Annotated in this window: 90 protein-coding genes (2 of these 90 only partly in view); 45 read left to right on the top strand and 45 right to left on the bottom strand. The window is 74.2% G+C overall.

The annotated features are described in order from the left end of the window. Nucleotides 1-175, bottom strand: partial view of a response regulator transcription factor gene (locus tag LUZ64_RS25595; RefSeq protein WP_095582220.1) — the 5' portion only. The gene continues 473 nt to the left of window position 1, outside the view; 175 of the gene's 648 nt are visible here — the first part of the coding sequence; the start codon lies at nt 173-175; its stop codon lies off the left edge, out of view. Between the two features lie 234 nt (nt 176-409). On the opposite strand from LUZ64_RS25595, the gene LUZ64_RS25590 reads away from it, so the two are divergent. Next, the gene (locus tag LUZ64_RS25590; protein ID WP_095582219.1) at nt 410-868 is read left to right on the top strand and encodes a universal stress protein; all 459 of its coding nucleotides are present in this window, start codon (nt 410-412) and stop codon (nt 866-868) included. A 338-nt stretch (nt 869-1,206) separates the two neighbouring features. On the opposite strand, the gene LUZ64_RS25585 is transcribed toward LUZ64_RS25590, so the two are convergent. Further along, a complete protein-coding gene (locus LUZ64_RS25585; protein WP_095582218.1) occupies nt 1,207-2,442 on the bottom strand; it encodes a sensor histidine kinase in 1,236 nt (411 codons plus the stop codon). 209 nt (nt 2,443-2,651) lie between these two features. On the opposite strand from LUZ64_RS25585, the gene LUZ64_RS25580 reads away from it, so the two are divergent. Then, entirely contained in the window at nt 2,652-3,179 is a 528-nt protein-coding gene (locus LUZ64_RS25580) for a universal stress protein (protein WP_095582217.1), read from the top strand. On the opposite strand, the gene LUZ64_RS25575 is transcribed toward LUZ64_RS25580, so the two are convergent. Beyond that, complete coding sequence (locus LUZ64_RS25575) at nt 3,154-3,891, bottom strand: polysaccharide deacetylase family protein (protein ID WP_170116798.1); 738 nt, start codon at nt 3,889-3,891, stop codon at nt 3,154-3,156. The genes LUZ64_RS25580 and LUZ64_RS25575 overlap by 26 nt on opposite strands. Nucleotides 3,892-4,232: 341 nt before the next feature. Between LUZ64_RS25575 and LUZ64_RS25570 the strand changes: the two genes are divergently transcribed. Then, nucleotides 4,233-5,282 (top strand): beta-propeller fold lactonase family protein, encoded by a 1,050-nt coding sequence (locus LUZ64_RS25570; RefSeq protein ID WP_095582215.1) that lies wholly within the window; start codon nt 4,233-4,235, stop codon nt 5,280-5,282. Nucleotides 5,283-5,333: 51 nt separating this feature from the next. Here LUZ64_RS25570 and LUZ64_RS25565 read toward each other — a convergent pair whose 3' ends face one another. The 9 genes from LUZ64_RS25565 to LUZ64_RS25525 all read right to left on the bottom strand — a co-directional run bounded on the left by LUZ64_RS25565 (nt 5,334) and on the right by LUZ64_RS25525 (nt 15,609). Continuing rightward, entirely contained in the window at nt 5,334-5,756 is a 423-nt protein-coding gene (locus LUZ64_RS25565) for a YchJ family protein (RefSeq protein ID WP_095582214.1), read from the bottom strand. A gap of 99 nt (nt 5,757-5,855) precedes the next feature. Then, nucleotides 5,856-6,767: an endo alpha-1,4 polygalactosaminidase gene (locus tag LUZ64_RS25560; RefSeq protein WP_211305065.1), complete on the bottom strand. Its 912-nt coding sequence runs from the start codon at nt 6,765-6,767 to the stop codon at nt 5,856-5,858. A gap of 35 nt (nt 6,768-6,802) precedes the next feature. Then, the gene (locus tag LUZ64_RS25555) at nt 6,803-7,621 is read right to left on the bottom strand and encodes a spherulation-specific family 4 protein (protein ID WP_095582212.1); all 819 of its coding nucleotides are present in this window, start codon (nt 7,619-7,621) and stop codon (nt 6,803-6,805) included. Further along, complete coding sequence (locus LUZ64_RS25550; RefSeq protein ID WP_095582211.1) at nt 7,618-8,520, bottom strand: NAD-dependent epimerase/dehydratase family protein; 903 nt, start codon at nt 8,518-8,520, stop codon at nt 7,618-7,620. The genes LUZ64_RS25555 and LUZ64_RS25550 overlap by 4 nt, the downstream gene beginning before the upstream one ends. A gap of 9 nt (nt 8,521-8,529) precedes the next feature. Further along, nucleotides 8,530-9,243 (bottom strand): nucleotidyltransferase family protein, encoded by a 714-nt coding sequence (locus tag LUZ64_RS25545; protein ID WP_095582210.1) that lies wholly within the window; start codon nt 9,241-9,243, stop codon nt 8,530-8,532. A gap of 51 nt (nt 9,244-9,294) precedes the next feature. Then, nucleotides 9,295-10,296, bottom strand: a complete 1,002-nt coding sequence (locus LUZ64_RS25540) for an SDR family NAD(P)-dependent oxidoreductase (RefSeq protein WP_095582209.1) — start codon at nt 10,294-10,296, stop codon at nt 9,295-9,297. A gap of 56 nt (nt 10,297-10,352) precedes the next feature. After that, nucleotides 10,353-11,822 carry a hypothetical protein gene (locus LUZ64_RS25535; protein ID WP_232398805.1) on the bottom strand — a complete coding sequence of 490 codons (1,470 nt, stop codon included), beginning with the start codon at nt 11,820-11,822 and terminating at the stop codon, nt 10,353-10,355. Continuing rightward, complete coding sequence (gene pelF / locus LUZ64_RS25530) at nt 11,819-13,366, bottom strand: GT4 family glycosyltransferase PelF (RefSeq protein WP_095582208.1); 1,548 nt, start codon at nt 13,364-13,366, stop codon at nt 11,819-11,821. Before pelF ends, LUZ64_RS25535 begins: the two co-directional genes overlap by 4 nt. Before the next feature lie 53 nt (nt 13,367-13,419). Further along, nucleotides 13,420-15,609 (bottom strand): hypothetical protein, encoded by a 2,190-nt coding sequence (locus LUZ64_RS25525; protein WP_232398804.1) that lies wholly within the window; start codon nt 15,607-15,609, stop codon nt 13,420-13,422. A 788-nt stretch (nt 15,610-16,397) separates the two neighbouring features. On the opposite strand from LUZ64_RS25525, the gene LUZ64_RS25520 reads away from it, so the two are divergent. Both LUZ64_RS25520 and LUZ64_RS25515 read left to right on the top strand, forming a co-directional pair. Then, nucleotides 16,398-17,396, top strand: a complete 999-nt coding sequence (locus tag LUZ64_RS25520) for an NAD-dependent epimerase/dehydratase family protein (RefSeq protein ID WP_095582207.1) — start codon at nt 16,398-16,400, stop codon at nt 17,394-17,396. A 224-nt stretch (nt 17,397-17,620) separates the two neighbouring features. Then, the gene (locus LUZ64_RS25515) at nt 17,621-18,055 is read left to right on the top strand and encodes a hypothetical protein (RefSeq protein WP_232398802.1); all 435 of its coding nucleotides are present in this window, start codon (nt 17,621-17,623) and stop codon (nt 18,053-18,055) included. A gap of 27 nt (nt 18,056-18,082) precedes the next feature. Here LUZ64_RS25515 and LUZ64_RS25510 read toward each other — a convergent pair whose 3' ends face one another. The 3 genes from LUZ64_RS25510 to LUZ64_RS25500 all read right to left on the bottom strand — a co-directional run bounded on the left by LUZ64_RS25510 (nt 18,083) and on the right by LUZ64_RS25500 (nt 20,398). After that, complete coding sequence (locus LUZ64_RS25510; protein WP_095581550.1) at nt 18,083-18,295, bottom strand: DUF5302 domain-containing protein; 213 nt, start codon at nt 18,293-18,295, stop codon at nt 18,083-18,085. Between the two features lie 90 nt (nt 18,296-18,385). Next, nucleotides 18,386-18,940, bottom strand: a complete 555-nt coding sequence (locus tag LUZ64_RS25505; protein WP_095581551.1) for a hypothetical protein — start codon at nt 18,938-18,940, stop codon at nt 18,386-18,388. Nucleotides 18,941-18,967: 27 nt separating this feature from the next. Further along, on the bottom strand, nt 18,968-20,398 hold the full coding sequence (locus tag LUZ64_RS25500) for a HEAT repeat domain-containing protein (protein WP_095581552.1): 1,431 nt from the start codon (nt 20,396-20,398) through the stop codon (nt 18,968-18,970). A 589-nt stretch (nt 20,399-20,987) separates the two neighbouring features. On the opposite strand from LUZ64_RS25500, the gene LUZ64_RS25495 reads away from it, so the two are divergent. Then, the gene (locus LUZ64_RS25495) at nt 20,988-22,457 is read left to right on the top strand and encodes a PP2C family protein-serine/threonine phosphatase (RefSeq protein WP_095579018.1); all 1,470 of its coding nucleotides are present in this window, start codon (nt 20,988-20,990) and stop codon (nt 22,455-22,457) included. A 119-nt stretch (nt 22,458-22,576) separates the two neighbouring features. Here the strand turns inward: LUZ64_RS25495 and LUZ64_RS25490 are convergent, their stop codons facing one another. Continuing rightward, on the bottom strand, nt 22,577-24,085 hold the full coding sequence (locus LUZ64_RS25490; protein ID WP_095579019.1) for a DNA-binding protein NsdB: 1,509 nt from the start codon (nt 24,083-24,085) through the stop codon (nt 22,577-22,579). Nucleotides 24,086-24,319: 234 nt separating this feature from the next. On the opposite strand from LUZ64_RS25490, the gene LUZ64_RS25485 reads away from it, so the two are divergent. Beyond that, nucleotides 24,320-25,429, top strand: a complete 1,110-nt coding sequence (locus LUZ64_RS25485) for an aminoglycoside phosphotransferase family protein (protein WP_095579020.1) — start codon at nt 24,320-24,322, stop codon at nt 25,427-25,429. Nucleotides 25,430-25,716: 287 nt separating this feature from the next. Continuing rightward, nucleotides 25,717-27,717 (top strand): N-acetylmuramoyl-L-alanine amidase, encoded by a 2,001-nt coding sequence (locus LUZ64_RS25480; RefSeq protein ID WP_095579021.1) that lies wholly within the window; start codon nt 25,717-25,719, stop codon nt 27,715-27,717. 79 nt (nt 27,718-27,796) lie between these two features. Here LUZ64_RS25480 and LUZ64_RS25475 read toward each other — a convergent pair whose 3' ends face one another. Together LUZ64_RS25475 and LUZ64_RS25470 are read right to left on the bottom strand one after the other, a co-directional pair. Then, entirely contained in the window at nt 27,797-28,297 is a 501-nt protein-coding gene (locus LUZ64_RS25475; RefSeq protein ID WP_095579022.1) for a hypothetical protein, read from the bottom strand. A 64-nt stretch (nt 28,298-28,361) separates the two neighbouring features. After that, complete coding sequence (locus tag LUZ64_RS25470; protein ID WP_095579023.1) at nt 28,362-28,979, bottom strand: TetR/AcrR family transcriptional regulator; 618 nt, start codon at nt 28,977-28,979, stop codon at nt 28,362-28,364. Nucleotides 28,980-29,051: 72 nt separating this feature from the next. Between LUZ64_RS25470 and LUZ64_RS25465 the strand changes: the two genes are divergently transcribed. The 4 genes from LUZ64_RS25465 to LUZ64_RS25455 all read left to right on the top strand — a co-directional run bounded on the left by LUZ64_RS25465 (nt 29,052) and on the right by LUZ64_RS25455 (nt 31,836). After that, the gene (locus LUZ64_RS25465; protein ID WP_095579024.1) at nt 29,052-29,531 is read left to right on the top strand and encodes a DUF1453 domain-containing protein; all 480 of its coding nucleotides are present in this window, start codon (nt 29,052-29,054) and stop codon (nt 29,529-29,531) included. Nucleotides 29,532-29,748: 217 nt separating this feature from the next. Next, nucleotides 29,749-30,309 (top strand): rodlin, encoded by a 561-nt coding sequence (locus tag LUZ64_RS25460; RefSeq protein ID WP_308251790.1) that lies wholly within the window; start codon nt 29,749-29,751, stop codon nt 30,307-30,309. Nucleotides 30,310-30,392: 83 nt separating this feature from the next. Then, a complete protein-coding gene (locus LUZ64_RS37825; protein ID WP_372478742.1) occupies nt 30,393-30,656 on the top strand; it encodes a putative leader peptide in 264 nt (87 codons plus the stop codon). A 163-nt stretch (nt 30,657-30,819) separates the two neighbouring features. Then, the gene (locus LUZ64_RS25455; RefSeq protein WP_095579028.1) at nt 30,820-31,836 is read left to right on the top strand and encodes an isopenicillin N synthase family dioxygenase; all 1,017 of its coding nucleotides are present in this window, start codon (nt 30,820-30,822) and stop codon (nt 31,834-31,836) included. Between the two features lie 87 nt (nt 31,837-31,923). Here LUZ64_RS25455 and LUZ64_RS25450 read toward each other — a convergent pair whose 3' ends face one another. The 5 genes from LUZ64_RS25450 to LUZ64_RS25430 form a co-directional block, all read right to left on the bottom strand. Next, nucleotides 31,924-32,160, bottom strand: a complete 237-nt coding sequence (locus LUZ64_RS25450) for a DUF397 domain-containing protein (RefSeq protein ID WP_095579025.1) — start codon at nt 32,158-32,160, stop codon at nt 31,924-31,926. A gap of 78 nt (nt 32,161-32,238) precedes the next feature. Beyond that, nucleotides 32,239-33,408 carry a thiolase family protein gene (locus tag LUZ64_RS25445; RefSeq protein ID WP_095579026.1) on the bottom strand — a complete coding sequence of 390 codons (1,170 nt, stop codon included), beginning with the start codon at nt 33,406-33,408 and terminating at the stop codon, nt 32,239-32,241. Continuing rightward, the gene (locus LUZ64_RS25440) at nt 33,405-34,505 is read right to left on the bottom strand and encodes a thiolase family protein (protein WP_095579027.1); all 1,101 of its coding nucleotides are present in this window, start codon (nt 34,503-34,505) and stop codon (nt 33,405-33,407) included. Before LUZ64_RS25440 ends, LUZ64_RS25445 begins: the two co-directional genes overlap by 4 nt. After that, nucleotides 34,502-35,464 (bottom strand): OB-fold nucleic acid binding domain-containing protein, encoded by a 963-nt coding sequence (locus LUZ64_RS25435; protein ID WP_232398798.1) that lies wholly within the window; start codon nt 35,462-35,464, stop codon nt 34,502-34,504. The genes LUZ64_RS25440 and LUZ64_RS25435 overlap by 4 nt, the downstream gene beginning before the upstream one ends. Before the next feature lie 18 nt (nt 35,465-35,482). Continuing rightward, on the bottom strand, nt 35,483-36,301 hold the full coding sequence (locus LUZ64_RS25430; RefSeq protein ID WP_095582822.1) for a crotonase/enoyl-CoA hydratase family protein: 819 nt from the start codon (nt 36,299-36,301) through the stop codon (nt 35,483-35,485). Between the two features lie 143 nt (nt 36,302-36,444). Between LUZ64_RS25430 and LUZ64_RS25425 the strand changes: the two genes are divergently transcribed. Together LUZ64_RS25425 and paaK are read left to right on the top strand one after the other, a co-directional pair. Beyond that, the gene (locus LUZ64_RS25425) at nt 36,445-38,061 is read left to right on the top strand and encodes an acyl-CoA synthetase (protein WP_095582821.1); all 1,617 of its coding nucleotides are present in this window, start codon (nt 36,445-36,447) and stop codon (nt 38,059-38,061) included. Between the two features lie 82 nt (nt 38,062-38,143). After that, nucleotides 38,144-39,478 (top strand): phenylacetate--CoA ligase PaaK, encoded by a 1,335-nt coding sequence (gene paaK / locus LUZ64_RS25420; RefSeq protein ID WP_095582820.1) that lies wholly within the window; start codon nt 38,144-38,146, stop codon nt 39,476-39,478. Between the two features lie 27 nt (nt 39,479-39,505). Here paaK and LUZ64_RS25415 read toward each other — a convergent pair whose 3' ends face one another. Beyond that, entirely contained in the window at nt 39,506-41,011 is a 1,506-nt protein-coding gene (locus LUZ64_RS25415; RefSeq protein WP_095582819.1) for a fatty acyl-CoA synthetase, read from the bottom strand. Between the two features lie 158 nt (nt 41,012-41,169). On the opposite strand from LUZ64_RS25415, the gene LUZ64_RS25410 reads away from it, so the two are divergent. Beyond that, entirely contained in the window at nt 41,170-43,611 is a 2,442-nt protein-coding gene (locus tag LUZ64_RS25410; protein ID WP_095582818.1) for a penicillin acylase family protein, read from the top strand. 36 nt (nt 43,612-43,647) lie between these two features. On the opposite strand, the gene LUZ64_RS25405 is transcribed toward LUZ64_RS25410, so the two are convergent. The 4 genes from LUZ64_RS25405 to LUZ64_RS25390 all read right to left on the bottom strand — a co-directional run bounded on the left by LUZ64_RS25405 (nt 43,648) and on the right by LUZ64_RS25390 (nt 50,650). Beyond that, nucleotides 43,648-45,198: an acyl-CoA synthetase gene (locus tag LUZ64_RS25405; protein ID WP_095582817.1), complete on the bottom strand. Its 1,551-nt coding sequence runs from the start codon at nt 45,196-45,198 to the stop codon at nt 43,648-43,650. A gap of 390 nt (nt 45,199-45,588) precedes the next feature. After that, nucleotides 45,589-46,713 (bottom strand): NAD(P)H-dependent flavin oxidoreductase, encoded by a 1,125-nt coding sequence (locus LUZ64_RS25400; RefSeq protein ID WP_095582816.1) that lies wholly within the window; start codon nt 46,711-46,713, stop codon nt 45,589-45,591. Between the two features lie 184 nt (nt 46,714-46,897). Beyond that, the gene (locus tag LUZ64_RS25395) at nt 46,898-49,450 is read right to left on the bottom strand and encodes a serine/threonine-protein kinase (RefSeq protein ID WP_232398796.1); all 2,553 of its coding nucleotides are present in this window, start codon (nt 49,448-49,450) and stop codon (nt 46,898-46,900) included. A 261-nt stretch (nt 49,451-49,711) separates the two neighbouring features. Then, nucleotides 49,712-50,650, bottom strand: a complete 939-nt coding sequence (locus LUZ64_RS25390) for a helix-turn-helix transcriptional regulator (RefSeq protein WP_095579198.1) — start codon at nt 50,648-50,650, stop codon at nt 49,712-49,714. A gap of 301 nt (nt 50,651-50,951) precedes the next feature. Here LUZ64_RS25390 and LUZ64_RS25385 point away from each other — a divergent pair, with 301 nt between their 5' ends. The 10 genes from LUZ64_RS25385 to LUZ64_RS25340 all read left to right on the top strand — a co-directional run bounded on the left by LUZ64_RS25385 (nt 50,952) and on the right by LUZ64_RS25340 (nt 67,854). Beyond that, a complete protein-coding gene (locus LUZ64_RS25385; protein ID WP_095579197.1) occupies nt 50,952-52,760 on the top strand; it encodes an AfsR/SARP family transcriptional regulator in 1,809 nt (602 codons plus the stop codon). 33 nt (nt 52,761-52,793) lie between these two features. Next, entirely contained in the window at nt 52,794-55,079 is a 2,286-nt protein-coding gene (locus LUZ64_RS25380) for a TOMM precursor leader peptide-binding protein (protein WP_095579196.1), read from the top strand. Then, on the top strand, nt 55,069-57,189 hold the full coding sequence (locus LUZ64_RS25375; RefSeq protein ID WP_372478741.1) for a TOMM precursor leader peptide-binding protein: 2,121 nt from the start codon (nt 55,069-55,071) through the stop codon (nt 57,187-57,189). Before LUZ64_RS25380 ends, LUZ64_RS25375 begins: the two co-directional genes overlap by 11 nt. Before the next feature lie 119 nt (nt 57,190-57,308). Next, entirely contained in the window at nt 57,309-58,901 is a 1,593-nt protein-coding gene (locus tag LUZ64_RS25370; protein WP_095582823.1) for a nitroreductase family protein, read from the top strand. 16 nt (nt 58,902-58,917) lie between these two features. Beyond that, the gene (locus tag LUZ64_RS25365) at nt 58,918-61,758 is read left to right on the top strand and encodes a lantibiotic dehydratase (protein ID WP_232398793.1); all 2,841 of its coding nucleotides are present in this window, start codon (nt 58,918-58,920) and stop codon (nt 61,756-61,758) included. Then, the gene (locus tag LUZ64_RS25360) at nt 61,755-62,819 is read left to right on the top strand and encodes a lantibiotic dehydratase C-terminal domain-containing protein (protein WP_095582824.1); all 1,065 of its coding nucleotides are present in this window, start codon (nt 61,755-61,757) and stop codon (nt 62,817-62,819) included. Before LUZ64_RS25365 ends, LUZ64_RS25360 begins: the two co-directional genes overlap by 4 nt. Then, the gene (locus LUZ64_RS25355) at nt 62,816-64,054 is read left to right on the top strand and encodes a metalloprotease (protein ID WP_232398791.1); all 1,239 of its coding nucleotides are present in this window, start codon (nt 62,816-62,818) and stop codon (nt 64,052-64,054) included. Before LUZ64_RS25360 ends, LUZ64_RS25355 begins: the two co-directional genes overlap by 4 nt. Before the next feature lie 8 nt (nt 64,055-64,062). Next, nucleotides 64,063-65,007 (top strand): ABC transporter ATP-binding protein, encoded by a 945-nt coding sequence (locus LUZ64_RS25350; RefSeq protein ID WP_095582825.1) that lies wholly within the window; start codon nt 64,063-64,065, stop codon nt 65,005-65,007. A gap of 73 nt (nt 65,008-65,080) precedes the next feature. Continuing rightward, entirely contained in the window at nt 65,081-65,836 is a 756-nt protein-coding gene (locus LUZ64_RS25345; protein ID WP_095582826.1) for an ABC transporter permease, read from the top strand. A gap of 56 nt (nt 65,837-65,892) precedes the next feature. Then, entirely contained in the window at nt 65,893-67,854 is a 1,962-nt protein-coding gene (locus LUZ64_RS25340) for a TOMM precursor leader peptide-binding protein (protein ID WP_095582827.1), read from the top strand. A gap of 92 nt (nt 67,855-67,946) precedes the next feature. Here the strand turns inward: LUZ64_RS25340 and LUZ64_RS25335 are convergent, their stop codons facing one another. Continuing rightward, nucleotides 67,947-68,123 (bottom strand): thiazolylpeptide-type bacteriocin, encoded by a 177-nt coding sequence (locus LUZ64_RS25335; RefSeq protein WP_087929258.1) that lies wholly within the window; start codon nt 68,121-68,123, stop codon nt 67,947-67,949. 175 nt (nt 68,124-68,298) lie between these two features. Here LUZ64_RS25335 and LUZ64_RS25330 point away from each other — a divergent pair, with 175 nt between their 5' ends. Beyond that, nucleotides 68,299-69,516 carry an amidohydrolase gene (locus tag LUZ64_RS25330; RefSeq protein ID WP_095582828.1) on the top strand — a complete coding sequence of 406 codons (1,218 nt, stop codon included), beginning with the start codon at nt 68,299-68,301 and terminating at the stop codon, nt 69,514-69,516. A gap of 240 nt (nt 69,517-69,756) precedes the next feature. Further along, entirely contained in the window at nt 69,757-70,884 is a 1,128-nt protein-coding gene (locus LUZ64_RS25325; RefSeq protein ID WP_095582838.1) for an alpha/beta hydrolase family protein, read from the top strand. A gap of 54 nt (nt 70,885-70,938) precedes the next feature. Here the strand turns inward: LUZ64_RS25325 and LUZ64_RS25320 are convergent, their stop codons facing one another. Then, nucleotides 70,939-71,988, bottom strand: a complete 1,050-nt coding sequence (locus LUZ64_RS25320) for a polyprenyl synthetase family protein (protein WP_095582829.1) — start codon at nt 71,986-71,988, stop codon at nt 70,939-70,941. A 252-nt stretch (nt 71,989-72,240) separates the two neighbouring features. Continuing rightward, nucleotides 72,241-73,287 (bottom strand): tetratricopeptide repeat protein, encoded by a 1,047-nt coding sequence (locus LUZ64_RS25315; RefSeq protein WP_095582830.1) that lies wholly within the window; start codon nt 73,285-73,287, stop codon nt 72,241-72,243. Nucleotides 73,288-73,734: 447 nt separating this feature from the next. Between LUZ64_RS25315 and LUZ64_RS25310 the strand changes: the two genes are divergently transcribed. Next, entirely contained in the window at nt 73,735-75,360 is a 1,626-nt protein-coding gene (locus LUZ64_RS25310) for a phospholipase D-like domain-containing protein (RefSeq protein ID WP_095582831.1), read from the top strand. A 118-nt stretch (nt 75,361-75,478) separates the two neighbouring features. Here LUZ64_RS25310 and LUZ64_RS25305 read toward each other — a convergent pair whose 3' ends face one another. Next, nucleotides 75,479-76,693 (bottom strand): serine hydrolase domain-containing protein, encoded by a 1,215-nt coding sequence (locus LUZ64_RS25305; protein WP_211305092.1) that lies wholly within the window; start codon nt 76,691-76,693, stop codon nt 75,479-75,481. A 247-nt stretch (nt 76,694-76,940) separates the two neighbouring features. Between LUZ64_RS25305 and LUZ64_RS25300 the strand changes: the two genes are divergently transcribed. From LUZ64_RS25300 to LUZ64_RS25290, 3 genes are all read left to right on the top strand, one after another. After that, nucleotides 76,941-77,615, top strand: a complete 675-nt coding sequence (locus LUZ64_RS25300; protein ID WP_095582832.1) for a maleylpyruvate isomerase family mycothiol-dependent enzyme — start codon at nt 76,941-76,943, stop codon at nt 77,613-77,615. Between the two features lie 267 nt (nt 77,616-77,882). Next, nucleotides 77,883-78,677: a phosphatase PAP2 family protein gene (locus LUZ64_RS25295; RefSeq protein WP_095582833.1), complete on the top strand. Its 795-nt coding sequence runs from the start codon at nt 77,883-77,885 to the stop codon at nt 78,675-78,677. A 138-nt stretch (nt 78,678-78,815) separates the two neighbouring features. After that, nucleotides 78,816-80,003: an acyl-CoA dehydrogenase family protein gene (locus LUZ64_RS25290; RefSeq protein WP_095582840.1), complete on the top strand. Its 1,188-nt coding sequence runs from the start codon at nt 78,816-78,818 to the stop codon at nt 80,001-80,003. A gap of 33 nt (nt 80,004-80,036) precedes the next feature. On the opposite strand, the gene LUZ64_RS25285 is transcribed toward LUZ64_RS25290, so the two are convergent. After that, nucleotides 80,037-80,705, bottom strand: coding sequence for a MerR family transcriptional regulator (locus tag LUZ64_RS25285; protein ID WP_095582834.1), 669 nt, complete (start codon nt 80,703-80,705; stop codon nt 80,037-80,039). A 140-nt stretch (nt 80,706-80,845) separates the two neighbouring features. On the opposite strand from LUZ64_RS25285, the gene LUZ64_RS25280 reads away from it, so the two are divergent. Beyond that, nucleotides 80,846-82,156, top strand: coding sequence for a YhgE/Pip domain-containing protein (locus tag LUZ64_RS25280; RefSeq protein WP_095582835.1), 1,311 nt, complete (start codon nt 80,846-80,848; stop codon nt 82,154-82,156). A gap of 198 nt (nt 82,157-82,354) precedes the next feature. Then, nucleotides 82,355-82,636 (top strand): hypothetical protein, encoded by a 282-nt coding sequence (locus LUZ64_RS25275; protein WP_095582836.1) that lies wholly within the window; start codon nt 82,355-82,357, stop codon nt 82,634-82,636. Nucleotides 82,637-82,853: 217 nt separating this feature from the next. On the opposite strand, the gene LUZ64_RS25270 is transcribed toward LUZ64_RS25275, so the two are convergent. Continuing rightward, complete coding sequence (locus LUZ64_RS25270) at nt 82,854-84,002, bottom strand: alpha/beta hydrolase (RefSeq protein ID WP_095583714.1); 1,149 nt, start codon at nt 84,000-84,002, stop codon at nt 82,854-82,856. Nucleotides 84,003-84,211: 209 nt separating this feature from the next. Here LUZ64_RS25270 and LUZ64_RS36960 point away from each other — a divergent pair, with 209 nt between their 5' ends. Then, nucleotides 84,212-85,159 (top strand): LysR family transcriptional regulator, encoded by a 948-nt coding sequence (locus tag LUZ64_RS36960; RefSeq protein ID WP_232390939.1) that lies wholly within the window; start codon nt 84,212-84,214, stop codon nt 85,157-85,159. A 375-nt stretch (nt 85,160-85,534) separates the two neighbouring features. Next, nucleotides 85,535-87,670, top strand: coding sequence for a PIG-L family deacetylase (locus LUZ64_RS25260; protein ID WP_232390938.1), 2,136 nt, complete (start codon nt 85,535-85,537; stop codon nt 87,668-87,670). 122 nt (nt 87,671-87,792) lie between these two features. Here the strand turns inward: LUZ64_RS25260 and LUZ64_RS25255 are convergent, their stop codons facing one another. The 6 genes from LUZ64_RS25255 to LUZ64_RS25230 all read right to left on the bottom strand — a co-directional run bounded on the left by LUZ64_RS25255 (nt 87,793) and on the right by LUZ64_RS25230 (nt 100,458). Next, nucleotides 87,793-88,554 (bottom strand): thioesterase II family protein, encoded by a 762-nt coding sequence (locus LUZ64_RS25255; RefSeq protein ID WP_095578813.1) that lies wholly within the window; start codon nt 88,552-88,554, stop codon nt 87,793-87,795. A gap of 193 nt (nt 88,555-88,747) precedes the next feature. Then, nucleotides 88,748-90,346, bottom strand: coding sequence for a GMC oxidoreductase (locus LUZ64_RS25250; RefSeq protein WP_095578816.1), 1,599 nt, complete (start codon nt 90,344-90,346; stop codon nt 88,748-88,750). Nucleotides 90,347-90,485: 139 nt separating this feature from the next. Beyond that, on the bottom strand, nt 90,486-91,580 hold the full coding sequence (locus tag LUZ64_RS25245; RefSeq protein ID WP_232390937.1) for a cytochrome P450: 1,095 nt from the start codon (nt 91,578-91,580) through the stop codon (nt 90,486-90,488). A 304-nt stretch (nt 91,581-91,884) separates the two neighbouring features. Continuing rightward, the gene (locus tag LUZ64_RS25240; RefSeq protein WP_095578812.1) at nt 91,885-94,734 is read right to left on the bottom strand and encodes an ATP-binding protein; all 2,850 of its coding nucleotides are present in this window, start codon (nt 94,732-94,734) and stop codon (nt 91,885-91,887) included. Further along, nucleotides 94,731-97,529, bottom strand: coding sequence for an AAA family ATPase (locus LUZ64_RS25235; protein WP_095578811.1), 2,799 nt, complete (start codon nt 97,527-97,529; stop codon nt 94,731-94,733). Before LUZ64_RS25235 ends, LUZ64_RS25240 begins: the two co-directional genes overlap by 4 nt. Before the next feature lie 10 nt (nt 97,530-97,539). Beyond that, nucleotides 97,540-100,458 carry an AAA family ATPase gene (locus tag LUZ64_RS25230; RefSeq protein WP_143593010.1) on the bottom strand — a complete coding sequence of 973 codons (2,919 nt, stop codon included), beginning with the start codon at nt 100,456-100,458 and terminating at the stop codon, nt 97,540-97,542. 403 nt (nt 100,459-100,861) lie between these two features. Here LUZ64_RS25230 and LUZ64_RS25225 point away from each other — a divergent pair, with 403 nt between their 5' ends. Next, nucleotides 100,862-101,893 carry a GNAT family N-acetyltransferase gene (locus tag LUZ64_RS25225; RefSeq protein ID WP_232390936.1) on the top strand — a complete coding sequence of 344 codons (1,032 nt, stop codon included), beginning with the start codon at nt 100,862-100,864 and terminating at the stop codon, nt 101,891-101,893. A gap of 248 nt (nt 101,894-102,141) precedes the next feature. Here LUZ64_RS25225 and LUZ64_RS25220 read toward each other — a convergent pair whose 3' ends face one another. Further along, nucleotides 102,142-103,395, bottom strand: coding sequence for an acyl-CoA dehydrogenase family protein (locus LUZ64_RS25220; protein WP_095578945.1), 1,254 nt, complete (start codon nt 103,393-103,395; stop codon nt 102,142-102,144). Between the two features lie 149 nt (nt 103,396-103,544). Between LUZ64_RS25220 and LUZ64_RS25215 the strand changes: the two genes are divergently transcribed. Further along, nucleotides 103,545-104,192, top strand: a complete 648-nt coding sequence (locus LUZ64_RS25215; protein WP_095578944.1) for a TetR/AcrR family transcriptional regulator — start codon at nt 103,545-103,547, stop codon at nt 104,190-104,192. 333 nt (nt 104,193-104,525) lie between these two features. Here the strand turns inward: LUZ64_RS25215 and def are convergent, their stop codons facing one another. Then, nucleotides 104,526-105,113 (bottom strand): peptide deformylase, encoded by a 588-nt coding sequence (def, locus tag LUZ64_RS25210; protein ID WP_095578943.1) that lies wholly within the window; start codon nt 105,111-105,113, stop codon nt 104,526-104,528. A 166-nt stretch (nt 105,114-105,279) separates the two neighbouring features. On the opposite strand from def, the gene LUZ64_RS25205 reads away from it, so the two are divergent. The 5 genes from LUZ64_RS25205 to LUZ64_RS25185 all read left to right on the top strand — a co-directional run bounded on the left by LUZ64_RS25205 (nt 105,280) and on the right by LUZ64_RS25185 (nt 109,768). After that, entirely contained in the window at nt 105,280-106,518 is a 1,239-nt protein-coding gene (locus LUZ64_RS25205) for a MurT ligase domain-containing protein (protein ID WP_087929238.1), read from the top strand. Nucleotides 106,519-106,539: 21 nt separating this feature from the next. Next, on the top strand, nt 106,540-107,268 hold the full coding sequence (locus LUZ64_RS25200; RefSeq protein WP_095578942.1) for a type 1 glutamine amidotransferase: 729 nt from the start codon (nt 106,540-106,542) through the stop codon (nt 107,266-107,268). A 133-nt stretch (nt 107,269-107,401) separates the two neighbouring features. Next, the gene (locus LUZ64_RS25195; protein WP_095578941.1) at nt 107,402-108,427 is read left to right on the top strand and encodes a 6-phosphofructokinase; all 1,026 of its coding nucleotides are present in this window, start codon (nt 107,402-107,404) and stop codon (nt 108,425-108,427) included. 103 nt (nt 108,428-108,530) lie between these two features. Beyond that, nucleotides 108,531-109,481, top strand: coding sequence for a cytochrome c oxidase assembly protein (locus tag LUZ64_RS25190; protein WP_095578949.1), 951 nt, complete (start codon nt 108,531-108,533; stop codon nt 109,479-109,481). A 128-nt stretch (nt 109,482-109,609) separates the two neighbouring features. Next, complete coding sequence (locus tag LUZ64_RS25185) at nt 109,610-109,768, top strand: hypothetical protein (protein ID WP_170116650.1); 159 nt, start codon at nt 109,610-109,612, stop codon at nt 109,766-109,768. A gap of 54 nt (nt 109,769-109,822) precedes the next feature. Here the strand turns inward: LUZ64_RS25185 and LUZ64_RS25180 are convergent, their stop codons facing one another. Next, nucleotides 109,823-110,215: an SSI family serine proteinase inhibitor gene (locus LUZ64_RS25180; protein ID WP_095578940.1), complete on the bottom strand. Its 393-nt coding sequence runs from the start codon at nt 110,213-110,215 to the stop codon at nt 109,823-109,825. A 271-nt stretch (nt 110,216-110,486) separates the two neighbouring features. Here LUZ64_RS25180 and LUZ64_RS25175 point away from each other — a divergent pair, with 271 nt between their 5' ends. From LUZ64_RS25175 to LUZ64_RS25165, 3 genes are all read left to right on the top strand, one after another. Then, nucleotides 110,487-111,320, top strand: a complete 834-nt coding sequence (locus tag LUZ64_RS25175; protein ID WP_095578939.1) for a TIGR02452 family protein — start codon at nt 110,487-110,489, stop codon at nt 111,318-111,320. 10 nt (nt 111,321-111,330) lie between these two features. Continuing rightward, nucleotides 111,331-111,627, top strand: coding sequence for a hypothetical protein (locus tag LUZ64_RS25170; protein ID WP_095578938.1), 297 nt, complete (start codon nt 111,331-111,333; stop codon nt 111,625-111,627). Nucleotides 111,628-111,801: 174 nt separating this feature from the next. Then, nucleotides 111,802-112,707: a hypothetical protein gene (locus LUZ64_RS25165; RefSeq protein WP_095578948.1), complete on the top strand. Its 906-nt coding sequence runs from the start codon at nt 111,802-111,804 to the stop codon at nt 112,705-112,707. Between the two features lie 62 nt (nt 112,708-112,769). Here LUZ64_RS25165 and LUZ64_RS25160 read toward each other — a convergent pair whose 3' ends face one another. Both LUZ64_RS25160 and LUZ64_RS25155 read right to left on the bottom strand, forming a co-directional pair. Next, complete coding sequence (locus LUZ64_RS25160; RefSeq protein WP_095578937.1) at nt 112,770-113,372, bottom strand: hypothetical protein; 603 nt, start codon at nt 113,370-113,372, stop codon at nt 112,770-112,772. A gap of 205 nt (nt 113,373-113,577) precedes the next feature. After that, nucleotides 113,578-114,987: the 3' portion of an alpha/beta hydrolase gene (locus LUZ64_RS25155; protein ID WP_232390565.1), read on the bottom strand. 189 nt of this gene lie beyond the right edge of the window; only the last 1,410 of its 1,599 coding nucleotides appear in the window; the start codon falls outside the window, past its right edge — the gene reads right to left on this strand; the stop codon is at nt 113,578-113,580.

The following is a 114,987-nucleotide window of genomic DNA, read 5'->3' as shown; positions in this document are numbered from 1 at the left end:
TCAGGGCGACCTGGGGGGTGAGCTCACGGATCAGCTCCAGGGCCTCGGCCCCGTCGCCGACCTCGGCGAGCACGTCGATCCGCCCGCTGAGCTGGAGCCCGCGGGCGATGCCCTCGCGGTAGACCGGGTGGTCGTCCGCCACCACGACCGTCACCCGCGCACCGGAATCCGTCACAGGAATCGTCCTCCCGTACTGGTCCTGGCATCCACGATAGGCCGGGCGGGGCGGGCCGACCGCCCGGCGGCCGCGGGCCGCCTCCCCCGATCGGAGGAGGCGGGGCCGCCCGGCGGGTCGGCCGAAGGCGGGATCCCCGGGGCCCGCGCCGGCACCTAACCTCGAAGGCGAAAGGTAGCAAAACCGGACGAAATACTGCGTCGCGGAGAGCGCGCTCGGAGAAAGGCGGAGGTCATGTCGGAGGTCGTACAGCGTGTGGTGGTCGGTGTGGACGGCTCGGAGGCGAGCGTCTCCGCCCTGCGACAGGCCGCCCGGGAAGCCGAACGGCACGACGCGGCCCTGTGCCCGGTGATCGCCTGGGTGCCGCCGGGCGGCGAGGCGGCCGACGCCATGTACCCGGCGCCGGCGGACGTCCGCGCGATCTGGGAGCGGGCCGCCCGCGACCGTCTGATGACCGCGTGCGACCGGGCCCTCGGCGAGGACAACCGCCGGCTGGTGGTCCGCCCCAAGGTGATCCGGGCGCAGCCCGGCCCCGCGCTGGTCGCGTGCGCGCGCCGTGCCACGGACATGCTGGTGATGGGCGCGGGACGGCACGGCTCGGCGCACCGCCTGCTCTTCGGCTCGGTGAGCCGGCACTGCCTGCGGCACGCGCGGTGCCCGGTGCTGGTGGTGCACCCGGACGAGGAGGGGTAGCCGCGCCGGGCCCGGACGGGCCGGGACCCGGCCCCGTGACCCCACGACGAAAGGCCGGCCGCGCGGAACCCGGCCCGGCGGGCGGCCGGGGGCGTCGGGGTCCGCGCCCCCGGCGCCCGGCCGGGCGCCGGGGCCTCCGGGGGTGCCCCGGAATCGGATATTTACGGGCGGGAGCCGTTCCCGTAAGAGTGCTCCGAATCCCCGCCCGCAAATATCCGGCAGCATTCCGGGGCACCCCCTGCGGCCCCGTCGCCCTCCGTCGTCGTTCGGCCCCGCGCCGGTGTCCTGTGCGGTTGCCGGCGCACGGCCCAGGCGGTACGAGCCCGGGAACGCCCCCGTCACGACGCCGACGTCGGCGACACCCCCGGCGCGGCCGCCGACGGCAGCCGGACCTCCGCCGTCGTGCCGTCGGGTCCGCTGTCGACGGAGAACCGGCCTCCCGCGCTCTCCACCCGCACATAGTGGCTGGCCAGGCCGATGTGCCCCTCCTTGAGGCGGCGCTGGACGACGCCGGGGTCGAACCCGGTGCCGTCGTCGCGGACGGTCAGGACGGTCTCGTCCGCCTCCACGGTGAGCCGGATCCACACCCGGGACGCGTGAGCGTGCTTGACGACGTTGCTCAGCAGCTCCCGGGCGGCCGAGTAGAGCAGGGCCTCGTGGCCGACGCGGCCGGGCAGCCGCAGGTCGTAGTGGACCTCGAAGCCGCCGCGCCGGGCGAACCGCTCCCCCGCCGCCTCCAGCGCGGCGGCCAGGCCCGCCGCGGCCAGGATCTGCGGATGCAGATCGAAGATGATCTCCCGCATCTCGGTCACGGTCCGCCGCACCTCGGTCTGCGCGCGGCGCAGCGCGGCCGGCCCGCCCTCCGGCCCGGAACCCGGCTCGGCCTCCTCGGCCTCCTCCAGGTCGTGCAGGGCCGCGAGCAGCGTCTGGACGGCTCCGTCGTGCAGCGCGTCCGCGAGGTCCGCTCGCTCACGGGTCTCGGCGGCGAGCGCGTCGTCGAGCAGCAGCTCACGGGTGTCGAGCAGGTCCGAGACGGCCCGGGTGCGGCGGCCCAGCAGCATCGCGATCAGGGTGCACACACCCGTGATCCACAGCACGTACACCTCGTCCACGACGATCGGCCAGCTCTCCTCCTCGCGGTCGGTCAGGAGGTGCGGCAGGGACATCGCCGCGTAGGCCGCCATGCAGACGACGCCGAGCGCGGCGGTGATCCTGGGCATCTGCCACAGGACGGTGGCCAGGGGCCAGATGAAGTAGGCGTAGCGGACCGGGGAGTCCTGGCCGCCCGCCGCGACCGCGAGACCGGTGATGATCAGGAGGTCGACGGCGACGGCCGCCACCGCGCTGCCCACCCCGGTGACCGGCCGCCGGTACACCCGCACCAGTCTGGCGAGCGACCAGACCAGATAGACGCCGAGCAGCGCTTCGAACCACTCACGGTGGAAATAGTCCACCGAGGGGTGCTGTCCCGCCATGAACAACGGCACGAAGAACGGCAGCCGGCTCCAGGCGACATAGCGCGAGGACTGCGCGATCATCTCGCCGATCTGCTGCTCACGCCACCGGGTGGTCATCGGTTCCGACGTTAACCGCGGCGAACTCCCGGCGCCTCGCCGCGGGCCCGCCGGCGGCGGGCGTTTCCCCCGCCCGGTGGGCCGATCGGCCGATACCCCGGGAAAGGGCCGCCGCCTAGCGTGGAGAACGGTCGTCCGGCGCTCCGCGGGAGTGCCGTCGGCGGTCATCGCGAAAGGAACGAAAAGGGATAAAGGAAAGGGGAAAGGAAATGAGGAACGCGGTACGACGCGTCGTGGTCGGGGTCGACGGATCCGCCGGCAGCCTGGACGCCCTGCGGAAAGCCGCCGGGGAGGCCCGTCGGCACCGCGCCCGGCTGCGCCCGGTCCTCGTCCACTCCTCCCCCGAGGGTGACTACGTCGACATGGTGTGCCCGCCCGACCCCGAGCTGGCCCGTGAGCTGGACGGCCGGGCACGGGCTACCCTGGCGGACGCCTGCGAGCGCGCCCTGGGCGGCCTCCCCGGCGACCTGCGCTGCGAGCCGGTGGTGGCCCGCGGGCAGGCGGGCCCGCTACTGGTAGCGGCCGCGTGCCGGGACGGCGACCTGCTCGTGGTGGGCGGCGGCTCGCACGGCGCGGTGCACCGCTTCCTGACGGGCTCGGTGAGCCGCTACTGCCTGCGGCACGCGCCCTGCCCCGTGCTGGTCGTCCCGCCCGCCCCGGCCGGGCGCGGCCGTCGGCGCGACCGGCGCCGGGCCCGGCCCGAGCCGTGCCTCAGCAGTTCAGCGGGTAAGGGATGACACGCGTCGTCGGGCCGGTGTTGCGGCACAGGCGGTAGCCCTGGTCCCTGAGGTCGTCGATGATGCCGGGCAGGGCCTCGGGGAAGTGGCTGAAGAGGTGCCCCAGGACGACACCGCTCCGTTTGTCCGCGGCCGGGGCGTCGCGCACGGTCGCGCGGAGCGCCGCCGTGCCGGGGAAGGTCCCGTCGGGCCCCTCCCAGTCCCGGGTGTCGACCGTCCAGGTGCAGATGCGGTAGCCGAGCTCCTCGGCGAGGCGGGTCTCCCGGTCGCCGAAGTCGCCGTAGGGCGGGCGCAGCAGGGTGCTGTCCACGCCGCCGCGGATCTCGGCGCGGGCCTCCCGTTCGGAGAGCTGCCGCAGGTGCGGGTGGGACCAGGTGTGGTTGCCGACCCAGTGGCCCTGGGCGTGGAGGGCCGCGGCGACCTTCGGGTAGCGGGAGGCGTAGGAGTTGACGAGGAAGAACGCGGCGCGGATGCCCTTGCGCTGGAGGGACCTCCCCACGGTGACGGCGCGGTCGTCGTCGCCGTAGGACCAGTCGTCCAGGGTCAGCAGCACCCGGCCGGAGGTGTTGCCGCACCGGTGGTGGTCGTAGCCGGCGGGGGCCTTCGGCTTGGCCGCGGCCTGCACCGGGACCGCCGTCGGGACGAGGGCCAGGACCAGGGCGGCCAGCGCCGGGGCGAGCCGGGACCGGGCGCGTCTGCGGGAACCGGGCATACGGGACTCCTCCTGTGGTCGCCGTCGGGCTCCGATCATCCTGGGGTCCGCGCGGCGCCGCCAGCGGTACGGGCGAGTCGGGCGAGCGCCGCCCCGGCCGCGCGGCCCCGGTGGTGCTGCCTTCCGGCCGCCCTCCACGCCCGTACGGCGGCCGGTGGCCCCCCGCGGAGAAGGCCGCGCCCACCTCGCCGGACGGCCGGCGCGGCGTGAGATGGGCCACGTCCACGGGGTGCCGCCGGACCGTCAGCGGCCGTCGCCACCAGGGACATTGCGTCCGGGACAAGGGTTCCTTGACCGGGCCGCACTGGCTCCGGGAGCGGCGGGCGCCGAGGATCCGGGCCATGAACAGCGACCTGAGGAACTTCAGCCACCTGGACCTGCTGGCCGTCGTGAGCCAGAGCGGCCCGACCGTCACCTTCTTCGACGCCGTCACCCATGAGCGGCTGGCGGTGCTCGATGTCCCCGCCCAGCCCCACGAGTTGTGCTTCGACGCCGCCCGGCGCCGGCTGTACTGCGCCGGCACCTACGTCTCCGGCTACTACCACGCCCACCAGGGGCGGGCCCGCGATCTCACCGTCATCGACGTGGACACCCTGGAGATCGTCAAGGTCGTCGACCTGGCGCCGGACCACGCGCCGCACGGGCTCGCCCTGGACGGCGAGCGGGACCGGCTGTACGTGAGCGTGGAGGCGACGGACACCGAGCCGGGCGGGGTGGTCGTGCTCGACGCGGGAACCCTGGAGCGGATCGACCGGATCCCGGTGATGGCCGACGGGCCGCACTGGTTCGCGATCTCGCCCGACGGGCGGCGCGGCTGGTCCACCAACAAGGAGGCGCCGTTCGTGTCCGTACTCGACCTGGAGCGGGACGAGTTCGCCGGGCGGGTCCCCGTGCCGGGGAGCGAGGGGCTCGCGGTCTCGCCGGACGGCCGGTACGTGCACGTGGCCGCGCCCAAGGGCGACTTCGGCTCCGAGCCCGCCGCCCGGCCGGGCATCCGGGTGATCGAGGCGGCCACCGGCGAGGTGGTGCGGACGCTGCCCACCGAAGGGGTGGTCTTCCCCGTGCACACCACGGTGACCGGTCTGGTGCTGGCGGGCGAGCTGCGGCTGACGCCGGGCGAGGGAGGCAGCGCCCTGGGCACGCAGACCGACGGGGTGCTGACGGTCTTCGCGCCGGAGACCTTCGAGGTCGTCGGCCAGGTGCCGGTCGGCCGGTTCCCGCTGACGATCACGTCCTCGCCGGACGGCGCGACGGGCTATGTCGCGAACGTCATGTCGAGCACCGTGACCGTCGTCGACCTGCGGGAGATGCGCGTGGTCACCACGCTGGAGGTCGAGCGGGCCGGCGAGGCGGGCGCGCACGGCATGGCGTACATCCCGGCGGCGCGCTGAGGGCGGCCCGCCGCGGGCGCGACGGGGGTGTGCCCGCGGCGGGCCGGGGGCTCATTCCACGGCGTCGACGTAGACCCAGGCGCCGTCCACCCGTGCGAAGCGGCTGTTCTCGTGCTGGGAGCCCGCCTCGCCCCGCACGGTGTAGTGGGCGCGGAACTCGACGGTGCCTGCCGCGTGGAACGGCGTGCCGTCCGTCGCCCCGAGGATCTCCAGCCGGGTCCAGCGCAGCCGCGGATCGAAGTCGATCTCTTCGGGGCGGGTCGAGGGATGCCAGGTGCGGAGCAGGTAGGCGGCGTCGTGGACGGCGAACGCGCTGTAGCGCGAGCGCATCAGCCGCTCGGCCGTGGACGCCGTCCGCGTCCCCCGGTGGAGGCCGCCGCAGCAGTCACCGTAGGTGGCTTCGAGGCCGCAGGGGCAGGGCGAGGTTTCCGTGACGGCGGCCGGTCGCGGGCGGGGGCTGTTCTTTCTGGACACCCTCCGATTGTGCCCGCTCCGCGCCGCCGCCTCCGCCCGGGGGCACGGCGGGCGGAGGCGGCGGGGCGGCACCAGGGGCCGTGGCCTCGTCCGGGCCGGTCAGCAGGGCTGCCGCCAAGAGTCCAGTTCCAGTTTCTTGCGCATCGAGCTGAGGCCGAGCTTCTCGGCCGTACCGCAGAATTCGCCCGGCTTCAGCTCGTACTCGACATGGAAAACCGCCTTCCCGTTCTTGGTGAAGGGTGCCAGCCGCCCGCACTCGTCGTACTGCGCGCACTGCTCGTTCACGGCGAAGTCGAAGTCCGACACCAGCTCCGGGATCTGGTCGAGGTCGTTCTTGAGGCCGATGGCCAGGCCCCGCTCATGGGCGAGCCGTGCGAGCATCCGGTTGAACGCGAGCTGATGGGCGCTCGTCAGCGGGAAGCCCGAGCGGTTGCGGTACGCCTCGGTGAGGTCCGGCTCGACGGCGTCGAAGCCCTTCTTCCGGCACATGTCGAACCGGGCCGCCATGATCGGCCGGAGCTCGTCGAGACGGCGGATGTCCAGCCACTTCTCCCCGTCCCAGCCCTTGTTGTTCGCGCCCAGCAGCCCCTTGGGGAACGCGTCGTGGTCGGGCCGGAAGTCCTCCCAGGCACCGGCGTTGATGTAGCAGATCACCTTCCGGCCGTCGGCGTGCAGCCGGGCGACGGTCTCGGCGGAGTTCTCGAACCCGTCGATGTCGTAGACGGGGACGTCCACACCGGTGTCGACCTTCCCGTCGAGCTGCCACTGCCAGCGCGTGCCGGGCCGGGGCTGCCAGCGCCCGGCCCGCTCCGTGGAGGCCGAGGGAGCGGCGGAGCCCGGCGGGGAGGCGAAGGGGGAGCCGGAGGGCGTACGGTCCGGGGCCGGTGTCCGTCCCCCCGCCGAGGGCGGCGCCGAACCGCCGGCCGAGGGCGTACGGCCTTCCTCCGGCCGCTCGGGCTCCGCACCGGAGTCCGTGGCGGAGCAGCCCGCGAGGAGCAGCAGCGCTGCCACCGCCCAGGCTCCCCGGCCTCGTCGACGCGTCGCGCTCACCGCGCACCTTCCCTTTCCGGCGTGGCCGCCGGTGCTCTGTCCGTCGCTGTTCCCGGTGTTCCTGTTCCCGGTGTTCCCGGTGTCGGTCCCGGTCCCGGAGCGGTCTCCCGTGCCGCTCCCGGATCCGTCCGCGCGGCCCCCGGCACGCTCCGCCACGGGTTGGCGCCCGTACCCGGCACCGCGCAGTGCACCGCCGCGCCCCGCCGCTCGGCGGTGCGGGCGACCAGGGCCGTGTGCTCCTCCGGCACCCCGTGGACGAGGTGGCAGAAGCGCTCCGGGGGATGGTCGGCGGTCCAGGCGGGGACGCCGGCGCCCCGGTAGTCCTCCCAGTCGCCCTCGAAGGTGACGAGGACGTCGGCCAGGTGGGCGTAGCCCGGGTCGGGGTGGGTGCCGGGGTTGAGGACGGCGGTGCCCGCGCCCAGCGCCCTGGCCAGCCGGACCAGCCGGCGGTAGTACGGCAGCTCCCCCGGGCCGGCCGCCGCCTGGTCCAGGAAGACGCCGTCGACGCCGTACCACTTGCGGTGCCGGCGGATGTCGCCGACGACCTCGCGGGCCGGGCGGTGCCCGTAGGCGGTGTCGACGTAACCGAGTACGGGCACGCCCGCGCCCCGCAGCCCGGCCACGGCCCCGGTGAACGCCGGGTCGGGGATCCGGCCCGGCCCGTCGGCGGCGTTGAGCACCACGGCGCGGAGCCGGGGCGCGGCGGCCACCAGCGCGGCCCACGCCCCGGGGTCGGTCGCCGGGTGGACGTAGAGCGGCACGAGAAGGCCCGCGCGGCCGGCGCGGCGGCGGGCTCCGGTGGCCGGGCGGCTCACCGCGCGCGCTCCCCGGTCCCGGCCAGGGTCTCGGCCCAGAGGTCGGCGAGGGATTCGGCGAGCGGCCGGGCCGGTGTCCAGCCCAGGGTGCGGGCCGTGAGGGCGAGGTCCGCCCGCTGCCAGGGCACGGCGGCGGAACGTGGTGAGCCGTCGCCGTCCTCCTCCAGCCGGCCGTCGAAGCCGGCCGCGGCGACGAGCCCCCGGGCGAGCTCCCGGACGGGCCGCGCGGTGCCGCTGCCGACGTTGAGGACGGGGGGCAGCGGTCCCGGCGCGGTGACGGCGCGGGCGACGGCCTCGGCCACGTCGCGGGCGTCGACGAAGTCGCGGTGCGCGGAGAGGTCGCCGACCCTCACCCGGCCGCCGGGGCCGGCGGCGCGCAGTTCGGCGGCGAGCCGGCCGGGCAGGGAGCCGCGCGGCGCCCCGGGGCCGACGGGGTTGAAGACCCGCAGGACGACGGCGTCGAGGCCGGATCCGGTCACCGCGAGGGTGCCGGCCAGCTTGGAGACGCCGTAGAGGCCGAGCGGCCGGGCGGGTCCGGTCTCGGCGGCGGGCCGTTCACCGTCGGCGGCGCCGTACTCCGCGGCGGAGCCGAGGTGGACGAGGCGGGCGCCGGGGGCCGCCTCGGACAGGGCGTCGCAGAGGGCCGCGGGGCCCTGGGCGTTGACGCCGATGAGGGTCGTGGCGCTGCCGCCGACCGCGCCCGCGCAGTTGACGACTGCGTGCGGGGCGGTCTCGCGGACCGCGGTGACGAGGCGGGCGGGGTCGGCGGTGAGGTCGACGGCCGGGCCGGCCTCCGGGGTGCGGCCGCCGACGATCACCCGCGCGCCCGGGAGGGCGCGCAGGCTCTCGACGGCGTGCCGGCCCAGGAAGCCGGTGGCGCCCAGGACGAGGATGCGCATGCGGACCGGTCACGCTCCCTTGATCAGCATGTCGCGGTGCAGGGAGAACTCCTTGTTGGCCCGGTCGTAGTCGTCGGGACGGCCGATGTCGAGCCAGTAGCCGTCGAACTCGTAGGCGTGCGGCGGCGTCCGGTCCTCCAGCATGTCCAGCACGAGCTCGTCGAAGCCCAGCGGAAGGCCCGGGGTGTAGCGGGTCAGCGCCGCGCGGGAGACGCCGTAGACGCCCATGGAGACGCGGTAGTCGATGCTGGGCTTCTCGGCGAAGCCGACGACCCGGCCGGAGTCGGTGGTCAGCACCCCGAAGTCGATGCTGACCTGACGGGCGTACGTGGCGATGGTCAGCGGCGCCCCGGAGGTCACGTGCGAGCGGTACACGTCGCCGAAGTCCAGGTCGGTGAGGATGTCCCCGTTCATCGCCAGAAAGTGCTCGGGCAGCCTGTCGAGCATGGTGAGGAGGGGTCCCATGGTGCCCAGCGGGCTCTCCTCGGTGGTGTAGTCCACCTTCATGCCCCACTGGGAGCCGTCGCCGACGTAGGCGCGGATGATGTGGCCGAGGTGGCCGATGGCCAGGGTGCAGCTGGTGAAGCCCGCCCCGGCCAGCTGGCGCATCACGATCTCCAGGATCGCGTGCTCCTCGCCGATGGGCACCAGGGGCTTGGGGAGCGCGGTCGTGTACGGGCGGAGCCGGACGCCCTTGCCTCCGGCAAGTATGACTACGTGCATGATGCCGTCCTCTCTGCGTGGGTGACGTGACGGGCGAGCGGTGCCCTCGCGTCAGACGTTGTAGATGCCGGCCTTGTACCGGGCGAGGTTGTTCGGGTCGCGGAAGAAGTCGACGGTGCGCGCCAGGCCGGTCTCCAGGGTGTGGGCGGGGGCCCAGCCGGTGGCGGCGCGCAGCCGGGAGGCGTCGCAGACCAGCCGCATCACCTCGGAGGCGGCGGGCCGGACGCGCTCCTCGTCGGAGCGGACGTCGAGTTCGGCGTCCATGATCTTGCCGATCAGGGAGACGAGGTCGCCGATGGAGATCTCCTCGCCGGTACCGGAGTTGAAGGTGCGGCCGACGACGGCGTCGGCCGGGGCGGTGCCGACGGCGAGGAAGGCGGCCACGGTGTCCGCGACGTAGCTGAAGTCACGGGTGGGGCGCAGGTCCCCGAGGGTGATGACGCGCTCTCCGGCGGCGACCTGTCCGATGACGGTGGGGATGACCGCGCGCATGGACTGGCGGGGGCCGAAGGTGTTGAAGGGGCGCAGAGTGACCACAGGGACGCCGAAGCTGGCGTGGTAGCTGTCGGCGAGCCGGTCGCCGCCGGCCTTGGAGGCGGCGTAGGGCGACTGGGTGTTGATGGGGTGGTCCTCGGAGATCGGCACGGTCCGCGCGGTGCCGTACGTCTCGCTGGTGGAGGTGTGCACCAGGCGGGGTATGCCGAGGTGGCGCACGGCTTCGAGGACGTTGAGGGTGCCCGTGACGTTGGTCTCCACATAGCTGTGCGGGGCGCGGTAGGAGTAGGGGATCGCGATCAGCGCGGCGAGGTGGTAGACGGCTTCGGTGCCGGTCACCAGGCCCTGGACGGAGCCGGGGTCGCGGACGTCGCCGAGGACGACGTCGACGTGGGACATCACCTCTTCGGAGAGCGACTCCAGCCAGCCGTAGGACGAGAAGGAGTTGTACTGCACCATGGCGCGGACCTGGTGGCCGGCGGCGACGAGCGCCTCGACCAGGTGCGAGCCGATGAATCCTTCGGCGCCGGTGACGGCTACGGGTGCGGTTGCGGGCATGGCGGATCTCCCTCGGGGACGGAACGGTGAGCGGGTGGTGCCGTGATGACGGAACGTCAGCGGTGGGTCGTCAGCCGGCCCAGCAGGGCGGTGGCGACGGTGAGCAGGGCGGCGGCCGCGCCCGTGCAGACCAGGAGCTGGACAGTAGCCGGGGTGGAGATCCGCAGGGCGAGCGCGGCCGACTCGGCGCCCGCGGCGGCCAGACACAGCGCGGCCGGGGTCCACGCGACACCGAACGCCTGGAGCAGCAGCCCGGTCCACAGGACCGCCCCGAGCGCCAGCAGGGCGGTGAGCCGCGGGGCGGTCAGGGGTGGGCCATCCTCCCACAACAGCGCGGTGGCGAACGCCAGAACGGTGAGCGCGGCGAGATATCCGGCCACGCACAGGGCGAGCACCCGGACGGCCCCCAGCAGCATGCCGCGGGTGGTCGTGGCGCGGGCGAGCGCCTTCAGGGCGGTGCCCCGGCAGCGGTAGAGCAGCCATTCCGCGGCTCCCATGCTGAGGGTGAGCGCGATGACGGCGGCGCCCGCGGTGGCCGCCCCCGGGCTGCGGCGCAGCACGTCGCCGAGCGCGGCGAGAGTCGTCAGGACGCCGCAGCCCAGGCCGAACAGGCCGTAAGGGAGCGAGGCGAGGGGCGACGGGCCGGGCGACGCGGCGCCCCGTGCCCCGTCCTCGCGGGCGCGCAGGATCCGGTGGGCGGCCACGCCGAGGACCCCGCCGAGGGTGGCGAGCAGCAGCGGGACGCGGAGGACGGACGGTGGCTGGAGGAAGAGGAGCAGGACTCCCCCGGCGGCGGTCGGCGCCAGGGTGAGCAGCAGCAGCCGTTCGTGGCCGAGGACCAGCAGCACGGTGGCCGCCGCCAGGTAGAGGGCCTGGCCGGCCGCGAAACAGGTGGTGCCCATGGGGCCCGCCGGGCCGGGTGCGAGGAGCGCGGCGGCGGTGGCGAGGAGCGCGCCGAGGGGCGCGCCCCAGCTCAGGCAGCGGGCGGCCGCCGGGCGGCCGCCCGCCGCGAGGCGGACGTACGCCCGGTGGGCGAGCCCCTGGTTCCAGGCCCAGGCGAACAGGGCGGAGGAGACCAGTCCGGCGGTGCCCGCGGGCAGGCCGTAGCCGTCGCGGGCCCCGGTCATCAGCGGTGCGCCCAGCGCGTAGCCGAAGCCGGGCAGGGTGAAGACCAGGGCCCTGAGGGCGAAGCGGCCGGGGTGCGCCTTCCAGGGGTCGGCGCGCGGGGCGGGTTCGGGGTGGCTGCGGGGCACCCGGGCGTAGAGTTCGGCGGCCAGCTCGAAGGCGTCGGAGCGGCCGTAGCGCTCGGTGATCTGCTCACCGGTGAGGCCGTCGGCCTCCAGGACGGCCGCGATCTCGTCGGGGTGCACGGCGGCCGCGCACACCTCGGCGAGTTCCTCGGCCAGTTGGTCGACGGGGTCGGCCGCCCAGCGCGGCCGGGGTCTCGGGCGGGCCGTGTCGGCCGTCACCGCGAGGTCGTGGGCGGGTTCGGGTTCGCCGGGTACGAGGCGCAGCAGTCCGCTCATCCCGCACCGCCCGCGGCCATGGCCATGACGGGCACGGCCTCCTGCCGCTGTTCCAGCGCGCGCTGCCGGCGGCGCCAGGGGCGTTCGACGGACGGCTGCCGGGTGCGGACGTCGAGGTCGCGGTAGATGTCGCGGAAGGCGCTGATCGTCTGGCGGAGGGTGAACTGCTCGATCACCCGGAGCCGGGCCGACTCCCCCATGGTGGCCCGCAGTCCGGGGTCCCGCAGCAGGGTGAGGGCGGCCTCGGCCATGCTCTCGGGGTCGCGGGGCGGTACGACGAGGCCGCTGTCGCCGACGGCCTCGCGGACCCCGCCCACATCGGTGGAGACGGTGGCGCGGCCGCACGACATGGCTTCGATCAGGGTGAACGGGAAGCCCTCGCTGATGCTGGAGAGCATCACGACGTTGCCGGCGGCGTAGGCGTCCCGGATGTCCTCGACGCGCCCCTCGAAGACGACGGCCTCGGCCACTCCCAGCTCGGCGGCGAGCTTCTCGCAGGCGGTGCGGTAGCCCTCGCCGCCGCGCGGGGTGCCGCCGAAGAGCCGCAGCCGCGCGGCGGGGATCTCGGCCCTTACGAGCGCGAAGGCGCGGATCAGCGTCTCCAGGCCCTTGATGGGGTCGACGCGCCCGGCCCAGCTGAGCGTCGGGGTCTCCGGCTCGGGTCCGGCGGGCGGGAAGGCGGCCGGGTCGACGCCGTTGTAGACGGTCCGGATCCGGTCGGGCGGGGTGCCGCCGTGCTCCTCCCAGCGCCGGTTGTAGCGGTTGCCGGGGGTGACGAGCGAGGCGACCCGGTAGCTCTCCACGGCGAGCAGCCGGAACAGCCCCAGCATCAGCGCCTTGACGGGCCACCGGTAGGGCTCGGCGCGGAAGCCGAGGTAGCGCTCGCGGAGGTAGATGCCGTGTTCGGTGAGGAGGAAGGGGGTGCCGTGGCGGTGATGGGCGATCAGGCCGGGCAGCGCCGCGAGCCCCCCGCTCACCGCGTGGGTGACCCCTTCGGCGGGCGCGTCGGCGGCGAGCGGGCGCAGCGCGTGTTCCAGCAGGTCGGTGGCGAGCAGGGCGTCGTGCAGGGTGGGGCGCGCCCCGGCGGTGGCGAGGCCGGGGCGGTTCCAGACCCGGACGAGGGTGCGGGCCGCGGCCTCGCCGCGCAGGGCCGGGGCGAGGGTGCCGGCCGCGGCGTACTCGGCCAGCCGGTAGAAGGTCCTCGGGAAGTGGTGCTCGTGCGCCGGGTCGAGGAGGGTCAGCAGGAAGAGCTCGTAGGCGGTGAGGAGGGCCCGCAGCTGCTTGCCGCGCGGGGCGCGGCCGGCCGGCGGCGGGCCCCACAGCGGGTGGCACTCCACGCTCCGGACGTGGGGCGGGAGTTCCCAGGCGAGCTGTTCCCGCCCGGTGCCGGTCACCGCGATGACCCGGAAGTCGACGTCGGGCATGCCCTGGACCAGCTGGTCGCACCACACGCTCACTCCGCCGTGGCTGTGCGGATAGGTCCCCTCGGTGAGCAGGGTCACCGAGGGACTGTCGATTGCTGTCTCGGCAGGCGGTCCGTGCATGAAAATTCGGTTCTCTCCAGAGAGTGCGCGGCTCGATGCGGTGCTGCTGCCGGTCAGCGGCGTGCGGTGGTCGCGGCGGCCGTCATGCCCGTGGGCCCGTAGGGGACCCGGTGGGCGACGCCCTCGGGGACGGGGAGGGCGGCGGCCGGGGTCTGGACGCGCGCGGCGGGGGCGGCGGCCGGGGCCTTGGCGGGCGCGGTGCCGGGCAGGGTGAAGGTGGCCTGCGCACCGGCGGCGGTCCAGCCGGAGCGGGCGCCCGCGTAGGCGTCGCCGAAGGCCGCGCCGGAGCCGTTCGGGCCGGTCTGCGTGGTGCCCTCGGGCAGGGTGACGGTGGCCTGTACCCCGTCGGGCGCGCCGACGGTGACGGCGTTGCCGATCCGGTAGGCGGTGACCTTGCCGGCGGCGAGCGCGGACTTCCAGGCGGCGCGCTTGGTCATCTCCGCGCCGATGTCCCGCATGCGGAGGTTGACCAGCGGGGTGTTGTCGGCGAAGAGGCCGTTGTAGTCGGCGAGGACCTTCTCCAGGACGGTGTAGCCGATCCGCTCCTCGGAGAGGTTGGACTGGTGCATGAAGTGCGGGCGCGGGTCGTTGGCGAGGACGTGGCCGAGGGCGATGCGGGACTCGAGCGGCGCGATGTAGGAGGCGAAGCCGGTCCTGGTGTCGAGCGGGGCCTTCAGGCAGGTGGTCGTCTCGGGGAACTTCTCGCAGGTGCCGCTGCCGCCGTCGGCCTTCTTGGTGTAGAGCCAGTTGTATTCGTCGGTCTGCTCGGCCGCGGTGCCGACGTTGTAGTAGACGTTCATGGGGTAGCGGGGCACGGTCAGCGCGGAACCGACGGCGCGCTGCTGCCGCTCGCGGGAGTTGTCGCTGGCGATCCAGCGGACGCCGCTCTGGCCGAGTACGGGCCCGAGCTCGGGGTTGTCGTCGGTCTGCTGGGGCAGGGTCTTCAGACCGGAGTGCTCGCCGGTGACGAGCTCGTCCTTGTCGTGGACGAGTCCCTGCTTCGCGGCCCAGGCGGTGTTGCCGTCGATCTCGCCGCCGATCTTCAGGCGGCTGACCCAGCGGGTCCGGCCGAAGAGGTCGGTGGCGCACTTCCAGGGCACGACGGAGGTGTTCTGCTCGCAGCCGAGGAAGGCGTGCGTGAAGGTGTGGTTGATCCAGCGGTAGGACTTCTGGTCGGCGACGAGCTGCTGGAGCAGCGGGTCGGCCGCGCCGCCGTGCTCCGCCCGGTACTCCTCGCTGCCGACGCCGTTGTAGGCGAGGTCGAGGGTGAGGTTGTGGCTCTGGGACCACTGCTTGGCGTACTGCGCGTCGGCGGCCTTCATCCGGATCGCCGGGCTCTCCGGGTTGGGGTTGCCGGGGCAGTCGACGTCGCCGGGGGTGCACTTGAGCTTGGTGTCCCAGCGGTCGTCCGCCGCGAAGACGTCGTCGACGTGGACGCCGAAGTAGTTGCGGGCGGCGCCGAGGTGGGCGCCCCGGGTCAGCCATTCCACGATGCCGCGCGAGACCAGCCGGAACTGGGTCTGGTACTGGTTGGCGACGAAGGTGACGACGAGCTCGCTGCGGCCGTCGTGGGTGTACTCGCCGATCAGGGAGCCGCGGGCGCTGCCGCCCGGTATCGGGGCGTCGAGGAGGCTGGTGTAGGTGGCGCCGTCCGCCTGCTTCTCCAAGGGGGTGGCCAGATATCCGTAACTCTCGTTGACAGCGGTGTCGTTGTCCTCGAAGGGAACGTTTTTCCTCAGATAGCCGAACGGTCCCGCCGCGCCGACGGAGGTGACCTGCGCGGACTTGCCGTCCAGGGTGCCGCTGTAGCCCCCGTCCGCGGGGGTGTTGAGCCCGACGGCCGGGCGGGCGTAGGTGTAGGCGTCGACCTGCCTGATCCCGAAGCGCTTCTCGTACGAGGCGAGGGCCGCCATCTCGGGCGAGCCGGCCCCGAAGGGGTTGTCGTTGGGTAACACCACGCCCTGGAATTTGGCGCGCGGTCTGCCGTCGACCGTGTCGCTCAGGAACGCCTCGTCGATCCGCGGGCGGCCCGACTCGGTGAGGTCCACCTGCGTGAACGGTGTACCGGCTTCCTCCAGTTCGGCGCGGATCGCCTCGGTGGCCGGGCCGCCGTCGTCGACGACGAGCAGCCGCAGATCGATCCTCGGCGTGGTGTCGGCGGCGTGGGCGCCGACGGCCGGAACGGCCACGGTGAGCAGGACGCCCGCGGCCCAAGCCGCGGCAAGACGGGTCGTACGACCCATAGCTTTCTCCCCCCAGAACGGCTCTGCGCACGCGTGCGCAGCCGTCCGGTCATGACGTGTACGCGCAGCACCGGGACCCGGTACCGACCCGCACATCGAATGGTCCCCAAGGCACGGCCCCCACCCGCGGTCGCACCTCCCCGGCGACCGCCGCTCCTCCCCCACGGCGCGGACACCGCTGTCCACGCCTGAGCCGCACGGCCGGAGCCGAGACCGCGCGGTGGTGTCATGGGCCGCCGGGCACACGTGTGCCGCGACGTCGGGAGGCACCCTCAGCCTCTCGACCGCCCAGCCATATAGTGCGCCATGCCCGAAGGTCTTGCTGGCTCGATGGCCAGGAGCCACGCGGCCGTTCTCGGCGGTCTGGCCGGATCCGGTCGGGGCTCCGGCGGGGGCCCGGCGGCGCCCGCCGGCCCGGGGCGCGGCGGGCATCCGCGGGGTGACCTGTAGTGACATTGGTGTACACCGTTGCCGGACCCGTACGCTCCTCCCGGAACCACAGGGGTCACTCGAAGAACGGGGCGCCCGGAGATCGGCCTGATGACGGCTGTCCGGCTTGCCTGTTGCATCCGGCAATCAACGGATACTTCCGCCCACCCGTCGCACGGTGTCCGCGCACCCTCCCCGGACGTTCCCCGGGCCGGCACGCAACCGGAACCAACTCGCCCCCCTCTAAGTAAGGTTGCCCTCCAATTCGCCGCCGGGGCGCGCCGGGGGCCGGGCCGGTGATTCTGCCCAGAGCATGGAGTGCTTCCGCCCGCCCCGGACGGGAGGGCAGGGTGTGCGGCATGAGGCTATTGATTCTGGGTGGGACCGAGTTCGTGGGATACGCCGTCACCGAGGCGGCACTGGCACGCGGCTGGGAGGTGACGGTCTTCCACCGCGGTGAGCACGCCGCGCCCCCGGGCGTGACGGCGCTGCGCGGCGACCGCACGGCGGCGGACGGACTGGCGGCCCTGGCGGCGGGCGAGTGGGACGCCGTCGTCGACACCTGGTCGGGCGCGCCGGCCGCGGTCCGGGACACGGCGCGGGCGCTGGCGGGGCGGGCCGGGCGGTACGCGTACGTGTCGAGCGGCTCGGTCTACGCCTACCCGAGCCCCGCCGGGCACGACGAGAACCACCCGGTGGTGGACGGTTCGCCCGGCGCGGAGGCGGAGGCGTACGAGCGGGACAAGCGCGGCGGCGAGCTGGCCGCGACCGGGGCCTTCGGGGAGGACGGGGCGCTGCTGGTGCGGGCGGGGCTGATCCTCGGCCCCCGCGAGAACATCGGCCGGCTGCCGTGGTGGCTGAGCAGGATCGCGCGCGGCGGCCCGGTGCTCGCCCCCGGCCCGCGCGACCTGGGGCTCCAGTACATCGACGCCCGTGACCTCGCCGAGTGGACCCTGGACGCCGTCGCGCGCGGGCTGGCCGGTCCGTACAACCTGATCGCGCCGCCCGGCCACACCACGACGGGCGAGCTCCTGGAGGAGTGCGTCCGCGTCACCGGTTCCGACGCCGAGCTGCGCTGGACGGAACCGGAGCGGATCCTCGCGGCGGGCGTCCGCCCCTGGACGGACCTCCCGATCTGGGTCCCCCGGGGCGAGCTCTACGACACGCTGCACATGGGAGCGGTGGACAAGGCCCTGGCGAGCGGCCTGCGGTGCCGCCCGGCCGCGGAGACGGTCGCGGACACCTGGTCCTGGCTGACGTCCCTCGGCGGCCGGGCCCCGCAGCGCCCGGACCGCCCGGCGCCGGGCCTGGACCCGCGGGTGGAGGAGGAGCTCCTGGGGGTGCCGGTACGGGCGTAGCGCGCGCCTCCCGCCCCGGCGGCCGGGTTCCGGGGCGGGGCCAGAAACGGAGGACATAGCTCCATAAGCCCTGTCACTCCGGCGCGAGCCGCCACGCGCCCTGCTGGGAGACCCGGCGCGGCCCCCATAATGGGGGCCGCGCCGGGTCGGCCCGACATATGTCAGGGTCATGCCGACAAGGCGGCCACGTACGAGCAGATGACACCCGAACCATGGGGGCGTGCATGAGCGCTGAGCTGAACCAGGACGAGCGAGAGGGCCGCCGACCCGGGGCGGCGGCGGGCGGCGCCCGACGGCGCCGGGGCCGCCGGGCGGTGGTGGCCGCGGCGCTCGCGCTGGCGGCCGCGCTGCTGGCGCCGCCCGCGGCGGCGGAGAGCCCGGCCCGGCCGGCCACGGCCGCCGTGACGGCCGTGGCCGCGGTCGGGGTGCCGGCGGCCGCCGACGCCGGGTCGGCCGCCGACACCTCGCCCCGCTACCAGGCCGACAAGGACCACAAGTCCACGGTGGCCAAGCCCAAGAAAAAGAAGAAGAAGGGCTTCTTCAAGAAGCTCGGCGTGGTGATGATCGTGGTCCTGATCCTGCTGGTCGTGGTCGCGATCGTGGTGATCGCGCTGATCGTCCACTTCGTACGGAAGGCCTTCAGGCGCCGGCGGTCCTGACCCCGGCGGCCCGGGCCCCCGCGGCGGTCAGCCGCTCTTGCGCCGGAAGGAGCGCTGACCGCCCGCCCGGCCGTGGGTGCCGTGGATCTTGGATCCGTCGCTGTTCCGGCCACCGCCGGCGGCGTCGGCGGCCTGGCCGCGCTTGCGCTCCAGAGCCTCCCGGAACTTGCGCTTCACGTCGTCCTCGGCGCCGTTCCCGGGCTCCTGCGGCGTTTCCTGGGGCGCTGTGCTGTCCGTCATCGAAACCTCCTGGTCATGGCGGGCGTCGCCACAGCTTCGCACGGGCGCCCGCCCATCGGTAGTCCGGCCGGAATCCGGCCCGACCGCATGTCAGGTCACCGTCATATCCCCGTCGGGGACGTCCTGGACCGTCACCCGGGCCCGCGGCTGTCCCAGCCCGTCGGCCACGGCCCGCGCGATCCCCTCGGGGTCCGGCGCCGTGGGGAAGGGCACGGCCTCGCCGTCCCCGTACGCCTCGATCGCCTTGGTGAAATAGCCGGGGTGCCAGGCACCGACCGCGCCCCTGACCTCGACGGCCCGCACCGTCCGGCCGCCCACTCGGCTCTTGAGCGCCGCGAGGATCCCGTCCGATCGGTACTCGCCGGGCACCTGGAACAGGCTGGCGTGGGCGCCGGCCTTGCGGCCGTCGGCCAGCCGCACGGTCACGGTCAGGCAGCTGGTCACGGCGGGGTACAGGATCGGGGTGCCCGGACGGGCCTCCGCGACCTGCCCCTCGGTGATCCGCACGACGGCCGCGGCACCGGCCGGGACGGCGGCCGTCACCCGGGGACGGGCCTCCGCCACCGCGCCGGCCACCGGTATCGAGGTCAGCACCACGGGCAGCAGCGCTCCGGACAGCGCCACGGATACGATCTTCGCTCTCATCCCACGATCTTCGCACCCGCCCGGCGCTCAGCCGGCCTGCGGTGCGTCGGGGCCGAAGCGGCTGCGGACGGCGGTCTGCACCTCCGCCTCCTCGGCCGGATCCGCCGCCAGCCTGCGCAGCTGCTCCACCACCCGGGCGTCCGCCGTGGTGGCGTGGTGCGCCGCGAGCTCCCGGGTGGTCTCCTCGCAGTCCCACAGGCACTCGACGGCGAAGCCCCTGGCGAACGAAGGGTCCGTGGCCGCGAGGGCGCGGGCGGTGCGGCCGCGCAGCTGCGAGGAGGTCGTCTCGCGGTAGACGTGGCGCAGCACGGGCGCGGCGCAGCCGATCGCCAGCCGCCCGGCTCCCTGGACGAGGTCCCACAGCACGGGCGCGTCGGGCCCCTCCGCGCGGACGGTCCGGCGCAGGGCGCCGAGGACGAGCGCCGAGTCGTACTGCGCGCCCCGGCAGGCCAGCATCCCGGCCGCGGCGGCGCCGAGGGCGTCACCGCGGTGGATCCAGGCGCGGGCCCGCTCCAGCGCGGCCGTGCTGCGCATGCGCTCGAAGGCGGTGACGGCGGCCTCCGCGACCAGCGCGGACGGGTCGGCGGCGGCGCTCTCGATGAGGTCGAGGGCCTGCGGGTCGTGGTGCTCGGCGAGGTAGCGCAGGGCGGTCGCCCGGGCGGCCTCGGGGCCCTGGGCGGCGGCCTGGATGATCTCCAGCCGGTCCTCGGGGCCGGCCACCGCGGTCAGGCAGCGGGTAGCGGGGACGTGGCGCAGCTGGGTGGGGTGGAGGTCGAGGCCCTGCTGGGCCCAGTCCAGCACCTCCCGCACGCTCCAGCCCGGACGCGGGCCGGAGGGGCGGAGCTGGCGCTGCCAGCGGTCGAAGGAGCCCTGTTCCTGCGCGGCGCGCACCCGGCCCGCGGTCGCGGGCGACAGCTGCTCGTCCGCCCACAGCCGCCACGGGCGGGGCTCGAAGGCGTCGCGGACGGCCGCGGCGAGGTCACGCTCGCCCTCGGGCGTCGCGGGGAACCGGGCGAGGACGCTCGCGCCGAGGGCGAGGAGGCCCGCGTCGTCGTCGCGCAGGGCGAGCTCGTCCAGGGCCCATGCCCAGTTCGTCCCGGAGACCGCGTAGCGGCGCAGCAGGAGGAGGGCGTCCGCACGCCCGTACGAGGCGAGGTGGCCGAGGACGGCGAGGGCGAGGCCCGTGCGCTCCTCGCCCGTGTCCAGGACGTCGTCGGCGTGGAAGAGGTGTTCGGCGATCTCGCCGAGCCCGGCGTCGAGGTCCAGACACAGGCGTGCGTAATAGAGCGAGCGGTTCTCGACCTGCCAGTCCCGCCTGGGGTCGCGCAGCACGCAGTGGTGCAGCGCCGCGAGCGCCTCCGCCCGCGGCGCCGCGAGGGCATACAGGGTCCCGTCGCCGCGGCCTCGCTGGAGGAGGCCGAGCAGGGTGCCGCTGGGCGCTATGTCTGGATCGAACATGGGGTCAGCATCCGGTGCGGGGAGTCGGCTGGCAACGGGATTTCCGTCGTCCGGCATTCTTGCCGGTGTCCATCGGGGCTATGCCTGGTGAACAGGGGGAACTCCGGATCCTCCAAGCGCCCGCAGCCTACCTGGAGCGAGGCATTCCGCCGAGCCGTGTCCGAAATGCCCCCGCCCCTCCCTGTCTCTCCCCCTCTTTCCGCCCCTCCTCCCGCCCCTCCTCGTCCCGTCCTCGTCCTGTCCCCGGCCTCCTCACCCTCCTCCCAAGACACCCCCGCACGGGCGTCCCGGGCGCGCACCTCACCCCCCACCCGGCGCTCGACTCACTTCCACACCTCTGACCCCACTCGTTACGGAGCCCGGTCCGACGCCGCCCGGTAACTCCTCCCCCGCCTCGCGGGCCACCCGACGCCGCCTTGACGCCTCGGATCCACAGGGCTCCCGGAATGCCTCTGGCATGTGCCTAAGACACCACCGGATCGGGTGTTGCCAAACCACTTACGAGCCCTCGCTCCCTGTGCAACAGTCGTTACCGGCCCATTCCCCGGACCCAGGAGCCGGCCGCGCCGCGCCGGTATCGGAGTACGACATGCCGTCCCCCCTGCACGCGGACCGCCCCACCGCTCGAGCATCCGAGCCCGGTACGGTCGACGCGCTCATTTCCCAGACCCGAAGGCTGCGCGGTGGCGTCGACGCCGTGCGCCGCGGGACGGTGGGGGAAGAGCTGTCCGAGGATCCGCAGCTGCGCTGGCAGCGCGCCCTGTGCGACCTCGCCGTGCACCACCTCGACAACCTCGGCGAGCACCTGGACCAGCTCCGCGCCGGGCTGCCGGAGCTCACCGGCGACGAGGAGCCGCCGGGTGCCCCGGCCGCGCTCCCGCTCGAGCCCCCGCTCGCCCAGCCCGCCGACGCCCCGCTCGGCCGGGTCGGCAGCGCCGAGTGGAACCTCCTCAGCGACGAGGCCACCTGGTCCGCCGAGCTCTTCGAGCTCTTCGGCCGCCGCCCCGAGGACGGCGCCCTGACCCTCGACGAGCTCCCGTCCTGGCTCCTGGAGGAGGACCGCGGTCTGCTGACCGCGATGGTCACCGACTGCCTGGTGGACGGCAAGCCGATCGACGGGGAGTTCCGGATCGTCCGCGGCGACGAGCTGCGCACCGTGCACATGATGGGCGAGCCGGTGCTCGACGCCGACGGCGCCACGGCCTCCATGTGGGCCGTCTTACGCGATGTCAGCGAGGAGCGCCGGAGCCGCCGGGCGGTGCACGAGACGGGGAGTTCCCTCCAGCGCCACCGGGAGATCGCCCGGACGGAGCGCCGCCTCGCAGTCGAGCTCCAGGAAGCCGTGCTGCCACCGTGGCGCGGCTCCCTGCGTTTCCCGCAGGCCGCCGAGACCGAGGGCACCAGGGGCGCCCTCGACCTCGCCGCGCACTATCTCCCCTCCTCCAGCAGCGCCCTCATCGGCGGAGACTGGTTCGACGCCCTCCAGCTGCCCGACGGGCGGACCCTGCTGAGCGTCGGCGGCCTCACCGGACACGGGGTGACCGCCACCTCCACCATGGCCATGCTGCTCGGCGCACTGCGCGGCATGGCCGTCACGGGCGCCGAGCCGGGCCCGCTGATGGGCTGGCTCAACCACCTCCTCGACGCCTCCGCACAGCCTGCCCTCGGAAGCGCCGTCTGCTGCCGCTACGACCCCGCGACCCGTGTCCTCAGCTGGTCACAGGCCGGCCACCCCGCCCCCCTGCTCTTCCGGAGCGGAAGGGGGCGGGCGCTCCAGCCACCCGAGGGCGTGCTGCTCGGGGCGGTCCCCGACGTCACCTACGCCCAGGCCGAGGAGCAGCTGGAGCCCGGCGACCTGCTCCTCCTGCACACCGAGGGCCTGGTGCCGCACAGCGCGGAGCCGGGCCTCGACACGGACCTGGAGCGGCTGCTGGGCTACGCACCGCGATTCGCCGCGGCGAGAAGCGCCCAGGAATGCGTGCGGACCGTGCTGGAAGAGTTCGGCGGCAGGGACCGTGAGGACGACGCCTGCGTACTGGTCGCACGCGTCCCCTCGTAGGGACCACGGCCCGTAGAGCCGTCGCGGCCTCGCGGCGGCTATGAGCATGTTGTCGCGGGAAAGACGGGGACCGCACGGGCGCGAGCGCCCATAGGGCCCGGGAGGGCCTTCCCGGGCCCTCACACCTTCGCGCTCCCGCCTCTGGCCGCGCCGCCCTTCCCCGGGCTCTGCGGTGCCTTGGGCAGCGCCCGCTGGATCTCCTGACGGAGATCCTCGATCCGGGCGAAGCCCGCGTACTTCCCCGTGAGCCGGTACATCTCGCGCAGCCGGTCCCAGGTCCGGTGCGAGGAGGTCTCGCCGATCGAGACCAGCGCCAGCCGGGCGTAGGTGTCCGCCTGCTCGGGGTCGTTGCTGATGAAGCACGCCGAGGCCATGGAGATGTAGTCGAAGATCTTCGACCGGAGGGTGTCGACCCCGCGCAGCTCCAGCGCCTCCTTGGCGTGCCGCTGGGCGATGGCCGCGGCCGCGGGGTCGTGCTCCGCGAGGGTGCGGTAGGCGAGCGCCTGCATCCCGTGGAGCTCCATCTCGTCGAACTTCTGCATCCAGCTGGGCGCCGGCACATCGCCGCGGTCCGAGACGAACAGCTCCTCGGCCTCGCCGAGGGTGCGCCGCATGGCCTGGCCGCGCCCCATCGACGCCTGTGCCCAGGCCTCGATCGTGCACAGCATGGCGCGGGTGCGGGGCAGGGCCTCGCTGCCGGCGCCCGACTTGGCCAGCTTCATCAGGTCGAGCGCGTCGTCCGGACGGCCCAGGTGGACCATCTGGCGGGCGGCCCGGGAGAGCGCCTCGCCCGCCCGTGGGCGGTCGCCGCCCTCACGGGCCGCGTGGGCGGCGATGACGAAGTACTTCTGCGCCGTGGGCTCCAGACCCACGTCGTGGGACATCCAGCCGGCGAGCACCGCGAGGTTGGCGGCGACCCCCCAGAGCCTGCGCTGGAGGTGCTCGGGGTGGTGGTAGGCGAGCATGCCGCCCACCTCGTTGAGCTGGCCGACGACGGCCTTGCGCTGGAGGCCGCCGCCACGGGCGGCGTCCCAGGCGCGGAAGACCTCGACCGAGCGTTCGAGGGCGTCGATCTCCGTGGAGCCCACCGGCGCCGCCTCGTAGCGGTCGAGGCCGGCGGGGTCGGCGTGTGCGGTGTCCATCCGCAGGTCGTCGAAACGGGGGGCGTCGGAGGCGAGAACCGGATCGGAGTGCAGCCAGTCGTGCATCGCGCTGCTGAGTGCTGAGCCTGCGGCGAGCGCGGCGCCCGCGCCCACCAAGCCGCGTCGGTTGAGCATGAGGTCCATTCCCGTGAATTCGGTGAGGACCGCGGCGGTCCGCTCGGGCGGCCAGGGCAGTCCGTCCGCGGACTGACCCTTACCCGCGCGCCCTCGCCGGCCGAACCCGAGGTCCTCGATGGTCACGACACGACCGAGTCGCTCGGTGAAGAGGGCTGCCAGCACCTTGGGCACGGGATCACGCGGGGATTCCCCCATGTCGATCCAACGCCGTACCCGCGAGGTGTCGGTCGCCAGCTGCGGATGGCCCATGACCGCCGCCTGCCGGTTCACCAGTCTCGCGAGTTCGCCCTTGGACCAGCCGGCCAGGCCGAACAGATCCGCTAGGCGGGTGTTGGGTTCCCTTGTCACGTCAAGCCCCCAGGTTCTCGGCTGACTTGAAGGTAGCGGGCGCTCAGGGGCCAGGCGAGTATTCGCCAGGGTTCGCCAGGGTGCGCCACATGGTGTGCCACCCGCAGTTGGGTGTCATGTAGGAACGCGCCACCCCGGCCACCCGGCTGCCGGACCGCATTCCCCAGGGTGCTCCTCGGCCCGGGGACCGGGGAGCGTCGCATTCGTCGGCACACGAAGGGATCTGTTCCGCACATGTATGCAGCCTCGTCCTCCGTGTCCGCCCCGCCCCGGCAGCTCCGTCCGCAGCACGCCGGCGGCGGGCCGTACCTCGACCCCTCCCACGCCGCGGGAGCTGCCTTCGGAAGCGGACGGGCCCGGCGGTCCCCGGGGCTCGGCGGCCAACCGCTCAGCGGGAGAATCGACTTGTCCGGCCCCCAGGGCGCCCAGCTGCGGACGGCCATCGCCGCCGTGCACCGCATCTGCCCGGAGTTCAACCCCGTCCAGGTGCTGCGGCGAAGCGGACGCTCGGTCCTGCTGGTCGGTTCCACCGGTCGTTCCACGGCCGTGGCCAAGTGTTTACTGGATCACTCCCCCGCCTGGGCCGAGCGGTCCCGCCACGAAATAGCTACATACCGGGCGTTCGTCCGGCACCGCCCTCCGGTGCGCGTGCCCCGGCTGATCGCCGCGGATCCCGACAACTGCACGCTGGTCATCGAGCGGATGCCGGGCCGCCCGGCCGCCACCCAGCGCCACCCCGTGGACTCGCCGCCCCGCGCGGACGTCCGGGCGGCGCTCGGAGCGGTCTGCCGGGTCAACCTCTGGCGGCCCCCGGTCGGCATGTTCGACATGCCGCTCGACTACGGCAAGCGCATCGCCCGCTATCACGAGCTGGGGCTGCTGACCGACCGCGACCTGGGCGACCTGCAGAAACTGCTGCACGGCCTGGCCCATGTCCAGGGGCAGTTCTGCCACGGCGACGCGCTGCTCTCCAACATCCTCCTCTCCCCCGCCGGCCCCGTGCTGGTCGACTGGGACCAGGCCGGCTGGTACCTCCCGGGCTACGACCTGGCCACCCTGTGGACCGTCCTCGGCGACGCCCCCGGCGCCCGCCGCCAGATCAGCCAGTACGCACAGCAGGCCGGCCCCGTCTCCCGTGACGCCTTTCTGGTGAATCTGATGCTCGTCCTCACCCGGGAGATCCGTACGTACGAGACGGCGGTGCAGCGCGCCATGCACGACCCGGCGCCCGCGGTGCCCGGAGCCGCCGAGTCCGGCGAGGAGCAGCGGCTCCTGCTGCGCCGGCTGCACGACGACTGCGCGCTCGCCAGGCGTGCCGTCCGGGCCGCGGTGGGGACCCGCTGACCGGGTCCCGCCCCACGCCGAAGCGCCGCGCGCTCCCGCGCGGCGCTTCGGCGTTCACCGGTTCGGCCCAACGGACCACCGTGAAGCGGACGTCCGCGCGGAGTAGTCTCCGGGCACGGGCATGGACATGCGCAGCATCGGCGACACCAGCATGATTGACGGATCGTCATCCAGCGACTACCTCTGGTAAGTCCGGTACCGCACGCCCCGCACGCGCGCCCACCGTCCCGACGCAGCTCTTCCCCGACCGCCCCGGCGCGTGGCACATCCGTCTCGAGGAGGCCGCATTGCGAGGATCCGCTTCCGCACCCCGGACCACCGCTTCCCCTTCCCGGCGAAGACGCCGCCCGCTCCGGGCGGCGGGCGTCGTGGCCTCGGCGGCCCTGCTGCTCCCTCTGGTCACCACGGCTCCCGCGGCCACCGCCGGACAGCCGGGCGACGGCGCCCTGCTCCAGGCGTTCACCGACGCCTCCGCGAAGTACCACGTCCCGCGCAGCGTGCTGCTGGGCGTCTCCTATCTCCAGTCCCGCTGGGACTCCCACGGCGGCGCGCCCAGCGTCACCGGCGGCTACGGCCCGATGCACCTCACCGACGCCGCCACGGCCCTGGCCTCGGCCCCGCACCACGGTGACGGCCGGGAGGACCCCCGGGGCGACGGCGCCCGGCCGCTCCCCGCCGCCCGTTCCGCCCGGGGTGCGGCGCCGGTGCCGGCCGAGCTCCCGGCGCGGCTGCGCACCCTGGAGCGGGCCGCGAAGCTCTCCGGCCTGTCCGCCGAGGCGCTGCGCCGGGATCCCGCGGCCAACGTCCAGGGCGGTGCGGCGCTGCTCGCCGAGGACCAGCGCCGGCTGGGCCTGCCGCTCAGCGGTGACCCCGCCGACTGGTACGGCGCCGTGGCGGCCTATCCGGGCGCCGGTGACTCCGCCACGGCGACCACCTTCGCCAAGGACGTCTTCGAGGTGATCCGCTCGGGCGAGCGGCGCACCACCGACTCGGGTCAGCGGGTGGCGCTCCCGGCGAGCCCCCGGCTGGAGCTCCGCCGGGAGCAGGTGCGGCAGCTGGGCCTGCCGGACTCCCGGGAGGACGGCGTCGAGTGCCCCGACACGGTGGCGTGCGAGTCCATCCCCGCGCCGTACCAGCGGCTGGAGGGCTCGGACTACGGCAATCACGACCTGGGCGACCGCCCCTCGTCGCAGAAGGCCGACTTCATCGTCATCCATGACACGGAGGGGTCGTGGGAGACCACGATCAAGCTGGTCAAGGATCCGGCGTACGTCTCCTGGAACTACACCATCCGCTCGGCGGACGGCCATATCGCCCAGCACGTGCCCACGAAGGACGTCGCCTGGCACGCCGGCAACTGGTACGTGAACGCCAAGTCGGTCGGCATCGAGCACGAGGGCTTCCTCGCCCAGCCCGACGCCTGGTACACGGAGGAGATGTACCGGACGTCCGCGCGCCTGGTGGCCCATCTGGCGCGGAAGCTGGACATCCCGCTGGACCGGCAGCACATCCTCGGCCACGACAATGTCCCGGGCACCACCCCGGGGACCATCCGTGGCATGCACACCGACCCGGGTCCGTACTGGGACTGGGCGCATTACTTCGAGCTGATCGGGAAGCCGCTGCGGCCCACGGGCGGCGCCTTCGGCGGCATGGTCACCATCCGCCCCGACTACGACAAGCACAAGCCCGCCTACACCGGCTGCGCGGAGCCGGGCAAGCCGTGTGCCGCGCACGGCTCGGGCGCGGTGCGGCTGCACACGGCGCCGCGGGAGCGGTCCCCGCTGGTGAAGGACATCGGTCTGCGCCCGGACGGCGGGGAGTCGACGACGGATGTCAACGACACGGGTGCCCGCGCCTCCACGGGTCAGCAGTTCGCGGTCGCCGACCGGCGCGGGGACTGGACGGCCATCTGGTACCTGGGGCAGAAGGCGTGGTTCCACAACCCCTGGTGGCGGCAGACCGCCGTCAACGCCTTCGGTTCGATCATCACCCCCAAGGAGGGTGTCGCGGATGTGCCGGTCTACGGCCGGGCCTATCCGGAGCAGGCGGCGTATCCGTCGGAGGTGCCGGTCCAGGCGGTGACCCCGCTGCCGTACAAACTCCTGGCGGGGCAGGAGTACGTCCTGGGACAGCGGTTGACGAGCGAGTACCTCTGGGCGAAGACCTTCGACCCGGCGGGCCACAAGGTGGTCCGAGGCAAGGACGTCTATTACGAGATCCAGTTCGGTCACCGGGTGGCCTTCGTGAAGGCCGCCGATGTGACCGTGCGCCCGTCGAACCAGTAGGCCGCCCCGCGGCCGGCGGCCCGGACGTGCGAGGAGCCCGGTACGCGGTGCGTACCGGGCTCCGGGGTGTGCGCGGGGGTCAGGCCTGCTGGAACATCTCGGCGGGCAGCGGCTTGAGGAGCTGGTAGAGCTCGTCGGTGATGGGCCGGTCCCAGCTGGCGATGGTGACGAGGACGCCGTCGCTGCGGTCGAACTGGGTGCAGGAGATACGGCCCTCGGAGCACTTCACCCGCCGCACGATCAGGAGGTTGTCCTCGTGCATGACCGGGATGTCCTCGGTCTCCAGCACCTCCACCGGCTCGTCGTTGCCGAGGGCCTGGAGGAGCTGTGTGACCTCGAAGGGCACCTGGCCCTCCTCGAGCTCGCGCACCGGGGAGCCCTCGGGCATATTGCCGATGATCATCGCCGGGCCGCGCCCGCCGAAGAGGTCATAGCGGAGGAAGACGCCCTGGCAGCTGCCATCGGGCGCGGGCAGCAGCCCGGCTCCCAGGTCACCCGGCCAGTCGCCCGGGTCCATGGCGAGGACGTCGAAGTCCGGCCCGGTGGGCGTGGCTGCGCTGCGGCGGCGGAGGAACGACATGCCCACATCGTACGTGCCCGGCGCCGTCGCGTGACCCCGGGGAGAGTCGTGGTGCGGCGGCCGGTCAGGCCTTCTGCCGCAGGGTCCGAAGGTGGTGGCGGAGCAGTCGGCGGAGCTCGTCCGGGGGGTACGCCTCCGGCTGGAGCACGGCCTGGAAGGTGAGCCCCTCGACCAGGGCGGTCAGCCGGCGGGCCTCGGTGGCGAGATCGAGATCGGCGGGCAGACCGCCGGACTCCTGGCCGCCCCGGAGGACGTGCTCCATCAGGAGGAGCGTGTTCCCGTGCAGCTCCAGGGCGCAGGGGCGCAGCCCGGGGCGGACCCGGGAGGCGGTGGCGAGGGCGATCCAGAGGACGGCCTCCTCGTGCCGCGTGTCGTCCAGCGGGAGGAATTCCTCGAGCAGTTCCTCGGCCCGGGCCCTGCGGTCCCCGTCGGCCCCGGGGGCGCGGAGCAGGTCGATGTGCGCGCGGACCCGCTGGTCGACGCGGTCCACCAGGTGCTTCATGGCGAAGATCACGAGTTCGTCGTGGTCTCCGAAGTAGTGCCGGACCGAGCCGACGGCCAGGCCCGCCTCCTCGGCGACGTTGCGCAGCGAGGCGGCTTCCAGGCCGCTCCTGGCGACGACCCGGAGGACGGCCTCGGCGACGGCCCTGCGGCGGGCCCGCGGATCGACGATCTTCGGCATGTTGTCGTTATAGCACGGTCGAGCTACCATCTTTTTTGGCATAGGCGCGCTAAATAAGGGGGTCCGAGGACAGTGAACGGCTGGGTGCTGGCGGCGATCATCGCCGTGGTGCTGATCGTGGTGGTGGTCAAGCGCCTGAAGGGAGAGCCCGTCAACGCCCGGGACCTGCTGGCTCCACCGCTGATCCTCATCGGCATCGGCGTCGCGTCCGTGGTCAGGGCCGACGACGTCACGGGGGCGGACCTGGGATGGCTGATCCCCGGCGCGGTCCTGGGGGTGGCGCTCGGGGCGGCGCGCGGCGCCACGATCGAGGTCTTCGAGCGCGGCGGCGTGCTCTGGCAGCGCTACACCGGTAAGTCCTTCGCCGTGGCGACGGGTTCGCTGGTCCTCATGGCGGGCTTCGGTTTCCTCGCGGCCCGGGCGGGGACGCACGCGAGCGCCCGCCCGGCACAGCTGAACATCGGGGTCAGTTTCCTCGGCGAGGCCCTGGTGGTCGCCGCCCGGGGCTGGTCGAGCGGGGTGCCCTTCGCTCCGGAGCGGGGCAGTCGCTGAGCCCGCCCGGACATGGCTTGTGGGGGCGCTTGTCCGGGCGGGGCCGGCGGTCCGCGAACCGCCTCGCGTCGCACGCTACCAGCGGAATCCGGCGGCGGAATTCCGCTCCGGCGGCCCGATGGAGCAAATGAGTGAATGCCCGAAACTTCTGCAAATGGGGTCGAGTTACTCAGGTCGCTTCCCTGAGAGGGGCGCTAATCGATCGAAAGGCACAGACGTGCTCAAGAAGGTACTCGCCACGGCCGCCATGACGGCTTCGGCCGTCGGCACCATCGCCGGCCCCGCGATGGCGATCGGCAACGACAGTGACGTCGCCAACGGCAACGCTTCGAAGACCGGTTACGGCAACACCAAGACCGGCGGTGAGCAGAGCCCGCAGATGAGCCTGATCCAGGGCACGCTCAACAAGCCGTGCCTCGGCATCGGCAAGGTCGGTATCCAGTCGCTGATCGCACTGATCAACATCGGCGTCCAGGACGTGCCGATCCTCACCTCGCAGCAGCAGCAGCAGTGCACCGACAACTCGACGATCGACGACGGCGACGACCCGCTGTCGCACATCCTCGACGAGATCCCGGTCATCTCGGGCAACGGCTCGGGCAACCGCGGCAGCGGCGGCCACGGTGGCCACGGCGGGGGCTTCGGCCACCACGGCTTCGGTCACGGCGGCTTCGGCCACGGCGGGGGCTTCGGCCACCACGACGGGGGCCACGGCCATGACGGCGGTCACGGGCACGACGGCGGCTTCGGCCACCACGACGGCGGTCACGGCCACTGACGACCGGCTCGCGCCGGATCCACAGAATTTCCCCCTTCCTCGGGTGCACGGGCCCCGAGGAAGGGGGATTCCTGTGTTTCCGGGTGCGAAGAGGGTGCGCCACGCATTTGCGCTCCGGTCCGCCGGGCACGGTCGATCACACCTATGGGCCGCTCCGGCCCCACCATGATCCGCTCCAGGCACCCGGCCGGTACCGGGCGGCCCCGGGGCGGGCCACGGGTCGGCTACCGGCCGGTACGCCGGTTCCCCGCGCGGTCGTATACGATGACGAGGTGACCATGCTCGTGAAACGCCGCCACGTGGACCTCCTCCGCGTCACGAGCATGTCCTGTCGCCGCTTCGGCTGACCTTCTCCCGCCGGGCCCCCTTCTTCGGGCCGAGGCCTGTTTTCTCCTTATCTTCCTGCCGTTTCCCGGTCACCCGTCTGTCCTCTCGCATACCCTGCTGCGACAGACGGCCGCCCGGCGCATCGCCGTACGGAACCGGGCCTTCACAGCTGTGGACACCCTCATGAGCAACCAGCTTCCCGTCCTCGACCTCTCCGCCGCCGACGGTGACCCCGACGCCCGTGCACGCTTCCGTCAGGACCTCCACTCCGCCGCCCGTGACGTGGGCTTCTTCCATCTGACCGGCCACGGTGTCACCGAGGCCGAGACCGAAGACCTGATGCGCACGCTCCGGGCCTTCTTCGCCCTGCCCGAGGCCGAGCGGCTGGCCGTGAGCAACCTCAACTCGCCCCACTTCCGCGGCTACACCCGCATAGGCGACGAGCGCACGGGCGGCAGCCGCGACTGGCGCGACCAGCTCGACATCGGTGCCGAGCGCGCGCCGCGCGTGCCCGGCCCGGACGAGCCCGGCTACTGGTGGCTGGAGGGCCCGAACCAGTGGCCGGACTCCCTGCCGGAGCTGCGCACGGCCGCCTTGCACTGGATCGACCGGCTGAGCTCGGTCGCCGAGCGCCTGCTGCGCGAGCTGCTCGCCGCGATCGGCGCGCCGGCCGGCTTCTACGACGACGCGTTCGCCGACCGACCGCACCTGCACCTGAAGCTGGTCCGCTACCCCGGTAGCGCCCCCGACGGCGCCGCCCAGGGCGTGGGCGCCCACAAGGACTACGGGTTCCTGACCCTGCTGCTCCAGGACGAGGTGGGCGGTCTCCAGGTGGAGGGCCCGGACGGGGAGTTCCTGGACGTGCCGAAGGTGCCCGGCGCGTTCGTGATCAACCTCGGCGAGCTGCTGGAGGTGGCCACCAACGGCTATCTCAAGGCCACCAACCACCGGGTCGTGAGCCCTCCCGGCGACCGGGAGCGCTACTCCGTGCCGTTCTTCTACAACCCCCGGCTGGACGCCCGCATCGAGCCCGTGCCCTTCGCGCACGCGGACCAGGCGCCGGGCGTCACCCAGGACTCCACCAACCCGCTGTTCGCGGAGTACGGCCGCAATGAGATCAAGGGGTGGCTGCGGGCGCACCCGCAGGTCGCCCGCCGCTACCACGCGGAGCTGCTGGACGAAGGCGTGGCGGCGCGCTGACGTCCCGGGGCGGAGCCCCGCACTCCGCAGCCCTCATGTGCTGGGCGGGCCGGGTCCTCCGGCCCGCCCAGCACATGAGGGCACCGGCTAGGTGAGGTCGAACTCCCCTTCGCGCGCCCCGAGTACGAACGCCCGCCACTCCGCCGGGGTGAAGACCAGCGCCGGGCGGTCCGGCCGGCGCCCGTGCCGCATCGCGATGAAGCCTTCGACGAAGGCGATCTGGACGTCGCCGAGCCCCTGCGTCCCGGACTGCCAGGCGGCGTTCGCGAGGTCGAGGTCGGGCGCCAGCTCGCCCGCCGGTCGTTCAGTCGTGCTCTCCGCCACGTCCGTAGCTCCTCCCGGTCGTCGTCCCGGCCCACCCTAGCGAGCACGGCCGGTGCCGGACAGGCCGCGTCACCCCCGTCAGGAAGTGGGCGGCCGGCTTCCCACCAGCCACATGGAGAAGAACTGGGCTCCTCCGCCGTAGGCGTGGCCGAGCGCCTTCGCGGCGCCCTCGACCTGGTGTTCACCGGCCCCGCCGCGCACCTGGAGGGCGGCCTCGGCGAAGCGGATCAGGCCGGAGGCGCCGATCGGGTTGGTGGACAGCACTCCGCCCGAGGGGTTGACGGGCAGCTCCCCGTCGAGCGCGGTGGCGCCCGACGCGGTGAGCTTCCAGCCCTCCCCCTCGGCCGCGAAGCCGAGGTTCTCCAGCCACATCGGCTCGTACCAGCTGAACGGCACGTACAGCTCGGCGGTGTCGATCTCGCGGCGGGGGTCGGTGATCCCGGCCTGGCGGTAGACCTCGGCCGCGCAGTCCCGGCCCGCGCGGGGCGAGACGAAGTCCTTGCCGGCGAAGAGCGTCGGCTCGCTGCGCATGGCGCCGCCGTGCACCCAGGCGGGCGGGTGCGGGGAACGGGCCGCGCCCGCGCGGTCGGTGAGGACCAGCGCGCAGGCGCCGTCGGAGGACGGGCAGGTCTCGGAGTAGCGGATCGGGTCCCAGAGCATGGGTGAGGCGCGGACCTTCGCCAGGGTGAGGCCGTGCTCGTGGAGGTGGGCGTAAGGATTCTTCAGGGCGTTGCGGCGGTCCTTGTGGGCGACGAGGGCGCCGATGTCCGCGGGGGCTCCGGTGCGGCGGATGTACGCGCGGACATGCGGGGCGAAGAAGCCTCCGGCGCCGGCCAGCAGGGGCTGCTGGAAGGGGACGGGCAGGGAGAGTCCCCACATGGCGTTGGACTCGGACTGCTTCTCGAAGGCGAGGGCCAGCACGGTCCGCTGGACGCGGGCGGCGACGAGGTTCGTGGCGACGAGGGCGGTGGACCCCCCGACGGAGCCCGCGGTGTGCACCCGCAGGACCGGTTTGCCCGCCGCGCCGAGGGCGTCGGCGAGGTACAGCTCGGGCATCATCACGCCCTCGAAGAAGTCGGGCGCCTTGCCGATGACGACGGCGTCCACGTCGGCCCAGGTGAGCTCCGCGTCGTCGAGCGCCCGGCGGGCGGCCTCGCGGACGAGGCCGGGCAGGGAGACGTCGCGCCGGGCGGCGGCGTGGTGGGTCTGGCCGATCCCGACGACGGCCACGGGTTCCTTGCCGCTCATGACCTCGCTCCCCTTCCCGGCCCTCCCGGCCCTTCCAGGACGGCGACGAGGTTCTGCTGGAGGCACGGGCCCGACGTCGCGTGGGCCAGGGCCCGGTCGGAGTCGCCCCGGTGGATGCGGGCGGCCGCCTCGCCGAGCCGGATCAGACCGGCGGCCATGACCGGGTTCGCGGCCAGCGGGCCCCCGGAGGGGTTGACGGCCACGCCGTCGTCCAGCCGCAGCGCCTTGCGCAGGACCACCTCCTGGGAGGTGAAGGGCGCGTGGAGTTCGGCGGTGTCGGCGGGCGCGTCGAAGGCTCCGGCGCGCTCGGCGGCGAGGCGGGTGGAGACGGAGTCCGTGAGATCCCGTACGCCGAGGGCGTGGGGTTCGACGCGGTGGTCCATGCCGCGGATCCAGGCGGGCCGGGCGCACATGCGGCGGGCGGTGTCCCCGGCGGCGAGGACGACGGCGGCGGCGCCGTCGCCGACGGGCGGGCAGTCGCCGGTGCGCAGCGGCCGTACGACGTAGTCGCCCGCCGGTACGGGGGCGCGCAGTTGGGCGTACGGGTTGGTGCCGGCGTCGGTGCGGCTGCGGACGGCGATACGGGCGAGGGCGTCCTCGTCGGTATCGCCCGCGTCGATGAGCGCCTGTGCCTGGAGGGCGGCGAGGGCGACGGGGTCGGGCCACAGGGGTGCGGTGCAGTAGGGGTCCAGCTGGCGGGTGAGGACGTCGCGGAGGTCGCCGGCGGAGGAGGTGCCGTGGGCGTAGACGAGGGCGGTGTCGGCCTCGCCGGTGAGGATCTTCACCCATGCCTCGTGGAGCGCCCAGGCCCCGTCCGTCTCCACATGGGATTCCGCGACGGGCGGCCAGGCGCCGACCGTGTCGAGGGCCATGGTGAAGGAGAAGGGCCGGCCGGCGAGGTAGTCGCTCGATCCGGAGCAGGTGAAGCCGGCCTCGCCCGGGCGCAGTCCGGCCCGGTCGAGGACCTCGCGCAGGACGGGCAGCAGCATCTCGGCCTCGGAGAGCTCCGGGGTGGCGCGGCGGTGCCTGGTCTGCGCGAAGGCGACGATCGCGACCTCGCGGGCGGCGGCCGGGCCGGGCCGCGCCGCCCCTGTCACAGCAGCTCCTTGTAGGTGTCGTAAGCGGCGTCGGGCTCCCCCGTGGGGCGGTAGTGGTCGGGGTGGCGGGCGCCCTCGGTCCAGACGGGCTCGACGCGCAGCCCCATGCGCACCTGGTCGCAGGGGAGGCCGGCGATGCGTCCGTGCAGGGCGAGGCCGGCGCCGTCCAGGGCGATGTGGGCGTAGACGTACGGCACGTCGACGGCCGCGTTCCCGGCGTTCTTCGCCTTGATGTTGACGACGCAGAAGGTGGTGACGGTGCCGCGGGGGCCGACCTCGACCTGTTCGCGGGTGGCGACGGCGCAGGTGGGGCAGGCGCCGCGGGGCGGTACGTAGACCTTGCGGCAGGACGGGCAGCGTTCGCCGGTGATCCTGCGGTCGGTCAGGGCGTCGAGGTGGCGGCCGAGGGCGCGGCCGGGGGTGTAGGTGTAGTCGAGGCGGGCGGGTGCGGTGAGGGTGGTGACGGGGTCGGGGAAGACGCCGTCGTGCGGGGCGGGCGGCCCGGCGGGCGGGGGTGTGCCGGGCGGGCAGGGTTCGAAGCAGGCGATGTCGGTGATCGCTCCGGTGCGGTGTTCCGCCCAGCGGACGCGGACGCGCAGGCCGGTGCGCACGGCGTCGGGGCCGGGGGCGTCGAGGGCGTGGAGGAGGGCGGTGTCGGCGCCGTCGAGGCGGACCAGGACCCAGGCGAAGGGGGTGGCCAGGGGCTGGCCACGGCGTGGCGCGGGGTTCCAGGCCCAGGTGGTGACGGTGCCGGTGGTGGCGGTGCGGACGAGTCCGTGGAGGTCCTCGCCGGTGGCCGGGTCGTACTCGGCGGGCGGGACGAGGACGCGTCCGTCGCGGGTGCGGATGCCGAGGACGACGCGTTCGCGCAGGCCGGTGAGGAAGGCGCTCAGCACCGGGCCGAGGGAGCGGGTGAAGGGGAATTCGACCACCAGGGGGGCGGTGAGGACGTCCGGCACGGCGGGTCTCTCCCTCGGTCAGGCGCGGCGGAAGACGGGCGGGCGCTTCTCGGCGAAGGCGCGGGTTCCCTCCCGGGCGTCGGCGGTGCGGAAGAGGGGCATGCCGCGTTCGAGTTCGAGGGCGAGGCCCTCCTCCTCGGTGAGGCCGGCGGTGTCGTAGGCGCAGGCTTTGACGGCCTCGACGGCGAGGGGGCCGCTGGCGTTGATGAGCGCGGCGGTCTCCAGGGCGTGGTCGAGGGCGGTGCCGTCGGGGACGACGTGGCCGATCAGGCCGATGCGCTCGGCTTCGCGGGCGGTGTACGGGCGTCCGGTGAGCAGCATCTCGAGGGCGTGGGTGCGGGGGATCTGGCGGGTGAGGCGGACGGTGGAGCCGCCGACGGGGAAGAGGCCGCGCCGTACCTCGAAGAGGCCGAAGACGGCGCTTTCGCCGGCGACGCGGAGGTCGGTGCCCTGGAGGATCTCGGTGCCGCCGGCGACGCAGGGGCCCTCGACGGCGGCGATGACGGGCTTGCGGGGCCGGTGGTGGCGGAGCATGGCCTTCCAGTGGAGGTCGGGGTCGGCGGCGAACCGTTCCCGGTAGGGGTCGTCGGCCGCCGGGCGGCCGTCGCCGGGCCGGGGCGCGGCCAGGGACTTGAGGTCCATGCCGGAGCAGAAGGCGCCGCCGGCGCCGGTGAGCACGACGGAGCGGATCGCGTCGTCCTCGTCGGCCTCGGTCCAGGCGTCGTGGAGGCCGACGAGCATGGGGAGCGAGAGGGCGTTCTTGGCCTCCGGCCGGTCGAGGGTGAGCACGAGCGTGGCTCCGGCGCGCTCCACGGTGAGGTGTTCGGTGCCGCCCATGGGGTCCTCCTGTCGTCGGACCCCAACAGGGTGCAGGAGGCGTGGAGGGGGTTCAAGGGCTTCCCGGCAGTTTTCTGACTCGGCATCAGTTTCCTTTCCTCGTGGGCCTTCCCCCCTCCACCGGGCGGCGCTCTAATGTCGCCGTGGACTACAATCTCGCGGATCTGTTCGAGTCCGTCGTCGACACCGTGCCCGCCCGGGAGGCCCTGGTCCACCTCGACCACCCGGGCGACGGCACCGAGCGCAGGCTGACGTACGCGGCACTGGACGAGGCGGCCAACCGGCTGGCCCACCACCTCCGGGACAGCGGCGTCCGGCCGGGCGAGCACGTCGGGCTGCACCTCTACAACGGCGTCGCCTACCTCCAGACGCTGTGGGCCTGCCTGAAGATCCGCGCGGTGCCGGTGAACGTCAACTACCGCTACGTGGCGGGCGAGCTGGCCTATCTCTACCGGGACGCGGACCTGGTGGCGCTGGTGTTCGACGGCGAGTTCACGGAGCGGGTGGCCGGGGCCCTGCCGGAGGCGCCGGCCCTGCGCCACCTCCTGCGGGTCGGCGCCCCTCCCGAGGGCGCGCCCGAGCCGGGCGTCGCGCCCGTGCCGTTCGCCGAGGCCGAGGCGTCCGGGGCGCCGTGGCGCGACTTCGGGCCGCGCTCGGGCGACGACCGGTTCGTCATCTACACCGGCGGCACCACCGGTATGCCGAAGGGGGTGCTGTGGCGGCAGGAGGACCTGTTCTTCGCCGGGCTCGGCGGGGGCGCCCCGACGGGCGAGCCGGTGAAGCGGCCGGAGGAACTGGCCGAACGGGTGGCGGCGGGCGGCGAGGGGCTCGTCTTCTTCGCCGCGGCGCCGCTGATGCACGGCACGTCCACGCTGACCGCCCTGATCGGCTTCGACTTCGGCCAGAAGGTCGTCCTCCACCGCAAGTTCACGCCCGTCGAGGTGCTGCGCACCGTCGCGAAGGAGCGGGTCACGGGCGTCTCGCTGGTCGGCGACGCGATGCTGCGGCCGCTGGTCGACGCGCTGGCGGGGCCGCTGCGGGGTACGGACTGCTCGTCGCTGCTCACCGTCAGCAGTTCGGGGGCCGTCCTCTCGGACACCGTGCGGGAGGAGTTCGCGGCCCTGCTGCCCGGGGTGGCCCTGCTGAACAACTTCGGTTCGTCGGAGTCCGGTTTCAACGGCACCGCCACCGAGGACCGCGGCCGGGGGTTCCGGCTGCGCGTCAACGCCCGTACGGCCGTGGTCGACCCGGTCACCCACGAGCCCGTACCGCCCGGCACGCCCGGCCGTGTGGCCCAGCGCGGCCATGTCCCCCTCGGCTATCACAACGACCCCGCGAAGTCCGCCGAGACGTTCTTCCGGCTGCGCGGCGAGCGGTGGGTGCTGCTCGGGGACATGGCGACGGTCGACGCCGAGGGCGTCGTCACGGTCCTGGGCCGGGGCTCGCAGTGCATCAACACCGGCGGCGAGAAGGTCTACCCGGAAGAGGTCGAACAGGCCCTCAAGGCCCACCCCGCCGTCTACGACGCCCTGGTCACCGGAGTCCCCGACGCCCGCTGGGGCCAGCGTGTGACCGCCGTCGTCCAGCCCCGCGAAGGCGCCACGCCCCCACCCCCGGAGGCCCTCCGGGCCCACTGCCGCACCCGCCTCGCGGGCTACAAGGTCCCGCGCGCCGTCGTCTACACGGACCGCGTCCGCCGCTCCCCGAGCGGCAAGGCGGACTACCGCTGGGCACGGGAGGTGGCGGCGGGCGCGCCCTGAGGCGGACGCCGGCTCCGCGCGCCCCCTCCCTCTTGACGTGCGGTTCCTCCTGCTGCTTACGTGGCGGGAAGGAAACTACCGAATGATCGGTCGGTCGAGGGTGGTGGCGATGACGGGGAGCGGCGTGCCGCTGGACGCGGCGGAGCGGATGTCCGGGGCGGAGCTGGCCGCGCTCCAGTTGGAGCGGCTGAAGGGGACGCTGCGGCGCGTCTACGAGAACGTGGGCTTCTACCGCCGGGCGTTCGACGCCGCCGGGGTGCGGCCCGAGGACTGCCGTTCGCTCGGCGATCTCGGCCGGTTCCCGTTCACCGCCAAGGCGGATCTGCGCGACCACTACCCCTTCGGGATGTTCGCCGTGCCCGAGGAGCGGGTGCGGCGGATCCACGCCTCCAGCGGCACCACGGGGACCCCCACCGTCGTCGGCTACACCGAGCGCGACCTAGACGTCTGGGCGGACGTCGTCGCCCGGTCGCTGCGGGCCGCCGGAGCCCGGCCGGGGCACAAGGTGCACGTGGCCTACGGATACGGCCTGTTCACCGGCGGTCTGGGCGCGCACTACGGCGCCGAGCGGCTGGGCTGCACCGTGATCCCCGCGTCCGGCGGTATGACCGCGCGCCAGGTCCGGATCATCCAGGACTTCCGACCCGAGGTCATCATGGTCACGCCCAGCTATATGCTCACGCTGCTCGACGAGTTCGAGCGCCAGGGCATCGATCCGCGGTCCACCTCCCTGCGCGTGGGCGTCTTCGGCGCCGAGCCGTGGACGGACGGGATGCGACGGGAGATCGAGGAGCGCTTCGCGCTGGACGCCGTCGACATATACGGGCTCTCCGAGGTCATGGGGCCCGGCGTCGCGCAGGAGTGCGTGGAGACCAAGGACGGACCGCACATCTGGGAGGACCACTTCTACCCCGAGGTCGTCGACCCCCTCACCGGCGAGGTGCTGCCCGACGGCGGCCACGGCGAGCTGGTCCTGACCTCGCTCACCAAGGAGGCCATGCCCGTCGTCCGCTACCGCACCCGCGACCTCACCCGGCTGCTGCCGGGCACCGCGCGCCCCGCCTTCCGGCGGATGGAGAAGGTCACCGGCCGCAGCGACGACATGATCATCCTGCGGGGCGTCAACCTCTTCCCCGCGCAGATCGAGGAGGCCGTGCTGGAGATCCCCGGCGTCGCGCCCCACTTCCAGCTGCGGCTGACCCGCGAGGGCCGCATGGACCACCTGACCGTACGGGCCGAGGCGCGCCCGGAGGCGACCTCCGCGCAGCGGGCGGCGGCCGCCGGGGAGCTCGTCCGGCGGGTGAAGGACGGCATCGGGGTGTCGGTGGGCGCCGAGATCGTCGACCCCGGAACGCTGGAGCGGTCGGTGGGCAAGATCAAGCGGATCGTCGACCTCCGGGGGAAGGCGGCGTCGTGAGGCGCGGTCCGGAGCCGGGCGGGACCCTCATGTGCCGTAGCGCTCCCTCAGCTCCCGTTTGAGGATCTTGCCGCTCGCGTTCCTCGGCAGCCCGTCCGTGAACAGCACTCTTTTCGGCGCCTTGAAACCCGCGAGCCGTTCCCGCGCGTGCGCCAGCAGCTCCTCCTCCGTCACCCGCCCCCGGGTGACGACGACGGCCGTCACCGCCTCGATCCAGCGCTCGTCGGGCAGCCCGATCACCGCCGCCTCCACGACGGCGGGATGGGCGTACAGCGCGTCCTCGACCTCACGGGAGGCGACCAGCACTCCCCCGGAGTTGATGACGTCCTTGATCCTGTCCACGACGGTGAGGTATCCCTCGGCGTCACGGACGGCCATGTCGCCCGAGTGGAACCAGCCGCCCCGGAACGCCTCCGCGGTCTGCCCGGGGTCGTCCCAGTAGCCCTCGCACAACTGCGGGGAGCGGTAGACCACTTCGCCCGGCGTGCCGGCCGGCACCTCCCGCCCCTCCGTGTCCACGACCCCGGCCTCCACGAAGAGCACCGGCCGCCCGCACGACGCCGGCCGCTCCGCGTGCTCCTCGGGGCGCAGCACGGTGGTCAGCGGTCCCGTCTCGCTCTGCCCGAAGCAGTTGTAGAAGGCGAGGCCGGGCAGCCGGGACCGCAGCCGTTCCAGCACCGGCACGGGCATGATCGAGGCCCCGTAGTACGCCTTGCGCAGCCCCGAGAGGTCGCGGGTACCGAAACCGGGGTCGCGGGCCAGGTCGATCCAGACGGTGGGCGGGGCGAAGAGGCTGTCCACACCGTCCTTCTCGATCAGTTCGAGGAGGCGGTCCGGGTCCGGCGCGTCGATGACGACGTTCTCCGCGCCCACCGCCAGGTAGGGCAGCAGGAAGACGTGCGTCTGCGCCGAGTGGTAGAGCGGCAGGGCGTGGACCGGCCGGTCGGCCTCCTTGAGGTCGAGGGCCGTGACGGCGCTGGCGTACGCGTGCACGAAGGCGCGGTGCGTCATCATCGCGCCCTTGGGCAGCGCGGTGGTGCCCGAGGTGTACAGGAGCTGTACGAGCGCGTCCGCGTCGGGTCCGCCGGTGAGCAGGCGCGCGTGCTCCGGGCGTTCGGCGAGCCGTTCCAGCAGTGAGCCGCCGGCGTCCCGGAGGGGCAGGGTACGGACGCCGGCGGGCAGGTGGTGCTCCAGGAGCGGGTCGGTGAGGACCAGGGAGCTGCCGGACTGTTCGAGGACGTACCGCAGACCGGCGCCGGTGAGGCGGTGGTTGACGGGGACGTGCACGAGCCCCGCGCGGGCGCAGCCGAGGAACCCGATCAGGTACGCGTCGGAGTTGTGGCCGTAGGCGGCGACGCGGTCGCCGGGCACGAGCCCTTCGTCCAGCAGCGCACCGGCGGCACCCGTCACCGCCTCGTCGAGCTCCCGGTACGTCCAGGAGCGCTCCCCGTACCGCAGCGCCGTCCGTCGCGGCACGCGCGCGGCCGTGCGCCGCAGGATGCCGTCCACCGTGCTGTCCCGGACTCCGGTCATGACCGGATCCTGGGGCCGCCGCGCGCGGAGGTCAAGACGACGCCGCAGGGAGGCGGGCCGGTTCACCCTCTCCCCGTTCGTGGTCAACTCCCTTGACCGCCACGGCGTCCTCATGTCCGCAGGAGACCGTTCGTTCCTCTGTCACCTCGGGAGTCATCTTGCGCCTACGTCCTCGCTCGCGCACCCTGGTGAGCCTCGGTCTGGCCGTGCTGACCAGCGCCGCGCTGCTGCCGGGCACGGCCTCGGCCGCCGCGCCCGGCCCCACCGGGCGCGCCTCGGACGGCGGCCTGTCCGCCGTCATCCGCTACACCGAGTACGGCATCCCGCACATCACCGCCAAGGACTACGCGAACCTCGGTTTCGGCACCGGCTGGGCCCAGGCCGCCGACCAGGTGTGTACCCTCGCCGACGGATTCGTGACCCTTCGCGGCGAGCGCTCGGCCCGCTACGGCCCCGACGCGAGACCCGACGGCTCCCTGTCGTCCGCCTCCACCAACCTCGCCAGCGACCTGTTCTTCCGCGGGCTGAACGACGCGAAGACCGTCGACAAGCTCCTCGACCGGCCCGCGCCGGCCGGGCCGAGCCGTCCGGCCAGGGAGCTGATGCGCGGCTGGGCCGCGGGCTACAACGCCTGGCTGGCGCGCAACCGCGTCACCGATCCCGCGTGCCGCGGGGCCGACTGGGTCACGCCGGTGACCGCCCTGGACGTGGCCCGGCGCGGATACGCCATCACCGTCCTCGGCGGCCAGGGCCTCGCCGCCGACGGCATCACGGGCGCCGCGCGACAGCCGACCGCGGCACCCGGCACGCGCGCGGGCAAAGCCGCCGGGGACCCGGCGGAGACGGCCCGCAAGATCTTCGACGAGCGGCGGCGGAACGCCGGGATGGGGTCGAACGCGGTGGCCTTCGCGGGTTCCACCACGGCGAGCGGGCGCGGCCTGCTGCTCGGCAACCCGCACTACCCGTGGCAGGGCAGCCGGCGCTTCTGGCAGTCGCAGCAGACCATCCCCGGCGAACTGAACGTCTCCGGCGGCTCGCTGCTCGGCATGCCCGGCGTGCAGATCGGCCACAACGAGCGCGTCGCCTGGAGCCACACGGTCGCGACCGGCGTGCCGACGGCCCTGTACGAGCTGAAGACCGCGCCCGGTGACGACCGCTCCTATCTCGTGGACGGCAAGGCGGAGCGGATGTCGGAGCGCTCGGTCACCGTGCCCGTCCGGGGCGAGGACGGCCGGACCTCCAAGGTCACCCGCAGCCAGTGGTGGACCCGCTACGGGCCGGTGGTGACCTCGCTCGACGAGCTGCCCCTGCCCTGGGCGGACGGCAAGGCCTACGCCCTGGTCGACCCCAACGCGGAGAGCATGCGCTTCACCGACGCCTCGCTCGCCCTGGGCAGGTCGCGCGGCGTGGCCGGGATCCGGGACGCCCTGCGCCGTACGCAGGGCCTGCCGTGGGTGAACACCATCGCCGCCGACTCCGGCGGCCACAGCCTCTACACCCAGGCGCAGGTGCTGCCCCGGGTGACCGACGAGCTCGCCGGGCGCTGCTCGACCGAGCTCGGGAAGCGGACGTTCCCCGCCTCGGGCCTCGCGGTCCTGGACGGCTCGCGCGGCGGCTGCGCGCTGGGAAGGGACGCCGACGCCCTCCAGCTCGGCATCTTCGGGCCCTCCGCGATGCCGACGCTGATCGACGCGCCGTACGCCGAGAACTCCAACGACAGCCCCTGGCTGGCCAATGCCGACCGGCCGCTCACCGGCTACCCGAGGATCTTCGGTGACACCGGAACGGCGCGGTCGCCGCGCACGCGCGGCGCCGTCGAGGACGTCTCCGCCATGGCGGAGCGCGGCGGGCTGACCGTGGCGGACCTGGAGCGGCAGCAGTTCGCGAACCGCTCGACCGCAGGCGCCCTGGCCGCGTCCGACGCGGCCAGGGCCTGCGCGGCGCTGCCGGGTGGCAAGGCCACGGGCGGCGACGGCAAGGCCGTCGACGTGTCGGCGGCCTGCGGGGTCCTGGAGCGCTGGGACCGTACGACGAACACGGGCAGCGAGGGCGCGGTCCTCTTCGACCGCTTCTGGCGCCGGCTCGTGGCCGAGGCCCGGCCGGCGGAGCTGTGGCGCGTGCCCTTCTCCGCCGCGGCGCCGGTGACCACGCCGAACACCCTGAACACCGCGTCCCCCGCGTTCGGGCGCGCCCTCGCCGACGCGGTCGCGGAGCTGCGGGCGGCGGACATCGCCCTGGACGCGCCGCTGGGCGAGCACCAGTTCGTCGTACGGGACGGCGAGCGCGTCCCCGTTCCGGGCGGCACGGACGCCCTCGGCGTCTGGAACATGATCCACGCGGCGCCGTGGGACTCCGCCCGCGGCGGCTACCCGGACGTGCGGTTCGGCTCCAGCTACATCCAGGCGGTGGGCTTCGACGGCAGCGCCTGCCCCGTGGCCCGCACGCTGCTGACGTACGGGCAGTCCTCCGACCCGACGTCGCCGCACCACGCGGACCAGACCCGGCTGTTCTCGGCCGGCCGGATGATCCCCGGCCGGTTCTGCGAGAAGGACATCCTGTCCTCGCCGGGGCTGCGGGTCGTGCGGGTGAGCGAGCGCTGACCGCACCGCTTCCGTGGGGTCACCGGGGCCGCCCGCTCACGACGGGCGGCCCCGGTTCTTCCAGTAGGGCTCCCGCAGGCGGCGTTTGTAGAGCTTGCCGTTGGGGTCGCGGGGCATGGTGGTGATGAAGTCGATGCTCCTGGGGCGTTTGTAGCCCGCGAGCGACCGGGCGCAGTGCGCGGCGATGTCCGCCGCCAGCGAGGCGCCCGGCGCACGGTCCTCCGCGGGTTCGACGACGGCCTTCACCTCCTCGCCCCAGTCGTCGTGCGGGACGCCGAAGACGGCGGCGTCGGCCACGGCCGGATGGGCGAGGAGCACGGACTCGATCTCGGCGGGGTAGATGTTGACGCCGCCGGAGATGATCAGGTCGATCTTGCGGTCGCGCAGGAAGAGATAGCCGTCCTCGTCGAGCAGGCCGAGGTCGCCGACGGTGAAGAAGTCGCCGATGCGGCTCTCGCGCGTCTTGGCGGTGTCCTTGTGGTACGCGAAGCCACCGGTCGTCATCCTCATGTACACGGTGCCGAGCCGGCCCGGCGGAAGGCGTTCCCCTTCGTCGTCGAAGATCGCGAGTTCGCTGATGGGCCACGCCTTGCCGACGGTTCCCGGTTTCTTCAGCCAGTCCTCGGCGGTGGCGAAGGCGCCACCGCCCTCGCTGGCCGCGTAGTACTCCTCGACGCAGTCCCCCCACCATTCGATCATCGCGCGCTTGACGTGGTCCGGGCAGGGCGCGGCGCCGTGGACGGCGTGGCGCATCGACGACACGTCGTAGCCCGCCCTGACCCGTGCGGGCAGCCCCAGGAGCCGCTGGAACTGGGTGGGGACCATATGGGTGTGGGTGCACCGGTGGGCGTCGATCAGCCGGAGCATCTCCTCCGGCGTCCACTTGTCCATCACCACCAGGCGGTGGCCGATGTGCAGGGACGCGGCGGCGAACTGGAGCACGGCCGTGTGGTAGAGCGGTGAACAGACCAGGTGCGTATGGCCGTCGAAGGGCTTGATGCCGAAGATGCCGAGGAATCCGCCGAGATGGGACTCCTCCGGCGGTTTTCCCGGCAGGGGGCGCCGGATGCCCCGGGGGCGGCCGGTGGTGCCGGACGTGTAGTTCATGACCCAGCCGAGCGTGCGGTCCGGTGGTGGGGTGCCGGGCCTGCCGTCGAGGAGGGCCTCGTACGGGCGGAAACCGGGGATGTCGCCGACGGCGTGGCGGCGGGCCGCGGGCAGGCCCGCCTCGTCGGCGGCGGCGGTCGCGGTGGCGGCGAAGCGCTCGTGGGCGATGAGGACCCGGGCTCCGGAGTCGGCGAGGATCCAGGCGGTCTCGGGTCCCACGAGGTGGTGGTTGACGGGGACGAGGTAGAAGCCGGCCTGGGTGGCGGCGAGGTGGGCGGTGAGGAGTTCGACGCCGTTCGGGAGGAGGACGGCGAACGCGTCCCCGGCCCGCAGCCCCGCTTCGCGCAGGCCGCGGACCAGCTGGTTCGCGGCCGAGTGCAGCCGTCCCGCGGTCCACGTCCCACCGGCGGGGGTGACGAGGACGGTACGGCCGGGATCGGCGGCGGCCAGGGCCCAGAAGCCGTTGGGTGGTGGGGGCATGGGGTGCTCTCCGTCCTCTCGGTCATGGTCCGCCGGGGGTCCCGGTCGGACGCCTCAACCGGCGGCGGGGGTGCGCCGGGCACGTCACGCCCGGCCGGGGGGCGGCCTCGCCCCGGCCTCCCGGTCATGGGCCGCCGCCAGGGGCGTCCCGGTCGGACGCCTCACCAGCGGCCTGGGCGCGCCGGGAACGTCGCGCCCGGTCGGGGCGGCCTCGCGGTCGCCCCGGCCGTGCCACCCGCGACTCGCCATGTGTCACATGGGCGAGGTGGGCACGGATGCCGGCGGCCGGGGCCTCGCCCGGCGTGGGGCGGGCCCGGCCGTGGGATCACGTCCGTCCCCGGCCCGCGCGGCCCGGCCCCGCCCGGCCGCCGGGCGCCGTGTCGGCGCCGCTCAGCCACGCCCTTCCCCTCGCTCTCCCCCGCCCGCGATCCGTCCCAGCCGCTCCACCGCCCGGGCGAAATCCCTGACGAGATCGTCGAAGACGGCCTGTACGGGGCGCCGGGAGTTCATCCGGCCGACGATCTGGCCGACCGGCGTGCCCAGCAGCGGCGCGGCCTCGTACTTCTGGATGCGGGTGAGGGCCTCGGCGACGAGCAGCCCCTGGAGGGGCATGGGAAGGGTGCCGGGGCCCGCCGGGTCGTCCCAGGCGTCGGTCCAGGCGGTGCGCAGCTGACGGGCCGGCTTGCCGGTGAGGGCGCGGGAGCGGACGGTGTCGCCCGAGCCCGCGGCCAGGAGTTTGGCGGTCAGGGCCGGGGAGTGCAGCCCGGCCTCGTCGGTGGTCAGCCAGAGGGAGCCGAGCCAGACGCCCTGGGCGCCGAGCGCGAGCCCGGCGGCGATCTGTTCCCCGCCGCCGATGCCACCGGCGGCCAGCACCGGCAGCGGGTCCACGGCGCGTACGACCTCGGGCGTGAGCACCATGGTGGCGATCTCGCCGGTGTGGCCGCCCGCCTCGTACCCCTGGGCGACGACGATGTCGATGCCCGCCTCGGCGTGGCGGACCGCGTGCCGGGCGTCGCCGGCCAGCGCGGCGACGAGGACGCCGTGCGCGTGCGCGCGGGCCACGACGTCGGCGGGCGGCGGGCCGAGGGCGTTGGCGAGCAGGGCGATCGGGTGGCCGAAGGCGACGTCGAGCTGGGCGCGGGCCACGTCCTCCATCCAGCCCGTGACGCGCCAGCCCGAGCGGTCGCCGGGGCCGAGTTCGGGGACGCCGTGCCGGGCGAGCGTCTCGTCCACGAAGCGCCGGTGGCCGGCCGGGATCATGGCCTCGACGTCGGCCTCGGTCACCCCTTCGACCTTCCGCGCCGGCATGACGACGTCGATACCGTACGGCCGCCCGCCGGTGTGCTCCTCGATCCAGCCGAGGTCGCGGTGGAGGGCGTCGGGGTCGGCGTAGCGTACGGCCCCGAGCACGCCGAGCCCGCCGGCCCGGCTGATGGCGGCGGCCACCGCCGGGAAGGGCGTGAAGCCGAAGACCGCGTGTTCGATGCCCAGTCGCCGGCTCAGCTCCGTCTGCATGGGCGGCAGGATGCCGTAGCCGGCCGGACGAGGGAAGAGTTTTTCTGATGCATCATCAGATATGCCGTCGAACGCGTCGCCGGGTTCACCGCCGGACGAGCAGCCGGACGAGCAGCCGGATGAACGCCTCGGACGCACCGGACGCACGCACCGCGCCCGGCCCCCGGGCCGGAGCGCGCCCCCGTCATCCCCCCTGCGCCGGCCCCCGCCCCGCCCGTGCCCTGCGGACCGCCGCCACCTGGCGGTAGAGCTCCACGGCCTCGGTCGACCGGCCGAGCTGCTCCAGGCAGTGGGCCTCGTCGTTGCGGCTGGTCAGGGCGTCCGGATGGTCGGCGCCGAGGACGCGCTGCCGGGCCTGGGCGACCTCGCGGTAGAGGGCGAGGGCGTCCTTCCAGCGGCCGAGCCAGCCGAGGCCGACCGCGATCTCGCGGCGGCTGACCAGCGTCTCGGGGTGGTCGGGGCCCAGCAGGCCCTCGCGGAGGGCGCAGACGTCGCGCGCCTCGGCGAGCGCCTCCTCCCAGCGGCCGAGCCGGCCGAGGTTGACGCCGAGGCAGTGCCGGGCGCGCAGGGTGTCGGCGTGTTCGGGGCCCTGTGCCTGGGTGCGCTCGTCGACGAGTTCGCGGAAGAGCTTCAGAGCCTCCGCGCTGCGGCCGAGGCGGCCGAGGCAGATGCCCGCCTCGTAGCGGGCGGCGAGGGTGTCGGGGTGGTCCGCGCCCAGGACCCGCTGGCGGGCGGCGGCGACCTCGCGATAGGTCCGCAGCGCGTCGGTCCAGCGGCCGAGCTGGCCCAGGGCGTACCCGACCTCGTAGCGGGTGACGAGGGTGTCCGGGTGGCTCGCGCCGAGGACGCGGGCGCGGGCGGTGGCGACGTCGCGGGCCATGCCGTACGCCTCCTCCGGCCGGCCCAGCCGGCCGAGGTTGAAGGCGAGGTTGTGGCGGCAGCGGAGGGAATCGGGGTGGTCGGGGCCCATGGTGCGTTCACGGGCGGCGAGCACCGCCACATACACATGGTGGGCCTCGACGTGCTTGCCGAGCTGGCCGAGGACGTACGCCGTCTCCTGGCGCGCGGCCAGGGTGTCGGGGTGGTCGGGGCCGAGGACCCGCTCACGGCCGGCCGCGGCGCGGGAGTACTCCCGCAGCGCCTCGCCCGTACGGCCCTGCCGGCTGAGGGTGAACGCGGCCTCGTAGCGGCTGGCGAGGGTGTCGGGGTGGTCGGGGCCGAGGACGAGCTCCCGCTCGGCGGCCACGCCCCGGTGGGCCTCGCCGGCCTCGGGCCAGCGGCCCAGCCGGCCGAGCCGCAGCGCCTCCTGGTGCCGGCCGGCGAGCCGGGTGAGGACCTCCGGGGACGGGAGTTCGGCTACGGCGGACCGGCCGCCGGCGCCGCCCGCGGCCGTGCCGGCGGCCGGGAGCCCGGCCGAGGATCCGGCACCGGATCCGGCAGCGGGTCCCGCCACGGATCCGACGGCCGGCCCCGCCGCCGCCCCCGCCGCGGATCCGGCTGCGGACCCGGCACCGGATCCGGCCGCGGAACCGGCAGTGGATCCGGCCGCAGGTCCCGTCACTGGCACCGCCGCAGATCCCGCCGCCGAACCCGTCACGGGTCGGGCAGCGGGTCTCGCCGCGGATCCGACAGCGGACCCCGCCGGGACCCCCGCCACCGCGCCTGCCGCCACGCCCGTCCAGGCGCCGGTCAGCGAGACGGCGGGGTCGGGCGGCACGACCGGCCGGGGGCCGGGGCCGGTCGCCTTGGAACCGGTGGTCATGTTCCTGGCCCAGCCGGGCAGCCGGGGCGGCTCGGGCAGCCGCACCGAGGCCCGCGGCGGCCGGGGCAGGTTCCCCGGCAGCGGCCGGGGCAGGGTGCCGGCGTGGGCCGCCGAACCCAGGGCGAGCAGCCGGGCGTGCAGGTCGGCGGCGTCGGGCGGCCGGTCGCCGGGGTCCTTGGCGAGCAGGTCGAGAATGATCCTTTCGAGGGGTACGGGAAGTCCGGGGGAGATCTCGCGCGGCGGCCGGGGCGCCCGGTCCCGGTGGCCGACGAGGACGGCCCAGGCGTCGTCCATGTCGAAGGGCGGGGCGCCCGTGGCCAGTTCGTACAGCACGCAGCCCAGGGAGTACAGGTCGCTGCGCCGGTCGACCTGACCGCCGCCGATCTGCTCCGGCGACATGTAATGCGGGGTGCCCATGGCGATGCCGGTGCCGGTGAGGCGGGAGGAGAGGGACGACAGGGAGCCGTAGCCCATGTCGCCGAGCCGGGCGATGCCGAAGTCGCAGATCTTCACACCTCCGTCGGCGAGCCGCATGACGTTGGCGGGCTTGAGGTCCCGGTGCACGACCCCCTGCCGGTGGGTGTAGTCCAGGGCCGCGGCGACCTGCTCCGCGATGTCGACGACCTCCGGCACGGGCAGCGGGTACCGCCGGTTGTCGTCCATGAGCTCGCTGAGATTACGGCCGTCGAGCAGCTCCATCACGAGGAAGAGCACACCGTCGGACTCGCCGAAGTCGTGCACGACGGTGATGCCGCGGTGCTGGAGGGCCGCCGCGACCCGCGCCTCCCGCCGGAACCGCTCCCGCAGCACCCTCAGATAGGAGTGCTCGTGCCGCGGCCCCATCGGCTTGAGGCACTTGACCGCGACCTGCCGCCCGAGCGAGGTGTCATGGGCGCGCCACACCTCGCCCATGCCGCCCCGCCCGATCCGGTCGAGCAGCTCGTACCGACCCTGGATCAGCCTGGATTCCACCATCCCTCGCCGCCGCCCCCGTCGCGTCGCGTGCATCCCCCGGCCCGTCCAGTATGGCGGCCGCTCCGTGCGGCTTGAAGACGGAAGGACGGCCGCCGGATACGGCCGGTGTGCCGCGCCCGGCACGGCGGGCGTGCCGCCGGAGGGCCGGAGGGTGCGGGCCGGTACGTCCACGGCCTCCGAAGGGCCGCGGTCCGGAGTCCGGGGCCCGCCGAGCGCCCCGGCCCCGGGGCCGTCGCGCGCGTGGCCCGGGCCGTGCGGTGGCTACGCCCGTGGCTCCGGTGCCGTCCCGCCGAGCGTGGTCACGACCACGAAGCGCAGGTCCGGCTGTTCGGCGGGGACGAGGACGTGGCTGGTGACCTGGACGTCCGTGCCGCCGTGGCAGGGCAGCCGGAGCCGGAGGCGGTGGCCGCCGGGGTGTTCGACGACGGCGTGCTGTTCGGCCCAGATGCGGCGGCAGGTGCCGTTGGCCGCGAGGATGTCCGCGATCAGGGCCTGGATCTGGGCGTTCCGCGGGGCCCGGTGGCTGGCGACGCGCAGCATCGGCAGGTAGATGCGGGCGCAGGTGTCCTCCCAGCCCAGGATCTGTTCCCGGGCCTCGGCCGAGGTCAGCGCCCAGCGCATCAGGTTGGGCTGCGGGCCGAGGGTGAAGGGGAACCACTCGGTCATGGGGGCGTTGGCGGCGACGATGTTCCAGGCGTCGTCGGAGACGTAGGCCGGGTACGGGGCCTGGTGTTCGAGGAGGGTCGCGGTCGCCGGGTCCACGGCGGTCCCGGCCCGGTGCGCGCCGCTCACGGGCGGGCGGCGGCCGGAGACGCCGAGGAAGAGGGTGAGGGTCTCGGTCTCACTGAGCCGCAGCGCCTGAGCCACCCGCAGCAGGAAGGCGTCCGAGAACTCCCGGGGGGCGCCGGTCTCCAGCGCCCGGTACCAACCCTCGCTGACGCCGGTCAGCCGGGCGACGTCGGCCTGGGACATCCGTGAGCCCGCGCGGTGCCCCCAGACGCGCAGCTCGGGTATCCGGCGGCGGTCGACGCGTTCCCGCCAGGCGCGCAGCAGCCGGCTGACGGACTGTCCGCCCGCCGGCGGGACGGGCGGGACGGGCGGGACGGACGGAGCCGAGGCCGGCGGAACGGACAGGGCGCGCGCGGCGGACAGGGCGGACCCCGGCCGCGTCGGCGACTCGGGACTTTGGTCCTGTTTCACCTTCGGATCTCTCCCCCGGCTTTAACTGATCATTTGCCATGCCCGTTTCTACCGGATCCGGGCGGCGCTGACCAGTCCGGTCCAACTCCCGAACAATGCCCGTTGAGTTGTTTAACGATTGATTTGATTCCGGGCCCCTTCCGACGGCCCCCGCACTGGAACTCACGACACTGCGAGTGACGGATTTCCTGTTGCAGACTCTGAGGGCGAAGAAGGCGGCGCGGCCCCGAACGGTCCGCGTTGCCCGATGCCGTGCGCCCATGGATGGGAACCCATAAGGATTCGTTGGAGGTGTCAGAATATGCGCTTTCAGATTCTCGGCCCTTTGCGGATCGCCGACGGCTCCGAGGTGGTCGTACTCCCCCCGTCGAAACCCACCGTCCTGCTGGCCGCGCTGCTGCTGCGGCCCGGCAGCGTGGTGTCGGTGGGGTTCCTGCGGCGGGCGATCTGGGGCGACGAGGAACCCTCCTCGGCGAAGGCGGCGCTGCACGCCTGTGTGCTGCGGCTGCGGAAGACGTTCCCGAAGTACGGGCTGTCCGACGCGGTGATCGAGTCCGTGCCGGGCGGTTACCGCATCGCGGTGGAGCCGGGGTCCCTGGACCTCGCCGACTTCCGCGAACTGCGGGCGAAGGCACAGGCCGAGCGGGATCCGGAAGCGGAACTGTGCCTCCTCAAGGAGGCGCTGTCGCTGTGGCAGGGGCCGTTGCTGACCAACGTCCCGTCGGACCTCCTGCGCCGGGACGAGATGCCCCGGCTCGTCGAGGAGCGGCTGCGGACGGTCGAGCGGGCCTGCGACATCGAGCTCGCGCTGGGCCGCTGCGGCCAGGCGCTGGTCGAGCTGTGGACGGTCGTCCGGGCCCACCCCGGGCACGAGCGGTTCCGCGAGCAACTCATCGAGGCGCTCTACCGCACGGGCCGGCAGGCCGACGCCCTCGCCGAGTACCGCGAGGTCAAGCGGTACCTCCAGGAGGAGCTGGGCGTGGACCCCGGACCGGCTCTGCGGCGGCTCGAACTGAGCATCCTGCGCGGTGACGACATCGGGCCGCGCCGGGAGGGCGGCGGGCCCGCCCCGGCCGCTCCCGTCCTCGCACCCCCCTACGCCGACACGGCGGCGGGGCGCCCCCCGGCGCCCTCCCCCCTCGCCGCCGTGTCGTGCTTCACCGGCCGGGCGGCCGACGGCGACGCGATCGCCCGCCGGCTCACCGCCGACCGCTCGGGGCCCACCATCGTGGTGCTCTCCGGCGCGCCCGGCATCGGCAAGACCGCGCTCGCCCTGCACACCGCGCGGCAGGTCGGGCACGCCTTTCCCGACGGCCTGCTGACCGCGCGGATGACGCGCGACGACGGTACGCCGAGGGCTCCGGCGGAGGTGGCGGCCGAGCTCCGGCACCATGCCGGGGACGACCCCCGCGCCGCGCCCGGGGCCGGGCCGCGGAGGCTGCTCGTCCTGGACGACGCGACCGGCGCCGACCAGGTGCGGCCGCTGCTGCCGGCCGGGGCGGGCGGCGCCGTGCTCGTCACCAGCAGGCTCGGGCTCGCCGGGCTCCTCGCGGCGCACGGCGGCTGGGCCCACCGCCTCGGCACCCTCACCGAGGAGGAGTCGTTCCGGCTGCTGGCGGCCGTCCTCGGCGACGGCCGCGCCGAAGCGGAACCCGAGGCGGTCCACCGGCTGGCGGCGGCCTGCGGTCATTTCCCGTTCGCCCTGCGGATCATGGCGGCGCGTCTGCTCACCCGGCCGCGCCTGTCGGTGGCCGACTGCGTGGCCTGGCTGCGCGAGGACCCCGTCGCCCGGCTGTCCCTGCCCGACGACCCCCGCCTGTCGGTGCCCAGGGCGTTCACCGACGCGCTGGACAGGCTCGACCCCCGGCTGGCCGACGCCTTCCTGCGCGTCGGCGCCTCCCCTACGGAACGGCTCTCGGTGACCGGCACGGCCGGCCTGCTGGGAGTGGTCCCCTCACTGGCCGAGGAACTCCTGGAACGGCTGGTGGACGTGAGCCTGCTCGAAGAAGGGCCCGCCGGTCGTTACCACATGCACGAACTGCTCCGGAATTTCGCCCGCCGGGCCACCGGATATCAGGCCGGTCCGCCCGCGCTGACGACGCGCCACTGAATTCATCCGTCTCCTTCACGAGGTGTGAAACTCATGCTGGAAGCCTACGAAGCGATTGCCGAGACCCGGCCCCGGATCCGCCGGGACGTACTCTTCACGGAGACTCCGGACGGAGTGCTGTTCCACAACGCGCACGGCGGGTTCCATCTCAATTCCAGGTCCGGATACCGTTTCGCCACTCTGCTGGTCCCGCACCTGAACGGTGAGCACCGGGTCGCCGATCTCTGCGAGGGGCTCGGCGAGGCCCAGCGGGCCATGGTCGGCCGTCTGGTCCGGACGCTGTACGAGCGTGAGTTCGCCCGTGACACCCCCGTACCGGACGGTCCGTCGGCTTTTCCGGTGGCCCCCGCGGTCGTGGAGCGCTTCGCCCCGCAGATCGCCTATGTCGACCACTACGCCGACGACGCGGCACGGCGCTTCCAGGAGTTCCGCACCACCCGGGTCGCGGTCGTCGGCGACGACCTGACCGCCCGCTGGTGCGTCCTCGGCCTGGTCCGCAACGGCAGTGCCGCCGTCGGCCACCTGCCGGGTCTGGACACCCCGGAGAATCGATTCGGCGAGGTACGGGCCGAGGCCACCGCGCTCGCCGCCGAGGGCTGCCCCGTCACCCTGGAGACGATCGCGGCCGACGGCCCGGTGCGCTGGAGCGACCTGGCGGGGTACGACGTCGTCGTGGTCACCGGCGGCCGCGAGGGCGCGCGGCGGCTCTTCCGGCTGGTGGAGGCCGGGGTGCCCGAGGGCACGTCCCTGATACCGGCGGCCCTGTTCGGCGACCGCGCCGTGGTCGGCCCGCTGATGACGCCCGGCACCGCCGGCTGCTGGGCCTGCGCGGTGCTGCGGCTCGGCGCCCACGGCGACGCCGCGGCGGCGGCCGATCTCTGGAGCGGCATCTGCCTGCCGGCCACCGACGGGCCGACGGGCCGGGAGGCCGGCCGCGGTCTCTCCGCGATGATCGGCAACCTCCTCGGGTACGAGGTCTTCCGCCTCACCACGGGCGCGCTGCCCGCCGAGACCCGCGGCCAGGTGATCGTCCAGGACACCGAGTCCTTCGACGTCGTCGCGGAGCCGCTGCTGCCGCACCCCCGCTGCCCGTTCTGCCGGGACCTGGCGGCCGCCGGGACGGCGGAGCCCGCCGCGGCCCCCGCGCCGGAGGAGCCCGGGCCCGCCGGCGGCACCGCCGCCGCTCCCGACACCGAGGCGCTGCTCGCCGAGCTCAACAGCCGGCAGATCCTGATCCGCCCGCACACGGGCGTCTTCGAGAAGTTCACGGACGAGCCCTGGACCCAGACCCCGCTGAAGGTCGGCACCGTCAGCCTGCCCACCGGCCACTCCGGGCACCGGAACATCGCCGCCTTCGACGTCCACACCGTCGCGGGAGCCCGGCTGACGGCCCTGAACGCGGCCGCGGGCGCCTACACCGAGCACGTCGTCCCGCTGCGCGGCGTCCTCACCGGGGAGGCGCTCGACGACGCCCGCCGGGACACCCGCGCCGTGGCCGCCGCCGCGCTGACCGTCGCGAGCGGCCTCGCCGCCGACGCCGTCGAACCCGCCGCGTGGGTACGGGCCACCTCGCTGGCCGACGGCGAGCCGGTGCTGGTGCCGGCCGGCGCGGTGCGCACCTTCGGCCCGTACAACCGCGACGGGGTCCACACACGGACCACCGCGGGCACGGGCGCGGGCCGTACGGCCGCCGAGGCCACGGCGCGCGGCCTGCTCTCCGCCCTGTGCCACGACGCGCTGGAGCGCGCGGTACGCGGCACCGGCGGGGCGGCCCCGGTGGCGCCGGAGGGTTTCGGGGACGACCCGGAGCTCACCTTCCTGCTGAGCTCGGCCCGCAACCTCGGCGTGGAGTGCGAGCTCCTCGACCTCGGCGAGCCGGCCCGCTCCTCCGCGCACGTGCTGCTCGCCCGCGCCCTCCTCCCCCGTACCGGCGAGCGGATCTGGGCCGTGGCCGGCGAGACCGACCGGCGGCGGGCCGCGGCCGGGGCGCTGCGCGACCTGCTGGGGCAGGAGCAGCTCGGCCGGGAGCTCGCCGGGCGGGGCGAGCCGCCCGTCGACCTCGGGGACCCGCTGCTGGGCGACCTGGACCCGGCGGCCCTCGCGGTCACCGGCACGAGCGACGCCCGCGTGGGCGAGGCCACGTCGTACCCGGCGATCCTCGAACGGCTGCGCGCGGCGGGGCGCGAGGCGCTGGTGGTGCCCACGGACTCGGCCGATCTCCTGGCCGGCGGCATCAGCACGGTGCGGGTGCTCCTCACCCGCGAGGACGCGCGCCCGGGCGGCGGCGAGCACACCGGTGGGGCGTCCCGTGCCCGCTGAGACCGATGAGGCCACCGAGACAACGAGCTCCGCGCCGGGCACGGCCCCCGAGTGGGAGCGCGTGTGCCGGGACCTGACCGCCCTGCTGCGCGACTCCCCCGTCGCGCCCGGGCCCGTCGAGGTCACGGCGCTCGGCTTCCGGGACGAGCTGTCCCAGGGCCCCTCGTCCGGGCCCGGGTCCCGGACGCGCGTACAGCTCTACGGGCATCACGCGCTCGTCGGGCCGTTCCCCCGCGCCGGTGCGGAAGGGGTGGCCGGGGCGGAAGGGGAAGCCCTCCGGCCGTGCCCCCGGTGCCTGGCCCGCCGCTGGCAGTCGGTGCGCGGCCGGGCGCTGCGCGACGCGCTGGAGCTGGGTTCCGGCACCAGGGCCGCGGGCGGGCCGCCGTACGCCCTGCCCTTCCTGGCCGACGCGATCGCCGCGCTGGTGACGGCTCGTCAGGAGCGGGAGGCCGGAAGGGCGCGTGAAGCGGCCACGGCTGCGGACACGACCATAGAAGGCGGCACGGCCACGGCCACGGCCACGGCCACGGAAGGCAACGCGGCCGACGGGACCCGGGGCACCCGCCGCACCGGCGCGGGCGGCGCGGCCGGCGCCCGCGGTCCCTACCCCGCCGTCCACCTCGTCGATCTGGAGACCCTGCGCGTCGGCAGCCACCCGCTCGTCCCGGACGCCGAGTGCCCGGACTGCGGGCGCCGCGTCCCCGACAGCGCCCGGGCCGCGACGCTCACGCTGCGGCCCGCGCCCGAGCACCGGCCCGGCTCGTTCCGGGTGCGCGGGATCGGCGCGTACGACCTGCCGACGGAGGCGTTCGCCAATCCGGTCTGCGGCGCCCTCGGCCCCGGTGTGGTGCACGACGTGGCATCGGCGACGACGTCGGCGACGGTCGGCTGCTTCGAGCTGCGCTCGGGCGAGTACCTGCGCGAGACGTTCTGGGGCGGCCACGCCGACTCGTACGCGGACAGCGCCCGGATCGGCGTCCTGGAGGGCCTCGAACGGGCGGCGGGCATGCGCGCCCGGGGCCGGACGACCTGGGTGCGGGCCTCCCTCGACGCCCTGCGGGCCCGGGGCGAGGCGGCCGTCGACCCCCGCGAGTGCGGCCTGTACCCGCCGGAGTTCCACGCCGCCGACCCCCGGGTCACCCCCTTCACGCCCGGCCGGGAGATCCCCTGGGTGTGGGGGTACTCGCTGCGGGACCGCCGCCCGCTGCTGGTCCCGGAGATCCTCACGTACTACGGCACCCCGGGTCTGGAGAACCGTTTCGTGCAGGAGAGCTCCAACGGCTGCGCCTCGGGCGGCTCGCTGGAGGAGGCCGTCTACTTCGGGCTGATGGAGGTCGTCGAGCGCGACGCGTTCCTGCTGGCCTGGTACGGCCGGGCGGCGCTCCCCGAGATCGACCCGCGGACCAGCGCCGACCCCCGGACGCGGCAGATGGTGGACCGGCTGGCGATGTACGGCTACGAGGCGCGGTTCTTCGACACCCGGGTCACCTTCCCGGTGCCGGTGGTGACGGCGGTCGCCGTCCGGCCCGACGGCGGTCTCGGCACGATGTGCTTCGGCGCGGGCGCGGGCCTCGACCCGGAGGCGGCGCTCGCCGGCGGGCTGTGCGAGATCGCCACCGACGCGGTGAACATCCGCGGCCGGGCCGAGCGCGACGGGGAGCGGCTGCGCGCCATGGCCGCCGACTTCGACAAGGTCCTGGCGCTGCACGACCACCCGCTGGTCTACGGCCTCCCCGAGATGGCCGGGCACGCCGCGTTCCTCCTGGAGGAGCGGGGGCCGAAGCGCTCGATGGCGGAGCTGTACGGGCCCGGCACCCGGACGCTGCCCGCCTCGGGCGACCTCAGGGACGACGTCGAGCGGTGCGTGGCGGCGGTGGCGGACGCGGGGTTCGACGTGGTCGTCGTCGACCAGACGCTGCCCGAACAGCGCGACCTGGGCCTGCACACGGTCTCCGTGATCGTGCCGGGGCTGCTCCCCATCGACTTCGGATGGCGGCGGCAGCGGGCGCTCCACATGCCGCGGACGCGGACGGCGCTGCGCGAGGCCGGGCTGCGCGACCGCGACCTGCTGCCCGGGGACCTCAACCCGGCCCCGCACCCCTTCCCCTGACCCCCGCTCCCCCTCGCCTCTCCCCTTGCTCCCCCGCCCCCGCTCCTCCTTCCGATTCCCCCGCTCCCCGGCCGATCGAGCCGATCGAGCCCAACGAGCCGAACACCTAAGGAGAACCTGTGGGTTTCGCCCATGAATACGCGGCCGCGATCATGCACCGCGGCAGAATCCCCATGGAGCCCGTCGGCTTCGTGCCCGACTGGTCGGACCGTCCGCGCAAGGGGAAGTTCTACCCGGGCGCCGAGTCCCTCCCGCTGCCGGACGGCGCCCTGCCGGATCCGGGCGCGACCGTGCAGGAGGGCGTCTTCGCCGCCTCCGGGCCCCGGGACGAACCGTTCACCCTGCCCCTGCTCGGCGGGATGCTCCTCGACTCGTACGGCCGCCTCGGCCGCCGCCTGGGCGTCCAGGCCAACACCGACCTGCCGTCCCTGCCGCTCTACACCGACGCCAACTGGTACCGGGGCACCGCCTCGGGCGGCGGCCTCTACCCCGTCACGGTCTACTGGGTCAACGGCCCCGGCGGCCCCCTCACCCCCGGCGTGCACCACTACTCCACCACGCACCACGCCATGCAGCGCCTGCTGACGGGCGACGTCTCCGGCGAGGTGCGCGAGGCCCTGGGGAACGGCACGCGCGCGGACCAGTTCCTCGTCCTCGGCGTCAAGTTCTGGCAGAACGCCTTCAAGTACAACAGCTTCTGCATGCACGCGGTCAGCATGGACGTCGGCGCCGCCCTCCAGACCTGGCGCATCTGGGCACGCGCCCGGGGCCTGCGGATCGAGCCGGCCCTGTGGTTCGACGAGGAGCGGCTGGCCCGGCTGCTCGGCGTCGACGTGGCGGAGGAGGGGATCTTCGCCGTCGTCCCGCTCTCCTGGGAGGGCACGCGGGGTGACGCGCTCGCCCCGGCACCGGCCGCCGGCGGCCCCGCTCCCCGGGTCCGGCGCACCGAGAGCGAGCGCTCCCGCCGGGTGATCACCTTCGAGACGGTACGGCGCGTCCAGGCCGCGACCGTCGCGCACGCCACCGACCGCCCGGCTCCCGGCGCGCTCGCCCCGGCCGTCGCCCTGCCCGCCCGCGAGGGCGGGCGCGTGCCCCTGCCGGAGGCCCCGCCGCTCACGATGGGCGTGCGCGAGGCGCTGCGGCGCCGGCGCAGCAGCTTCGGGCGCTTCGACGCCCGGGAGCCCCTCTCCGCCGGGCAGCTGGCCGCCACGCTGGCCGCGGCCGCGTCGGCGTCGGTCGGCGGCGACGCCGCGGACCCCGGCGGGCCGCCCCTCGCCAAGCTGTACGTCTTCGTCAACCACGTGGCGGGGGTGGCGCCCGGGGCGTACGAGTACGTGGCCGACGACCACGCGCTGCGGCTGGTGAAGCCGGGGCCGCCGGGCGCCTTCCTCCAGGAGAACTACTTCCTCTCCAACTACAACCTGGAGCAGGCCGGGGCCGTCGTCGTACCCGCCGTGCGCACCGCGGCCGTGCTGGACGCCGTCGGCGACCGCGGCCTCCGGCTCGTCAACGCGACGGTCGGCGCGGTCGCGCAGACCTTCTACACCACGGCGTCCGCCCTGGGACTGGGCGGCGGGGTCGCGCTCGGCTTCGACACCGTCTCCTTCGTCGAGGAGCTGGACCTCGCCGGGAGCGGCGAGGCACCCCTACTGATCATGCTCGTCGGCCATGAGCGGCCCGGCTCCGCCGACTTCCGCTACGAGATCGCCTGAGCGGCACGGGAAATCCATGACCCACCAGACCCACCCCGAGTCCCCTCTCTCCCGGAGCTCTTCCCCGAGCCTGGCCCCGGGCCTGCCCCCGGGCGACGACCCCGGCTGGACGCTCGGCGACCGGTTCATGATGCGCGTCGCCGGACTGCCGCTGGAGTCCCTGCACGCCCTGCGCTGCCCGGACACCAGTGGCTGGGCCGACCGCGTGCTCCGCGCCGAGGCCCTGCTGCGGTCGCGGGGCGCCGAGCTCAGCGACCGGCTGCACCCGCTCGTCAAGGGCGCCGGGGACGAGCACGCCCGGCGCCGGCTGCTGCGCCTGCGCCGGGAGCTGTTCAACGGCAAGCCGCCGACCGCGCCCGAGGCGGCCGTCGCCCTGGTCGCCGCCACCGACCCGGCGACCGCCGGGGAGGTCGGCGACTGGGTGCGCGACCGCCGGGCCCTGGCGGCGCTCCTCGCCGAGGGCGCCCCGCTGCTCGCCGCCGAGACGGCCCGCGGCCGCGCCGGGCTGCGCCGCCTGCTGGGCGAGGACCGGCTGCGGCTCGGGCTGCTCCTGGCGTCGCCGACGCTGGAGGGCCGGCTGGACGCGTACGTACGGACCGATCCGGCCCGGCGGCCGGACAAGCGGCTGCGCAAGGTCGAGCGCTCGGCCCTCGCGTACCTCTACCGGACCGCGCGCAAGACCAGTCCGTTCAGCACCTTCACGGCGGTGGCCCTCGGCCGGTTCGCCGAGACCGGACACGCCTCCTCGGGGGACGGTGCGGAGACCGTCCGCCTCCCCGAGGTCTGGTCCGGTCACCCCCGGCTCAACGTCGTCGTCCTGGCCCGGCTCACCGAGCTGATCCTCGACGACCCCGCCCGGCGCGCCGGCCTCCCCGTCGTACTCGCCTCCGGCTGGGAACACGACGACGACCGGATCCGCTATGTGCGCCGCTCGCTGACGGCGGGCGACGACGGCGCGGCCGTCACCTTCGACGCCGCCGACGACCGGCTGTTCTTCCTCCGGCGCAGCGGCACCCTGGAGCGCCTGCTCACTCTGTTCGCGCACCGGCCCGAGCCGCGCTACGGGGAGCTCGCCCGCCTGCTGGGCGAGGAGGGCGGCGCGGACCCGGAGGAGTGCGAGCGCTATCTGACGGCCCTGCTGGAGCTGGGCCTGGTGCAGATCCCCTGTCTGCGCACGGACGTCCACGCGGCCGACCCGCTGCGGGCCTTCCGTGACTCGCTGGAGGCCGTGGGGCGCCCCTGGGCGCGGCGGCTGGCGGAGGACCTGGCGTGGCCGATCGCCTGTGTCGACCGCTATCCCGCGGCGGGCGCCGGGCTGCGCCGTGAGCTGCTGGCCGAGCTGCGCCGGTCCCTGTCCGGGATCCAGCGGAACCTCGGCGCCCCGGAACCGGCGCTGCCGCGGACGCTGCTCTACGAGGACGTGCGCGCCGGAACCGGTGACGCGGCGGCCGGGACCGCCGTGACCTGTGATCCACGGGCCTGGGCGGGCGACGGTGACGGCCCGTTCGCGTCGTTGCGCTCCCTGGAACGGGTCCTGCCCGCCTTCGATCTGACGCTGCCGCAGCGGATCACGTTCAAGGGCTTCTTCCGGGCGCGGTACGGCCGGGGCGGCCGCTGCGAGGACCTCCTGAAGCTCGTCCACGACTTCCACGAGGACTTCTACGACCAGTACCTGACGTTCGCCGCGCGCCGCGAGCCGTTCGACGAGGACGGCCGTTACGTCCCCGAGCCGAACTGGCTGGGCCTGCCCCAGATCACGGCCGTGGACGCGGCCCGCGAGGAGTGGACCGCCCGGATGCGCCGGCTGTGGGACACCGCGCGGGGCGCCGAGGAGATCCGTGTCCCCGCCGGCACCGTCGACGCCGTCGCCGGGAAGCTGGCCGGGGTCGCGCCGGACTTCGCGCCGCAGAGCCACTTCCTCCAGCTGGTGCGCCGCGACGGCGACCCGATGGCCGTGCTCAACCAGTCGTACGGCGGTTTCGCCTTCCCCTTCAGCCGCTTTACCCACTGCTACGACGACGGCGAGGGGGACGGCGGCACCCTGTCCGACCGCGTCCGGCACGCCGCGGCCGCCGCGCAGCCGGAGGGCGCGGTGTTCGCCGAGATCACCGGCGGCTTCGTCACCAGCAACCTCAACCTGCACGGGCGGCTCACGGACTACGAGATCGTCTGCCCGGGCGAGACCAGCTCGGTGCCCGTGGAGCACCGGATCCACCTCGACGACCTGTACGTCGAGGACGACACCGCCGCGGACCGGCTGGTGCTGCGCTCGCGACGGCTCGGGCGGGAGGTCGTGCCCCTCTACCTCGGCTACCTCGTGCCCCTGGCGCTCCCGGAGATCCCCCGCACCCTGCTGCTGCTCTCCCCCACCTCCATGGCGCCGCTCGACGTGTGGGGCGGGGTTCCGGAGGGCGCGTCGGGGAACGGGGTGACCAGCCGCCCCCGGGTGCGCTACGGCGGTCTCGTCCTCAGCCGGCGCAGCTGGACCGCCCCCGCCTCCGCGCTGCCCGGGCGGCCCGCCGGGCCGGGGCCGGAGGCGGACGCCTCCTGGTTCCTCGCCTGGCGGCGGTGGGCCGCGGAGCACCGGCTGCCGCGGCGCGTCTTCGCGACCGTCACCCCGGCGGGGAAGTCCGGCGGGGCCGCCCGGACCAAGCCGCAGTACGTCGACCTCGACAGCTGGCTCTCGCTCAGCGCCCTGGACGGGCTGCTCAAGGACCCCGGGGACCGGGTGGTCCTCCGCGAGGCCCTGCCGGACGAGGACGGCCTGCGCGCCGTCTCCGACCGGGGCACCCACGTCGTCGAACTCGCCGTCGAGACCCTCCGCAACGACCGCAAAGGAACCGGTGCGCCGAAATGACCGTGTCCAGCCCTGATCCCGCCGGCGCCCCGGCGGCCGCGCCCGGCGCCTGGCAGGCCCTGCACATCCACTACGCCGCGAACCCGGCGCCCCTGATGACCCGGTGCGTGGGCCCGCTCGTCGAGGGGCTCCTCGCCGACGGCCTGCTGGAGAGCCACTTCTTCATCAACTACTGGCTGGAGGGCCCGCACGTCCGGCTGCGGCTGAAGCCCGCGACCGAGGCGGACACGGAGGCCGTGCTCGCCCGCGCCGAGGAGGCGGTCGCCGCCTTCCTCCGGGAGCGGCCCGCGCTCTACGAGGTCGACTCCTCGGGCTTCCTCAACGAGTTCTACAACACCCTGTTCGAGCTGGAGTTCCCGGAGGACGAGCGGGCGGACTTCCTCGCGCCCGACGGACGGATGAAGCTCAGGCCGAACAACACCTTCAGCCGGCAGCCCTACGAGCCGGAGTACGGCAAGTACGGCGGCCCGGCCGGGGTCGCCCTCGCCGAATGGCACTTCCGGCACTCCAGCGAGCTGGTCATCGACGCCGTGCGCGGCATGAACCTCCACCTGCGGACCGTACGGCTGGGCACCTCGGCCCAGCTGATGATGGTGATGGCCGGCTGCTTCCTGCCCGACCGGGAGGAACTGGCCGCGTACCTGGACCGGTACCACGTCTTCTGGCAGAAGGCGTTCTCCGGCACCGGTTTCATCGGCGCCGACGAGTACGACCGCGGTTACGAGGGCACCGGCCGGGCACTGGCCCGGCGCTTCGAGGCGGTCCTGGACGCCCTGGCCCGGGGCGAGGCCGACCGGCTCCCCCGCTTCCTGCGCGGCTGGGCCGGGCACTGCGCCGAGCTGCGGGAACGGGCCACCGCGCTGGCCGTGGGCGGGGAGCTCGTCTTCCGCTCCTGGGACGGCACGGCCGACGAGCGGGTCACCGACCCGGCCGTCGCGCTGCCGCTGCTGCTCTCCCCCTATACGCACATGACCAACAACCGGCTCCATGTGACGATCCGCGACGAGGCGTACCTGTCGTACGTCCTGGGGCGCGCCCTGCGCGAGGAGAGCCTCCGATGACCGGCGGGCTGCTCGACCGGCGGCCCGCCCTGCGCGCGGAGGTGCTGCGCAGCGCGGCGCTGCGGCGCGGCCCGGCCCTGGTGCACCTGGTGAAGGACCCGCGCGGCGGGCAGTCCTTCGAGGTCGGGGTCAAGGAGCACTTCCTGATGGCCCGGCTGGACGGCACCCGCACGCTCGGGGAGATCGGCGAGGAGTACGCCGGCCGCTTCGGCCGGAGGCTGGGCGAGGCCAACTGGCGGCAGCTGCTGGGGTTGCTGTGGGAGCGGGGGCTGCTGGCGGGCGCGGAGGCGCCCGCGGCCGCCCCGCCGGAGCCGGAGGCCGGGAGACGCACGCTGTTCAAGGGGACGCTGCGGCTGGCCGCGGACGCGGCCGCCACCACCGACCGGCTGCACCGGGCCGTCGGCCCCCTGCTGTCGGCGGTGTTCGTGGTGCCCGTCGTGCTGCTGGCCACCGGCATGGAGGTGTTCGTCGGCCTGCGCCTGGGCGACTTCGCGGGCGAGGCGCTGCGGCTGTTCCGGCAGCCGGCCGCGCTGCTCGCGGTGCTCACGCTGCTGTGGGTGAGCACCGCGCTGCACGAGCTGGCCCACGGGGTGGTGGCCCGCCGCTTCGGCGGCACCGTGAGCGAGATCGGGCTGCGCTGGCACCTGCCCATGGTGTTCATGTACTGCCGGGTCGAGAACTACCCCTATCTGCCCACCCGCTGGGCGCGGGTGGCCACCGCGGCCGCCGGCACGGTGATGAACCTGGCCTTCCTGCTGCCGTTCTGGCTGCTGTGGTCGCTCCTGCCCGGCGGCGACCCGGTGCGCGGCCCGGTGGCCGGGCTGCTGTTCACCGGCTCGGTGCTGGCCCTCACCAATCTGGTGCCGCTGCCGCCGATGGACGGCTACAAGATGCTCGGGCACGGCCTGGGCATGGCCGATTACGCCACCGAGAGTCGGCGCTTCCTGCGGCTGCTGTGCGCCCGCGCGGTGCGGCGCGGCGACGGCGTCGCCGGCTACCCGCGCGGTGCGCGGATCGCCTACGCCGCCTACGGGCTGGGGGCGGTCCTCCTCGTCTGCGGCGGCGGCGCCGGGTTCGTCCTGCTCTGCCACCACCTCCAGGGGGACCGCTACGGCGTGTGGGCGGCCGTCGTCCCGGCGCTGCTGATCGCCGCGCTGGTGGCGGCGACGGGCCCGTGGGCGGGACGCCGCGGCCGGGACGCACAGGCCTTGTCCGCGACACGAGAACGAAGCTGAGGAGTTCCATGACACAGAAGAAGCCGACCGGACAGGCGGCGGGGCCCGCGCTGGTGCTGGAGGGGGTGCGCAAGCGCTACGGGGACAAACAGGCCTTGGACGGCATCACCCTGACCGTGGAACGGGGCGAGTTCTTCGGCGTGCTCGGCCCCAACGGCGCGGGCAAGACCACCCTCGTGGAGATCATGGAGGGGCTGCGCCGGGCCGACTCCGGCTCGCTGTCGGTCCTGGGCGCCTCGCCGTGGCCGCGGAACATGGCCCTGCTGCCGCGCATCGGGGTGCAGACCCAAAGCTCCGCGTTCTTCACCCGGCTGACGGCGCGCGAACACCTGGCGACCGTCGCGGCGCTCTACGGGGCCGACCCGGCCGGCGTGGAGCGCACCCTGTCGCTCGTAGGGCTGGCCGAACAGGGCGGTGTGCGGGTCGAGGTGCTCTCGGGCGGTCAGCGGCAGCGGCTCGCGATCGCCTCCGCGCTGGTCCACGAGCCCGAGCTGATCTTCCTCGACGAGCCGACCGCGGCCCTCGACCCGCAGGCCCGCCGGGCCCTGTGGCAGGTGCTGCGCGCGCTGAAGGGCGCCGGGCGCACCATCGTCTACACCACCCACCACCTGGACGAGGCCGAGGCGCTCTGCGACCGGGTGGCGATCGTCGTCGCGGGTGCCGTGGTGGCCCTGGACAGCCCCGGGAAGCTCGTCGGGGCGGCGAAGGCGCCGACCCGGCTGCTGGTGCCGGCGGACCGGATCACGGTGGAGCGGGCCCGGGCGTTCGAGGGCGTCGACCGGGTCGTCGCGGAGGGCGGCTCGGTCGTCCTGGAGACCAGGGCGGCGGGCCCGGTGCTGGCCGCGCTCGGCGAGGCCGTGGGCCTCGACGGCGTCCGGACGCGCACCGCGACCCTCGAGGACGTCTATCTGGAACTCACCGGTGAACTCACCGGATCGGAGCCGCACGCATGAGTGAGCGAAGCGAACGAACGATCAAGAGGTGCGCGCCCCTCGCAGGCGGGCCCGAGCGAAGCGAGGGACGTTCATGAGCGCGTACGGCGCGTTGACCGCGGCCAGTTACCGCGCCTCGGTCAGGGACAGGACCACGGTCTTCTTCACCTTCGCCTTCCCCCTCATCTTCCTGGTCGTCTTCGGCCTGATCTTCCGCGGCAAGACGGTGGAAGCGAGCGGGCGGGGCTACATCGACTACATCGCGCCCGGCGTGCTGTCCTGGGGCGTCGGCAACGCCGCCGTCTTCGGGGTGGCGTTCACGCTGATGCAGTGGCGGCGCGACGACCTGCTGCGGCTCGTCCGGATGACGCCCACGCCGCTCACCTCCGTGCTCGCGTCGCGGTATGTCATCGCCCTGGTCGTCGGGGCGGTCCAGGCGGCGCTGTTCATCGGGGTGGCGCTGCTGCCGCCGTTCGGGCTGCGGCTGGACGCGACCTGGCCGCTGGCACTGCCGGTCCTGGTGTGCGGCATCACGGCCTTCCTCGCCATCGGCATGGTGATCGGGTCGCGGGCGGACACCCCCGAGGCGGTGGCGGCGGTGGCCAACTGCGTGATGGTGCCGATGGCCTTCCTGTCCGGCTCGTTCTATCCCCTCGACGCGATGCCGTCGTGGCTCCGGTCGGTGTCCAAGGTGCTGCCGCTGGGCTATCTCAACGACGGGGTGGCGAAGGCGGTGACCGGGCGCGCCGACCTCGCGTCGACGGCCGTCGCCTGCGGTGGTCTCGCCGTGTTCGCCCTGGTCTTCGGCGTCCTCGCGCTCAAGACCTTCCGCTGGAGCAACGAGTCATGAGCGCGGGCGTGAACGCGGGTGTGAGCACAGACACGAGCACAGACGTGAGCACAGGCATGCGCAAGGCCACCGCGCGGTCCCCCATGGCCGCCGCGAGCGAGCTCCTCCAGCGGGCGCTCACCGAGCGCTTCCACGCCGCCGCCCGGCCACCGGGCGCGGCGGAGCCCCTGGTGGTGCCGGTGGGCGCGGCCGACGCGTTCCGGCCCGGCGAGGACCCGTACGCCGCGCTGCGCGCCCGTGCCACCGCGCACCTCACCGCGCAGGCGGTGCTGATCGGCCCCTGGGGCACCACCGACGAGGCGACCCGGGCCTGCGGCAACTGCCTCGCCAGGCGCTGGCAGCGGCTGCGGTCGCGCTCCGAGCGCGACGCGCTGGAGGTGGGCCGCCGCATGACGGCGGCCGGCCCGTGGCCCGTCCTGCCGGAGTACGCCGTCGACACGGTCTGGGCCGTGTACGAGGCGGTCCTGCTCGGCGGCCGCCCGGCGGGCGCGGGCCGGCCGGCGGGCGAGTGGCACACCGCCGCGGACCTGCCGCTGCCCCAGGTGTCCCGGGTCGACCTGGCCACCCTGCGGGTCACCACCCTGCCGCTGCTCACCGAGCCGCTGTGTCCCGCGTGCGCGCCGGAGCCGGCGCCCCGGGAGCGGCCGGAGCTCGTCCCGCGGCCCAAGCCCCGCGCGGACGCCGCCCGGCTGCGTCCGGCCGGCTCGTACCCCCTGCCGAGGGGAGCGCTGGCCAACCCGGTGTGCGGTGCGCTCGGCGAGGGCACCTGGCTCAACGTCGCCTCTCCCACGACCTCCCCCGTCGCGGGCAGCGTCTTCGTGCGCACCTACGCGGGGCTGTCCGACGTCACCTGGAGCGGCCAGGCCAACTCCTTCGAGGCCAGCCGGACGCTGGCCTTCCTGGAGGGGCTCGAACGCTACGCGGGCATCCACCGCCGGCAGGGCGGCGCGCCCGTGGTGGCGGCCTACGACGACGTCCGCGCGGAGGCGGTCGACCCGCGCGAGTGCGGTACGTACGCCCCGGAGACGTACCGCGACGACCCGGTGGTGGCTCCCTTCGACCCCGCGCGGGAGATCCCCTGGGTGCGGGGGTACTCCTTGCGCGACGACCGCACGGTTCTGGTCCCGGCCCGGTCGGTCTACTACGGCGCGGGGACGGACGGCGACAACTTCGTCTTCGAGAGCTCCAACGGCTGCGCGACCGGCGGCTGTCTGGAGGAGGCGGTCCTCTTCGGCCTGCTGGAGCTGATCGAGCGGGACGCGTTCCTGCTCGGCTGGTACGGCCGGGCCCGGCTCACCGGCATCGACCTGGAGTCCTGCCGGGGCGGCGCGGTGCGGGCGATGGCCGACCGGGCGGCGCTCCAGGGGTACGACGTCCGCGCCTTCGACAATCGCGTCGATCTGGCGGTGCCCGTCGTCACCGCGCTCGCCGTACGGCGCGACGGCGGCCCCGGCACGCTGTCCTTCGCGGCGGGCGCGCGGCTCGACCCGGAGGAGGCCGTGGAGGCGGCGCTGTCGGAGGTCCTCACCTACCTCCCGCACCTGGACCGGCAGGTGGCGGAGCACCGGGCCGAGCTGGAGGAGATGGCGGAGGACTTCTCGAAGGTCCGTCACCTCACCCACCACGCCCGGCTCTACGGGCTGCCGCGGATGGCCCGGCACGCGCGGGAGTACCTGGAGCCCGCGGCGGTGCGTCCGATGGAGGAGCTCTACGCCGGCTGGCGACGGCGGCGGCCCGCCACGGGCGATCTCCTCGACGACCTGCTGCTGTGCCGGGACGAGCTGACGGCCGCCGGCTTCGACGTGATCGTCGTCGACCAGACCTCGCCGGAGCAGGAGCGCATGGGGCTGCGCACCGTGTCGACGGTCGTCCCCGGGCTGGTCCCGATCGACTTCGGCTGGGACCGGCAGCGGGTCCTGGGCATGCCCCGGCTGCGGACGGCGTTCCGGCGGGCGGGGTGGCGGGACTCGGATCTGACGGACGCGGAACTGCGCCGGGTGCCGCACCCCTTCCCCTGACGCGAGGCGTCCCCCACGCGCGACGCCGGCGGCCCTCCCCGGGCGGGAGATCCGTCCCGGGGAGGGCCGCCGGCGCGTGGGCCCGAAAGGAATCAGGCGGAGCAGCTGGTGGTGCTGGTGGTGCTGGAGCAGGTGCTCGTGGAGCTGGAGCTGGTGGAACCGGCGAGGACCACCTCGCTGGCGTCCGAGTAGTCGCTGATCTCGAAGGTCTCCGACTCCAGCTCCAGGATCTCCTGGGCGAGGGAGGCGAGTTCGGTCTTCTGAGCCATGGCGGTCTCCTTGCGGTTCGTGCGCGGCGGTCGCCCGCCGGGCCGTGCGTTCGTTGCTCCGCCAGTCCACCAGGGCCCGCTGACCGATCACTGTGCCGGTCACTGACACGAGGCGTCAGCGGCCCGTCGCCGGGCCCCTTCCCCCCGTCCCCTTCTTCCGACCAGGAGTCACCTCATGCTCACCGAGGACCTGCTGAAAGCGCTCACGACGTTCTACCTCGACCTGCACGCCCACCCCGAGCTGTCCGGGAAGGAGGAGCGGACGGCGGCCGCGTTCGCGGACCGGCTGGCGGACGAGGGCTTCGGGGTGACGACCGGTGTCGGCGGGCACGGTGTGGTGGGCGTGCTGGAGAACGGCGAGGGCCCGCTGGTCGTGATCCGCGCCGAGCTCGACGCGCTGCCCGTCGCGGAGCGCACGGGGCTGCCCTACGCGAGCCGGGTGACCGCGCCGGTGCCCGTCATGCACGCCTGCGGCCACGATCTCCACCTGGCCGCGGCGGCGGGCGCGGCGGGTGTGCTGGCCCGGGACAGGGGGCGGTGGCGGGGCACGCTGATGGTCGTCGGCCAGCCCGCCGAGGAGACCCTGAGCGGTGCGCGGGCCATGCTCGACGACGGCCTGTACGAGCGCTTCGGCCGCCCCGACGCGGTGCTGGCCCAGCACGCCGCGCCGCTGCCCGCGGGCATGGTCGCCCATGGCGCGGGGCCCGTCACGGCGGGCGGTGTCACGCTCCGGGCCGTCATCCACGGGCGCGGCGGGCACGCGGCCGTGCCGCACCTGGCGGTCGACCCGGTCGTGACCGCCGCCGCCACGGTGCTCCGGCTCCAGGGCGTGGTGGCCGCCGTGACGGCACCGGCGGAGCAGGTCGTGCTGACCGTGGGCGAACTGCGCGCGGGCGACCGGGCCAATGTCGTGCCCGACCGCGCCGAACTGGGGCTGACCGTGCGCGGGTTCTCCGAGGACGCGCTCGACCGGGTCTGCGCGGCGGTGCGCCGGGTCGTACGGGCGGAGTGCGCCGCCTCGGACTGCCCCGGTCCGCCGGAGATCACCGTCGTGAACCGCTCCCCCGTCAACCTCCCGGACCCCGGCCTGACCGCCGCCGTGCGCGAGGCCCACGTGGCGGCCTTCGGCGGACACCGGGTCACGGGGTGGCCGCCGGCCATGGCCACGGAGGACTTCCCGCTGTTCGCGGCGGGCGGCGTGCCGACGGCGTACTGGATGCTGGGCTCGGCCGGCCCCCGCGCGTGGGCGGCCGCCCCCGGGGGATCGGCGGCGGAGAAACTCGCCGCGCTGCCGCCGAACCACTCACCGTTCTTCGCCCCACACGTGCGGATCGCCCTGCCGACGGGGGTCACGGCCCTGGTGACGGCGGCCTTGTGCCGACTGGCGGCCTGAGCCCGCCCCGCGCGGCCGGCCCGAGCGCCGCGAGTTCTCGTCAGGATCCGGCGTGCCGCTGGCTGCGCGACCGTGCGGGAGATCGGCGCCCCGCCGACCTTCCCGGTCTCCGACGACGCCGCGTACCTCAGCGGCGAGTCCGTCGGCGGCGGGGCCGCCCGCCCGCTCCGACGTGGGACCAGGGGCGGCTCCACCCTGCGGCCGATGCCGGGGGCCCGGTGGTGATCTACGGTGATGATCATGTTGAGGACACGCACCTCGCGGCGGTCGTTCGTGGCCGCCGCGCTGCTCATGACCCTTGCCGCCGCACCCGTACCGTCGGCCGTCGCCGCGCCGGCGACCGCCCGCGCCGCCACCGCCGAGGTTCCCGCACCCACCACGCGGGCGCCGATCGGCACCAGAACGCTGCACCTGGTGGACTCCTCGCGCCCGGACCCGTGGAAGCCCGCCGCGGGTTCCCGGGAACTCATGGTCACCATGTGGTATCCCGCCCTGCCCTCGCGCGGGGAGAAGGCGCCGTACGCGTCGAAGGCCCTGTCGCGGCAGATACTCGGCACCGAGGCGCTCGGCGAGGTGCGCGCCAACGCCGTCACCGACGCCCGCCCGGCGCCCAGGGCCCGGCCGCTCGTCGTGCTGTCGCCGGGCTTCGGGATGAGCCGCCTCACGCTCACCGCCCTCGGCGAGGACCTGGCCTCGCGCGGCTACGCCGTGGCCGCCGTCGACCACACCTACGAGGCCGCCGTGGAGTTCCCCGGCGGGCGCGTGGAGACCTGCCTGATCTGCGGGAAGCAAGACCCCGGCGCCGTCGTCCGCAACCGCAGCAAGGACCTCCGGTTCGTGCTGGACCAGCTCACCCGCCCCGGCGCCGTGCCCCGCGTCGACGCCCGCCGCATCGGTGTCGCCGGGCACTCCATCGGCGGCGCGAGCGCCGTCGAGGTGATGCGCGACGACCCGCGCGTGGACGCCGCGGTCAACCTCGACGGCAACTTCTTCACCGAGCCGCCCGCCGCCGGCCTGCGCAAGCCGGTCCTGCTGCTCGGCGCGCAGCGGAGCGCCTCCCCGGAGTTCCAGGAGAACTGGGACGCGACCTGGAGCCGGCTGACCGGCTGGAAGCGCTGGCTCGACGTGCCCGAGGGCGGGCACCTCACCTTCACCGACGCCCCCTGGATCGTGGACCGCTTCGGCCTGCCCGCCCAGCTCCCCGAGAAGGACCGGCCGGGCGCCCTCGGCACCCTGGCCGCCACCAAGGCCACCTCCCTCACCAGGGATTACGTGGCCGCCTTCTTCGACCGTCAGCTGCGCGGCGTGCCGAGCCCGCTGCTCGACCGGCCGTCCGCCCGTCACCCCGAGGTGACCTTCCTCAAGTAGCCGCCGCACGGCGCCGCTCCGGGAGACCCCGGAGCGGCGCCCAGGGCCGCGGGCTCACAGCCGGCGGTCCAGCAGGTACTCGGCGATCTCGACGAGTTCGTCCGCCGCCCGCTCCGCCAGCGGCACCGCGCGCAGGCACTCGCGCGCCGACGCCACATGGCGGCGGGCGTCCTCCAGGGCGAACTCCCGGCCCCCGGCCTCCTCGACGATCGCCGCCGCGTGGTAGGCGTCGTCGGCGTCCACCGCGATCCCCGAGTCCAGCAGCCCCACCAGGTGCCGGGCGGCCGCCGGGTCCAGCGCCATGGCGGCGAGCACCGGGAGGGTCTTCTTCCGGCGGCGCAGGTCGCTGTGGACCGGCTTGCCCGTGGCCGCCGGGTCGCCCCAGATCCCCAGCAGGTCGTCGACGGCCTGGAACGCCAGGCCCAGCTGCCGCCCGGCCTCCGACAGGGCGCCCACCAGCAGCGGCGGCGCGCCCGCCAGGACCGGGCCCAGGGCCGCCGAGCAGCCGAGCAGCGCGCCCGTCTTCCGGGCGGCCATCGCCTGGTACTCGGGTATGCCGACCGCGTCCGGGCCCGTCCAGGGCCGGCTCTCGAACACCAGGTCGTCGGCCTGCCCGTGGACGAGCTCGCCCATGGCCTCGGCGAGGTGCCGGACGGCCGCGCCGCTGTGGTCGCCGCCGGCGCCGGCCAGTGTGCTCACGGCGAGCGCGAACAGCGCGTCGCCGGTCAGGACCGCGGGACCGGTGCCGAACGCCTTCCAGGCGCTCTCCTGGTGCCGGCGCCGTTCGTCGCCGTCCATGATGTCGTCGTGCACCAGCGAGAAGGTGTGCACCAGCTCGACGGCCACCGCCGCGGGCACGGCGAGGTCACCGGGCGCGCCCACGGCCTCGGTGCCCAGGACGGCGAGGGCCTGCCGGATGCCCTTGCCGCCGGGCGCGGTGGTGGGCCTGCCGTCGGCGTCGCACCAGCCGAGGGAGAAGGACGTCATCAGGCGCGGCAGCGGGTGGAGGCTCCGGACGGCCGTGGTCAGGGCGGGTTCCACCAGACTCCGGCAGCGGTCGAGGGCGGGAGGCACGGGAACCTGGAGGCCGGTCTGCGAGGTCATGGGAGCTTCTCTTTCCGTGGTCGTGGACGAGGCCGGAAGTGGACGTGGACGGGGCCGGGTTGCGGGCGCGGGCCGGGGCGTGAGCGGCGCCGACGTGGACGGAGAGCCGGATAGCGCCCGGAGCCGGACCGGGCTCGCCGCGGGAGCGGGGCCGGACCGGCCCGTCGCCGCGGGACGGAGGTCCGGGCGTGCCGGGCGTGGGCACGGCCGGCGGCGGGTCCGGGCACGGGAGCGGGCGCACGGCCGGCGAGGTCAGCCGGCGGCCGCCGCGCCGACGGGCGTGAGCCCCAGCTCGGCGCGGGCCTTGTCGACCATGTCCCGGGCGTGCAGCAGGCCGATCCCGCCGAGCGTGCGGTGCAGTTCGTCCAGCTCGGCGGCGGTCTCCTCGGGCGCGCGCCCGAGCCGGGCGCGGGACTTCACGAGCCCCAGCCGGGCCAGCGCGGCGCCGCGCGGCTCGTCCATGGCCAGGAACTCCTCCAGGGCGCCGGCGTACGCCTCCCGCGCCTCCGCGTAGCGGCCCGCGCGGAAGTACACGTTGCCGCGCATCTTGTGGTTGTAGGCCAGCGCGCTGACCAGCCGCATCTCCCGGCAGGTGGCCTCGGCCTCGGACAGCAGCGCGAGCGCCGGCTCCGTCTCCCCGCGGGCGGAACGCACATCGGCGATGCCGCGCAGCGCCCACGCGCGGCCCCGGGCGTCGTCCGCCCGGCCGGCTATCTCGGCCGCCTCCTCGAACATCGCGAGCGCGGTGTCGTACGACCCGGTGTTGCGGTGCATCTGCGCGATGCCCTCCAGCGCCCACACCGTGTGCCGGGCCTCGCCGCGCTTGCGCGCCTCCGCCAGCAGCTTCTCGTGCAGTTCGCCGACGGCCTGGTAGTCGCCCTGGATCCGGCCGGTCTCGGCGAGTCCGGCCAGTGAGTAGCCGCGGGCCACGATGTCCCCGCCGCGCTCGGCGAGTTCGGCGGCGGTGGCGAGCCACCGCCGGGCCAGCGCGAGGTCGCCCCGCTGCCTGGCCAGGGTGCCGCCGCTCCACACCGCCCAGGCCATCGCCCCGAGGTCGGCGGCGCGCCGGGCGGCGCGGTAGCTGCCCTTCCACGCCCGCTCGGCCTCCGCGACCCGGCCGAGCCGCCGGCTCGCCTCCGCGACGGCGAGCCCGGCGTGCGCCGACTCCAGGTCGCTCCCGCCCCGTTCGGCCTCGCGCAGCCGCTCGGTGGCCTTCGCCAGCACCTCCTCCAGCGACGCGTTCACGGAGAGGTCGCCCAGGGAGCCCCGGTATTCGGGTGCGAAAGCCTTGCCGTACATGCCTGCCTCACTTCTGGATCGCCGGGCGGAGCGGGGGACGCCCCACCGTTGATCAAGAAATCTAGGACGTGGGCGTACGGCAGGTAATCAGCCCGGAAGCCCGTGTGACATACATCTGTAGGCCCCGGTCCACGGCGGGTCTCCTCCGCGAGGTGTACGAACGCCCCCTACCTGAGTCGGGGTTCGGTACCCCGCCCCCGAGGCGCCCGACGGGGGAACGAGTGATTCCGCGGGGTTTGTCAAGGGCTGAATCCAGAAATCCTTGGACCCGTCCGGGCTCGCTCCGGCTTGCCCCATGGTGTCCAAGCACCCCTTCCGGACTGGTAACTTCAAGGAGTTGATCTTGCGCGTACCGACCGTGACGGCGGACGCGGATCCGCGAGACGCCGTTCCCGCGTCCCGCCCATCGACACACCCCCGTTCTTGACACCTCGATAAGGATGCGAAATGGCTCGCCACCGGCTACGCCGTCTCAACCGCCTCGCCGGGTGCGCGGCGGCCTCGGCCGTCGCTCTCGCCGTGCTGCCCGCCGCCCCGGCCCTCGCCGACTCCGCCGGCTCCCCGACCCCGCACCTGGACGCCGTCGAGAAGACGCTGCGTCAGGTCTCGCCCGGTCTGGAGGGGAGCGTGTGGGAGCGCACCGCGGGCAACAAGCTCGACGCCTCCGCCGGTGACCCGACCGACTGGCTGCTGCAGACCCCCGGCTGCTGGGGCGACGACAAGTGCGCCGACCGCCCCGGCACCAAGAAGCTGCTCGCCAAGATGACCGAGAACATCTCCAAGGCGCAGCGCACCGTCGACATATCCACGCTGGCGCCGTTCCCCAACGGCGCGTTCCAGGACGCGATCGTCGCCGGCCTCAAGTCCTCGGCGGAGTCCGGGAACAAGCTGAAGGTCCGCGTCCTCGTCGGCGCCGCGCCGGTCTACCACGCGACCGTGCTGCCCTCGAAGTACCGCGACGAGCTCGTGTCCAAGCTCGGCAAGGCCGCCGGGAACGTCACCCTGAACGTCGCCTCGATGACCACGTCGAAGACGGCCTTCTCGTGGAACCACTCGAAGCTCCTCGTCGTCGACGGCCAGTCGGCGATCACCGGTGGCATCAACAGCTGGAAGGACGACTACCTCGACACCGCCCACCCGGTGTCCGACGTCGACCTCGCCCTGACCGGCCCCGCCGCCGGCTCCGCGGGCAAGTACCTCGACACGCTCTGGTCCTGGACGTGCGAGAACAAGAGCAACATCGCCAGTGTCTGGTTCGCGTCCTCCAACGGCGCCGGGTGCATGCCGGCCATGGAGAAGGAGGCGAACGCGGGCGCGGCCAAGCCCACCGGTAACGTCCCCGTGATCGCCGTCGGCGGCCTCGGTGTCGGCATCAAGGACAGCGACCCGTCCTCCTCCTTCCGTCCGACGCTGCCCACGGCGTCCGACACCAAGTGCGTCGTCGGCCTGCCCGACCGCACCAACGCCGACCGTGACTACGACACGGTCAACCCCGAGGAGAGCGCCCTGCGCGCGCTGGTCGCGAGCGCGAGCAGCCACATCGAGATCTCCCAGCAGGACCTCAACGCCACCTGCCCGCCGCTGCCCCGCTACGACGTGCGCCTCTACGACGCCCTCGCCGCGAAGATGGCCGCCGGCGTCAAGGTCCGCATCGTCGTCAGCGACCCGGCCAACCGCGGCGCGGTCGGCAGCGGCGGCTACTCGCAGATCAAGTCCCTGAACGAGGTCAGCGACCTGCTCCGCAACCGCCTCGCCCTGCTGACCGGTGACCAGGGCTCCGCGAAGGCCGCCATGTGCTCCAACCTCCAGCTGGCGACCTTCCGCAGCTCCGCGAACCCGAAGTGGGCCGACGGCCACCCGTACGCCCAGCACCACAAGCTGGTCTCCGTGGACGGCTCCGCCTTCTACGTCGGCTCGAAGAACCTCTACCCGTCGTGGCTCCAGGACTTCGGCTACATGGTGGAGAGCCCGGAGACGGCCAAGCAGCTCGACGCGAAGCTGCTGGCACCGCAGTGGCAGTACTCGCAGGCCACCGCCACCTTCGACTACGCGCGCGGCGTCTGCCAGGGCTGACCCGGCCCGCGCCGCCCGGCGTACGTACGACGGCTCCCGCCGGAGGTCCCCAGGGACGTCCGGCGGGAGCCGTCGCGCGTTTCCGGCCGTGCCGCCCGTCGCGGCGGTCGCGGCCGCCTCAGCGCAGGTCGGTCAGGGCCGCCAGGCGCGCCACCGGGCCGGGCGTGGCGGAGGGCTTGGCGTCCGCGCCGCAGTACTCGGCCTCGACCAGGGCGTCGAGGTCGCCGGTCCAGTCGCCGTTGAGGTTGAACGCGCTGGTGTGACGGCCGTCCGCCGAGGCCGTCGCCAGGGTGGTGGAGCCGTGGATGCCTCCGGAGTGCAGCCATACGTCCGTGCCGCAGGACAGCTTCAGCCGGGAGACGCCGAGGCCGTAGCCGCCCATGGCGCCGCTCCCGGTGGGCACGACGGTGAGCAGCTCGCGCTGCTGCGCGCGCGGCAGGAGTTCACCGCCGAGCATCGCGCGGTAGAACCGGTTCAGATCACCGGCCGTGGAGATGATCTCGCCCGCCGCGCCGCCCCAGGAGGGGTTGAGCTCGGTGGTGTCGTAGGTCTTGGCCTCGGGGGTGTCCTCCAGCTTGCTGTAGCCGCGGCCGTGCGGGCCGGGGATCCGGGGGGAGGTGCCGGGCAGGGTGGTGGCGCGCAGGCCCAGGGGCTTGATCACCCGGCGCTCGATCTCCTCGGCGTAGGAGCGGCCCGAGACCTTCTCGACGACCATCCCGGCGAGGATGTAATTGGTGTTGGAGTAGCCCCAGCCCGCTCCCGGCCGGAACGTGGGCTCGTGGGCGGTGGCGATGCTGACCAGCTGCCGGGGTGTGTAGGTGTCGTAGCGGTGCTCCAGGAAGCCGGTGGTGATCGTCTTCCGGAACTCCGGGTCGTCGGTGTAGTTGTAGATGCCGCTGGTGTGGTTGAGCAGCTGCCGGACGGTGATCAGACGGCCGTCGTGGCCGTTGCCCCGGACGGTGCCGGGCAGCCAGTGGTCGACGGTGTCGTCCAGGTCGATTCTGCCCTCGGCCTCCTGCTGGAGCAGGACGACGGAGACGAACGCCTTGGTGACGCTGCCGATCCGGAAGCGGTCCTGGTCCTGCCGGGGGCGCTCGGTGGTGAGGTCGGCGACCCCGGCGGCGGCCTTCCAGACCCCGGAGCCGTCCCGGGCCTGCCCCAGCACTCCGGGGACGCCGGCCTTCACCTGGGCCTCCATCGCGGCCCGGGTGGCCGCGTGCGGGTCGTGGCCCGTGCCCGCGGCGGCCGCGGCGGGGACCGTGAGGACCCCCGCCGTCACCGCGGCCGTGGCCAGCGCCCCCATCAGCGCCCTGCGTACCGTACGTATCCTCATACGCGCTCCAGCTCCTTCTTCCGTGCGTTCCGTGCGTGTGGTCGGAGGTGTACGCGGGGCAGGACTCCGTCAACGGTCGTACCGTTGAGCGGAATTGACCGGGCAGGGTCCGGATCCGGCCAGTGGGGCGCGAGGGGGGGCGGTGATGCGCCCGGCGCCACAGCGGCGCCTAACAAATAGGTTCATTTCACTTGAAACGCGACTAAACTGGATAGTCGGTCGCGGGCTGCGCGAGGGGGTGAGCCCCATGGACACCGACGAGATCTGGCAGGCGACCGACCTTGAGCGACTCGGCCTCGCCGACCTGCTGGACGAGCTCTCCGACGAGGAGTGGGAGCGGCCGTCCCTGTGCGAGGGCTGGCGGGTCCGCGACGTCGCCGCGCACCTCACCCTGTCCCGCACCGGGCCCGGAGCCGTGCTCGTCGGCCTCCTGCGGGCCCGCGGCAGCTTCGACCGCGCGGTGCGCGACGCGGCCCGCCGCTACGCCGCCCGCCGCCCCGCGGCGGCACTGGCCGCCGAGCTCCGCGGGATGGCCGGATCACGCCGCCACGCCGTGGGCACGACCCCCGTGGAGCCCCTCCTCGACGTCCTGGTGCACGGCCAGGACATCGCGCTGCCGCTCGGCCGCCCCCGTGAGATGCCGCCGCCCGCCGCCGCGACCGCCGCCACCCGCGTCTGGACCATGGGGTTCCCCTTCCACGCCCGCAAGAGGCTGCACGGCCTGCGCTTCGCCGCGACGGACGCCGTGTGGGCGGCCGGGGAGGGCCGGGACGTCGAGGGACCCATCGCGGCGATCCTGCTGGCCCTCACCGGCCGCCCGGCCGGACTCGACCGGCTCACCGGCGCGGGCACGGCCGAGCTGCGCCACCGCGTCGGCCCGGGGCCGGCGCCCGGCCGCGGGCCCCGGCGGGCGGCACCCTGACGCGTGCCGGCGCGCACTTCGGCCCCCGGGGCCACGATCGGCTGAACCCTCACCCCGGACACCGCCCCGGCGGTGACCGTCAGGTATAACTCCCTCACGCATCGTCCCTGCTCAGAGGCGGGGCCCGGCGTCCCCGATCACCGGGTCCGCGGCGCGTGTAGCTTTGCCGTACAGCCGCGCCGAAGACATCCGCGCGGCGCGCATCCGTCACCTTCGCGTGTACTGCCGTGCCGGTACCGCCCTACCCACACAAAGGACGCCCCACCGATGCCGTACGTGCGCCACTGGTTGCGCAATTCGATTCTGCTGTTCGCGCTCGTGCTCGCGCTGGGAATGGTCGCCGCGCACACCCACCTGATCCAGCCGCACGACCTCAAGCTGGACCGCACGATCCAGATCCACACCCGCGCCGGGTGGCTGAACCATGTGATGGAAGGGGTCAGCTATCTGGCCTCGCCGGTGGCGGGCGTCATCATCCTCGCGATCTGGAGCGGCTGGCTGCTGTTCGTCCGCCGCCGGCCGACGAAGGCGGCCGCCACCTTCCTCGTGGTCGCGGTCGGCTGGAACAGCACGCAGATCGCGAAGGCCCTCGTCGCGCGCCCCCGCCCGCCGCGGGAGTTCATGCTCGACCCCGAGATCGGCTCCAACAGCTTCCCCAGCGGTCACACGGCCTTCACCGTCTCGGTCGTCATCGCGGCGTACTTCCTGCTCCGGGAGAGCCGGCACCGGCGGACCGTCCTCGTCTGCGGTGTCCTCGCCGTGCTGCTGGTCGCCTTCTCCCGGATGTACGTCGGCGCGCACTACCCGACCGACACCCTGGGCTCGGTGCTGATCGCCGCCTCGGCGATCACCTTCGTCACAGGCCTGTGGCACCTGTGGCTGCTGCCGAACCTGCACCGGATCCCCCTGATGGAGCGCTTCGGCCTGGAGCGCGAGCGGGCCGAGCTCGCGGCGGCCCAGGGCGGCCACCACACCCATGGCTCCGTGCCGCAGAGCCGCCGCCGTCCGGCCGGCGCGCCCGCGGCCTCCGGCGGACGGCACCGCAAGCACGCGGGCCGCTGACCGCGGCACCGGCGAACCGTCCGGAAGGGCGGGGGCGGGATCCGGCAGCATGCCGGGGCCGCCCCCGCCCTTCCGTATTTCTGGAACCGGTTCTACTGTGTGCGCCGTCACGGCTGCGGCGAGCCCCGGGAGGGCACGGTGGACCTCGAGTACACCCCGGCACAGCGGCGGTTCCGCGCCGAACTGCGCGCCTACTTCGCCGAGCTGGTGCCCGACCACGCGTACGCGCGCCACTTCGACCCCACCGAGCAGAAGCGCTTCTACCGTGCCACCATCCGCCGGCTCGGCGCCGACGGCCGCCTCGGCGTGGGCTGGCCCGAGGAGTACGGCGGCAGCGGCATGACGCCCATGGAGCAGTTCATCTTCTTCGACGAGGCCGCGCAGGCCGGCGTGCCGCTGCCGCTCATGGCGCTCAACACCGTCGGCCCCACCCTCATGCGGTTCGGCACCCCGGAGCAGAAGGCGTACTTCCTGCCGCGCATCCTCTCGGGCGAGCTCGACTTCGCCATCGGCTACAGCGAGCCCGACGCCGGCACGGACCTCGCCTCGCTGCGCACCCGCGCGGTACGCGACGGCGAGAACTACGTCGTCAACGGCCGGAAGATCTGGACCACCAACGGGGACACGGCCGACTGGATCTGGCTGGCCGTCCGCACCACGCCCGTGACGGACGGCGTCCCGCCGCACCGGGGCATCAGCATCCTCCTCGTCTCCACCGCCTCACCCGGCTACACCTGCACCCCCATCAGCACCCTCGCCTCCCACGGCACCACGGCCGGCTACTACGACGACGTCCGCGTTCCCCTCACCCACCTCGTCGGCGAGGAGAACAAGGGCTGGCGGCTGATCACCACCCAGCTCAACCACGAGCGCGTCACCCTCGCCGCGCACGGCACCACCGCCATCCGCGCGCTGCGCGACGTCCAGCACTGGGCGAGGGACACGAAGCTGGCCGACGGCCGCCGGGTCGCCGACCTCGGCTGGGTGCGCGGCCGGCTCGCCCGTACCCACGCGAGGCTCGACGCGATGAAGCTGCTCAACTGGCGCATGGTGGACGCCCTCCAGCGCGGTGAACTCACCCCGCAGGACGCCTCGGCCGTCAAGGTCTACGGCTCCGAGGCCCGCCGCGACGCCTACGCCTGGCTCATGGAGATCCTCGCCGCCGCGGGTCCCCTCAAGGAGGGCTCGGCCGGCGCCGCCCTCCACGGCGAGCTGGAGCGCGGCTACCGCAGCGCCGTCATCTTCACCTTCGGCGGCGGCAACAACGAGATCCAGCGCGAGATCATCTCCTGGCTCGGCCTGGGCATGCCACGCGTGCGCCGCTGACACCGCGCGTACGCCGCTGCCGCGGACCCGCCGTCACAGCAGGTCGTCGCCGTCCCCCACGAGCTCCATACGGCGGCGGACCCGGTCCTCCTGGGCGAGCCTGCGCAGGAGTTCGAGGACGGGGCCGGACAGGGCGAGGACGATGACCGCCTGCTCGGCCAGGGCCGGGGAGTCGTCGAAGCCGGCCGCGCGCTCCAGGTCGAGACCGGCGACCGCGTGGGCCAGCTCCGCGTAGGCGACGAGCCTGTCCGGCTGATAGCCCGCGTCGAGCCGCCGGAGCTCCCGCAGCGCGGCCCGCAGCCCCTGGACGTGCGGTGAGGCGGCGGCGACCCGCCAGTCCATGGCCGCGACGAGGTCCGCCACGTCCGCCGCCGCGGCCGACTCGGCCTCCGCCTCCTGGTCGGCGTCCTCGACCGGGGCCTGGGCGACCGGCACCGGCAGGGCATAGCTGATCGCCTTGAGGGTCCCGTCGGGGCCCTCGGCACCGTCGACCGCGGCCAGGACGTCGCGGGTGGCGGCGATGGACAGCCCGCCCAGGGTGGTCAGCGCCTTGATCAGCCGCACCCGCTGGACGTGCTCGTCCCCGTACTCGGCCAGCGTGGCGGCCGTCGCCCGGCCGGCGGGGAGCAGGCCCTGGCGGCGGAAGTACTTGATGCTGGCGACCGGCACGCCGGTCGTGCGGCTGAGCTCCGAGATCTTCATACGGCTTTCCTCGACTGATGTGCGGCCGGGCGCCCGCCGCCGGGACCGGGCGCGACTGGACACCCCAACTCGATACTGCCACTATCTAGCACTAGATACCTTAAGTATCCAGTTACGTAGTGTCACGCACCGGAGCGTTCATGCCTTCCCCTCAGCACCCGTCCGTGCTCCGCAGCCCCCGGCTGTGGATCGGCACGGGCCTCATCGTCGCGGTGGTCTCGACCCTGTTCGCCCTGCTTTACGTAGGCGGCAACGTCAACCCCAAGGGCAACCTGCGCGACCTGCCCGTCGCCCTGGTCAACAGCGACAAGGGTGCCGACGCGGGCGGCAAGCGCGTCAACCTCGGCGACCAGGTGGTCTCCGGCATCAAGAAGAACGCCGAGAGCAACGACAGCTTCGACTGGCAGGTGCTCAGCCGGGAGGAGGCCGACAAGCGGCTCGGCCAGGGCAAGCTCTACGGCGCCCTCGTCGTGCCGAAGGACTTCACCGCCACGGTGACGGGCCTCACGGCGCCGCAGCAGAAGCAGCCCGTCCGGCCCACCCTGACCGTGCTGACCAACCAGTCGGCCGGCAGCATCGGCTCGTCCATGGCGAGCCAGGCGAACCAGAAGGCCGCGCACGGCGCGTCCGCCCAGATCGGCAAGGACCTCCTCAAGCGCGCGAACGCCCAGGGCGCCAAGCTCGCCCCGGCCGCCCAGCTGATGCTCGCCGACCCCGTGACGGTCGAGGTGGCCGACGGCCACCCGCTCGGCTCGCACAGCGCCATGGGCCTGAGCGCCTTCTACTACGCCCTGGTCCTGCTCGTCTGCGGCATGCTCGGCGCCAACGTCATCACCTCCCAGGTGGACACCGCGCTCGGCTACCTGCACAGCGACTTCGGCCCCTTCCGCCAGCGCATGCCGCTCCAGCGCACCAGCCGGGTCCGCACCCTGGCCGTCGGCTCCGTCCTCATGCTCGCCTTCTCGGTGGTCATGGGCTCCCTGGTCGAGGTCGCCACGGTCGGCATCCTCGACATGGACGCCTCCCACCTCGGCCTGCTGTGGCTCTACTCCGTCGGCACCATCGCGGTCGTCGGTCTGGGCGCCCTGGCCCTGCTCGCCGCGTTCGGCACCCCCGGCATGCTGCTCTCGGCCATCATCTTCGTCGCCATGGCCGTCCCCTCCTCCGGCGCGACCGTGCCCCTGGAGGCGCTGCCCGGGTTCTTCCGCGCGCTCGGCGAATTCGAGCCGCTCCGCCAGATCACCGGCGGCATGCGCTCGATCCTGTACTACGACGCCCAGGGCGACGCGGGTCTCACCCGCGCCTGGACCGCCATGGGCATCGCCTTGGTCGTCGCGGTCCTCTTCGGGTTCGGCGTCACCCGCTTCTACGACCGCAAGGGCCTGCACCGGGTCCCCGGCCCCGACGAGGCCGCAGAGGCCGACGCCGCCCCGGCGCCCACGGCGGTCTGAGGCCGGCGGTACCTTCCCACCCGGACGGCCGGGCCCCGACCGCGGAGACGCGGCGGGGCCCGGCCGTTCCGCGTTCCCGGCGGGGACGGCGCCCGACGTCATGCGCGGGCGGGTCCGGCGCGCGATGATGGTGACGTGTCCTGACGGCCGGTGCGGAGCACGTCGCAGGCCGTCCCCCTACCTCCCGAGGAGCCGGACATGTCGCCGAACGATCACCTCACGGACTCCCAGAAGCACATGCGCGACGAGATCGAGGCCGACCTGGACCGCGCCGAGGAACAACTCCGCAAAGCCCACGAGGACGCCCGCTCGCGGCTGGCGGGGTTCGGCGGCGAGGACGACGAGAGCGGTGCGTTCTGCTTCACGTGCCGGTTCACGTCGCATCCGTGCCCGGGGTATGAGAAGCCCTCGTCGGGCGGGCTGGGGCCGTGCAAGCGGTCCACGTGCCGGCATCCGTTCTTGCGCCATGACGTGCTCTGAGCGGTGCCGCTGCGCGGGGCTTTTTCCCCGTCCCCGCCCCTTCCCGTAACCGGGGCTCCGCCCCGGACCCCGGTGGCCTCAAGCGCCGGCCGGGCTGATTTCAGCCCGGCCGGCGCTTGAGGCCACCGCGCGTCAGCGCGGAACCTGGGGCCCGGGGGCTTGCCCCCGGTTCCGGGAAGGGGCGGGGCTGGGGAAAAGCCCGCCGCAGGCGCCGCCGTCACCCGCCCACCACCGCCCCACCCCCACGCAACGCGATCTCCGCGAAACTCCGCAGCGACTCCGTCCCCGGCGCGAAGTACCCCGTATGCCCATGCGCCCCCGCCGACGGCACCGGCCGCGCACCGAACGCCGCCGCCGTCGGATCCGCCCCGTGCCCCAGGCCGAAGAGCTCGACGTTGGGGACCTTGCCTATCCAGTCCGCGCCGTTGCGCCGCACCGCCCAGACGCGGGCACCCGTGTGCAGTGCGGCCGCGGTGTCGGCGCGGACGCCGGGGCTGCCGAGCAGGACGAGGTCGCCTGCCGTGTTGGCGTCGAGGGCGTGGGCGGCCAGGCCGCAGACGACCGAGCCGTAGCTGTGGCAGAAGACCGCCGGGGCCTGCGAGGCGCCGAGGCCCGCGAGGAAGCGCTCCAGACGCGGGGCGCCCGCCGCCGCGAGCCGGCCGGTGGCCGCGTCCAGACCGAGGCCTACGGGGGTGGTGTAGCCCGCCCAGGCGATCACGGCGTTGGGGGTGCCCGGGGCCTGCCGGGTCATCTCGGCGCGCAGCGCCCCGGCCATGCCGGCGGGGGTGCCGTAGCGGTCCTTCGTACGGTCGAAGGAGGCGAGGTCGATGTCCGAGCCGGGCACGACGACGGCCGTGCGCCGGGCCGCCTCCCAGTCCCCGTAGACCTCGGCGAGCTGGCCCCGGCCGCGCGGGTCGAAGGCGAGGATCTGCCGGCCGGGCGTCAGCAGCCGGGCGTAGCGGTCGGCCCGGTCGCGGGCACGCTCCCGCTCGCCCCGGGGCAGGTCCGGGTCGGCCGCGCGGGCGCGCGCGGTGGCGCGCTCGGCGGCGATGGCCCGAGCGTTGGCCTCGTACCGCAGGGGTACGGGCGCGCCGTCGAGGTTGCCGACGACGAGGGGGTGACGGGCGGCCAGCTCGTGCCGCCGGGTCTCGCCGAGGCCGGCGAAGAACGCGGCGACGTCCCGCGGCCCGGCCGTGGCCGGGTCGGGCAGTTCACGGCCGAGGGAGTGGTCGGCGCGCCAGGCCGCGGTACCGGCCGGCGGGCCGGTGACGGCGGTCTGCTCGTCGGCGACGGCCCAGCCCGCCGTACCCGCGACGACGGTCGCCGTGAGCGCGGCGGCGATCAGCGAGCGCTTGAAGCGGCCCATGGATGTCTCTCCCTCGTCCTATGTGGTGACGGAGGGAAAGTTAGGAAGGAAGTGACGGATGGGACGTCACACCAGGGGGCCAACCCGCGGGTCATACCGGAGTAGGGGGTCGGTGGCGCCGGGGGCGGGCCGGCGCCCCGTCTCCCCTCCCGGGTGACCCCGCCCCGCACGGCCGGGAACGCGCCTGGTCGCGGACCTACAATCGCCCGGTGCCGGATGTGAGTACGCGCCGTCTCCGCTGCTTCCTCGCCCTCGCCGAGGAGCTCAGCTTCACCAGGGCCGCGGTCCGGGTGGGGCTCGCCCAGCAGGCGCTGAGCCTCCAGATCCGCAAGCTGGAGGAGGGCCTCGGCGTGCGGCTCTTCGAGCGGACGACCCGGCAGGTGTCGCTCACGGCGGCGGGCGCCGCGCTGCTGCCGGAGGCGCGGCGGGTGGTCGGCGCGTGGGAGCGCGCGCTCGCGGTGCTGGACGAGTGCCGGCGGGAGGCGGTGACGCTGCGGCTCGGGTTCGTCGCGGGCGCGGCCCTGGAGCTGACCGGTCCGATCCTGGACGAGTTCGCCCACCGCCGCCCGGAAGTCTCCCTGGTCCAGCGGGAGTTCCACCGGGACGACCCGTCGGCGGGGCTGGGCCGGGGCCTGGTCGACGTGGCGTTCGTCCGGCCGCCGTTCGGGACCGCGGGGCTGTGTCTGCGGGAGCTGCTGGTCGAGCCCCGGGTGGCGGGCCTGCGGGCGTCCCATCCGCTCGCGGGTCGGGAGTCCCTGTCCGTCCGGGACCTGCGGGACCTGCCCGTCGTGGCGGTCCCGCATCCTGATCCGGTGTTCGGTGCGTTCTGGACGCTGGCGCGGCCGGCCGGCGAGGGCGGCGGCGACGGGCACGGCGGCCCGCGCCGGGTCACCATGGAGGCGGCGACGCCCGCCGAGGAGCTGATGCTGGTCACCACGGGCCAGGGGTTCACCGTCACGGCGCTGTCGGCCGCCCGTTACGCGCCCCACCCCGAGGTCCGCTACGTGCCGGTCCGCGACATCGAGGGCTCGGCCCTGGCCGTCGCCCGGCGCCGGGACACGGACTCGGAGCTCGTCGAGGACTTCGTCGCGAGCGCGCTGGCCGTGCGGGACCGCGAGCAGGCGGTCGTACGGGCGATCCGCGGCGAGGCGGAGTGACGCGCGGGTGAGGCGGGCGTGAGGCTACCGCCCCCTCCCCCTCCCCCTCCCCCTCCCCCTCCCCCAGCAAGATCGAGCTCCGTTTCGACACGCCTCCGCGACCACCGGACGACCTTCGGTGAGCACCGCGACGGGCCGCCGTCCATGTTGCGCAATCGCCTGGGAACCGACGTCCGGCCGACGCACGGCTGTTACAAAACAGCAGGGAAACAGCAGGTTGCGGATCATAGGATCGAACTCATGACCAGTGGGTGATCAGTTCTATTCGGTTCTCTTCACTCCGTTGCTTTGTTGAGTTTGATCACCGCGTGCGCATGGCGTTGACGCAGGAGAGTAGGGGACACACCTGTGCCAGGGCACATACCGCGGCGACGCGTGCTTCAGGTCGCCGGTGGCGGCATCGTCGTCGGAGCGGGGGCGGTGGGCGCCTGGCAGTGGCTGGCCCCCGAGGCGAAGCAGGCGGGCCCCAAGGGCGCCTCGGCCCGTAACGCCAAGGTGGCGACGTCCGAGTCGTTCGTGCACGTCATCGCCCACCCGGACGACTCGCTCTACTTCATGAACCCGGAGCTGGAGCAGTCGATCCGCAGCGGCGCCCCGTCCGTGACCGTCTGCCTCACCGGTGGCGAGTCCGACGGCCGCAACGAGCTGTCGAACGCCCGCGACTACCGCAAACTCCCGGAGCGGCGGCCGGAGTTCGTCCGCGCCAGGCTCAACGGCTTCCGCGAGGCGACGGCCCGGATGGCGACCGGTGACTCGCTGAGCCCGTGGGAGGTGGAGACGCTCACCCTGCTGCCCGGCTTCGAGGTCGAGGTCCAGACGCTGCGCGCCGCCCCCCAGGTCCAGCTGATCTTCCTGGAGCTGATCGAGGCCCGGACCCTGCGCAACCCGCGCAAGGAGAGCCTGCGCGGTCTGTGGCTGGGCGCGGTGCCCAAGCTGACGACGCTGCGGCCGGCCGCCACCCCGGTCGGCCGGACCTTCCGCTACGGGCGCCAGGAGCTGATCGACACGCTCGTGGCCGTGTTCGAGCGCTACCAGCCGACGGTCGTGCGCACCCTCGACCCGAACCCGACGCACGAGCCCAAGCAGCGGCACTTCCCCAACACGCCCCCCGTCCTGGAGGGTATATCCAAGTACGACCACCAGGACCACACCACCTCGGCGTTCTTCGCGCAGGCCGCCCTCGCCGAGTACTGGGGCCGCAAGCACTCGCGGCCGACCGCCGTGGAGAGCTACATCGGCTACGAGGTCTCGCAGCTGCCCAGCAACCTCGACCGGGCCACCACCGACCACAAGGTGAAGTTCCTCGACACCTACGGCTGGGCCGACGGCAAGGACTGCGGTGACTCCTCGGGCTGCGGCGACCGCAAGGTCGGCGCCCGCTCCAAGGCGGTCCGCTGGTCGAACAACTGCCGCCACCGTGCCACCGGCACCACGCGCTGGGTGCAGCAGCTGCCCGACAAGCGGCTGGCGGCCTTCGCCCTCCTCGACGGCGCCGCGCAGTGCTGGACCGAGACCCGGCCCGGCAGCGGCGCCTGGTCCTCGGCCGCCCCGGTCGCCGGCCCGATGCTGGAGGGCCAGGTGCAGGCGGTGCGCCACGCCGACGGCACGCTCCAGCTCTTCTCCGTGCGCACGGTGCTGCCGGGCAAGGAGAAGGAGGACCGGACCCACCGGCGCGAGGTCGTCACGACCCGCCAGACCGGGATGAGCTCCGGCACCCCCGCGTTCGGCTCCTGGGAACCGCTCGGCTCCCCCGAGACCGAGGACCGGCGCTCCATGGAGATGGGCTACCCGGTCGCGGCCGTGGGCAAGGACGGCACCGTCCACGTCTTCGTCCGCACCTTCGACGGCGGGGTCGCCTTCCGTGCCGGCGCCGGCGGCAAGGACTGGACGGAGTGGGAGACGCTCCCCTCCCCCGGACCCGAGCTGAAGATCATCGACGGGCTGGACGCGGCGGCCGACGAGCAGGGGCGGATCCACGTCCTCGCCGCCGACACCCGCACGGTCCACCACTGGGTGTCCCAGGAGCCCGGCGGCACCCCGCAGCCGGCCGAGCCCACCCGGCTGCCCACCTGCACCGGGCCGGTCTCCCTCGCCCCGCTGCCGAGCGGCGGCATGCGCGTCGCGATGCGCCAGCCCGACACCTCGCGGGTGATCGTCGCCGACCGGCCGGAGAACGGCTCCTGGAAGGTGTCCGCCCAGTGCGAGCCGCTCGGCGGCTACGAGCGCGTCGGCATCGCCCAGGCCGGGAACACGACCGTGCTGGCCGACCGCGACAACAAGGGCCGGGTCCGCCTGGCCGCCGGCTCCGGCCGCCCCGGGTCCTGGCAGGACCAGGGCATCACCTACCGCGGGACGCCGGGCACGGCCCAGGACGCGGAGGGGCGTGTGGTGATCGTGGTGCTGGGGATGGACGGCAAGCTGAGTTCCGCGCGTCAGCGGGGAGCCGGGGCCGGGTCGTTCACGGCGTGGGCGTCGCACGACGGGAAGACGCAGGGGGATGTGGCGTCGTAGGGCGTCGCGGTAGCGCGTCACCTCGGGGCGGGCGGGGGGTTCTCCTCCGCCCGCCCCTTCCCGGATGTCCTCAAGCGCCGGGACGGGCTGATTCCAGCCCGTCCCGGCGTTCGGGCCAGGGCCTACGCGCCGAGCGCGCCCACGTGGTCCACGATCAGTTTGTTGATCGCCGCCTGGTGGTTCGCCAGGAAGAAGTGCCCGCCCTCGAACACGTGGAAGTCGAACGACCCCTCCGTGTGCTCGCCCCACGCCTTCGCCTCCGCCAGCGTCACCTTCGGGTCGTCGTCGCCCGTGAGGCCGATGATCGGGCAGCGCACCGGGTCCCCCGGCTCGTAGACGTACGTCTCGGCGGCCCGGTAGTCGGCGCGGATGGCCGGGAGGACCATCCGCAGCAGTTCCTCGTCGCCGAGGACCTTGGTGTCGGTGCCGCTCAGGCTCTTCATCTCGGCGATGAGGCCGTCGTCGTCCCGCAGGTGGACGGTCTCGTGGCGGTGGGCCGACGGCGCGCGCCGGCCGGAGGCGAAGATGCCGGCGAGGACCGTGCCTTTCTCCCGCTCGAAGCGCCGGGCGACCTCGAAGGCGACCGAGGCGCCCATGCTGTGCCCGAAGAGGGCCAGCGGCTTGTCCGCCCACGGCAGCAGCGCCTCGAACACTCGGTCGGCGAGGTCGGGGATGTTGTCTATGAGCGGTTCCTTGCGGCGGTCCTGGCGGCCCGGGTACTGGACGCACAGGACGTCCACGGACTGCGGCATCGCCTGGGACACCGGGAAGAAGAAGCTCGCGGAACCGCCCGCGTGGGGCAGGCACGCCAGCCGGACGTCACTGTCCGGACGCGGGTGGAACCTGCGGATCCAGAGGCCGTTGTCCTCGGTCTTGTCGTTCACGGAAAGTTTTTCCTTCCAACGGGAATCAGGGCGGGCGAAGCGGGGCCGCGCAGGACCCGGAGTGCGCGGCGTGCTTTCGCCGCGCCCGCCCCGGGCCCGCTCATTCTCGTGTTCCCCCGGCCCGTCGCGCCACAGCCGATTCACGGGCCGGGCGCGCGCCTCGTGCGAGGCGCGCGCCCGGGGACCCGCGGCCTTACTTGGCGACCACGTCCTGCTTGATGACGCGCTCGATGTTGCGCTCGGCGAGCGCGGTGATGGTCACGAACGGGTTGACGCCGATGGAGCCGGGGATCAGGGCGCCGTCGGTGACGTAGAGGTTCTTGTAGCCGTTGACCCGGCCGTAGTTGTCGGTGGCCTTGCCGAGGACGGCGCCGCCGAGCGGGTGGTAGCAGAAGTCGTCGGCGAAGGCCTTGAGCTGCTTGCCGAAGAGGTCGTAGCGGTAGATCGTGGTGTTGGCCTTGTTGATGCGGTCGAACAGCGACTTCGCGGCGGCGACCGCGGGCGCGTTCTGCTCCCGGGTCCAGCGCAGGTCCGCCCGGTCCTTCGCGGCGTCGTAGACGAAGGTGCCGCGCTGGGGGTTCTTGGTGATCGCCAGGTAGAGGCTGACCCAGGTCTCCAGGCCGGCCGGCATGGGCGCGATCTCGGCGAAGACCGGGGCGTCCGGGTTGTCCCAGTCGTCGATGCCCAGGGCGGGGATCGACGACTGGTTGGTGCCCGTGGGGTTCCACATGTGGTTGGCGCGGGCGGTCATGATGTTGCCGTTGGGGCCCCAGCCGGCGCCGATCTCGGAGCTGAGGTTCGGCAGGGCACCGGTCTCCCGGGCCCGCAGCAGCAGCTCGGTCGAACCGAGGCTGCCCGCGCCGAGGAAGAGGTGGCGGCAGGAGATCTCCTTGGTCGCCAGCAGCTTGCCGTCGGCGTCCTTCTGCTCCACCGTCAGCAGGTACGTGCCGTCCTTCTGCTGACGGATCGTCTTGACCTGGTGCAGCGTCTCGATGGTGACCTTGCCGGTGCCCAGGGCGGCCGCCAGGTAGCTCTTGTCGAGCGAGACCTTGCCGTGGTTGTTGCCGTAGATGACCTCGGCGGCCAGCGCGGACTTCGGCACCGAGCCGTCGGCCTCGCGCCGCATGTAGTCCCAGTCGTAGACATTGGGCACGAAGGTGGTCTTCAGACCCGCCTTCGCGGCCTGCTCGCGCGAGACCCGCGCGAACTTGTACCACTCGGTCTGCTCGAACCAGTTCTTGTCGATGTTGCCCACCCGGAGGGTGGAGTTGGCGCGCGGGAAGTACCGGTCGTACATCTCGGCGGCGTCGACCTGGGGCAGCACCTCCTCGAAGTACGAGCGCCGGGGCGTGACCGCCATGCCGCCGTTGACGAGCGAGCCGCCGCCGACGCCGCGGCCCACGTACACGGACATCTGGTCGAAGTTCACCCGGTCCAGGACGCCCGCGTAGGGGTCGATGTCCCGGTTGGCGAGGTCCAGCCACAGGAAGGAGCCCAGCGGGGCCTCCGTGCGGGTCTTGAACCAGCTGGAGCGCTTGTCGGGCTTGAGCATCCCGCTGAAGACGTTGCCGTCCGGGCCGGCCTGGTTCCACAGCTGGCCCATCTCCAGCATCAGCGTGCTGACGCCGGCCTCGCCGAGGCGCAGCGCGGAGACGGCCGCGCCGTAGCCGGTGCCGATGACGACGGCGGGCACGAAGGTGCCACCGGCGACGGCCTTGCCCGCGGCCGCGGCGCGGGGCGCCGCGGAGATGGTGGTCGCGCCCGCGAGGGCCGCCGCGCTGAGGGCGGCCATGCCGAAGAGCCGACGCCGCGACAGGTGCTGGTTGTCTACCACGCTGGTGATACCTGACCTTTCGAACAATTACGGAAGTGCTTATCGAACCGTGGGTGGTCTGTGGGGGTGGTGCGCGCGGCGACCGGGCGGGCCCGGCCTACCAGGCGACCGGCATCCGGTGGACGCCGTGGGCCCGCGTGCCGTGCCGCGGCGGGGTCCCGTCCGCCGGGACGGCCGGGCGCAGGCCGGGGAAGCGGCGCAGCATCGCGTCGATGCCCACGCGCAGTTCGACCCGGGCGAGCTGCCGGCCGAGGCACCGGTGGAGGCCGTGGCCGAAGCCGAGGTGGTCCGTGGCCCGCCGGGTGACGTCGAGGGCGTCGGGGTCGGTGTAGCGGGCGGGGTCGCGGTTGGCCGCGGCCAGCGACACCGTCACGATCTCGCCCTTCTTCACGAGCACGCCGTCGATCTCGACGTCCTCCAGGGCGGCGCGGGTGGGGCCGTGGTGGACCACGCCGGCGTAGCGCAGCAGTTCCTCCACCGCGCTTGCGGTCAGCGAGGGGTCGGCGCGCAGCGCGGCGAGCTGTGCGGGGTCCCGGAGGAGCGCGAGGACGCCGAGCGCGAGCTGGTCGGCGGTCGTCCCGTGGCCTGCGACGATCAGGAGGAGGGCGAGCGAGGTGAGTTCCTCGTCGGTGAGGCCGCCCTCGCCGTGGGCCAGGCCGCTGAGGACGTCGTCGCCGGGCTCGGCCCGCTTGCGGAGGACCATTCCGTGGAGGTGGGCGCCGAGGTCGGCGAAGGCCGCCGTGACCTCCTCGGTGGAGGCGCCGTGGCCGCTCCACACCTCGGTGTCGTGCCGGAACCGCTCCCGGTCCGCGTCGGGCACGCCGAGCGTCTCGCAGAGGACGAGGGAGGAGACCGGGAGCGCGAAGTGCTCGAAGAGGTCGGCCGGCGGGCCGACGCGCTCCATGGCGTCCAGCCGCTCCTCGACGATGCGCTCGGTCCGCTCGGTCAGGAGGCGCAGGCGTTCTTCGGTGAACTGGGCGGTGAGCAGCTCGCGGTAGCGCCGGTTTCCGGGGGCGCCGGGCGGGACGGGCGTTCCGGCGGGGGCCGCCGGGGGCTCCTCCAGGACCGGCGCCCGCGGCACCGGGGGGTGGTCCGGTCCGCCCCGGGCGGTGAAGCGGGAGTCGGATAACACGGCGCGGGCGGTGGAATGCCCGGTGACCAGCCAGCCGGGGTGCCCGTCGGCGAACGCCACACGGGTGAGGGGTTCGCTTTCCCGTGGAGTGCGTATCGCCGCCGACGGGTCGAAGGGGTTTTCGCCGGCGGTCGGGAAAACCGCCGGTGCTGTCCCGGTCATCTCCGCCCGCCTTCCCATGTCAGCTGTTTTCTCCCGGCTGTTTTCTCTCGGCTGTTTTCTCTCAGTGCGAGGCATTTCCCTGGGATGGCCCCGTCTTCGACGCCTTCGGCACTTTCTCGAGGACGGTATGCAGAGCTCCGGAACGCTGTCAACGAAATCATTCCCCGGTGCTTTAACCCTGTGGGGCGGCCCGCCGGTACGGCTACCCGGGGGTACCGCGGTGCTTCGGTTCGGTACGGTTCGCCGCGGTGCGCCGCACTGCGGTACGGGTGGCGTCCGCGGTGCCGTCGGGCAGCAGGTGGGCCAGGCCCACGAGTTCGGCCCGGCCGCTGACGTTGAGCTTCCGGTAGGCGTGTGTCAGGTGCTTCTCGACGGCCCGTGAGCTGACGTCGAGCCGTTCGGCGATGTCCCGGTTGGAGACGCCGTGCGCGGCGAGCCCGGCGACCCTGCGCTCGGTGCGGGTGAGCGCCTCCACGTCCAGGGGGCTGGCCCGGCGGGCCATGGCCTGGAGCTCCCGCGCGGCCCGGTCGGCGAGCCAGGGCACGCCGGACGCGAGCGCCTGCTCCCGGCCGCGGCGCAGCTGGGTCTCGGCGTCGGCCCGGCCGGCCGCGCGCAGCCGCCGGCCGAGGAGTACGGAGGTACGGGCCCGCTCCATGCCGTTGACGGAGCCCTCCAGGACGTCCAGGGACTCCCGCAGCAGTTCGAGGCCCCGCTCCCCCTCGGTGACGGCGCCCCGCATCCGCAGGGCGCGGCCGATCGCCACGGGTGTCCCCCAGGCGCGGGCCCGCGCCCACTCCTCCTCCATGAGTTCCTGGGCCTGGGCGGCGTGCCCCATGCGGTAGTGGAGGCCGGCCGCCCAGGCCCGCCAGGGGAAGACGGCGGGGTTGCGCCAGTCGGCGCGCTCGGCGGCGCGCCCCCAGTCGAGGAAGTACTCCAGGGCGGTGGGCAGGTCGCCTACGGCCGCGGCCATGGAGCCGCGCAGCAGTTGGAGGCTGGAGGGCTGGTGGCCGTGGGAGGCGCCCTCGCGGCGGTACTCCAGGAGCCGGCGGGTCAGTTCGGCGTCGCGGCTCTCGATGGCGACGAGCACGATGCCGATCATCGACTGGAGGGTCGCCCAGCCGGTGACGCCGAGGGCGAGTGCCTCGGCGGCCTGGGCGCGGGCCTCCTCCAGGCGGCCCTGGGCCAGCAGCACCTGGGTGAGTTCGATGCCGATGACGCCCTGGGCCACGACGGCGTTCTCCCGGCGGGCCCGGTCCTGCGCGGTGCGCAGCCAGGGGCCGATGATCTCGACGGAGTCGGCGGCGATGAGGATGTGGGGCAGCAGGGGCAGGGCGGAGTAGACGTGGTCCGGGGTGGCGGGCTCGTACTGCAGGACGCGGTTGGCGAGCGGCCCGACCTCGGCGGCCGACATGCTCTGGGTCATGGTGGCGCCGTGCAGCAGGACGGTGACGAGCTCGCGCTCGGCGGCGGTGCCCAGCGGGGGTGTGGGGCCGAGGGCGCGCAGCCGGTCGGCGCAGGTGAGGAGCCGGCCGGGGCCGGCGACCGCGATGTGGCGCAGCCGGGCCTCCAGGCGCAGGGCCAGTTCGCGGTCCTCGCCGGCGATCAGTGTGGCGTCGCCGAGTTCGCCGGCGACCTTGCAGACCACGTCGACGGAGGGCGGCGGGCAGCCGCCGAGCTGGGAGGGGGGAATGCGGGCGGCGGCCTTGGCCCGCTGGGTGGCGGTCGGGATGAGCAGCAGGGCCTGGGAGATGTGGCGGATGGCGGCGGGCGGGTCGAAGGCCCGCTCGACGGTGGCGAGGTCGACGAGGAGGGCGGCCCGGTCCGGTCCGGCGGGGGTGCTGCCCAGCAGGGCCCGGCGCAGATAGCGGGCGGCGTCCTCGGGGGCGCCGCGGCGCATCGCGGCGGTGGCGGCGGAGCGCAGTACCTCGATGGCCCAGCCGTCCTGGCAGGAGGTCGCCTCCAGGAGCTGGGCGGCGGCTTGTTCGGCGGGGTGGCCCGCGCCGTGCAGCAGGAGGGCCGCGTAGATGTGGCTGTCCTCGTGTTCCGCGGAGGTCATCGCGTCCTCGACGGCTTCCCGTACGGCCCGGTGGACGAAGCGGGGCCCGTCGGCCGGGGCGAGCAGCCCGAGCCGGCGCAGGGAGCGGATCGCGGCGTCGCGGCCGGTGCCGTCCAGGCCCGCGAGCCGTCCGGCCAGCTCCAGGTCGGTGTGTCCGTCGAGGACGGCCAGCGCCTTGGCCATGGCCTGGACGGGGGCGGGCTGGGTGCGCAGGGCGGCGAGGAACCGTTCGCGCAGGGAGGGCAGCGGGGTGGTGCGGACGGTGTGGGCGCGCTCGGCGTCCGGTGCTCCGGTGCCGGCGAGGGCGTCGAGGGCGGCGGTGAGGAACAGCGGGTTGCCGGCGCCGATCTCGTGACAGGCGGTCAGGTAGGCGGGGTCGGCGGGGCGTCCGAAGCGGGCGGCCACGAGCTCGGCCGTGCTCTGCGGCGAGAGGGGGTCGGGGCGCAGGACGCGGGCGGCCCGGTCGGTGATCTCGTGGACGCGTGGTTCCTCGCCCCGGGGGTCGCCCTCGCGCAGCGCGACGACGGCGGTGATGCGCAGGTGGGCTATCCGCTTGGCGAGGTGGCCGAGCCAGCGCAGGGAGGGGGCGTCGGCCCACTGGAGGTCGTCGACGAGCAGCAGCAGGGGGGTGCGGGAGGCGTGGTCGGCGGCCAGGGCGAGGAGTTCGCCGTGCGGTTCCGGGGCGGTGGCCGGGGCCGGGTCGCGGGCCGGTTCCGGGGCGTCGGCCGCGGGTTCGAAGGAGGTGTCGGGCAGCAGGGGTTCGAGGAGCTGGCCGACGACGCCGAAGGCGAAGTCCTGTTCCAGGAGGGCGGCGCTGGCGCTGAGGACCTGGGTGCCGCGCTGTTCGGCCAGCGGCCGCAGGGCGCGCAGCAGGGTGGTCTTGCCGGTGCCGAGGCCACCGGTGACGACGAGCAGGGAGCCGCTCGCCCCTTCGGCGGCCTCCAGCGCCTCGGAGATCAGGTCGAGTTCACGCTGCCGGTCGAGCAGGGGGGTCATGGGGTGTTCCTCCGTAGCTGCCCCAGCGCGTCGGCCAGCTCCGAGCGCCCTGAGATGCCCAATTTTCGGTAGGCCTTGGTCAGATGGAGCTCGACGGTGCGCAGGGTCACCGAGAGCTCGGCGGCGATGGCGCGGTTGGCCATGCCGTGTGCGGCGAGGTCGGCCACCCGGAGCTCGGCCCCGGTCAGCCCGCCCGAGGCCGGGGCGCGGGTGGCGCCCGGGGCGGGCCGGGCGGCGGGTGCCCTGCGGGGGGCCCGGGTGCCGGTGTTCGCGCCGTCGCGGGCGGGCTTTCCCTTACCGGTGGCGGCGAGCAGGGCGGGGACGGTGGCGGTGCCGGCGGGCCCGGCGAGCGGCGCGGTGCCGAGGGCCACGAGGGCCTGCCGGTACTGCCAGGTCGCGGGGGCGTCGGCCGGCGGCAGCGCGGGCACGGACCGGGGTGTCCGGCCGCCGGCCGCGAGCAGGGCCCGGCGTACGGCGCTGGGCGCGCCCCAGGCCAGGGCGAGGCGGCGTTCCTCGGCCGCCGGCTCGGGGAGGCAGCCGTGGTCGGGGTCCGGGCCCTGGGCGTAGGCGGCGGCCGAGCGCCAGGGCAGCAGGGCGGGGTTGGCCACCCGGCGGGCGAGCAGGACCCGGCCGCACTCCAGCAGGTCGGCGCGGGCTTCCTCGGGCCGGTCACCGGCCAGCCGCAGCAGGCCCCGGGCGTACAGCAGGTACGCCCAGGCCAGGCCGTCCTCGGCGCCGGTGGGCCGGGCCAGCCGCACGGACCGCTCGGCGGCGGTGAGGTCGCCGCGCTCCAGGTAGACGAAGGTCTTGAGGCCGACGAGGCCGGGGGCCATCAGGGGGTGCCAGCAGTGCGGCGGCATGGCCTCCTGGGCGCGGTCGATGGCGGCGGAGGCCGCCTCGGTGCGGCCCTGGTGCAGCTCGGCGAGCGCCTCGACGAGCAGGGCGAGGCCGGCGATCTGCTGGGCTCCGGCGCTCTCGGCCCGGACGAGGACGGCGGCGAGCCCGGCCCGTGCCTCGGTGAAGTCGTCGCTGAGGACGAGGGCGTGGCAGGCGGCGAGCTGGCAGGTGAGGGGGGTGGTGTCGCGGGCCGCCGGGGTGAGGGCGGTGCGGGCGAGCGCGCGGGCGCGGGCGATGTCCTGGCCCTGCAGGGCCAGCCGCCAGGCGACGACGCCCGCTTCGGCGGGTTCGGCGGGGGCCTCGGTCAGGTCGGGTGTGGAGGGCCGGTCCAGCGCGTAGGCGGCGCCCTGCTGGCTGTGTTCGGCGAGCCAGTACAGGGCGCGGAGGGCGGACCGGTCCCGGGGGTCGAGGTCGCCGCGGTCCAGGGCGTGGGCGATGAGCGGCTGCGCGGAGACGACGTCGCCGCGGGCGACGAGGAGTTCGGCGGCGTGCACCCAGGACGGGCCGGCCGTGGCGTCGGCCTGGGTGAGCAGGGCGCGGCGCAGGTGCCGGTCGGCGGCGTCGGGCGCGGTGGGGAGGGCGACGGCGCTCAGCTCGATGAGGACCTTCACGCGCAGTGCCGGGGTGATGGGTTCGCGCAGGGCGCGCTGGAGCAGCCGGACCGCGCCGGCCAGGTCGCGGGCGGCGCGGCGGCGGGCGGCCTCCCGGCGCAGGACGTCCACGGCCCAGGCGGAGCCGATGATCCGGGCGGCGAGCAGCAGCCGGGCGACCGCCGCGTCGGGGAGCGCTTCCCGGTGGGCCCGTTCGGCGGCGCGGGCGTAGATCTCCTCGCGGCGTTCGGCGCCGATGCCGGCGAGCACCGCCTCGGCGGCCCTCGGTTCGCGGAAGGCGGGCGGGTCGTCGTCGGTCAGCAGGCCGGTCGTGGCCAGCAGGCGCAGGGCGTGGGCCGTGCCGTACGCGCGGGGTTCGGCCAGCGCGGCGATCATCCCGGGGGTGCCGTCGGTGCCGCACACGGCGACCGCGCGCAGGACGTCCTGGAGTTCGGCGGGCAGGGTGGCGCAGGTCCGGGCGGCGCGGTTGCCGACGCTCTCGGCGGCGGTCTCGGCGAGCTGCGCGAGGTGGCCGGGGCCGGGTTCCCAGCCCTGGCGGGAGAACTTGCGGATGACCGCGCGCAGGACGGCCGGTCTGCCGTCCATGGCGTGGGCGGCCACCCGGCTGAACTCCGGGTCGACGGGCCGCCCGTAGGCCCCGCGCAGTACCTCGCCGACGCCTTCGGCGGAGAGCGGGGCGAGGGTGAGGGTGTGCGCGGTGACTGCGCGCTCGTCGGCGAGGGAGCACAGCTCGGTGCGGTCGTCGGGGCCGAGGGAGACGCCGTGGGTGGTCAGCAGCAGTACGGGCGCGCCGGACAGCCGGCGGGCCAGTGCCCGCAGCACGTCCCAGGACTCCCGGTCGGCCCATTGGGCGTCGTCGACGGCGAGGAGCAGGGGCCGTTTCCGGGCGGCGGCGAGGAAGAGGCGGCACAGTTCCAGGGTGTCGCCGGCGCCCTGCCGGGCCGTGTGCCAGGACGGGTCGGTGCCGGGGGCGACGCAGGCCAGCAGCTGGCCGGCGACGCCGAGGCGGAGTCCGGACTCCTCCCAGGAGGCGTGGGCGGTGGCCGAGGCGACGCCGGAACGGGTCGCGAAGGCGACCGCGCGGTCGAGGAGGGCGCTGCGGCCGACCCCGGGTGCCCCGTGCACGGCGACGGTGGCGGAGCGGCCGGCGCCGAGGCCGTCCACCAGGGTGCGCAGCAGCTTCTCCTCGTACTCCCGTTCCACGAGCGGCGGTGCCCCGCTGAGGTGTCCGTCGACCGTGGGCCAGGATCCGGCCCCGCCGGCCCGGCCGGCTCTCCAGTGCGTCATGGGCCGCTCCCTAGTGACTCGGCGCGTGGGCGCCGGCCGGCGGTTCCGCCCGCTCCGGGTGGTGCCCGTCCGCGCCGTAGGGGCGCAGCGGGCCGGGCGTGCCGAGGGAGAGGGGCAGGTCGGCGCGGCCGCGCACGTCGAGCTTGCGGTAGACGTTGGTCAGGTGCATCTCCACGGTGCGGGGGGTGACGAACAGGGCGTCCGCTATCTCCTTGTTGCTGACTCCGCGCCGGGCGAGCGCGGCGACGCGGCGTTCGCTGTCGGTGAGCGAGTCGACGGGCGAGGCGGCGAGCTGCGGCATCCGGCCGCCGGCGGCGACGAGCAGCTTCCGGGCGAGGCCGCCGAGGATGTGGTAGCCGCAGCGGGTGGCGAGTTCGATGGCTCCGCGCAGGTGGCGGCGGGCTCCCCGGGTGTCCTCGTGGCGCAGGAGTTCGTAGCCGAGCTGGTACTGGGCCTTGGCCTGCTCGAGGCGGGCCGGGGAGGCGGCCAGCGCGTCGACGGCCTCGGCGAGCAGGTCCAGCCTGGCCCGGCCCTCGGCGACGACGCCGGCGGCCAGCAGGCCGAGGCCGATGCCCCGGGGGGTGCCCCAGCGGCGCACCCGCTCCCGGGCGCTCTCGACGAGGGCGGCGGCGTCGGCGGTGCGGCCCTGCTGGGCGAGGACGGACGCGGCGGGAAGCCACCAGGGGGCGAGCACGGGGTTGGTCACTCCGGCCTCCTCCAGGCTGCGCCCGCACCGCTGCCACAGCTCCAGCGCCCCGGCGAGGTCGCCGCGTTCGCGCCGGGCCCGGCCCTTGGCGTAGAGGTAGTGGTGCCACTCCCAGATCTGCCGGTCGGTGCCGCGCCCGCCGCGGGCGAGTATGTTCTCGGCGCGGTCGAGCTGCCCTTGGGAGAGCAGCGCGGTGCCGAGGGCTATGTAGGGCATGGGCGAGCGGGGGCCGTCGGTCGTCTCGGCGAGCTCGACGGCGGCGCGGGCGTCGGCGGCGGCGCCGGCGACGTCCCCGGCGGAATGGCGGACGACGGACCGCCCGGCCAGCACCGTCATATGCATCCACGGTTCGTACCGGTCCCGGCTGGAGGAGAGGGCGCGGCCGAGCCCGGCCAGGGCCTCGTCCGTCTCGTCGGCGAGGCCGAGGACGACGGACGCCCCGAACACCCGCCAGCCGACGGGTGCGGGCTCCTCGACTCTCAGGGCGCGGCGGGCGAGGGCGACCGCCTGCCGGGCGGGCCTGCCGTCGAAGGCGGCCAGGGCGCTCATGACGGCGAGCAGCTGACGCTCGGCCGGGTTGTCCCCCCGGGGTACGGGCCAGGCGTCGGCCCGTTCGCGGGCCTCGGCCATGGCCGCCTTCTCGTTGACGGCGGTGATCAGCAGGGCGGCGGCGACGGAGGTGCGCAGCTCCGCGTCGGCGGGGCCGGTGCCGAGGTCCGTGCGGAGGGTTTCGAGGACGCCGCCGAGGACGTGGACCGCTTCGGGGGCGTCGGGGGTGCCGAGGGCGGTCCTTCCGTACTCGACGGCGATGTGCGCCCGGTCCCGTGGGTCGGTGGCGTCGTCGAGGGCGTGCCGCAGGTGTTCCAGCGCGGTGGCGGGTGCCACCGGGGCCGAGGCGCGGGCCAGTTCGATGCGGACGACCTGGCGCTGGGTGCCGGTGAGTTCTGCGTCGAGGGCGCGGCGCAGGTAGCGCACGGCGGCCCCGGAGCCGTCCCGGCCGGTGGCCTCGGCGGCGGCGTCGCGCAGGGCGGCGAGCATCCAGGGTTCGGTGAGCTCCTCGAGGAGGACGAGCTGGTCGGCGATCTCCGAGGTGGGGCGGCCGGCGTCGTTGAGGACGCGGGCGGCGCGGGCGCGCAGGGATTCCAGGCGGGCGGGCGGCAGCTCGGCGAGGACGGCGTCGCGGGCCGCGTCCCGCATGGTGACGGCGGAGTGGCGGTCGGCGGGCTCCACGGCACCGCCGGTGGTGCCCCTCGGGGGGCCCTCGACGGCGCCGTTGCGGCGCAGGGCGTCCAGGGCGGCGGTGAGGCGCCTGCCGGTGACGCCGGAGAGGGCGGCCAGCGGGTCGGCGCAGGACCGGCCGAGTACCGCCAGGGCCTGGGCGACGGCGCGTTCGTGGCCGGGGCAGTCGGCGAGGTGGGCGGTGACGGAGTCGGCGAGCACGGTGTCGTACGTGCCGCGCAGCCTGCGGGTGCCCGCGGCGTCGGGGCCGAGTCCGGCCGCGCGGACGCCGGCGAGGAGGCGTACGAGCCGGTCCGGGTTGCCCGCGCCGGCGTCCACGCAGTGGCGGAGAAAGGTTTCGTCGACCGGGCCGCCGAGGGTGTGGACGGCCATCCTGGCGGTGTCGGCCGGGGTGAGCGGGCCGAGGTCCAGGGTGGCGCAGCGGCCCTGGGCGAGGAACTCGTCGAGCATGGCGTTGCCGGGGCCGTGGCATTCGGTGCGCCGGGCGAAGAGCACCAGCAGGGGCAGGTCGGCGGTCCTGCGGAGCACGAAGTCGACGCTGCGCAGGGAGGCTTCGTCGCACCACTGGGCGTCGTCGAGGATCAGCGTGAGCGGGCCGGTGGCGAGCAGGCCGGCGAGGTGCCGGTGGAAGCGGCGGTGGAAGGCGTAGGCGGCGGCGTGGGCGGCCGCGGTGCCGGGAAGGGTGGCGGCCGGCTCCGGGAGCAGGTGCGGGTCCTGCCCGAGCAGTTGGCCCAGCACCGGCCGGCCGTCGTCGGCCTTCGCACCGCCGGTGCCGCGCAGGACGGCGGCGCCCGTCGAGGTCAGCCGGTCGGCGAAGGCGGTGAGCAGGGCGGTGCGGCCGATCCCGGCCGGGCCGCGGACGAGGACGGCCCGGGCACCGTCCCGGCGCGCCTCCTCGGCGTGACGTGCGAGGAAGGCGAGTTCGGTGGAGCGGCCGACCAGGAACCGGGGAGTCTCCTGGTCCTTGTCGCTGCTGACCGCCACGGCGTTTCCTTCTTTCGTGAAGCCACACTCGAGCTCCGTCGATCGACGTGGCGGAGACGGGTCCCTCGGACGGTTCCAAGTCCCGACTTGCACGATCAAGATCAGAAAAGACGGTAACAGGACAGCTGATGGCGACCCATCACCTTTGAGACAGAATGCGAAGCATCCGTGGCCAAAGATGAACGCTGAGTCCCCGGCCGCCTACGAGGCGTGGTGCCCCCTCAGTCTCCCGCAAGTGAGCCGAAACCCGTCCGCGACAAGAATGCCGACATCCGCTTGTCATTCGCTTGCCGTACGCTGCACCGCCCGTCCCGGCGGCCGGGCGACCCCCGCCGTACCGGCGGAGAGACGCTTAACGGCGCTTCGGAACGGGGTGCCGGGGGCGGGTGTTTGAATGCCGGGCGTGACCTCATCGGAAGAGAGCGGCGGCCGCCACGCGCGCGGCCTGCTGGACGTGCTCGAAGACTATTACGACGCCGTGCCCCGGAGCGCCGCGCGCGCCGAGGATTTCGGCCCGCTGACCCTGTTCGTCCGGGAGAGCGAGGGCTGGCCGTACTACGCCCGGCCGGCCCGGTCCTGGCACGGCCCCGTGACCGCGGCCGACGTCCGCCGGGTCCGCGAGCGCCAGCGCGAACTGGGCGTCCCCGAGAGCTTCGAGTGGGTCGCCGAGACCACGCCCGCGCTCCGGGCGGCCGTGGAGGAGGCGGGCCTCACGGTGCGCGAGCACCCGCTCATGGCACTCGCCCCGGACGCCAGGCCCACGGGAGGGGATGCCGCGGGAGGGGGCGCCGCGGGAGAGAGTGCTGTGGGAGGGAGTGCTGTGGGAGGGGCTGCCGCGGGAAGGGACGCAGCGGGAAAGGACGCTGCGGGAGAGGCTGTCGGGGGAAGGGATGCCTCGGGAAGGGGCGCCGCGGGAGAGGCTGCCGCGGGAAGGGCTGCTGCGGGAAGGGGCGCCGCGGGAGACATCGACGGCCTTTCGGTGCGGATCGTCGGCCCCGGTGACCCTGCCCTGCCGGGCGCGGTGGCCGTACCGCCGGTCGCCTTCTCCGAGCCGGGCCCGGCCGTCGGCACGGCGGGCCCGGCCGAACTGGCCGCGGTGGTCCGGCGGATGAGCGCCGACGGCTCCGTGGACCGGCTGGCCGCCCGCATCAGGGCGGGCCTCACGGTGCTGGCCGCGGCGGTCCAGGACGGCACGGTCCTGTGCGCGGGGCAGCACCAGCCCGTGGGCGACGTCACCGAACTCGTCGGCATCGGCACCCTCCCCACCGCCCGCCGCCGGGGCCTCGGCCTCGCGGTCACGGCCGCGCTGGTGGCGGAGGCGCGGGGGCGGGGGGTGCGGACGGTGTTCCTGTCGGCGGGGGACGAGGTGACGGGGCGGATGTACGAGCGGGTGGGGTTCCGGCGGGTGGGGACGGCGCTGATCGCGGAGGGGTGAGGGCACCGCCCTGCGGGCGGCTTTGTCCCCAGCCCCGCCCCTTCCCGAAACCGGGGAGATCCCCGGACCCCCGTTCCGCGCTGACGCGCGGTGTCCTCAAGCGCCGGACGGGCTGGAAAATCCAGCCCGTCCGGCGTTTGAGGACCGGGGTCCGGGGCGGAGCCCCGGATACGGGAAGGGGCGGGTAGGGGACAAGGCCCCGCGCAGCGGCACCCCGCCCCGCCCCACCCCCGCCCGAACACCCCGCGTCAGCGAATCCCCACCCCCGAAACCGCCCGCGCGATCACCAACCGCTGAATCTCACTCGTCCCCTCGAACACCGTGTAGATCGCCGCGTCCCGATGCATCCGCTCCACCGGATACTCCCGTGTATAGCCATTGCCCCCGAGAATCTGCATCGCCTGCGCCGTGACCGCCTTCGCCGTCTCCCCCGCGAAGAGTTTCGACATCGAGCCCTCCGCCGAGGTGAAGGGGCGGCCGGCGGTCGCCATCCACGAGGCGCGCCAGACCAGCAGGCGCGCCGCGTCGATGCGGGTGCGCATGTCGGCCAGCTGGAAGGCGACGCCCTGGTTGTCGATGATGGGGCGGCCGAACTGGACCCGCTCCTTGGCGTATTCGAGGGCCACCTCGTACGCGGCGCGGGCGATGCCCACCGCCTGGGCGCCCACGGCGGGCCGGGACGCCTCGAAGGTGGCCATGGCGGCGTTCCGGGCGCCGGTGCCGGTGCCGACGCCGGTGCCCGCCTCGCGCTCCCCCTTCGCCCGCTCGCGGGCGCGGGCCAGCCGGTGCTCCAGCTTCTCGCGGCCGCCGAGGAGGCAGTGGCCGGGGACGCGGACGCCGTCGAGGACGACCTCGGCGGTGTGCGAGGCGCGGATGCCGTGCTTCTTGAACTTCTGCCCCTGGGACAGGCCCGCCGTCCCGGGCGGCACGATGAAGGAGGCGTGCCCGCGGGCGCCCAGCCCGGGCTCGACGACGGCGACCACCACATGGACGTTCGCGATGCCGCCGTTGGTCGCCCAGGTCTTGGTGCCGTTCAGCACCCACTCGTCCTTCGCCTCGTCGTAGACGGCGCGGGTGCGCATGGCCGAGACGTCGGAGCCCGCGTCGGGCTCGGAGGAGCAGAAGGCGGCGACCTTCACCTCGGCGGCGTCCCCGTACATCTGCGGGACCCAGGTGCCGATCTGCTCCTCGGTGCCGTTGGCGAAGACGCCGATCGCCGCGAGGCCGGTCCCGGCGATCGCGAGGCCGAGGCCGGCGTCGCCCCAGAAGAGCTCCTCCATGGCCATGGGGATGCCCAGGCCCGTGGGGTCGAGGAACTGCTGGGCGAAGAAGTCGAGCGAATACAAGCCGATCTTGGCGGCCTCCTGGACCACCGGCCAGGGGAACTCCTCGCGCTCGTCCCACTCCGCCGCGGCCGGTCGCATCACGTCCTCGGCGAAGCCGTGGAGCCAGTCCCGCACCCCCCGCTGGTCCTCGTCGAGCTCCATGGTGAACTCCGCCATGACCCCTCCCACCCCTCGTTACTCAAGGTAACGCGAGTATGTTACCCATGGGTAGAGGTGTCAACCGCCCCCGCCTCCCCGATTCGCTCGGTGCAGCGGGTGTTACGTTGCGCATGCGTGACGATTCGCAGGGGCGGGGAGGCATTCCTATGGAGAACAACAGTCAGCGGGACGATCAGCAGCGTGCCGCGGAACGGCGGCGCAAGGAGCTGCTGGAGGCCGCGGACCGCGTGGTGCTGAGGGAGGGCCCCGGGGCGTCGATGAACGCCATCGCGGCCGAGGCGGGCATCACCAAGCCCATCCTCTACCGGCACTTCGGCGACAAGGGCGGGCTCTACCGCGCGCTCGCCGCCCGCCACACCGACGCGCTGCTCATCGGGCTGCGCGCCGCGCTGGACGCCCCGGCGGACCGCCGGGAGCGGGTCGAGACCACCCTGGACAGCTACCTCGCGGCGATAGAGGCCCGGCCGCAGGTCTACCGCTTCCTGATGCACCCGGCCGACGAGGGCCACCCCTCGGAGCAGGGCTTCGACGTGGGCCGGCACTCCGCGCCCCTGCTGCGGCGGATGGGCGAGGAGCTGGCCCAGGTCATAGCCGAGCGGGTCGATCTCGGCCCGGGCAGTGACGAGCTGGCCCGCGCCTGGGGGCACGGCATCGTCGGCATGATGCACGCGGCGGGCGACTGGTGGCTGCGCGAGCGCCCCTTCCCGCGCGCCCACCTCGTACGACACCTCGCGGACCTGCTCTGGGGCAGGCTGGCGGCGGCGGGCGACCTGCCGGGCGGCCCGGGCTTCTGAGGGACGCGCCCCGCACGGCACCCCCGGCCGCCGTGCGGGCCCGGCTCCCGCCCGGCCGGGTCCGGCCGCCCCCGGTACACGAGGACGCCGCGCCGACGCCGGCCCGCGGGAACTTCCGGCCGGTCCGGCCGCCCCGTACGCGAGGACGCCGTCGCGAGGACGCCGTCGCGGGGGCGCCGTCGCGAGGACGCCGTCGCGAGGACGCCGTCGCGGCGGTCCGCGCTCGGCCTCGCCGTACGCGAGGACGGCGCTCCCGCCCGGCCTTCCCGTGCACCGGGACGTCGTACCCGCCCGCCCGAGAGGCCGCCTTCCCGCCCGTCTCCGGGCCGGAGCTCAGCCCGCCCGATGCCCGGAGGCCGGGGCCGGGGCCGGGGCCCCGGCGGCGGGCGTCAGCCCGCCCCGCCGGGCGGCCCGCAGCGCGCGCCGCTTCCGGACGCCCGTCAGGCGGTCCAGGTACAGCCCGCCCTCCAGGTGGTCGCACTCGTGCTGGAGGCACCGCGCGAAGAACCCCGTGCCGCTCACCCGCACCGGGGAGCCGTCCTTCGTGAAACCCTCCACCTCCGCGTGGTCGAAGCGCTCCGTGCCCGCCTCGATCCCGGGCACGGAGAGGCACCCCTCGGGTCCGCGGACGGTGACGCCGTCCGCCGTGACGAGCCGGGGGTTCACGAGGTGCCCGAGGTGACGGCGGTCCTCGTCGTCCGGGCAGTCGTAGACGAAGACCCGGAGCGGGACGCCTATCTGGTTGGCCGCGAGGCCCACGCCCCCCGCCGCGTACATCGTCGCGAACATGTCCTCGACGAGCTCCGCGAGCCCCTCGTCAAACTCCGTGACCTCCTCACAGGGGGTCGCCAGACCCTGATCTCCGAGCAGCCGCAGGGGCCGTACACGTCCTGAACCACCGGGAATCGAGCCTTTGCGCATGGGGTCAACCCTACGTTCCGAGGGCCGCGGGTTCGGGCCCACGGCCGGATCTCGATAGGCTGATCCCCGACCGAGGCCTCCTGGCCGGCGTTCGGCTCGGAGGGGGCGTTCCACCGGCGGACCAGGAACAGGCGGCGGCGCCGGATTGCAAGGAGGATCTAGGACGATGGCAGGCAACACGGGGCCGCTGTCGCCGCGGGCCAAGCTGGCCGTGACGGCGGGCAAGGCAGCTGCGGCGGTGTCGCGCGCCGCGGGCCGCGGCAGCGGATCGGTGATCGGCGGCAAGGTCGCGCTCAAGCTCGACCCCGATCTGCTGGCCCGGCTGGCGACCCACCTGGACGTGGTCCTGGTGTCGGCCACCAACGGAAAGACGACCACGACGCGGCTGATCGCCGAGGCGTTGCGGGCCAGCGGACCGGTGGTGTCGAACGCGCTGGGCGCGAACATGCCGGCCGGTATCACCTCCGCCCTCGCGGGCGGCTCGGACGCGCGCTACGGCGTGATCGAGGTGGACGAGAAGTACCTGGCGGGTGTCGCCCGGGACGTCTCGCCCAAGGCCATAGCGCTGCTCAACCTCTCGCGCGACCAGCTCGACCGGGCCGCGGAGACGCGCATGCTCGCCGAGAAGTGGCGCGAGGGCCTGGCCGGCACCAAGGCGGTGATCATCGCCAACGCCGACGACCCGCTGATCGTCTGGGCGGCGTCCTCGTCGTCGAACGTGGTGTGGGTGGCCGCGGGCCAGGAGTGGAAGGACGACGCCTGGTCGTGCCCGTCCTGCGGCGGTGTGATGCAGCGCCCGGGCGACGACTGGTTCTGCGGTGAGTGCGGCTTCCGCCGGCCCACCCCGAGCTGGGCGCTGTCGGGCGACTACGTCCTCGACCCGCACGGCTCCGCGTGGCCGATCCACCTCCAGCTGCCGGGCCGCGCCAACAAGGCGAACGCCACCACCTCGGCCGCCGTCGCGGCCACCTTCGGGGTGCCGCCGCAGGTGGCCCTGGAGCGGATGTACCAGGTGCAGGCGGTCGCGGGCCGGTTCGACGTGGTGCAGTTCCTGAACCGGGACATCCGGCTGCTGCTGGCGAAGAACCCGGCCGGCTGGCTGGAGACGTTCTCGCTGATCGACGGGCCGCCGGCGCCGGTGATCCTCGCGGTCAACGCGCGCGGCGCGGACGGCACGGACACCTCGTGGCTGTGGGACGTGGACTACACCCGGCTCGCCGGGCACCCGATCTTCCTCCTCGGCGACCGCAAGCTCGACCTCGCGGTGCGCCTGGAGGTCGCGGGGCTGGACTTCCGGGTCTGCGAGACGGTCGACGAGGCCGTGCAGTCGGCGCCGCCCGGCAAGATCGAGCTGATCGCCAACTACACCGCGTTCCAGGACGTCCGCCGCCGCGTCGGCAACTGACCCCACGACAGGATTGTGAGCATGAGCCAGAACAGTCTGCGGGTGGTGTGGGTCTACCCCGACCTGCTCAGCACCTACGGCGACCAGGGCAACGTCCTGGTCCTGGAGCGCCGGGCGCGCCAGCGCCGGCTGGATGTCCAGCGCGTGGACATCCGTTCCGACCAGCCGATCCCCACCTCCGGGGACATCTATCTGATCGGCGGCGGTGAGGACCGCCCGCAGCGGCTCGCGGCCGAGCGGCTGCGCCGCGACGGCGGACTCAACCGGGCGGTCGCCAACGGCGCGATCGTCTTCTCGGTCTGCGCGGGCTACCAGATCCTGGGCCACGAGTTCATCAACGACCTCGGGCAGCGGGAGCAGGGCCTCGGCCTGCTCGACGTCATCAGCACCCGCGGCGAGGGCGAGCGGTGCGTGGGCGACGTGCTCGCCGACATCGACGACCGGCTGGGGCTGCCGCCGCTGACCGGTTTCGAGAACCACCAGGGCATCACCCACGTCGGCCCGAACGCGCGCCCCTTCGCGCGGACCCGGATCGGCAAGGGCAACGGCACGGGTGACGGCACCGAGGGCGCGTACAACGACACCGTCTTCGGTACGTACATGCACGGGCCGGTCATGGCGCGCAACCCGCACATCTCGGACCTGCTGATCAAGCTGGCGCTGGATGTCAACGCCCTTCCCCCGGTGGACGACCGCTGGTACGAGGCGCTGCGCAACGAGCGGATCGCGGCGGCGACCCAGCCCTCCTGACGGGCTCCCCGCCCGTACGCGCGCCCGCATGACGGACGGTTGTGTCCCCCGCCACCCCCTCGCTTGTATGGTGGCGGGGATCCAGCCGGACGACGGGGTCCGGTCACCCGCCCTGTTGTGAAGGTTCCCTGTCATGCGCATCGGCGTACTCACCTCCGGGGGCGACTGCCCCGGTCTGAATGCCGTCATCCGGTCCGTGGTGCACCGCGCCGTCGTGGACCACGGTGACGAGGTCATCGGCTTCCGCGACGGCTGGCGCGGGCTGCTGGAGGGCGACTTCCGCAAGCTCGACCTGGACGCGGTCGGCGGCATCCTGGCGCTCGGCGGCACCATCCTCGGCTCCTCCCGGGTGCGCCCCGCCGATCTGCGCGACGGCGTCGAGCGGGCCCGCGGCCATGTCGCGGAGCTCGGCCTGGACGCGATCGTGCCGATCGGCGGCGAGGGCACCCTCAAGGCGGCCCGGCTGCTGTCCGACGCCGGCCTGCCCATCGTGGGCGTCCCCAAGACCATCGACAACGACATCTCCGCCACCGACGTGACCTTCGGCTTCGACACGGCCGTCGGTGTGTCGACGGAGGCTCTGGACCGGCTGAAGACCACCGCCGAGTCCCATCAGCGGGTGCTGATCGTGGAGGTGATGGGCCGCCACACCGGCTGGATCGCCCTGCACTCGGGCATGGCCGCGGGCGCCCACGCGATCGTCGTGCCGGAGCGGCCCTTCGACATCGACGAGCTGACCGAGGTGGTCGGCCGCCGCTTCGAGGCGGGCAAGCGCTTCGCGATCGTGGTGGTCGCCGAGGGCGCCAAGCCCCGCGCGGGCTCGATGGCCTTCGAGACCGGCGAGAAGGACGTCTACGGCCACGAGCGGTTCGCGGGCGTGGCCCGGCAGCTGGCCGTGGAGCTGGAGCGGCGCCTGGGCAAGGAGGCCCGCCCGGTGATACTCGGCCATGTGCAGCGCGGCGGCACGCCCACCGCGTACGACCGGGTGCTGGCGACCCGCTTCGGCTGGCACGCCGTGGAGGCGGTGCACCGCGGGGCCTTCGGGATGATGACGGCGCTGCGCGGCACGGACATCACGCTGGTGCCGCTGGCGGAGGCCGTGGAGCGGCTGAAGACGGTTCCGGCGGAGCGCTACGCCGAGGTGGAGTGCGTCCTGTGAAGTGATCTTCGCGGTCACCGCCGTACCGCCCCCGGCCGGAGCCCCGGCCGGGGGCGGCTCTACTCTGGTCCCGGCGCATCGGTACGAAATGGGAGAGACGCGGATGGATCACAGCGGGCACGGCATGATGATGGACATGCCGCCGTTCACGCTGGGACGGGGTCTGGAGTTCAGCGGCGATCCGTTCTTCATGATCGGTTGCTTGCTGGGGCTGGCCCTGTACGGCTGGGGTGTGGTGCGGCTGCGGATGCGCGGTGACGCCTGGCCCGTCGGCCGTACGGTCGCGTTCGCGCTGGGCGTGCTGTCGGTGTGGCTGGTGATGTGCACCAAGCTGAACGACTACGGCATGGTCATGTTTAGCGTGCACATGGTGCAGCACATGGTGATCAGCATGCTCTCCCCGATCCTGCTGCTGCTCGGCGCGCCGGTGACGCTGACGCTGCGGGCGCTGCCCACGGCGGGGCGCGGGCGCAAGGGCCCGCGCGAGTGGCTGGTGGCGCTGCTGCACAGCCGCTACATGCGGATCATCACGCATCCGGCGTTCACGATCCCGCTGTTCATCGCGAGCCTGTACGCCCTGTACTTCACGCCGCTCTTCGACTTCCTCATGGAGTCGAAGACCGGGCACATCGCGATGATGGTGCACTTCCTCGCGGTCGGCCTGGTGTTCTTCTGGCCGATCATGGGCGTGGACCCCGGCCCGCACCGTCCCGGCTACGTGATGCGCATGCTGGAGCTCTTCGCGGGCATGCCCTTCCACGCCTTCTTCGGCATCGCCCTGATGATGGGGTCGGAGCCGATGATCGGCACGTATATGCACCCGCCGGCCTCGCTGGGCATCGACCCGCTGGAGGACCAGCAGGCGGGCGGCGGCATCGCGTGGGCGTTCAGCGAGATCCCGTCGGTCGTGGTGCTGCTCGCGCTGGCCTACCAGTGGTACCGCTCCGAGCAGCGCCAGTCGCGGCGTTCGGACCGCGCCGCGGACCGCAACGGCGACAAGGAGCTGGCGGAGTACAACGCCTATCTGGCTTCGCTCCAGGCGCGCGGCCGATGAGCTGAGGTACGCCCCGGCGCACGGCCGGGGTCGGAGGTATGGCGGTGAGGGCCGCGGCCGGAGACGATGGTCTCCTGGTCGCGGCCCTCTCGCGTCCGCGCTCCGGGCCGCCGTGAGGAGGTGCGGGCATGCCCGGATCCACGAAGGCGATGGCGGGGCTGACGGTGGGGGGACTCGTCACGGTGACCGCCTACACGGTGACGATCGGCAGCGACGGCTGGCTGTGGTTCACGTGGGTGGTGCTGATGCTGATGACGATAGGCACCCTGGTGGCGCGGGGTACGTGACGCGGGGGCGGGGCTCCGGGGCGTCCGCCGGGCCCCCTCCCGGGGCGGAGGCGGCTAGAAACGGAATACCGCTCCCGTCGCGGCGTCGAGCCCGCACGCGTTGGGATAGGTCTTGTGCCAGACGAGCGGCCTGCCGTTCCAGTCGCCCTCCACGGTGGCCGTGACGGGGTCGTACTCCCTGGTGCACAGGTGGCCCTCGCCGGCGAGCGCGTCCGGCTCGCCCTTGGCCCGCTGAAGGTCGGCGCAGGCCGCGGCCGCGTGCGGGTGGTGGCCGCCGGCGTCGGGGCAGGTGAGCTGGACGCCCCGGATCCAGGTGTTCTGGGCGCCGGAGACGGTCAGGAACAGCCGCCCGCGCTCGGGCTCGCTCGCGGTCGCCGCGGGGACGGCGGCGAGGCAGAGCAGAGCGGTGGCGGTCGCCGCGACCGCCACGGTGGTACGTACGGACATTCGGTGCCTCCTGGGGCGCGGGGGGTGCCCGGTGCCAGGCCATCGCGCGCGGGGGCCGCGGGGCAAGCGGCCGCACCGGGGCGTCCCCCGGGTGGCGGCACACTCTCACCCGGGCGGGCCCGTGGGCAGGCGGACACCGTACCGCCGCGAAGCCCGCCCCTCCGACCATCCGGACCGGCCCCGGGTCCCTCCCACGCCGCAGACCTGCGGAAAACCCTTAGCCGATGAGGGGGTGAATCCGTAACCTCGGGCCCGTGACTGGACAACGCATATGAGCGCGCGGCTGCGGGGCATCGCCAAGGAAACCGAGCGGATCGTCGCCTCGGGCGGCTGGACCACGCGGGACGGACACCGGGTCAGCCTCACCGACGCGATCGCGTCGGCGGCGGCGGGCACCCGGCTGTACGGCCCGGAGCCCGTGCCCGTACCGGAGTGGGCGCCCGTGGCCGCCACGGCGTTCGAGGTGACCGGCGAGGGCAGTCTGGACGCGGCACGGCGGGTGGCTGGGGACGGCCCGGTGGCGGTGCTCAACTTCGCGTCGGCGCGCAACCCCGGTGGTGGCTACCTCAACGGCGCCCAGGCCCAGGAGGAGGCGCTCTGCCGGGGCTCGGCGCTGTACCGGTGCCTGCGCGAAGTGCCGGAGTACTACGCGGCCCACCGGGCGGACCCCAGTCCCTTCTACAGCGACCGGGTGATCCACTCCCCCGGCGTGCCGGTCTTCCGTGACGACCGCGGCATGCTGCTCGACGCCCCGTTCCGGGCGGGCTTCCTGACGTCCCCGGCGCCCAACGCCGGCGTGATCTCCCGTCGCGACCCCGCGGCGGCGGCCCGGGTGCCGGCGGCCCTGGCGGCCCGCGCCGAACGCGTGCTGGAGGTGGCGGCCGCCCACGACTACCGCCAACTGGTGCTCGGCGCCTGGGGGTGCGGGGTCTTCATGAACGATCCGGCGGAGGTCGCCGCCGCCTTCCGGACCCCGCTGACGGGCCGCTTCGCCGACCGCTTCGACCGGGTGGTCTTCGCGATCCTGGACCGCCGCGCGGACTCCCCGACGCGGGCGGCGTTCGCCGCGGCCTTCCCGGGCGGCACAGCCGCACGCCTGGGTTAGCGTGCCCACCATGGCACGCCTCGACCTCCGCGCGACCGTCCCGGCGGCCGCCACCTGCCTGGCCCTGCTCACGCTGACGGCCCTGGCCCGCCTCGCCGGCTGGGCGCTCTCGCACGACCACGTCCACGATCCCGTCGCGGAGGGTGACAACGTCGGAGCGGCCCTGGGCGCCGAACTGGCCCACACCGCCGGACGGATCCACGAGCTGACGGGCCCGGCCGCGTTGGTGATCCTCGCGGTGACGGCGGTCTGGGCGGCCCTGGCGGCGTGGCGCGACGGGGTACCGCCTCAAGGGCGAGCAGAGTGAGCCCCCCTCCCAGCCCGCTCACCGACCCGGCCATTTGAGTGCAGAGCGCGATGCCATATCATCCTTGTCCTCCCTCCGGGAGGTCGGCCGGCCCGGCCCTTCCAGTCCCCAGGACTCGCTGCGACCCGGCTGCCGTGTCACTGCGCCCTTCGGGGATCGTGAGAGATGGAGACCATGTCCCGGACCGCTTACGTCTACGTACCGAGCCCTTCCCGCGAGAACCTCGCCATCGGTCTGCGCCACAACCTCTGGGGCTGGCGCCCCAGCGCCCTCGACCGGGCCGGCGCCCGCGAGGACGTGAAGCGCCTCACCGAAGGTGACTTCCTCGTCCTCGGTCACCGCGGACCGAACAGCCGGGTCAAGCCCGGGGGCTGGTCCCAGGCAACCCTGAAGCGCGTCATCGTCGCACAGGTCACAGAGCCACATTTCGTCGACCACAACGAGGTCTGGCCCGACGACAGCTACCCGGAGCGGCTCCGTATATCGGTCCTCTCCGAGGAGGAGGAGATACCCGGGGACGCCCTCGGCGCGGAGGCCATGGAGTGCCTCCGGCTTTCCGCCAACAAGCAGGGGGCGGCGGTCCTGGTATCAGGTGTCGGCGCTGTGGCGGAGTTGGCGACCCGGCTCCCGGAAGCGGGTCCGAGCGGACCCGACGGGGTCATCGACCACTCCGGTGAGCTCAGCACGTTCGCGAAGGTCCTGGTCCGACGGGAGCAGCAGAAGCTGCGCCGTAAGAAGTTCGGTTCCGATCCGGCCCAGCTCACCTGTGCGTTCTGTCAGCGTGTGCTGCCCCCGCGCATGGTGCGGGCCGCGCACATCAAACGCCGCAGCGTCGCCACTCGCGAGGAGCAGCTCAACCTCTCCAACATCACCGCCGCCTGCCTCATCGGCTGCGACGAGCTGTTCGAGCACGGATACATCTTCGTGAACGACGCCGGAGTGATAGAGACGGCGGCCCAGGCCGCTGTGACGGCGGATCTGAAGAAGGCCGCGACCTCCATCGCCGGGCGCACGATGCAGGACTTCAGCGAAACCAGTGCCCCGTTCTTCGCGTGGCACCGGAAGCACATCGCGCACTGACCCTCCCTGCCACTCAGCGGAGTCCCCACCGACCGCCAACAGGAGCGGTCGGCGGGGGACGTTCAGCCCGCGAGCTTCTTCTTCAGTTCCGCGACCTGGGGGCCGGTGTCCTGGGCCGGGATCTCCCAGCGGAAGGTCTTGCCCTGGCCGTCGGTGTAGACGAGGGTCCCGCCGCGCTGGCGCTCGCTGATGTCGAAGGCCCGCGCGCGCCACTTGGCGGTGCCGGCCGGGATGGGGCCGCTGGCGTCGAAGCCGCTGAGGAAGACGTTCGCGGCGTTGCCGTCGCCCGCGCCGACGGCCCGGCCGTCGGCGGCCACCCACTGCCAGCCGCCCCGCTGGGCCGGGGCCGTCTCGGCGACGGCCGACGACGAGGTCGGGCGGTCCTTGACGGACACGATGACGAAGAGCCCGTTCGTGGGCTTGTCGGCCATCGCCTTGGTGGCGTAGACGACGCTGGTGGGCGTGACTTCGAGGCGACCGGCGCCGCCCGATCCCACGGTCGGGGCGGACGCGCCCATCGGCTGGACCCCACGCTCGGGGCCGTCCCCTGTGGTGGCCGAGGAGGCCGTGGCGCTCGCGGACGACGTGTCCTTCCTCTCGGTGCCGCACGCGGTGAGCGGCAGCGCGGCGACGAGGCAGACGGCTATGACGGTGCTGGTGCGCATGGATCCCCTGAGGTCTGGACGGACCGGCGAAACGTACCGCCGGTAACAAGCCCTACGGGAAGGGTCTGTTCGAATCGTGACCAGTCCGCTATCACTCCGCGACCCGCCACACGATCACACGCGCTATGCAGAAAAGCCTCACCCCGGCCCTTACCGGACCGGGGTGAGGCTCGCTATGTCGTGCTGTGTTCCGTTACGCCCGGGGCTACTTGGCCGCGGCGGCCTTCGGCGCCGGGACGGCGTGCGGGGCGCACGTCACGTCCTTGGCGTCGACCTTGCCCTCGAGGAGGTAGGCGTCGACCCGGGAGTTGATGCAGGGGTTGACGATGCCCGTGACGCCGTGCGAGCCGGCGCCCTTCTCGGTGATCAGGCGCGAACCGCGGAAGCGCTTGTGCAGCTCGACGGCGCCGACGTACGGGGTGGCGGCGTCACGGTCGGCCTGCACGATGAGGGTCTGCGGCAGGCCCTTGCGCGTGGTGACCTCGATCGGCGTCTGCTGCGGGGCCTTCCACGTGGCGCAGGGGAGGTTCATCCAGGCGTTGGCCCAGGTCATGAACGGGGCCTTCTTGTGGATGCGGGTGTTGTCCCGGTCCCACTTGTTCCAGCTGGTGGGCCACTTGGCGTCGGCGCACTCGACCGCGGTGTAGACCGCGTTGCTGTTCTCCTTGTCGATGTTGCCGGCCTTGTCCGCGAGGTTCGGGCCGGCCTCCTCGATCAGCGGCTTCTCGTCACCGGCGACGTACTTGCTCCAGGTCTCGGCGACCGGGACCCAGGAGGAGTCGTAGTACGCGGCGCTCTGGAAGAAGTTGATCAGCTCGGCCGGGCCGACGACCCCGCCGATGGGCTTCTTCTTGGCGGTGGCCCGGATCTTCTCCCAGCCCTTCTGGACCTCGGCCTGGGTCTTGCCCAGGTGGAAGACGTCGTCGTGCTTGGCGACCCACGCCTCCCAGTCCTTGAAGCGGCCCTCGAAGGCGACGTCCTGCTCCAGGTTCGCCTCGTACCAGATGTTGTCCGTGGCCGGGTTGACGACGCTGTCGACGACCATGCGGCGGACGTGGGACGGGAAGAGGGTGCCGTAGACGGCGCCGAGGTAGGTGCCGTACGAGACGCCCAGGTAGTTCAGCTTCTTCTCACCGAGCGCGGCGCGGATGACGTCGAGGTCGCGGGCCGTGTTCGGGGTGGTGAGGTACGGCAGCAGGTCGCCGCTGCGCTCGGCGCAGCCGTCGGCGTACTGGCGGGCCAGCTTGCGCTGGGCGCGCTTGTCGGCCTCGCTACCGGGCACCGGGTCGGCCTTGGGGGCGGCGACGAACTTCTGCGGGTCGACGCAGGAGATCGGCGCGGAGTGGCCCACGCCGCGCGGGTCGAAGCCGACGAAGTCGTACGCCTTCGCCGTCTTGGCCCACAGCGGGCTCTTGGTCGTGATCCGCTTCGGGAAGCGCATGCCCGAGCCGCCGGGGCCGCCCGGGTTGTAGATGAGCGAGCCCTGGCGCTCGGCCGAGGTGCCGGTCGAGCGCGCGCGGTCCACGGCGATCTCGATCTTGCGGCCGTCGGGCTTGGCGTAGTCGACCGGGACGGTCACGAAGCCGCACTGGATCGGCTTCTCCAGGCCCCAGGC

This window comes from Streptomyces albireticuli (assembly GCF_021228125.1).
In the GTDB taxonomy this organism is placed as follows: domain Bacteria; phylum Actinomycetota; class Actinomycetes; order Streptomycetales; family Streptomycetaceae; genus Streptomyces; species Streptomyces albireticuli.
This window is presented reverse-complemented; position numbering and strand designations above follow the sequence as displayed.

Bases quoted from the DNA above. Each gene is read 5' to 3' on its own strand.
- LUZ64_RS25590 (WP_095582219.1), top strand. From the start codon at position 410: ATGTCGGAGGTCGTACAGCGTGTGGTGGTCGGTGTGGACGGCTCGGAG.
- LUZ64_RS25585 (WP_095582218.1), bottom strand. From the start codon at position 2,442: ATGACCACCCGGTGGCGTGAGCAGCAGATCGGCGAGATGATCGCGCAG.
- LUZ64_RS25580 (WP_095582217.1), top strand. From the start codon at position 2,652: ATGAGGAACGCGGTACGACGCGTCGTGGTCGGGGTCGACGGATCCGCC.
- LUZ64_RS25575 (WP_170116798.1), bottom strand. From the start codon at position 3,891: ATGCCCGGTTCCCGCAGACGCGCCCGGTCCCGGCTCGCCCCGGCGCTG.
- LUZ64_RS25570 (WP_095582215.1), top strand. From the start codon at position 4,233: ATGAACAGCGACCTGAGGAACTTCAGCCACCTGGACCTGCTGGCCGTC.
- LUZ64_RS25550 (WP_095582211.1), bottom strand. From the start codon at position 8,520: ATGCGCATCCTCGTCCTGGGCGCCACCGGCTTCCTGGGCCGGCACGCC.
- LUZ64_RS25545 (WP_095582210.1), bottom strand. From the start codon at position 9,243: ATGCACGTAGTCATACTTGCCGGAGGCAAGGGCGTCCGGCTCCGCCCG.
- LUZ64_RS25540 (WP_095582209.1), bottom strand. From the start codon at position 10,296: ATGCCCGCAACCGCACCCGTAGCCGTCACCGGCGCCGAAGGATTCATC.
- LUZ64_RS25535 (WP_232398805.1), bottom strand. From the start codon at position 11,822: ATGAGCGGACTGCTGCGCCTCGTACCCGGCGAACCCGAACCCGCCCAC.
- pelF (WP_095582208.1), bottom strand. From the start codon at position 13,366: ATGCACGGACCGCCTGCCGAGACAGCAATCGACAGTCCCTCGGTGACC.
- LUZ64_RS25525 (WP_232398804.1), bottom strand. From the start codon at position 15,609: ATGGGTCGTACGACCCGTCTTGCCGCGGCTTGGGCCGCGGGCGTCCTG.
- LUZ64_RS25520 (WP_095582207.1), top strand. From the start codon at position 16,398: ATGAGGCTATTGATTCTGGGTGGGACCGAGTTCGTGGGATACGCCGTC.
- LUZ64_RS25515 (WP_232398802.1), top strand. From the start codon at position 17,621: ATGAGCGCTGAGCTGAACCAGGACGAGCGAGAGGGCCGCCGACCCGGG.
- LUZ64_RS25510 (WP_095581550.1), bottom strand. From the start codon at position 18,295: ATGACGGACAGCACAGCGCCCCAGGAAACGCCGCAGGAGCCCGGGAAC.
- LUZ64_RS25505 (WP_095581551.1), bottom strand. From the start codon at position 18,940: ATGAGAGCGAAGATCGTATCCGTGGCGCTGTCCGGAGCGCTGCTGCCC.
- LUZ64_RS25500 (WP_095581552.1), bottom strand. From the start codon at position 20,398: ATGTTCGATCCAGACATAGCGCCCAGCGGCACCCTGCTCGGCCTCCTC.
- LUZ64_RS25495 (WP_095579018.1), top strand. From the start codon at position 20,988: ATGCCGTCCCCCCTGCACGCGGACCGCCCCACCGCTCGAGCATCCGAG.
- LUZ64_RS25485 (WP_095579020.1), top strand. From the start codon at position 24,320: ATGTATGCAGCCTCGTCCTCCGTGTCCGCCCCGCCCCGGCAGCTCCGT.
- LUZ64_RS25475 (WP_095579022.1), bottom strand. From the start codon at position 28,297: ATGTCGTTCCTCCGCCGCCGCAGCGCAGCCACGCCCACCGGGCCGGAC.
- LUZ64_RS25470 (WP_095579023.1), bottom strand. From the start codon at position 28,979: ATGCCGAAGATCGTCGATCCGCGGGCCCGCCGCAGGGCCGTCGCCGAG.
- LUZ64_RS25455 (WP_095579028.1), top strand. From the start codon at position 30,820: ATGAGCAACCAGCTTCCCGTCCTCGACCTCTCCGCCGCCGACGGTGAC.
- LUZ64_RS25445 (WP_095579026.1), bottom strand. From the start codon at position 33,408: ATGAGCGGCAAGGAACCCGTGGCCGTCGTCGGGATCGGCCAGACCCAC.
- LUZ64_RS25430 (WP_095582822.1), bottom strand. From the start codon at position 36,301: ATGGGCGGCACCGAACACCTCACCGTGGAGCGCGCCGGAGCCACGCTC.
- paaK (WP_095582820.1), top strand. From the start codon at position 38,144: ATGATCGGTCGGTCGAGGGTGGTGGCGATGACGGGGAGCGGCGTGCCG.
- LUZ64_RS25415 (WP_095582819.1), bottom strand. From the start codon at position 41,011: ATGACCGGAGTCCGGGACAGCACGGTGGACGGCATCCTGCGGCGCACG.
- LUZ64_RS25405 (WP_095582817.1), bottom strand. From the start codon at position 45,198: ATGCCCCCACCACCCAACGGCTTCTGGGCCCTGGCCGCCGCCGATCCC.
- LUZ64_RS25400 (WP_095582816.1), bottom strand. From the start codon at position 46,713: ATGCAGACGGAGCTGAGCCGGCGACTGGGCATCGAACACGCGGTCTTC.
- LUZ64_RS25395 (WP_232398796.1), bottom strand. From the start codon at position 49,450: ATGGTGGAATCCAGGCTGATCCAGGGTCGGTACGAGCTGCTCGACCGG.
- LUZ64_RS25385 (WP_095579197.1), top strand. From the start codon at position 50,952: ATGCGCTTTCAGATTCTCGGCCCTTTGCGGATCGCCGACGGCTCCGAG.
- LUZ64_RS25380 (WP_095579196.1), top strand. From the start codon at position 52,794: ATGCTGGAAGCCTACGAAGCGATTGCCGAGACCCGGCCCCGGATCCGC.
- LUZ64_RS25365 (WP_232398793.1), top strand. From the start codon at position 58,918: ATGACCCACCAGACCCACCCCGAGTCCCCTCTCTCCCGGAGCTCTTCC.
- LUZ64_RS25360 (WP_095582824.1), top strand. From the start codon at position 61,755: ATGACCGTGTCCAGCCCTGATCCCGCCGGCGCCCCGGCGGCCGCGCCC.
- LUZ64_RS25355 (WP_232398791.1), top strand. From the start codon at position 62,816: ATGACCGGCGGGCTGCTCGACCGGCGGCCCGCCCTGCGCGCGGAGGTG.
- LUZ64_RS25350 (WP_095582825.1), top strand. From the start codon at position 64,063: ATGACACAGAAGAAGCCGACCGGACAGGCGGCGGGGCCCGCGCTGGTG.
- LUZ64_RS25345 (WP_095582826.1), top strand. From the start codon at position 65,081: ATGAGCGCGTACGGCGCGTTGACCGCGGCCAGTTACCGCGCCTCGGTC.
- LUZ64_RS25340 (WP_095582827.1), top strand. From the start codon at position 65,893: ATGCGCAAGGCCACCGCGCGGTCCCCCATGGCCGCCGCGAGCGAGCTC.
- LUZ64_RS25335 (WP_087929258.1), bottom strand. From the start codon at position 68,123: ATGGCTCAGAAGACCGAACTCGCCTCCCTCGCCCAGGAGATCCTGGAG.
- LUZ64_RS25330 (WP_095582828.1), top strand. From the start codon at position 68,299: ATGCTCACCGAGGACCTGCTGAAAGCGCTCACGACGTTCTACCTCGAC.
- LUZ64_RS25325 (WP_095582838.1), top strand. From the start codon at position 69,757: ATGTTGAGGACACGCACCTCGCGGCGGTCGTTCGTGGCCGCCGCGCTG.
- LUZ64_RS25320 (WP_095582829.1), bottom strand. From the start codon at position 71,988: ATGACCTCGCAGACCGGCCTCCAGGTTCCCGTGCCTCCCGCCCTCGAC.
- LUZ64_RS25315 (WP_095582830.1), bottom strand. From the start codon at position 73,287: ATGTACGGCAAGGCTTTCGCACCCGAATACCGGGGCTCCCTGGGCGAC.
- LUZ64_RS25310 (WP_095582831.1), top strand. From the start codon at position 73,735: ATGGCTCGCCACCGGCTACGCCGTCTCAACCGCCTCGCCGGGTGCGCG.
- LUZ64_RS25305 (WP_211305092.1), bottom strand. From the start codon at position 76,693: ATGAGGATACGTACGGTACGCAGGGCGCTGATGGGGGCGCTGGCCACG.
- LUZ64_RS25300 (WP_095582832.1), top strand. From the start codon at position 76,941: ATGGACACCGACGAGATCTGGCAGGCGACCGACCTTGAGCGACTCGGC.
- LUZ64_RS25295 (WP_095582833.1), top strand. From the start codon at position 77,883: ATGCCGTACGTGCGCCACTGGTTGCGCAATTCGATTCTGCTGTTCGCG.
- LUZ64_RS25285 (WP_095582834.1), bottom strand. From the start codon at position 80,705: ATGAAGATCTCGGAGCTCAGCCGCACGACCGGCGTGCCGGTCGCCAGC.
- LUZ64_RS25280 (WP_095582835.1), top strand. From the start codon at position 80,846: ATGCCTTCCCCTCAGCACCCGTCCGTGCTCCGCAGCCCCCGGCTGTGG.
- LUZ64_RS25275 (WP_095582836.1), top strand. From the start codon at position 82,355: ATGTCGCCGAACGATCACCTCACGGACTCCCAGAAGCACATGCGCGAC.
- LUZ64_RS25270 (WP_095583714.1), bottom strand. From the start codon at position 84,002: ATGGGCCGCTTCAAGCGCTCGCTGATCGCCGCCGCGCTCACGGCGACC.
- LUZ64_RS25250 (WP_095578816.1), bottom strand. From the start codon at position 90,346: ATGGCCGCCCTCAGCGCGGCGGCCCTCGCGGGCGCGACCACCATCTCC.
- LUZ64_RS25240 (WP_095578812.1), bottom strand. From the start codon at position 94,734: ATGACCCCCCTGCTCGACCGGCAGCGTGAACTCGACCTGATCTCCGAG.
- LUZ64_RS25235 (WP_095578811.1), bottom strand. From the start codon at position 97,529: ATGACGCACTGGAGAGCCGGCCGGGCCGGCGGGGCCGGATCCTGGCCC.
- LUZ64_RS25220 (WP_095578945.1), bottom strand. From the start codon at position 103,395: ATGGCGGAGTTCACCATGGAGCTCGACGAGGACCAGCGGGGGGTGCGG.
- LUZ64_RS25215 (WP_095578944.1), top strand. From the start codon at position 103,545: ATGGAGAACAACAGTCAGCGGGACGATCAGCAGCGTGCCGCGGAACGG.
- def (WP_095578943.1), bottom strand. From the start codon at position 105,113: ATGCGCAAAGGCTCGATTCCCGGTGGTTCAGGACGTGTACGGCCCCTG.
- LUZ64_RS25205 (WP_087929238.1), top strand. From the start codon at position 105,280: ATGGCAGGCAACACGGGGCCGCTGTCGCCGCGGGCCAAGCTGGCCGTG.
- LUZ64_RS25200 (WP_095578942.1), top strand. From the start codon at position 106,540: ATGAGCCAGAACAGTCTGCGGGTGGTGTGGGTCTACCCCGACCTGCTC.
- LUZ64_RS25195 (WP_095578941.1), top strand. From the start codon at position 107,402: ATGCGCATCGGCGTACTCACCTCCGGGGGCGACTGCCCCGGTCTGAAT.
- LUZ64_RS25190 (WP_095578949.1), top strand. From the start codon at position 108,531: ATGGATCACAGCGGGCACGGCATGATGATGGACATGCCGCCGTTCACG.
- LUZ64_RS25185 (WP_170116650.1), top strand. From the start codon at position 109,610: ATGCCCGGATCCACGAAGGCGATGGCGGGGCTGACGGTGGGGGGACTC.
- LUZ64_RS25180 (WP_095578940.1), bottom strand. From the start codon at position 110,215: ATGTCCGTACGTACCACCGTGGCGGTCGCGGCGACCGCCACCGCTCTG.
- LUZ64_RS25175 (WP_095578939.1), top strand. From the start codon at position 110,487: ATGAGCGCGCGGCTGCGGGGCATCGCCAAGGAAACCGAGCGGATCGTC.
- LUZ64_RS25170 (WP_095578938.1), top strand. From the start codon at position 111,331: ATGGCACGCCTCGACCTCCGCGCGACCGTCCCGGCGGCCGCCACCTGC.
- LUZ64_RS25165 (WP_095578948.1), top strand. From the start codon at position 111,802: ATGTCCCGGACCGCTTACGTCTACGTACCGAGCCCTTCCCGCGAGAAC.
- LUZ64_RS25160 (WP_095578937.1), bottom strand. From the start codon at position 113,372: ATGCGCACCAGCACCGTCATAGCCGTCTGCCTCGTCGCCGCGCTGCCG.